Source organism: Mycobacterium sp. NGS68 (assembly GCF_059812195.1).
On sequence record NZ_JCALCE010000012.1, the window covers coordinates 55,960 to 166,459 of the forward strand.

Sequence of the window (110,500 nt, forward strand, 5' to 3'; positions counted from 1 at the left end):
AGCAGCGCCGGCGGCACCGGCGGTATCGGTGGTCACGGCGGGACGGGCGGCGAGGCCGGCGCGGCGGGCAGCGGCGGCACCGGCGGCAAGGCCGGAGTCGGCGGCGTCGGAGGCCAGGGTGGCGAGGGCGGCGGCGGCGGCAACGGTGACGGAAGTGGCTTCGCCGGTGGCAAGGGCGGCGAAGGTGGTCACGCGGGCGACGGCGGTTCTGCGGGGACCAACGGCATCAACGGCGACGGCGGCAAGGGCGGCAAGGGCGGCATCGGCGGTACCGGGGCGACAGTCGCCGGTGCCGACGGCGGCACCGGCGGTGAGGGCGGTAAAGGCGGCGGTGGCGGTGCCGCGGGGACCGGCACCGGAAGCGCTGGGACCGCGGGCGTCGGCGGCGACGGCGGCAAGGGCGGCGCAGGCGGCACGGGCGATACGGTCACCACCGCCGGGACAAACGGCTTCAAGGGCGGGGCAGGCGGCGTCGGCGGCCAGGGCGGAGCGGGCGGTTCGGCCGTTACCGGTGGCACCAACGGCGTCGGCGGCAACGGCGGCGCCGGTGGCCAGGGCGGCAACGGAGGCAACGCCGCCACCGCCACCAACGCCACGAACGGCGTCGGCGGCGGCGGCGGCGACGGCGGCAACGGGGGCGCGGCCGGAGCGGCGGGCACCGGCGGAACCGGCGGCAAGTCCGGCACCGGCGGCACCGGCGGCCTCGGCGGCAACGGTGGTACCGGCGGCACCGGCGACGGTTCCGGGGTGGCCGGCGGCAAGGGCGGCGACGCGGGTGCGGGCGGCGCCGGCGGTGGGTCCGGCTCCGGCGGCACCAACGGCACCGGCGGCGCGGGTGGCAAGGGCGGTCTGGGCGGCAACGGCAGCTCCGGCGCCGCGGCCGCCGGCAACGGCGGCGACGGCGGCAAGGGCGGCAACGGCGGGAGCGCAGGCACCGGCGGCACCGGAGGCTCGGGCGGCAATGCCGGCACCGGCGGCACCGGCGGGCAGGGCGGCAAGGCGCTCGACGCCGCCGCCGGCCAAGGTGGCCTACGCGGCGGCAATGGCGGTAACGGCGGCCAGGGCGGCATCGGCGGCAACGCGGGCACCGGCGGCACCAACGGCAACGGCGGCCTGGGCGGGACCGGCGGCCAGGGCGGGGCCGGCTCGAACGCCGGCAGCAGCGTCGGCCTGGACAAGGCCGGCAGTGTCGGCGGCGAGGGCGGTACCGGCGGAAACGCCGGCGCGGGCGGCGTCAAGGGGACCGGCGGCAGCGGCGGATCGAACGGCAACGCGGGCACCGGTGGCGCCGGCGGGGCCGGCGGTAAGGGCGGCGACGGCGATGTCGCCGACGCCAGCACGGGTACCAGTGGCTTCGCCGGTGGCGCCGGGGGTAAGGGCGGTAACGGCGGCACAGCGGGTACCGGTGGCACCAACGGCGCCGGCGGCCAGGGCGGTGGCGGCGGCAAGGGCGGCGCCGGCGGCAGCGCCGTCGCGGGCGCCGGCAACGCGGGCGGCACCGGCGGTGTCGGCGGCGACGGCGGCAAGGGCGGCAACGCGGGTGCCGGCAGCGGTGCCGCGGGCAACGGTGGCGCGGGCGGCACCGGCGGAATCGGCGGCATCGGCGGCGAAGGCAACGACGGCAGCGGCGGCGGCAGCACCGGCGTCGGGCAGAACGGCGGCGTCGGCGGCGCAGGCGGCAAGGGCGGAGACGGTGGCACCGCCGGTAGCGGTGGCACCAACGGCGCCGGCGGTCAGGGCGGCGTCGGCGGCAAGGGCGGCACGGCCGGAGATGGCGGCAGTGGCACCGGCGTCGTCGGCGGCGACGGTGGCGTCGGGGGCGCCGGAGGCGTGGGCGGCGCGGGCGGCGCCGCGGGCAACGGCGCAGGTAAGGCGGGTGTCGCGGGTACCGGCGGCGTCGGCGGCCAGGGAGGCACCGGCGGCGACGGCGGCCAGGGCGCTGCCGGCCTGGGCGGCGGCAAGGGCGGCACCGGCGGCGCCGCCGGCAACGGCGGGGCAGGCGGCGGCAACATCAGCAGCGGCACCAACGGAACCGGTGGCGGCGGCGGACTCGGCGGGACCGGCGGCGGTGGCGGCACCAGCGGGGCGGGCGACGCGGTCGTCGGCGGTAACGGCGGGACCGGCGGCAAGGGCGGCAACGGCGGTGCGACCGGCACCGGCGGGACCGGCGGAATCGGTGGCAACGCCGGTCAGGGCGGTCAGGGTGGCGTCGGCGGCCAGGGGGGTGCGCAGGCAGACACGAACTCCACGGCCGGAAAGGGCGGCACCGGCGGTACGGGTGGCGCCGGCGGGACCGGCGGTGCGGCACCCACCGGCGGCACCAACGGCAGCGGCGGCACCGGCGGCACGGCCGGCAAGGGCGGCGCAGGCGGCGCCGGCAAGACCGTGGCTTCCGGCGACGCCGGCGATGGTGGCGTCGGCGGGAACGGTGGCCAAGGCGGCGCCGGCGGGACGGCCGGCGCGGGTGCCGGCGCGGCGGGCACCGGCGGTCGCGGCGGCGTCGGCGGCGCCGGCGGTGGCGGCGGCCAAGGCGGGGCTACCGCCGATGGCACCAGTGGCCTCGGCGGCGGCGGTGGGCTCGGCGGCAACGGGGGCAACGGCGCCGCGGGCACCGGCACCAACGGCGGTGCGGGCGGCGGCGGCGACGCCGGCGCCGGTGGCGTGGGCGGGACCGGCGGGGCCGGTCAACCGGGCGCCAACGGCGCCAACGGCGGCAACGGCGGCAAGGGCGGCGTCGGCGGCGCCGCCGGGGCACCGGCCACCGGGGGCGCCGGCGCTACCGGCGGTGCCGGCGGAAACGGCGGCAAGGGCGGCACCGGCGGTGCCACCTCCGGCGGCGGCGTCGGCGGCCGCGGCGGCAATGGCGGCAACGGCAACCTGGGCGGTGCCGGCACCGGCGGCCAGTCCGCCGGCGCGGTCGGCACCGGCGGCGGTGGCGGCACGGGTGGTTCACCCGGCGGCGCCAACGGCGAAAACGGACAGGACGGCGGCGCCTAGCCTGCGGGGCGGCGGGCCGGCAGCTGCACGTCGAATGCTCAGCGCGGCAGCGCCGCGCCGAACGTCTCCGTCATCGCGGCCCAGTGTCGTTCGGCGGCGGCTTCGTCGTAGGGCGGGTTGTCGGGCACCGCGAAGCCGTGACCGGCCTGGTACCACTCGATGCGGTGGTCCACACCGGCCGCCGTCAGCGCCTTCTCCAGCTGCTCGGCGTGGTCGGTGGTGAACGATACGTCGTTCTCGGCGCCGCCCACGTAGACCTTGGCCGTCATCTGGTCGGCCAGCAGGTGCGGGCTGTCCGGGGTGTCGCTGACCAGGCCGCCGCCGTGGAACGACGCCACCGCCGCGACCCGGTCCGGAAGCCGCCCCGCCAGCGTCAGCGAGATCCGCCCGCCCACGCAGTAGCCGCACACACCGAATCGCTCACCGGTGACGTCGGGGCGGGCGGCCAGATAGTCGAAGAACGCGTCGGCGTCACGAGTGATGCGGTCCGGGGTCAGGGTGCCGATCATGTACATGATCCGCGCGCGCTCGTCGGCGTCGCCGAACGCGGTCGCCATGTCGAACGGGGTCCAGTCGCCCTCGCGGTAGTACACGTCGGGCACCAGCACGACGTAGCCGTATTGGGCGAGCTGCGCACCCATCTCGTCGAACGTGTAGCGCGGGCCGCCGGCGTCGGGGAACATGACGACGCCGGGCCAGGGGCCGTCCCCGTCGGGGGTGAAAACGTGGACGGTGCAAGTGCCGTCGGGAGTCGTGAGGGTGTCGGTGCTGTTCGGCATGCCCTCCGTTCTACTCTGCCGCTTCCCGGCCGGAACACTTCGCCGCGCTTGCGATCGCGGTTAAGCTGACGTGCGTGCCGATCGCGACGCCTTACGAGGATCTGCTGCGCCTGGTGCTCGAACGGGGCACTGCCAAATCGGACCGCACCGGCACCGGCACCCGCAGTCTGTTCGGCTGCCAGTTGCGCTACGACCTGTCGGCGGGCTTTCCGCTGCTCACCACCAAGAAGGTGCACCTGAAGTCGGTGGTGTACGAGTTGCTGTGGTTCCTGCGTGGCGACTCCAACGTCGGCTGGCTGCAGGAACACGGTGTCACCATCTGGGACGAGTGGGCAAGCGACACTGGGGATCTCGGGCCGATCTACGGCGTGCAATGGCGGTCGTGGCCAACCCCGTCGGGGGCGCACATCGACCAGATCAGCGCCGCCCTGGATTTGCTGCGCAGCGACCCCGACTCGCGGCGCATCATCGTGTCGGCGTGGAACGTCGGGGAGATCCCGCAGATGGCTCTGCCGCCGTGTCACGCGTTCTTCCAGTTCTACGTCGCCGAGGGGCGGCTGAGCTGCCAGCTCTACCAGCGCAGCGCCGACCTGTTCCTCGGGGTGCCGTTCAACATCGCGAGTTACGCGTTGCTGACGCACATGATGGCCGCCCAGGCCGGCCTCGACGTCGGCGACTTCGTCTGGACCGGAGGGGACTGCCACATCTACGACAACCACGTCGAACAGGTTCGCATCCAGCTCGGCCGCGAACCCCGTCCATACCCGAAACTTGTTCTTGCCCAACGGGATTCGATCTTCGACTACGCCTACGAGGACGTTATCGTCAAGAACTACGATCCGCATCCGGCGATCAAAGCTCCCGTCGCCGTATGACAGAGCTGGGCCTCATCTGGGCTCAGTCGACGTCCGGTGTGATCGGCCGCGGCGGCGATATCCCGTGGCGGGTGCCCGAAGACATGGCCCGGTTCAAGCAGGTCACCCTGGGTCACACCGTGGTGATGGGCCGACGGACGTGGGACTCGCTGCCGGACCGGAACCGGCCGTTGCCCGGGCGCCGAAACATCGTGATGAGCCGCCAAGACGACTTTGCCGCCGGCGGCGCCGAAGTGGTCGATTCGCTCGACGCCGTGTTGAAAGAGCCGCAGGTGTGGGTAATCGGCGGTGGCGAGATCTACGCGCTGGCGCTGCCGCGGGCCGTCCGGTGCGAGGTCACCGAGGTCGATATCGACCTGCCGCGCGACGACGACGACGCGCTGGCCCCGGCGCTCGACGACGAGTGGGTGGGCGAGACGGGCGACTGGCAGGTCAGTCGCTCGGGGCTGCGATACCGGTTTCACAGCTACTGTCGGCAGTGAGCGGTCCGGTCCGCGCCCATGGCATGACCTGGTCTACGGATTTCCAGAAAGGGGAATTGCAGTGATATCCGAACCGGCAACGACGTTTTCCCGCACCCTGCTGGGCTACGAGCGCTCCGCCGTCGATGCCCACATTGAGATGTTGACCACACAGCAGCGGTTGCTGCGCGACGACGTCGACAGCCTGCGCGCCCGGCTGCACGCGTCCGGGGAGGAGGCGGCCGCGCTGCGCAAGGAGGTCGACCTGCTCACCGACACCTCGCCCGCGCCGCACGCCGTGCAGCAGCGGCTCGCGAAGATGCTGCGCAGCGCCGTCGACGAGGTTTCCGAGATGCAGGCCGAGGCGCGCGCGGAGGCGGACGCGCTGATCGCGGCGGCCCAGGCCGAGATCGAGACCGAGCGCCAGACCCACCAGGAGCAGTTGGCCGAGATGGCCGAGCAGCGCAAGGCCCTGGAGGCCGAATGCGACGAAGCCCGCAAACAGCTCGAGGCGGAGCTGTCCACCATGCGCGCCGAAACCCAGACGTTGATCGACGAGGCGTGGAATGACGTCCAGCGGGACTGCGAGCAGCTGCTCGCGCAGGCCCGACAGGGGGTGGACGACGCCAGTGCGCGGCGAATCCGGGTCCTCGAGCAGCTGATGGCCGCCTATCGCGACCTGGAAGCCGTCCCGGGCGCGCTGGAGGCCGCATACCGGGAACGCGACGAGGCTCCGGAGGCCGACGAGACGCACGCCGTCCCGCTGGAAGAGGAACGCCGGGCCGGGTAAGCCCTCGCGGTATTGTCGGCGCGTGTCCCCTCGGGCCTCTCGGCTGACCGCCACTCAAGCTCGACGGATAGCCGTTGCCGCCCAAGGGTTTAGCGAGCCCCGGCCGAGGGGCCCGGTCACCCGGTCGCACCTGAGGCGGCTGATCTCGCGAATTCAGGTGCTGCAACTGGATTCGGTGTCGGTGGCGGTGCGCGCCCACTACGCGCCGGTGTTCAGCCGGCTCGGACCCTATGACCGCGACGTGCTGGACCGCGCCGCGTGGGGCCCGCGTTCGGCGCGGCTGCTTGCCGAGTACTGGGCGCACGAGGCCGCGCTGATGGCCGTCGACGACTGGCCGCTGCTGCGCTGGCGGATGCGCGAGTACCGGCACGGCCGGTGGGGCACGCATATCGTCAAGGCCAACCCGAAGCTTGCCGACGAGATCGTCGCCGCCGTCACCGAACTCGGCCCGAGCACCGCCGGACAGATCGAGGCGTACCTGGAGGCCGAACCGCGCGGGGCCAAAGGTCCCTGGTGGGGGCGCAGCGACACCAAGTGGGTGGCCGAGGCGCTGTTCGCGTCGGGGCGGTTGACGACGGCCACCCGGGTCGGCTTCGCGCGGCACTATGACCTGGTGGAGCGCGTGCTGCCGGCCGACGTGCTGGCCCGCCACGTCGACGACGACGAGGCCGTCCGCGAGCTCATCCTGCGCGCCGCCACCTCGCTGGGCGTGGCCACCGAGGCCGACATCCGCGACTACTTCCGGCTGTCCGCCAAGCAGGTGAAGCCCGCGCTAGCGGAGCTGCTGGCCACCGGGGAGATCGAGCGGGTCGACGTCGACGGCTGGCCGGCGCCCGGGTATCTGCGGGCCCGTACCGTGCCGCGTCAGGACCGCGGCACCGCGCTGCTGTGCCCGTTCGACCCGCTGATCTTCTTCCGGCCGCGCGTGGAGCGGCTGTTCGATTTCGAATACCGCATCGAGATCTACACCCCGGCCGCCAAGCGCCGCTACGGCTACTACGTGTGGCCGTTTCTGCTCGACGGCCGGCTGGTCGCGCGCGTGGACCTCAAGGCTGACCGCGCCGCCGACGCGCTGCGGGTGGTGGGCGCGTTCGCCGAACCCGACGCGCCGCGCCCGCGGGTCGCCGCGGCGCTGGCCGGTGAGCTGGCGTCGATGGCGTCGTGGCTCGGATTGGCCGGGGTCGGCGTGTCCAACCGGGGCGATCTGGCCGCCGAACTGCGCGCGGCCGTGCGGCGGGCGGGCAGATGACGTTCAAGGACACGCTGTGGAAAGCGGCGGACAAGCTGCGCGGCTCCGTTCCCGCCAGCCGGTATAAGGACGTCATCCTCGGGCTGGTGTTCCTCGAGCACGTGTCCGAGGCGGAGTGGAAGTTCCTGGCGGAAAACGCGAAATCTCCGCAGATCGGTCGGCTGACCGACGAGGCCATGACGGCGGTTATGGTCGCCACCCCGGCGCTGACCGGCATGCTGCCGCAGCTGTACGCAAACGTCGATTCCCGCCGCCTCGGCGAACTGATCGAACTGCTCGACAAGACACGAAGCAGCCCGCCAGGTGCGCGGGATCTCCTCGGCGAGGTCTACGAGTACTTCCTCGGAAACTTTGCCCGCTCCGAAGGACGCCGGGGCGGCGAGTTCTTCACCCCGCCCAGCGTCGTGCGGCTTCTCGTCGAGGTGCTCGAGCCGTCGGGCGGGCGCGTGTACGACCCGTGCTGCGGGTCGGGCGGGATGTTCGTGCAGACCGAGCGATTCATCGCCCGCCGCGACGGAACACCGGGCGACGTCACCATCTTCGGACAGGAGAGCGTCGAGGAGAACTGGCGGATGGCGAAGATGAACCTCGCCGTCCACGGCATCGACAACACGCGGGTGGCCCGTGGCGACACCTTCGCCGAGGATCGGCATCCCGGCGTGCAGATGGATTTCGTGATGGCCAATCCGCCTTTCAACATCAAGGATTGGGCCCGCGACCCGCGGGACCCGCGCTGGCACTTCGGCGTTCCGCCGGCCGGCAACGCGAATTACGGCTGGATCCAGCACATTCTGTCGAAGCTGGCGCCGGGCGGCAAGGCCGGTGTGGTGATGGCCAACGGCTCGATGTCGTCGAACACGCTCGGAGAAGCCGACATTCGTGCCGGAATCGTCGACGCCGACTTGGTGTCCTGCCTGGTGGCCCTGCCCGGCCAGTTGTTCCGCAGCACCGGAATTCCGGTGTGCGTCTGGTTTTTCGCGATGGACAAGGCGGTGCGCGCGGGTGAGGTGCTGTTCATCGACGCGCGGCGCCTCGGGTATCTGGTGGACCGCGCGGAGCGGGCGCTGACCGATGACGAGGTCGCCCGGATCGGCCGTATGTATCACGCGTGGTACCTGAAATCAGGTGATTACCAGGATGTTCCGGGCTTTTGCAGGTCGGCGACGCTCGACGAGATTCGGGCCGCGGGCTATGCGCTCACCCCGGGCCGGTACGTGGGGACGCCCGCGGCCGAGGTGGACGGGGAGCCCGTCCCCGAGAAGATCGCCCGGCTGAAAACGGAACTGCTGGCGGCCCTCGACGAATCCGCGCGCTGGGACGACGTGGTGCGCGAGCGGATGCGGCGCACATGACAACGCTGGGGGATCACCTCGACTTCAGCACCGGGGCTGCCCCGCCGCCCCGGCAGCCGGCCGGGCGGTTTCCCGTCTACGGGTCCAACGGCCCGATCGGCTATGCGGCGCAGTGCAACGCCGCCGGACCGCTGATCGTGCTGGGTCGCGTCGGGTCGTACTGCGGCAGCCTGCGCTATACCGATTCCGACGCGTGGGTCACCGACAACGCGCTGGTCTGCCGCGCGAAAGACCCAGCGGAGACCCGGTTCTGGTATTACGCCCTGCAGACGTGCGGACTCAACGAGCAGCGCAGCGGCTCCGGGCAGCCACTGCTCACCAAGAAGATTCTGCGCGACATCACGATTCGGCCCGTGCCCGCGGCCCGGCGCCGCGGAATCGCCGAACTGCTCGGCGCCCTGGACGACAAGATCGCCGCCAACCGGCGGGTGGTCGCCGCGGCCGAGGCCCTGATGGTGGCCACCGCCGAGTCCGTCGTCGAGCGCGTGCCGCTGTCGGATCTGGCGATCCGGTCGACCGCATTCCTCGAGCCGCGGGATTTCGACGACACCGTGGCGCTCTTCAGCTTTCCGGCGTTCGATCGCGGCGCCACCCCCGAGTTGGTCGCCGGCCGGTCGGTGAGGAGTGGCAAGTATCTGCTGTCGGCCCCCTCTGTGCTGTTCGCGAAGCTCAATCCCGCGACGCCGCGCATCTGGAATGTGGTGTCGGTGCCGCCGGAAATGGCGGTGGCGAGTCCGGAGTTCGTCGTGCTGACGCCCGTCGGCGTCGATACGTCGGCGCTTTGGGCCGCGGCGCGGCAGCCCGCCGTCTCGGCGGCGCTGCAGCAGCGGGTGGCCGGGACGTCCGGCAGCCGCCAGCGGGTTCGCCCGGCGGACCTGCTGGAGGTCCGGGTGCCCGACGTGCGGCGGCTGGCCGACGAAGCGGCGCAGTCGATCACGGATCTGGGCGCCCTGTGTCATGCGCGCCGCGCCGAGTCCCTGCGGCTCGCCGCCTTCCGCGATGGCATGCTGCCGCCGCTCATCTCGGGCGAGGTCGAGATTCAGGGCATCCAGTAGCCGCGGATGCGGTAATACCGGTGCCGGCCCAGCACCGCGTTGGCCGCCTCCAGGCCCGAGAGGACGGCGGCCTCAATGCATCCCGCGTTCATGCCGGAGTCGGTCCAGTCGCCGGCCAGCACCAGGTTGTCGTAGCCGCTTTCGTCGGGCCGCAGCCGGTAGCGTTCGGTACCGGGCACCGACTGCACATAGCGGTCCGACGGGTCGACGTTGGCACTGACGTGCTGGGTGGCCAGGGCCGCGGCGCCGCGTTCGCCGTTGACGCCGCTGAGCAGGTGCCAATCGAAACCCCGCTCGCCGAATGCATTCGGGAAATAGATCTTGATGTTGCTGTCGATGTAGCGCGCGGCGTCCTCGCACACCCGCTGCTGGTGGCGGCGCGCATAGTCGGCGCCGACTTCGGTGGTGGGCCAGGGCGCGTTGAGGGTGCCGCAGAAATAGGCGACGGTGCCGGGCCGGTCGTGCTCCGGCCAGTCCTCGCTCCACAACGTCTGCGGCATCGACGCCCACGTCTCGAACGGGCGCAGATAGGCGCTGATCGTCACCGCCGGCTGTTTCCAGCCCAGCGCCGGTTCGTCCGGGCCGAGCCAGATCTGGAACGCCTGGGTGGCGACGGTGCGCAGCCGCGACGTCATCTCCCGCCACTCGACGCGGTCCTCGATCAGCTCGCCGGCGACCACCGGCAGCATGCCCACCGAAACCGCAAGCACCACATGGTCGAAGTCGACTCCGCGGCGCAGCAGCCGGGTCTCGGCGTCGGAGTGGTCCGACCAGTGGGTCTCCAGCGATCGCCAACCCCCGCGGGGGATGTCGTCGGGCGCCGCCAGTTGGGCGGTCAGCGGCGTGTCCGGGAACACCGGCAGCCCGCGCACCCTGGTCAACGGGTCGTAGTGGTCCACGCCGTCGGCGAGGCAAACCTGCCGGCCCATCGTGATCGCCTCGATCGCCTGGTGCCGATCGTCGAGGTGCAGCCCGTCGAGGCGGTGGAAGAACTCGAACTGAACGCCGCGCTGCCGCAACGCCTGATACAGCGGCGCGATCACGATGTCGCCCATGCCGGCGGTCATCTTCCAGAAGATCGCGCCCTTGTATTCGAACATCGCCAGCGCCGTCAGGTAGATCGCCTGTCCCGCACCGAATGACGGCCGCGCGGGATCGGCGTCCTCGTAGGCGAAGACCAGGTCGTACAGGCCGCGGACCAGCGCGAAATCCAGCACGTCGGGGTGCGCGCCGTGGCGCAGTAGCCACGCGTTGTAGTCCTCGTCGTTGATCGCCCGGAAGCCGCGGGGATCGGTGACCAGGTTGTCGGCGAGGATCCCGCGGATAACCGCGACCATCATCGACAGCAGCAGCCAGGACCGCTTGTGGTCGGGCCGGTGCTCGTAGTCGAGCGCGTCGCGCACCGCATCCACCGCGGCGTCGACCACCCGGGTCAACGTCGGGGTAATTGCGCCCGGCTCGGCCAGCGCGAGCAGCGCGGCGCCCGCCGCGGCGGCGACCGCGTCGATCCATCCCGCGGCGCCCGGCGGGTCGGGCACGGTGGACATGGTGAGCCCGACGGGCGTTGCGCCGCACTGAGATTCGGCGAAGTCTCGCACCAGGGTCACCGCGCGGCGGGTGAACTCGATGACCGTCATCGCCCGTCCGGTGGCGTCCGGCTCGCCGGGCACCCCGTCGTTGCGGGTGAACGTGCCCAGCCACATCAGCCAGTCGCTGCCGAATCGGTCGGCCAGCCCGAGGTTGTCCCCGGGAATCATCGCCTGGTCCCAGGTCTTGATCGGTGCGGTGGGATCCGTTGTTGTCCGGTCGATTTCGGCGTAACACTCGCGGAGCAGCCCGAAGGCGTTCTCGTAGTAGCCCAGCCAGATGTGCAGGCCGTGTTCCTCGATGCGGCCGTGAACGCCCCGGCTGGAGGCGCCCTTTCCGCCCAGGCGCCAGCCCCGCTGGTAGACCGTGATGGACTCGAAGCGGTCCCGCCAGCCGGGCTCGCTCAGCCGCCACGCGGCGCTCAGCCCGGCCATGCCGCCGCCCAGGATGGCGACCTTGCCGCCCGGCCGGCTCACCCGAGCAAGGCCCGCGTTCGATCGAGCTCCGGCCAACCGCTATCGGCCGGAAAGCGGCCGATCACATCCACCAAGGCACTCCGCGCGGAATCGCCGCGTAGCTCGAAATCATCGACCGCGGCCCGCAATTCGAAGATCAACGCCTCCTGCTGCCGGGCCAGGTCGACGGCGGCGCGCAGGTCCGCGGCCTTGGCGGCAGCGTCGTCGGCGGTCTGGGCGCGCAGCCGCAGCAGCTCCGCGCGGTAGAAGTTGACGCCGGTCTCGTCTCCCAATTGCAGTGCGATGTCCAGGCGTTCGCGGGCGTCGCCGGGCCGGCCGGCGGCGATCAGCAGCCGGGCCAGGACCGCGTCGTAGAACGTCACGAAGAGCTTGGCTTCCGCCTGCCGCCAGCTGTCGACGAACATTTGCATCGTGTCGATGTGGGGCCCCAGCGCATTCGGGTCACCGGACGGACCGGCCAGGGCGGACAGCGCGGCGACGGACGCCCGCTGGGTGGCGGCGATCAGCAGCCAGAAATCGAAGCCGTGTCGTTTCGCCTGGCGGTTGAGTTCCCTGACGGTGTCGGCGGCGCGGTCGAGCTGACCGGCCTCGATGCGCATCCACGTTTCGTAGCACTGCATGTACGCATGACTGAACGGCCCCTGCGGGAAGCTGAGTTCGGCCACCCGGGACATGGTTTCGCCAAGTTGTTGCTCGGCCCCGGCGAGCTCGCCCTGCGCGAAGCGCGCCAGCGCGACGTGGGTGTGCATCGACGCGATCGGCTCATTAGGGATGAACCACAACGCCTCGAAATCGGTGAATTGCTCGGGTGACAGCTCCGCGGCGGCCAGTTCGAGCAGCCTGCGTGCGTCACCGAAATCACCTCCGTACCAAGCGATCATGCCGAATGCGGCGTCGTTCAACCGGCGTAACCCGCGGACGGGCGCGGAAGCGCGGCGGTCCAGGGACTCCAACACCCGCCCCGAGCGGCGCAGGTCCCCGCGCGGCAGGTAGTACGCCCACAGCGCGGTCAGCGTCGAGAACAGCTCGGTTTCACGCAGATCCGTGCCCGCGAGGTGCAGGCAGCGCTCGAAGTCCTTTGCGGCTTGCGGGCTCGCGGTTCCTTCGGTTGCCGACGCGAGGAATCCCCGGCTCAGGCGCAGCCGGATCTCGCGTCGGTCGCGCGCCGGCCCGGCCGGCAGCTGGTCGATCTGGGCGAGGGCGCGGGTGAAGCAGGCGCGGGCCTCCTCGAGTGCGCCGCGGCGGCGCGCGTCCTGAGCGGCCTGCTGGTGGGCGTCCGCCGCACCGTCGAATTGCTCGGCCTGCTCATAGTGCAGCGCGACCAGGTGCCAGTCGGGATCCGAGGCGTCCACGAGCGCGCCGGCCACCCGGCTGTGCAGCGTCCGCCGCACGCTGGGCGGGGGCAGCTCGTAGGCGACCTCGCGGAGCAGCTCGTGGCGGAAGCGCCAGCTGTCAGCTCCCGTCGGCTCGAAGACGCGCACGGCTTCGAGCTGGCGAATGGCGTCACCGAGGTCGGACTCACCCATGTCGAGGACGCTGCGCAGCATGTCCTGGTCGAAGTTCCGGCCGATGGTGGCCGCGGCCTCCACCACCTGAATCGTGTTTTCACTTGCCCGAAGCCGCGCGAACAACGGCTCGTAGAGCGCGTCGGGGACGCGAGCCCAGCGCGCTTCGTCAGTCGGCTGGTCCCTGGTCTTGGTGACAACCTCCTCGAGGTAGAGCGGCACCCCGTCGCAGCGACGCGCCACCTCGGCCCGCTGGTTGGCCGACAGCGTGGGGGCCAGGGCGGTGATCAGTTCCTCCGCTTGTCGGGACGTCAGCGGCGCGAGCTCGAGAACGTCCAGTCCGGCGCCGTTGCGCAGCGCAATCCCATCGCGAGCGGTAATAACGACGAGCAGGCGCCCGCTATCCGTGCCGAGAAGGGCGGCGACGACGTCCAGCGTCGAGGCGTCGAACCACTGCAGGTCCTCGGCCAACACCACTGCCGGCCCGCTGCCCACGCAGGTCAGCAGATAACTTACGACGGCATCATTGATCTGCTGGTAGAGCCGGGTGCCTTCGGCGCGCACCGGTTCATAGCCGTCGGCGATGCCCAGCACCGGTGCCAGCAGTGGGACCGCGGTCTGCGGCTCGAGTCCGCGGGCCCGCACCTCGTCCTGCAGCAGCCGCAACCGGTCGGCCGGTTCGGTGGTTCGTTCGAAGCCGCAGCGCTGCTCCAGCAGGGCCCGAATCGGATAGAGGCCCGCGTCGGTGTGAAACGGCGAGCCGATCAGCGCCAGCACCGGGTTGCCGGACTCTTCGGCTAAGTCGGCTGCCGCCGTGGCCAATCGGCTCTTGCCGATGCCGGCCTCGCCGACGAAGCCGACGCCCGGCGTGGTCAGGGTGCCGCTTTCGGCCAGGGCCCAACTTCTGCGCAGGTGCTCGACCTCGCGATCGCGGCCGATCAGCGGGCCGAGCGGGGTCCGCTTCGGGCTGACCCGTTCGCCGAGGACTTCGTAGTGGTCGACGGGTGTGTCGACGCCCTTGACCGGCTGGGGCGGCCGCATGTCGAGGTCGAAGTAGTCGCGCACCAACGGCGCGATCGCGCCGGAGACGACCACCGAACCCGGCGGTGCCAGTCCGGAAACCCGGGAGGCGAGGTTGGCGCCCAGCCCATACACGTCGTCCTGCGCGACGTCGAGATAGACCAGGCCGCGGTGCACCCCGACGCGCACCGAGATGTCGAAGCCGAATCGGGATCGGACCCGTTCACTGAGCATGGCCACGTCACGGGTGATGTCCAGGCCCGCCTGCACCGCTCGCCGCACGTCGTTCTCGTGCGCCCTGGGGTGGCCGAACACGGCGAGCAGCCCGTCGCCCTTGGTGGAGAACACGTGGCCCTCGTAGCGGTCCACGATGGCGTTGACCCGCTGGCGGTAGCGGCCGATGACCGTGCGGTAGATCTCCGGCTCTATCCGGGTGGACAGCGCCGTGGAATCGACGATGTCAGCGAAAAGGATTGTCATGCGCCGCAATTCGCCACTACCCGCCGCCGGTGCGGCCAGCAGGTCCTCGGCGTCCTGGTTGGCGCCGTCCACGGCCAGCACCCGCTCGGCAAGCGCACTGGCGGTCGTGCGGTCACCGCGGTTGATTGCCTCGATGGCGCGGTCAAGCAGCTCGTCGATGGTCGGCGGACGGCTTGGAGTGCTCACAGGTCGACGATGACGTCCATCTCGACGGAAGCGGCGGCGGGGGAGGGGCCGGTCTGCTTGGCGTCCAGCCGAACGCGGCCGCGATACGTGCCGCTGCACAGGTCGGGCCAGCTGGTGCCGAGCCGGAATCGGCGGCCGTACACCGGCAGGAACGCCGGAACGAACACGACCAACTTGTCCGGGATCCGGCAGGACGGCGTGCCGTCCAGGACGAAGGAGCTGGCGACCGAAATCGTTCGCTCACACTGGTTGTCGGGCTCGACCGTGATGAAGTCGGAGAGGTCGATGTCTTCGTATGACGGCAGGCACGGGGTGGGCACGTCGAGGGCCGCCTTGAGGAACAGGTTGACCAGCTGCTGCGTCGACTTGGCCCATTGCTCGAAGCTGAAGCTGCCCTTGCTGATCTGCTCGTTGGCCTGCAGCACGATCGCGCCCGTCTGTTGGACGAGGCCGCGCGTCGAATCGGCGCACTGGGTGATGTACGTCGTGGGGTTGGGCGTCATGGGATTGGGCGTGGGAGAGCTCATGGGTGGCCGCCTTGGTCTGAGTTGCGCAGTCGATGCAGGTAGCGCCAGGGATCGGTCGCAAGCCGCGCCGCCACGTCCGCGCTGAAGTTGATCGACTCGGCGATCGGCACCGTGCCCGATGCCCATTTGGCGGCGATGACTTCGCTCTTCTTGGACATGTCGGTGATGTAGTCGTTGAGCATGTCGACCGCCAGCGCCACCGCGCGCCGACTGGGGTCGTCGGGCGCCGAATCCACGGGCGGCGGCTCCTGGGGCGGCGACTCCCCGGGAGACGGATCCTCGGGCGGCGGATCCTTCTGCGCGCCCTTCGCTTTCGCCGCCGGCGGCTTCGACGGCTTCCAGTCCTCCCAGTCGGATTTGCCGTGCGGGCCCTTGCCGCCGGGAGGGCGCTTCGCGACGCCGCCGAGCAACATCTGCACGCCCTGGTCGCCGTAACCCATCACGCAGGCGAAGATCGACGCCGGAACGAAGGCTAAATACCGGAATCCGGCGATCTTCCTGGTGCGCACCCGCACGCCGCTCACGGCTGGATCGCCGGAGGTGGAGGTCATCCTGATGTAGCCCTCGTCGACCACCATTCGGCCGTCGCCCTTGGCGCTCGCCAGCGGTTTGTCGTCCAGCGCGTAGTCCAACCACGCCGACGGTTCGGGCAGAGTCTCGCCCGCGGTCGGCCCTTTCCAGTACTTCAACGGGGTCACCATTTGCGGGGTCCCGGCCATCACGCACGTCGTGCTGACGTGTTCCAACACCCGGCTCCACCCGTCGCCACGGACGGCGTGCTTGTCCATCCTGCAGAAGAACGGCAGACATCTGTGCCAGTTCAGCGGATCGACGACGCTCTTCAACTGGTCGAGCGACACGTCCTTGCTCGAGAACTCGGTGGTGAGCACGACGCAGAGGTGACCCCGCACCCACTTCGCCTTGACCTGACACAGGGGGACGACCGCCACGTCTCGGGTGACCAGACCCTGGTCCGCCGCTTCCAGCACCAGCGCCGACCAATCGTCGCGCCGGCGGAACCCGCGCTGCAGCAGTCTCAGTAGCTCGTCGGCCGGGGGGCCGCCGTGGTCCGGGGGCCCGTCGTCCCAGGCGCCGTCGTCGTCGGGGGCGCCATCGTCGTCGGCGACCCCGCCGTCGTCGGCGGAGAAGTCGCTCACTGACGCGGTCTGCATCTCCTGAAAAGGCGCCGCCAGCGCAAGAGTGGCGGCAAACCGGTCGTGCCACACCTCCGGCTGGTAGTAGCTCGGCAGGTGGCTGAGCGCCCCGATGGCATACGCCATGCGTGACAGCTGCACGCTGGTCAGCACCTCGGACGGATTCTCTTCCCCCCGCGTGCGGTGGCCTTGCAGCGACGTCAGCGCCTCATCCAGATCCGGGGGGTCCGACGGCATCAGGCCGGGCGCGAGGTAGGCCGGGTCTGCCAGGAAGCCGAGTAGCTGGGCGTACCAGTCTGCGTTTGCCCCGGTGCTGCCGGGAAGGAAGCGCTCGACGGTGGCTTCGACGTCCGGATCGCCGGAGTTGGTGACGGCCTGGTCGAGTGCGCCGTAAAGCGCCAGAAGAGATTCAGCGGTCGTCGCCATTGTGCCCTCTCCCTGATCGCCCAGGTAGCATACCGCCGCGACGATCGATCCATACGGCCCTCACGCTGAATGCACAGGAAAAGCGCTGATTTGCCAGCGCCATTCCGCGGACATTCCGCGATCTAGCATAGTTAACTACTCGCTAAATGCGGCGAAGTTTCCGTGGGAGGCAGCGGTGACAGATCGGGGCGTCGGCGGCGACGGCAGCATCGACGATCTGCCGTGGGCGTCGGTTTTCGATCCGGCCGCAAATGCCCGGGCGCTCAGCGCAATTCAGGCCGAGGGGTTTCGGGCGGCCAGCCGCATCGTCGATCGGTTCGCGCGGGCGGTGCAGCCGGACGCCTCCGACGGCCCCGCCGGCCCGGCTGCCAACGGCCATGCGGCAGTGGAAACTAACGGTGAAGTCAATAGCAATCGCAGTGTGCAAGAGTTCGAGCGGCTGACACGGGCGTGGTGGTCGACGTTCGGGCAATTTCTGCTCCGGTCGCTGCCGTCCACCGCGCCGCAGGGCAGCCCGGTCAGCGTCGACGTGCACGCCCCCGACCCGAAGGGCGGCGTGAATCTTGATGCCGCCGTAGGGGGATCGGCGAGCGCGGAGGTATGGCTGCACAACCGGGGAGCCGACGACCGCGCGGACGTCCGCCTGCAGTGCAGCGATCTGCTCAGCCACGAGGGCGACGTGATCGGCGCGGACGCGGTGCTGATCGACACTCCGGTCGTGCCGATGCCGCGGCGGTCCAGTCGCGGGGTGGTGGTCGGCGTCGACCTGGCGCCCGACGTGCGGCCCGGCGTGTACCGCGGCACTCTACTGGCGGGCGGTCACCCCGACCTGTGGTTGCCCGTGACGCTTACCGTGCGGCTGCCCGAGACATGACCAGCACCGCCGACCGCGACCGGGTGGTGACCGGGGTCGACGAGCGGCTGCGCGAGGTCGCCAAGCTGGTCCGTCGGGCGATGCTGGACGCCCTGCCCGACGGCGAGCCGAGCCAATGGCTCTACGCGCCGATGCGCGAATACCCGTCGCGGCCGGGCAAGGCGCTGCGGCCCGCGCTGTGCCTGTCCGCCGGCCGCGCGTTCGGCGCGGACTCGGACGAACTGCTGGGCCTGGCCGTCGCGATCGAGATGTTGCACAACGCCTTCCTGGTGCACGACGACATCGTCGACGGCAGCGAAATGCGCCGTGGCAGGCCGACTCTGGCGGCGTCGCACGGCATGGCCGCGGCCCTCAACGCCGGCGATGCGCTGGCGGTCGTGGCCGGGCAGGTGCTGCGTCGGGCGACCCGACGGCTGGACCGCGACCTCGCCGAGCTGGTGTGGGCCGAGTTCGACACGATGGCCATGCGCACCCTCGAAGGGCAGGCGGTGGAGGTCGGCTGGCAGCTCGACAATGTCGAGGACCTCGGGCCCGAGGACTACCTGCACCTGATCATGCACAAGACCTGCTGGTACACCACGATTCACCCGCTGCGGGTCGGTGCGATGGTGGGTTCGCGCGGCACCGCGGAGCTAGGTCCGTTGGTGCGGTTCGGGTTTCACTTCGGCGCGGCGTTTCAGATCCGTGACGATCTGCTGAATCTTGTGGGTGACGAACGGGTTTACGGCAAGGAAATCCTGGGCGACCTCTACGAGGGCAAGCGGACGCTGCCGCTGATCCACCTGCATTCCGTCGCGCAGGGCTCGGACCGCGAGCTGGTGGGGGACTACCTGCGCCGCGGGCGGGCGGAACGCTCCGCCGAGTTGGTCCACCGGGTGCGCGCGCTGATGGACCGCTACGGCAGCATCGACTTCGCCACCGAATACGCCGAGGGAATTCTGTTGGTCGCCGAGGAGTATTTCGAACACGCCTTCGCCGGCGCCCGGCCCGGACCCGACCTTGACTTCCTGCGGGCGCTGGTGCCCTACGTGTGGGCGCGCTGGCGCTGAGTGGTGCCGGTGATCGCCTGCAGGACTCCGCCGAGTTCGCGGGCGGGATCCTCAGGCAGGTGTTCGGCGCGCCATCCGACGAAGCCGTCCGGCCGCACCAGCAGGGCGCCGTCGGGTTCCAGGCCCGTCGCCGTCGGCCAGGAGACCGCATGAACCGTGACCGGCGGCCCGCCGCGTGACATCGAGAGTTGTTCCGCCGCTTGCGACCAGCCGCCGGTGGTGTCGCCGGTGAAGATGCTGAATCCGGGTCCGAGCAGGTCCAGTGTGGAAACACGTTCGCCGCGGCGGGGGAGCCACACGTGGGGCAGCCTCGTTCCGGGTTGTCCGCGCAACTCGTCGACCAGTGCAATGTCGTCGCACGGCACCGCGGGAGTGTCGGTGATTACGGCCGCGGAGCGGTACTGGTAGCCGGTGAGCAGCGAAAACATGGAGCACTCCTCCTCGGCGGGCAGCATGGCGGGCTGGTCCGTAGTCAGCAGCTTCAGCGTCGGTCCGGTGAGCGACTGTCGGGCGCTGAACCGCCCGACCGGGTGCCGTTCGGCGTGGTACGTGCCGAGCAGTCGCGGCTCGGCCCAGCCCTGCAGCACGGCGGCCAGTTTCCAGGCCAGGTTGTCGGCGCTTTGGATCGCGGCGTTGGCGCCGCCGGCCTTCAAGGGCGGCATGGCGTGTGCCGAGTCGCCGACGAGAAAGACCCGCCCGCAGTCAAACCGCTCAGCGACCCGCTCGTGCGGTTGCCACGGCGTAATGTCCAGAATCTCGACCGCGACGGATTTCCCGATCCCGCTGAGGATCAGCTCCCGGCACCGCTCGGGAGTGAACCCTGCGGCCGTCTCTCCCCGCTGCGGGAAATAGCTCGTGAGGAACATGCCGAGGTCGTCGTCGGCGGCCAGGAAGATTCCGTCGACGTCGGCGTTGCGCACCTGCACCGCGGCCCCGTCGCCCAATGTGGGGATCAGCGTGCGCCAGGGGGCGCGGAAGTACACGAAGACGAAATACATCGGCAGCTCACCGTGGCCGGTGGTGGCGATGCCGAGGTCGGTGCGGATGCGGCTGTGCACGCCGTCGGCGGCCACCAGGTAGTCGGCGTGAACCTCGTCGGTGGTCCCCGTGTCGAGGTCGCGCACGTGCGCCCGGACGCCGTCCCCGTCGTGGGTGAACGACGTCAATTCGACGCCGTAGCGGGCCTGGCTGCCTTGACTTCGCAGGTAGCGCAACAGGATTGGTTCGAGTCGGCTCTGCGGACAGTATTGGACCGGTGGTTCCGGGCTCAACTCGGACAGGCCGCCGAAGAGCCCTTCGATGTCCAGGGCCGGTTGTTCCTCGTCGCTGCTGACGGTGGGCTTCACCACCATGTCCGAGACGCCGTCGGCCACGGCGTGGACCTGGTCTGCCAGGCCCAGCCCGCGCAGGATCTCCAGGCTGCGAAAGCTCAGGTTGCGCGCCTTCGGGTAGCGGAAGATCTCCCGACGCTTCTCCACCACGAGCGACGTCACCCCGTACTTGGCCAGCAGCGCCGAGGTTGCGACGCCCGCGGCGCCCGCGCCGACGATCAGGACCGGCACTCGCAGCATTGCCATATCGACCCTCCTACGGTGAACGGAACCAATAAGTTCCGATTACCAAGGTTCCACGATGGCGGTCGGGGTGCAACATCTGAGGTGGGTTATGTGGGGCCGGCGGACGCCAGCGGCAGGACCACGTCGTCCAGCACGCGCCGCACGAAGAGGGCGTCGAGCGGCCGGCCCGTGATGATCCGCACGAGATTGAGGCCGACGATGGCGTCGGGGACGAGGGTGAGATCACGGTCGGCCGGGATCTCGCCGCGTCGCCGCGCCTGGTCCAGCACCGAACCCATGATGCGGCGTGGCGTGCTGAGCACGAGGTCGTCGATGGCCGCCGCCAGCACCCGGTCATGCATGGCCGCCGTGGCCACGCCGGCGATCACTTTCATCGTGTCGATGTCCGCTTCGCTGTAGCCCGGCACCGCCGCGACCAGCGCATCGAGGTCGCCGCGCAGCGAGCCGGTGTCGGGTGGTTGCACCGGCCCGTGCCGGCGCCGCCAGTGGGCGATCGCCTCGGCCACCACGACGGCCTTCGACGACCACCGCCGATAGATTGCGGCCTTGCCAACCCCGGCGCGCGAGGCGACGTCGTCCATGGTGAAGCGGTCGTAGCCCAGGTCCGCGACGACAGCGAGCGCGGCTTCCAGGATGGCGTCATCCAGCGACGCGTCCCAGCGTCCCGCGCGGCGTTTGGGCTGTCGGCGTCCCGGAGCCGCCTTCGGGCGGGCGCTGCTGCCATCGGAAGCCATCGCGGCGCATCCTCGCGTATAGGGGAACTAAGTAGTTCCGTGTCAGTGTAGCGGGATAGGGTGATCGCCGTGGCCGAGACCGCGCCGCTGCGCGTGCAACTGATCGCCAAGACCGAGTTCCTGGCGCCGCCCGACGTGCCGTGGACCACCGACGGCATCGACGAACTAGGCGGGTCGGCGCTGGTCGAGTTCGCCGGGCGGGCCTGCTATCAGAGCTGGTCCAAGCCGAATCCCCGGACCGCGACCAACGCCGACTACATCAAGCACATCATCGACGTCGGGCATTTCTCGGTGCTCGAGCACGCCAGCGTGTCGTTCTACATCACCGGCATCTCGCGCTCCTGCACGCACGAGCTGATCCGGCACCGGCATTTCTCCTATTCGCAGCTGTCACAGCGCTACGTCCCCGAGAAGGACTCGCGGGTGGTGGTGCCGCCGGGGCTCGAGGACGACCCCGAGCTGCGCGAGATCCTGACCGCCGCCGCCGACGCCAGCCGCGCCGCCTACACCGAGCTGCTGACCAGGCTGGAAGCCAAGTTCGCCGATCAGCCGAATGCGATATTGCGTCGCAAGCAGGCCCGTCAGGCCGCGCGTGCGGTGCTGCCCAACGCGACCGAAACCCGCATCGTCGTGACCGGCAACTACCGGGCCTGGCGGCATTTCATCGCCATGCGGGCCAGTGAGCACGCCGACGTGGAAATCCGCCGGCTGGCCATCGAGTGCCTGCGCCGGCTCGTCGACGTCGCGCCCGCGGTGTTCGCCGACTTCGAGGTGTCGACTCTGGCCGACGGCACCGAGGTCGCCACCAGCCCGCTCGCCACGGAAGCATGAGGTAAACCGCTTGGCGACGGCAGGTAATCTTGGCTCCGTGAGCACCGTCGGATTCGACGCCCCAGCGCGCCTGGGAACACTGCTGACCGCCATGGTGACGCCGTTGGGCGCCGACGGGTCCCTCGACGCCGTCGCCGCGGCGCGGCTGGCCAACCACCTGGTGGACCAGGGCTGCGACGGCCTGGTGCTCTCGGGCACCACCGGCGAGTCGCCCACCACCACCGACGACGAGAAGCGCGAGCTGCTGCGGGTGGTGCTGGAAGCGGTGGGGGACCGGGCGCGCATCATCGCCGGCGCGGGCACCTACGACACCGCGCACAGCATCAAGCTGGCCAAGGCCGCCGCGGCCGAGGGTGCGCACGGGCTGCTGGTGGTGACGCCGTACTACTCGCGGCCGCCGCAGCGCGGGCTGAAGGCGCATTTCACCGCCGTCGCCGACGCGACCGACCTGCCCGTCGTGCTCTACGACATCCCGCCGCGGTCGATCGTGCCGATCGAGCCCGACACCCTGCGCGCGCTGGCGGCGCATCCCAACATCGTCGGGGTGAAGGACGCCAAGGCCGACCTGCACAGCGGGGGGCAGATCATCGCCGAGACCGGGCTGGCCTACTACTCCGGTGACGACGCGCTGAACCTGCCCTGGCTGGCCATGGGCGCGGTCGGTTTCATCAGCGTGATCTCCCATCTGGCCGCGGGCCAGCTGCGAGAGCTGTTGTCCGCCTTCGCTTCCGGCGACATCGCCACCGCCCGCAAGATCAATGTGGCGCTGGCGCCGCTGTGCAACGCGATGAGCCGGCTGGGCGGCGTGACGCTGTCCAAGGCGGGCCTGCGGTTGCAGGGTTTCGACGCCGGCGATCCCCGGCTCCCGCAGGTGGCCGCGACCGCCGAGCAGATCGACGCCCTGGCCGCCGACATGCGCGCGGCCTCGGTGCTGCGGTGAGTCGACGGGTGCGCCGCGCGTGAACGAGGAACTCGCCCCCCCAGGCCCGCTGGCCTCGGGTGGGCTGCGGGTCACCGCGCTGGGCGGCATCAGCGAAATCGGCCGCAACATGACGGTTTTCGAGCACCTGGGTCGGCTGCTGATCATCGACTGCGGGGTGATGTTTCCCACCCACGACGAGCCGGGCGTCGACCTGATCCTGCCCGATCTGCGCCACATCGAGGACCGGCTGGAAGACATCGAGGCGCTGGTGTTGACCCACGCGCACGAGGACCACATCGGGGCCATCCCGTTCCTGCTGAAGCTGCGGCCCGACATCCCCGTCGTCGGCTCCAAGTTCACCCTGGCGCTGGTCGCCGCCAAGTGCCGCGAGCACCGCATCAAACCGGTGTTCGTCGAGGTCAAGGAGGGGCAGAGCAGCCGCCACGGCGTGTTCGAGTGTGAGTACTTCGCCGTCAACCACTCCATCCCGGACGCGCTGGCGATCGCCGTCTACACCGGCGCGGGAACGGTTCTGCACACCGGCGACATCAAGCTCGACCAACTGCCGCTGGACGGCCGCCCCACCGACCTGCCCGGCATGTCGCGGCTGGGCGACGCGGGTGTGGACCTGTTCCTGTGCGATTCGACGAATGCCGAGCACCCCGGCGTCGGCCCGTCGGAAAGCGAAATCGGGCCGACGCTGCACCGGCTGATCCGCGGGGCCGACGGCCGCGTCATCGTGGCGTGCTTCGCCTCCAACGTCGACCGGGTGCAGCAGATCATCGACGCCGCAGTGGCATTGGGCCGGCGGGTGTCGTTCGTCGGCCGGTCGATGGTGCGCAACATGGGCATCGCGCGGGAGCTGGGCTTCTTGCGGGTGGACGAATCCGACCTGATCGACATCGCCGCCGCCGAGCTGATGGCTCCCGAGCAGGTGGTGCTGGTCACCACCGGCACCCAGGGCGAGCCGATGGCGGCGTTGTCGCGGATGTCGCGCGGCGAACATCGCAGCATCACGCTGACCGCGGGCGACCTCATCATCCTGTCGTCGTCGCTGATCCCCGGCAACGAGGAGGCGGTGTTCGGCGTCATCGACTCGCTGTCCAAGATCGGGGCCCGAGTGGTCACCAACGCGCAAGCGCGGGTGCATGTTTCGGGCCACGCCTACGCTGGCGAGCTGTTGTTCCTGTACAACGGGGTGCGGCCGCGGCACGTCATGCCAGTGCACGGCACCTGGCGGATGTTGCGGGCCAACGCCAAGCTGGCGGCCAGCACCGGGGTGTCGCCGGAGGCGATTGTGTTGGCGGAGAACGGCGTCAGCGTGGACCTGGTGGCCGGCAAGGCGTCGATCGCCGGTGCGGTGCCGGTGGGCAATATGTTCGTCGACGGTCTGATCACCGGCGACGTCGGCGACATCACCCTGGGCGAGCGGCTCATCCTGTCGTCGGGTTTCGTCGCCGTGACCGTGGTGGTCACGCGGGGCACCGGCCGTCCCGCCGCGCCGCCGGTGCTGCACTCACGGGGCTTCTCCGAAGATCCCAAGGCGCTGGAACCCGCGGTGCGCAAGGTCGAGGCGGAGTTGGAACAGCTGGCCGCGGCCAACGTCACCGACCCGGTGCGGATCGCGCAGGGGGTGCGGCGCACCGTCGGCAAGTGGGTGGGCGAGACCTACCGCCGGCAGCCGATGATCGTTCCGACGGTCATCGAAGTGTGACGAGCGCCCGCGCGGCTAGGTTTTTTCCGCCAAGGCAGACCACTCGACCTCCGACGTCGCCAGCTTTCGGCCCGCGGGCCGGACGTAGCGTTGCTGAAGCTCCTCGGGCCCGGCCTGTTCCAGCAGCCGCCAACCGTATTCGGCGAGAAAGTCCGACACCTGCTCGGGCGCTAACCCGAAGTGCCACAACTTCCTGCGCTTGCGCACGGACCGGTACAGCATGCGGGTGCCGTATCGGTTCGTGCCGTCGATGAAGTCGCGCCGCACATAGCTGAACACCAGGCGGCTGCCCGGGGCCGTGGGCCGCAACCCTTCCAGCGTCGCCCGGACGGCGTCCTCGGTGAGGTATTGGGTCACGCCCTCCCAGATGAGGAAGACGCGGTAGTCGGTGTGGTAGCCGTGCTCGGCAAGGGCGGTGAGCAGGTCGTCGTGCTCGAAGTCCAACGCCACCAGCCGAACCGACAGCGGGAGGTCGCCCAGCACCCGTCGTACCGTCTTCGCTTTGCGGGCGATGTTGACGGGCAGGTCCACCTCGAAGACCGGCTTGCGAATCCGCCGCGTCAACCGGTAGGCGCGGGTATCGAGGCCGGCGCCCAGAATCACGACTGCATCGATGTCGTCGAGCGCCTCGGCGAGCTTGTCACCGATGAAGCGCTTGCGGCAGGCCAGATTCGCCCACAGCCCGCGACCGGTCCACTCCGAGGTGCGGATCAGCGCGCGCCGCACACCCGCCCACTGGGTGGTGGCGACGAGCAGTCGCATCGGTATCGGCAGAAACAGTTCCGCGAGGTCGTCCTCGACCAGCCGGTGGTCCGGCGGCTCGTTCTGTTCGACGGCGGTCAGCACCATCGGGCCGAAGGCGGTTCGGGCGGCGGGATTCTTGGACATCGCCGCCTACCGCTTGTTCACCGAGCCCGCATCGACCGGCAATGTGACGCCGGTGATGTAGCGGGCCTGGTCGGACACCAGCCACGCCACGGCGTTGGCGATGTCGTCGGCTTGCAGGATCTGGATCGGCAGCGCGTTGCTCATGCCGGGCGCCCGGCCGGTCTGGGTGACCATGTCGGCCAGCCACTGCCGGGTGAACTCGTTGTTGAGCATCGGCGTGTCGACCCCGGAGGGGTGCACCGAGTTGACCCGGATACTGTGCTGAGCAAGCAGATTGGCGTATAGCCGCATCAACCCGACCAGCCCGTGCTTGGCGGCGGTGTAGCCGATGGAGCCGGCGTCCGCGCTGCCGACGCCCGCCAGCCCCGCGGCGGAGCTGATCAGCACGATCGACCCTCCGGTGCCCTGCGCGATCATCGCGGGCACCGCGACGTCCACGGTGTGGTAGGCGCCGGTGAGGTTGACGGCGATGACGTCGTGCCACGCGTCGGCCGACGCCATGGGCGCGATTCCGGCGTTGGCGACAACGATGTCGAGCCGGCCGAACTCGTCGAGACCCGCCTGCAATGCGGCGGCCAGCGCCGCGCGGTCACGGACGTCGGCCTGTCTGGCCACGCAGCGGGCGCCGGTCTCCTCGACGAGCTTGGCGGTAGCCGCCAGGTCCTCCCGGGTGCCCAGCGGGTAGGGCACGCTGGCGATCTGGTCACACAGGTCGACGGCGATCACGTCGGCGCCGTCGGACGCCAGCCGGACCGCGTAGGCCCGGCCCTGGCCGCGCGCGGCCCCGGTGATGAAGGCCGTCTTGCCTTCCAGCGGCCGGGCCATCAGGCGCGGATTTGACCCTTGTCCGTGTCGCCGGCCGGAACGGGCTGCAGCAGCTTGATATCCGGCGCCCCGGCCAGGTGTTCGCCGGCGGCGCCGAACATCTTGGCGACCGCGGGCGCGCCGCTGTGGGTCTTCAGCGCCTCCTCGTCGGCCCACTGCTCGACGAAGACGAAGGTCTCGCCGGACTGGTGCAGCGAGTACAGCTGACAGCCGGGCTCGCCGTGCACCTCTTCGACCGCGGTGGTGAAGATGTCGCGGGCGGCGTCGACCGATTCGGGCTTGACGGTCAGGGTGGCGACGACAACGACGGGCATGCGGGGGCCTCCTGAAGCGGCGGGAGGTGACTTTTGTCACCGCTCGCCACCCTACCCAGCGGTCCCGACAGGCAGACGGGCGCAGGTGTCCGTTACGGGTGTGGCGGGTGGTGCATATGTGGCAAATGCGACTAGGCTGGCCCCCATGGCTAGCAAGACCGTCGCCCGCTCCGGAACCCGAACGAGCAGGTCAGGGGCCGCTTCGCGGGGTTCGGGCCGAAGCACGCGAGCTACGGCACCCCGCAAGCGCGCGACCAGCGCGAAGAAGCCGGCGAGACCGCCCGCGCGGCGACGGAATCGGTCCATGCTGGTGGCCACCGGGCTGACCTGCGGTCGGGCCGCGCGCGCGGCGTGGCTGATGGCGGCCAAGGGCACCGGCAGTGCCGCGCGCTCGATCGGCCGGGCCCGAGACATCGAACCTGGACATCGCCGGGACGGAATCGCGCTGGTGCTGCTGGGCCTGGCCGTCGTCGTCGCCGCGAGCTCGTGGTTCGACGCCGCGCGGCCGGTCGGCGCGTTTGTGGACATGGCGCTGCGGACGTTCGTCGGCGCGGCCGTCGTGCTGCTTCCCTTGGTCGCCGCAACCATCGGGATCGTACTGATGCGGACCGAGCCCAATCCCGACGCGCGGCCGCGGCTGATCCTCGGTTCCAGCCTGATCGCGCTGTCGGTGTTGGGCCTGTGCCACCTGTGGGCGGGTTCGCCGCAGGACCCGGCGTCGCGCCAGCGCGCGGCCGGCTTCATCGGATTCGCCATTGGCGGGCCGCTGTCGGACGGGCTGACGGCCTGGATCGCGGCGCCGCTGCTGTTCATCGGCGCACTGTTCGGGGTGCTGCTGCTGACCGGGACGACGATCCGCGAGGTGCCCGACGCGGTGCGCGCGATGTTCGGCACGCGGCTGTTCCAGCGCGACGACGAGGACGAGGGCGACGACGAGGGCTACGACGAGAACGAGGAAGACGTCGAGGACGGCCCCCGCGAGGACTTCTCCGACGGCTACTACGACGAATCCCTGGACGACGAGCCGAAGGCGTGGCCGTCGGCCAACATGCTGGACGTGGCGGGCGAGGACGACGCCCCGACGGTCCCCGAGCCCGTGCTCGAGGCCGAACCGGCGCCGGCTCCCGCCCGCCGACGCGCCAAGAAGCAGGCCGCCCGGGCGGCGGATGTCGCTGGGGGCCTCTACGCACTGCCGTCGCTGGACCTGCTGGTGGCCGGCGACCCGCCGAAGAAGCGCAGCGCCGCCAACACCCACATGGCCGGCGCCATCGGCGACGTGCTCACCCAGTTCAAAGTCGACGCCGCCGTTACCGGCTGCACCCGCGGGCCGACGGTCACCCGGTACGAGGTCTCGCTCGGGCCCGGCGTCAAGGTCGAGAAGATCACCGCGCTGCAGAAGAACATCGCCTACGCCGTGGCCACCGAGAGCGTGCGCATGCTGGCGCCGATCCCCGGCAAGTCCGCCGTCGGCATCGAGGTACCCAACACCGACCGGGAAATGGTCCGGCTGGCCGACGTGCTCACCGCGCCGTCGACCCGCCGCGACGACCATCCGCTGGTGATCGGGCTGGGCAAGGACATCGAGGGCGACTTCATCTCGGCCAACCTGGCCAAGATGCCGCATCTGCTGGTCGCCGGCTCCACGGGGTCGGGAAAGTCCAGTTTCGTGAACTCCATGCTGGTGTCGCTGCTGACCCGGGCCACCCCGGAGGAGGTCAGGATGATCCTGATCGACCCGAAGATGGTGGAACTCACGCCGTACGAAGGCATTCCGCACCTGATCACGCCGATCATCACGCAGCCCAAGAAGGCCGCCGCCGCGCTGGCGTGGCTCGTCGAGGAGATGGAGCAGCGCTACCAGGACATGCAGGCGTCGCGGGTGCGCCACATCGACGACTTCAACGCGAAGGTGCGGTCCGGCGCCATCACCACGCCGCTGGGCAGCCAGCGAGAATACCGGCCGTATCCGTATGTGCTGGCGATCGTCGACGAGCTGGCCGACCTGATGATGACCGCGCCGCGCGACGTCGAGGACGCCATCGTGCGGATCACCCAGAAGGCCCGCGCCGCCGGCATCCACCTGGTGCTGGCGACCCAGCGCCCGTCGGTCGACGTGGTGACCGGGCTGATCAAGACCAACGTGCCGTCGCGGCTGGCGTTCGCGACGTCGTCACTGACCGACAGCCGGGTGATCCTGGACCAGGCCGGGGCGGAAAAGCTGATCGGCATGGGCGACGGCCTGTTCCTGCCGATGGGGGCGAGCAAGCCGGTCCGGCTGCAGGGCGCCTTCATCAGCGACGAGGAGATCCAGGCCGTCGTCGCCGCCTGCAAGGACCAGGCCGAGCCCGAGTACACCGACGGCGTCACCACCGCCAAGCCCACCGGCGAGCGGGCCGACGTCGACCCGGACATCGGCGACGACATGGACGTGTTCCTGCAGGCCGTCGAGCTGGTGGTGTCCAGCCAGTTCGGTTCCACGTCGATGCTGCAGCGCAAGCTGCGGGTGGGCTTCGCCAAGGCGGGCCGGCTGATGGACCTGATGGAGACCCGCGGGATCGTCGGGCCGTCGGAGGGGTCCAAAGCCCGCGAGGTGTTGATCAAGCCCGACGAGCTGGCCGGGACGCTGGCGTTGATTCGCGGCGGCGCCAACGCCGACGGGGGCGACGCGGACTAAAGCACCAGCAGCATCCGGGAGTTGCCCAGGATGTTCGGTTTGACGTAGCTCAGATCCAGGAATTCGGCCACACCGAGGTCGTAGGAGCGGCACATCTCCTCGAACACCTCCGCGGTCACCGGCGTGCCCTCGATCTCGGTGAACCCGTGTCGGCCGAAGAACTCGGTCTCGAAGGTCAGCACGAACAGGCGCTGCAGTTCCAGCTCGCGGGCGACCTCCAGCAGCCGCTGCACGATGGCGTGGCCGATTCCATGGCCGGTCAGCGCGGGATCGACCGCCACCGTGCGGATTTCGCCGAGGTCGGACCACAACACGTGCAGCGCACCGCAACCGACCACTTTTCGTTGTTGGGGGTCCTCGGGATAGGGGTGTTCGGCCACCCAGAACTCCTGGACCGACTCGTACAGCGTCACGAGGTTTTTCTCCAGCAGGATCCTGCCCGCATAGGTGTCGACGAGCTGTTTGATCGCCGGGACGTCGGACGTTCGCGCACGCCGGACCAGCGGACTGTTGTCCCGTGGGCTTTCGGTCACGGCTAACAGTATCGACATCTCCGACGGGTCAGCAGGTCCGACCGCTATTCTGTTGCCGTGTCGGGGTCGCCGCAGACGGGTTCCGTAGGAGGCCGTGCACGCATCGCCAATCTGGCCAACGTGTTAACCGGCCTGCGTCTGCTGATGGTCCCGGTTTTCCTGTTCGCGCTGTTCTACGGGGGCGGCCACGTCAGCTCGGCCCGCATCGTGGCGTGGGCGATCTTCGCCGTCGCCTGCTTCACCGACCGCCTGGACGGCCAGCTGGCCCGCAACTACGGCATGGCAACCGAATTCGGCGCGTTCGTGGACCCGATCGCAGACAAGGCTCTGATCGGCTCGGCGCTGGTCGGGCTGTCCATGCTGCACGACCTGCCCTGGTGGGTCACGATCCTGATCCTGGCCCGCGAGGTTGCGGTGACCGTGCTGCGGTTGTCGGTGATTCGTCGCGGAGTCATCCCCGCCAGCTGGGGCGGCAAGCTCAAGACGCTTACCCAGGCGGTGGCGATCGGGCTGTTCATCCTGCCGTTGTCGGGTTGGCTGCACGCCTCGGCGGTGGTGGTGATGGTGGTCGCCATCGTGCTCACGATCGTCACCGGCATCGACTATGTGGCCTCGGCGATCAGGGAAGTTCGGCAGACGCCCCGCTGATCGGGGAACCAACACCGCCGCCGCCCACGTTCATCTCAAAGACTGGTCTGTCGACGACGCGGTAAAGGAGAGCTGGATGGGGCTATTGGTGCGCGAGGTCATCGGCGACGTGCTGCGTCGGGCCCGGACGGTGCAGGGCCGGACGCTGCGTGAGGTGTCCGACTCGGCGCGGGTGAGCCTCGGCTACCTCTCGGAGGTCGAGCGGGGCCGCAAGGAACCCTCGAGCGAGCTGCTCAACGCCATTTGCGACGCGTTGGAACTCCCGCTGTCGGAGGTGCTGATCGGCGCCGGCGAGCAGCTGGCGCGCGAAGAACACGCGGCGCGCACGGAACCTGGCACCCGGCCGGGCGGTCCTAGCATTGACGTCAGTACCAAGGTCGTCATTCCGCCGGTAGCCTCGCTGGCGGTGGCCTGAGTCCCACATCCGGTGGGCGCGGACGAGCAGTGGAGCACCAAAGGTGGGGAGATCGCCGCTGACGCACTAAATTGAGCGGCAGGTAAGGCAAGCCGACTAGGCACCCAGGAAGCGAAGGCGGAGCTAACTCATGGCCAATCCGTTCGTCAAGGCGTGGAAGTACCTGATGGCGCTGTTCAACTCCAAGATTGACGAGCACGCTGACCCCAAAGTGCAGATCCAGCAGGCCATCGAGGAAGCGCAGCGCACCCACCAGGCGCTGACCCAGCAGGCCGCGCAGGTGATCGGCAACCAGCGCCAGCTGGAGATGCGGCTGAACCGGCAGCTGGCCGACATCGAGAAGCTGCAGGTCAACGTGCGCCAGGCGCTGACGCTGGCCGACCAGGCCACCGCCGCCGGGGACGCCGCGAAGGCCGCCGAGTACAACAACGCCGCCGAGGCGTTCGCCGCCCAGCTGGTGACGGCCGAGCAGAGCGTGGAAGACCTCAAGACGCTGCATGACCAGTCGCTGGGCGCCGCGGCGCAGGCCAAGCGGGCCGTCGAGCAGAACGCGATGGTGTTGCAGCAGAAGATCGCCGAGCGCACCAAGCTGCTCAGCCAGCTGGAGCAGGCGAAGATGCAGGAACAGGTGAGCAAATCGCTGCGCTCGATGAGCGAGATCGCCGCGCCGGGCAACACCCCGAGCCTCGACGAGGTCCGCGACAAGATCGAGCGCCGGTACGCCAACGCGCTCGGCCAGGCCGAGCTGGCACAGGGCTCGGTGCAGGGCCGGATGCTCGAGATCCAGCAGGCCGGCGTGGAAATGGCCGGACATTCCCGGTTGGAGCAGATCCGCGCCTCGATGCGCGGGGAGGCGTTGCCGACGGGCGGCGCGGTTCCGGGGGCCGCCCCGGCCACACCCGCGGCCGCGGACCCCGCCCGCGGGCCGGTCGCCGAGAAACCATTCGGACAGTAAGGACAGTAAGGGGCGCAGATGGCGGTGAAGTCGACGCACGACGGGCAATGGCGGGCCTTGCTCGGGCGGGGGATGGACACCGTCACCGACCTGTCGGACCTGGTCGCGCAGAAGATCAGCGTCATGACCGACCCGCGCACGCGGGGGCTGCGCCGTCGTCGCCGCGCCTTGCGGTGGGGCCTGATATTCACCGCCGGGGTGGTGTTCTGGAGCCTGGTGACGATCTTGCTGGCGACCTGGAGCACGCCGTTCTGGGCGTTGCTGATCCCCATGCTGATCGCGGCGGGCGAGGTGTTTCCGGCGACGCTGTTGTTGCTGCGCTACCGCTGGCTGCGCAAGGAGCCGTTGCCGTCGCCGCGGCCGGCCAACGTTCGCCGGCTGCCCCCGCCGGGTTCGGCGGCGCGGCCCGCGATGGCCGCGCTCGGGGCGTCCGAACGCGGATTCTTCTCGCTGCTGGGCGTCATGGAGCGGGGCGAGATGTTGCCGATGGACGAAATCCGTGAGCTGACGGCCGCGGCCAACCAGACATCGGCGGCCATGGCGGCCACCGCGGCCCAGGTGGTCTCGATGGAGCGCGCGGCGCACTACACGCAGTCGTCACGCCCGCATCTGGCGCCGACGATCAACGCGTTCACCGCGCAGCTGGGCGAAGGCGTCCGGCAGTACAACGTCATGGTCACCGCCGCAGCCCAATTGGTGTCGTCGGCGAACGGGGAGGCCGGCCCGCGCGCCGGCGCGTTCAGCCAGCAGCACTACCGAGAGGAGCTGGTCGGCGCCACCGATCGGCTGCTCGGTTGGGCGCAGGCGTTCGACGAACTCGGCGGGTTGCGCAAAGCGGTCTAATCCTCGGGCCGTCTAATCCTCTGGCCGTGGGCCGTAGCGGTCGATATACGCCTGATGCTTGTGCGCATCGCGCTGGTGGTCGCGCTCGTTGACGAGTTCGGGGTCCAGGCCGTGCACCCGCAGCATGTGCTGCCGCCAGATCTTGTTCAGCGCGTGTGAGAAGTACACGAACGGAATGAAGATCGGCAGCGTCATGCTGAGGTGGACTTCGAGCGTCGTCGGGATCAGCCAGAATGGCGCGAGCACCAACAGCGCCGGAATCGCCACCCGCCGCATCATCCGGCCCGCCGCGCCCTTGCCGGCCAGGTCGTTGCGCACCCAGTCCAGCATCGAGTCCGGCAGCCGCCCGCCGCAGCAGTAGCGGATGAGCTGCAGGAAGTTCGGCCTGGTCCGGCCGGAATCGCCACTCATGGCTTACAGAGAAGTCCGCAGCGGCGGGACGACGACCGCGACCAGCCCGCGAACCGTCGCCTTGAGCATGTCGAACGCGTCGACATAGTCCCGCCACAGGGTGATCTGGCCGTCGCGGACCTCGAAGATGCCGCAGGCCCAGAACTGGATCCGCACGGGTCCGATGGTCAGGGCGTCGGTGCGTTCGGTGAGCACCGCGCTGCCGTCGGCGGCGACGCGGTGGATTTTCACCTCGAACCCGATGCGGCCCTGCATCCGGCTGAGTAGCTTCGCGGTGCGGCGCCCGCCCCGGATCCGGGAGAATCCCACGTTCTCGTAGACGAGGTCGTCGGCGAACAGCCCGTCGATGGTGTCGAAGTCCTCGTCCTGCAGGGCATTCAGGAAAGCCTCGACCGTGCGGGTGTTCTCGGTTGTTGTGTCACTTGGTGTCTGGGTCAGCTCGGTCATGGTCGCCAGAGTATTCGAGCGCGGCTGTGGCAGGGTAGGGCGGATGCGCGTCGCAGTGGTCGCCGGGCCGGATCCCGGACACTCGTTTCCGGCGATTGCGCTGTGCCGACGGTTCCTCGCCGCCGGCGACACGCCCAGGCTGTTCACCGGCGTGGAATGGCTCGACGCCGCCCGCGCCGCGGGCATCGACGCCGTCGAGCTGGACGGGCTGGTGGCGACCGACGAGGACATGGACGCCGGCGCCAGGATTCACCGGCGGGCCGCGCGGATGGCGGTGTTGATCGCGCCCGCGTTGCGTGAGCTGGCGCCGGATCTGGTGGTTTCCGACGTCATTACCGCGGGCGGCGGCATGGCCGCCGAGCTGCTGGGCATCCCGTGGGTCGAGCTGAACCCGCATCCGCTGTACCTGCCGTCGAGGGGCCTGCCGCCGATCGGTAGCGGGCTGGCGCCGGGCACCGGCCTCCGCGGCCGGTTGCGCGACACCGTGATGCGGGCGCTGACCGCCCGCTCCTGGCGTGCCGGCCTGCGCCAGCGGGCGGAGGCGCGGGCCGAGATCGGGCTGCCATGGAGCGATCCCGGTCCGGTGCGACGGCTGATCGCCACGTTGCCCGCGCTGGAGGTGCCGCGGCCGGACTGGCCGCCGGAGGCGGTGGTGGTGGGTCCGCTGCACTTCGAGCCGACGGACCGGGTGCTGCAGGTTCCCCCGGGCTCTGGGCCCGTGGTGGTGGTCGCGCCATCGACGGCGCTGACCGGGACCACCGGGCTGGCCGAGCTCGCGCTGCACTGCCTGACGCCGGGCGAGACGCTGCCGCCGGGGTCACGGCTGGTGGTGTCGCGGCTGGGCGGAACGGACCTGACGGTGCCGCCCTGGGCGGTTGTCGGGCTGGGGGATCAGTCCGAGCTGCTGACGCACGCCGACCTGGTGATCTGCGGCGGTGGGCACGGCATGGTGGCCAAGACGCTGATGGCCGGCGTGCCGCTGGTGGTGGTTCCCGGCGGCGGGGACCAGTGGGAGATGGCCAATCGCGTGGTGCGGCAGGGGAGTGCGCAGCTGATCCGGCCGCTGACCGCCGACGCGCTGGTCTCCGCCGTGGGCGCGGTGCTGTCGGCGCCGGGGTATCGGCAGGCTGCCGCCAGGGCCGCCGCCAGCCTGCGGGCCGTTGCCGACCCGGTGGCTGTGTGTCACGACGCGCTTGCCCTGGCGCGGTAAGTATCTTGGCTGGCGTGCGGCTGACCGAGTTCAACGAGCGCGTCGTCCTGCGATTCGGCGCGGCGTACGGTGCGTCGGTGCTGGTCGACCACGTGTTGACCGGCTTCGACGGCCGTACCGCCGCCCAGGCGATCGAGGACGGCGTCGAGCCCCGCGACGTCTGGCGGGCCCTGTGCGCCGACTTCGACGTGCCGCGGGATCAGTGGTGATGCGCACCGGGTGGCTCGTCGAATACGCAGTCGCCGCAGACGCCGCCGCCGGGGATGCGATAGAACAGGCAGCAGCTGCGCCGACGGAAGGCTAGCTGGCCGGTGATGGTTCCGGTCCCGGCCAGCTGCCCGGTGTCCAGCAGGGCGTGGGTGGTCTCGACGACGGGCCCGCGCAGGTCGGGCCGCGCCGACACCAGAGCTTTGGAGGCGCCGACGAGCGCGGACGCGATGTTGCCCGACAGCAGGGCCGGTGCCAGCTTGACGCGCAGGCCGGTCGCCAGGGGCTCCAGGTGTTGCTCCACGACCAGGCGGTACAGCCGGTCCGCCGACGGTTCGGCGGGTTCGCCGACGGGTTGGGGCAGGCGCAGTTCGGCGCTGTCGTCGGCGCGCTGCAGGTCTTTGAGGTCTGGGATGACGCCGTGACCCAGCGCGCACGCCAGGACGGGAGACCACAGCCGGGTGGCGTGGCTGAGCTGCACCAGCGACGCGCCGATCCGCAGGTCCGTGGCGTGGTAGCGGCGCACGGTGGCGTCGATCAGGTCGGCACAGCCGTCGGCGTAGGACTGGCCGACGGGATGCCATCCCGTCGGGTCGCCGCCCACGGTCAGCGCGAAAAACCCGCCGTAGGAGACTATTTCGGCCAGCTCGACGGAGATGTCCATGCTTGGGCGACCACCCTCCCCGGTCGCAGCTGATATTGCCACGCCCGGCGTGTCTGCTTGAGTCGAACAGGTGTTCGGCTACTGTGGTGAGCATTCGATGGAACCGACTTGTCGGACCCCACGCCTAACGTCTGGGACAACCGACCAACACCGGTCAATCGAACACCGACTACAGGAGAGGCACCATGGCACAAGCCCCCGACCGCGAGAAGGCCCTCGAACTGGCGATGGCCCAGATCGAGAAGAGTTACGGCAAAGGCTCGGTGATGCGTCTCGGCGACGAGACGCGTCAACCGATCTCGTCCATTCCCACCGGGTCCATCGCGCTGGACGTAGCCCTGGGCATCGGCGGCCTGCCCCGCGGGCGGGTCATCGAGATCTACGGCCCGGAATCCTCGGGTAAGACCACCGTCGCGCTGCACGCGGTGGCCAACGCCCAGGCCGCCGGCGGCGTCGCGGCGTTCATCGACGCCGAGCACGCGCTGGACCCCGAATATGCCAAGAAGCTCGGTGTGGACACCGACTCTTTGCTGGTCAGCCAGCCGGACACCGGCGAGCAGGCCCTCGAGATCGCCGACATGCTGATCCGCTCCGGCGCGCTGGACATCCTGGTCATCGACTCCGTGGCGGCGTTGGTGCCGCGCGCGGAGCTCGAAGGCGAGATGGGCGACAGCCACGTCGGTTTGCAGGCCCGGTTGATGAGCCAGGCGCTGCGGAAAATGACTGGTGCGCTGAACAATTCCGGAACTACCGCGATCTTCATCAACCAGCTGCGCGAAAAAATCGGTGTGATGTTCGGGTGTATGAATTACTCCACCCGAGTGACTCTGGCGGACGGCAGCAGCGAGAAGATCGGCAAGATCGTCAACAACAAGATGGACGTCGAGGTGCTGTCCTACGACCCGGTCACGGACCAGATCCTCCCGCGCAAGGTGGTGAATTGGTTCAACAATGGGCCTGCCGAGCAGTTCCTGCAATTTACCGTCGAAAAGTCCGGCGGCAACGGCAAATCACAATTCGCCGCCACGCCCAACCACCTCATTCGCACACCCGCCGGCTGGACCGAAGCTGGCGACCTCAACACCGGAGATCGGGTGCTGGCCAGCGAACCCCATCTGCTCAGCGACCATCAGTTCCAGGTGGTGATGGGCTCGCTGATGGGCGACGGGAACCTCTCGCCCAACCTACGCGACCGCAACGGTGTCCGATTCCGGCTGGGACACGGCGCCAAGCAACTCGGCTATCTGCAATGGAAGACCGCATTGATGGGCAACATTCGGCACACGGTGCAGGAGAACGCGAAGGGTGCAAGCTTCGTCGACTTCACCCCGCTGGCGGAGCTTGCGGAGCTGCGGCGCGCGGTGTACCTGGGGGATGGCAAGAAATTCTTCTCCGAGGAATATCTCAAGGCGCTGACCCCGCTGGCACTGGCCATCTGGTACATGGACGACGGATCATTCAGCCTCCGATCCAAGGGATTACAACAACGCACCGCCGGTGGCAGCGGCCGCATCGAGATCTGCGTCGAGGCCATGACCGAAGGGACGCGGGTGCGGTTGCGCGATTATCTGCGTGACAACCACGGGCTGAATGTGAGACTGCGCTGTGCCGGTACGGCCGGCAAGGCGGTACTGGTCTTCTCGACAGCGGCATCGGCCAAGTTCCAGGCGCTGGTAGCGCCCTACATGGCGCCGTCCATGGAGTACAAATTGCTGCCCCGGTTCCGTGGCCAAAGCACGGTGTCGCCCCAATTCGTCGCGCCGACGCAGCGTCTGGTGCCGGCCCGGGTGCTGGATGTGCATGTCAAGCCGCACACTCGCTCGATGAATCGTTACGACATCGAGGTCGAGGGCAATCACAACTACTTCGTCGACGGGGTGATGGTGCATAACTCACCTGAAACGACCACGGGCGGAAAGGCTTTGAAGTTCTACGCGTCGGTGCGCATGGACGTGCGCCGGATCGAGACGCTCAAGGACGGCACCAACGCGGTCGGCAACCGCACCCGGGTCAAGGTCGTCAAGAACAAAGTGGCGGCCCCGTTCAAACAGGCCGAGTTCGACATCCTCTATGGCAGGGGTATCAGCAAGGAAGGCTCGCTGATCGACATGGGCGTGGACCAGGGCTTCATCCGCAAGTCCGGCTCTTGGTTCACCTACGAGGGCGAGCAGCTGGGTCAGGGCAAGGAGAACGCCCGCAACTTCCTGATGGAGAACACCGACGTGGCCAACGAGATCGAGAAGAAGATCAAGGAAAAGCTTGGCATTGGCGCGGTTCTGACCGATGACGACGTCCTGCCCGCCCCCGTCGACTTCTGATCGCGAAGAGCAGGCGCGGGCGCTGTGCCTGCGCCTGCTCACCACGAGGTCGCGGACCCGGGCCGAGCTCTCCGGCCAGCTGACGAAACGCGGATACCCCGACGACGTCAGCGGCAGGGTACTGGACCGGCTGGCCGCCGTCGGGCTGGTTGACGACGCCGCATTCGCCGAGCAGTGGGTGGAATCGCGCCGGTCGAGGGCGGGTAAGGGCAGGCGCGCTCTGGCCGCCGAGTTGCACACCAAGGGCGTCGACAACGACCTGATCACCACGGTGCTGGCCGGAATCGATGCCGGGGCCGAGCGGGAACGGGCCGAGCAACTGGTGCGCGCCAGGCTGCGGCGGGAGAACCTGGACGGGGACCAGCCAAAGGTCGCTCGACGGCTGATCGCGATGCTGGCGCGACGTGGCTACGACCAAGGGCTGGCCGGCGACGTCGTGAGCGTCGAGCTGCAGCTGGAGCTTGAGCGCCGCAGCATCTGACCAGGCCGAATCGGGTGCGGAGGCCTAACCGCCGTACCATTGCCCCGTGACTTCGACGGTGGCCCTGGACGCTGGGCCGGTGCGCACTTACCAGGTGCGCACCTACGGCTGCCAGATGAACGTCCACGACTCCGAGCGGCTGGCGGGGCTCTTGGAGGCGGCCGGCTACCAGCGGGCCGCCGACGGTGCCGACGCCGACGTGGTGGTCTTCAACACCTGCGCCGTGCGGGAGAACGCCGACAACAAGCTGTACGGCAACCTCAGCCACCTGGCCCCGCGCAAGCGCAGCAATCCCGAGATGCAGATCGCGGTCGGGGGCTGCCTGGCGCAGAAGGACAAGGACACGGTGCTGCGCAAAGCGCCGTGGGTCGACGTCGTGTTCGGCACGCACAACATCGGGTCCCTGCCGACGCTGCTGGACCGGGCCCGGCACAACCGGGCCGCCCAGGTGGAGATCGCCGAGGCGCTGCAGCAGTTCCCGTCGTCGCTGCCGAGCGCGCGCGAATCCGCCTACGCCGCCTGGGTTTCCATCTCCGTCGGCTGCAACAACAGCTGCACCTTCTGCATCGTCCCGTCGTTAAGGGGCAAGGAGGTCGATCGCAGCCCGGACGACATCCTGGCCGAGGTGCGGTCGCTGGTGGACGACGGCGTCGTTGAGGTGACCCTGCTGGGCCAGAACGTCAACGCCTACGGCGTCTCGTTCGCCGACCCGACGCTGCCCCGCAACCGCGGCGCCTTCGCCGAGCTGCTCAAACAGTGCGGCCGCATCGACGGCCTGGAGCGGGTGCGGTTCACCTCCCCGCACCCGGCCGAGTTCACCGACGACGTCATCGAGGCGATGGCGCAGACGGCCAACGTCTGCCCCGCCCTGCACATGCCGCTGCAGTCCGGATCCGACCGGGTGCTGCGCGCGATGCGGCGGTCCTACCGCGCCGAGCGCTACCTGGGCATCATCGACCGCGTAAGGGAGGCCATGCCGCACGCCGCCATCACCACCGACCTGATCGTCGGCTTCCCAGGCGAGACCGAAGAGGACTTCGCGCAAACCCTCGAGGTGGTGCGGCGGGCCCGGTTCGCGGCGGCCTTCACCTTCCAGTACTCCAAGCGGCCCGGCACGCCGGCCGCGGACCTGCCCGCACAGTTGCCGAAAGCCGTTGTGCAGGAACGCTATGAGCGGCTGGTCGAGCTGCAGGAGAGCATCTCGCTGGAAGCGAACACGGCGCTCGTGGGGGAGACGGTCGAACTGCTCGTGGCCACCGGTGAGGGACGCAAGGACGCCCGCACCGCGCGGATGACCGGACGTGCCCGCGACGGCCGACTGGTGCATTTCGCGGCGAACCCCGACGTCCGGCCCGGCGACATCATCACCACGACGGTCACCGAGGCCGCCCCGCACCACCTGATCGCCGACGCCGGCATCCTGACCCACCGCCGCACCCGCGCGGGCGACGCGCACGCCGCCGGAAGCAAGCCGCGCGACGCGCGTCCCACCGGCCTGGGCATGCCCGGCCTCGGCCGCCCGGCCGAACGCATCGAGCCGCTAGGGTGCACCCGATGAACGCCGAACGGGACTTCGACGCCTTCCGGGCCGAAATCGAGGCCGCCGAACGCCGGGTGGCCCGTGAGATCGACCCCGGCCCAAGGGGTTTCATCGTGGCCATCCTGGTGTTCGTGCTGCTGGGCTCGTTTGCGCTGTCGCACACCGGCCACGTGCGGGGCTGGGACGTGCTGTTCAGCACCCACGACGCCGGCGCGGCCGCGGTGGCCCTGCCGTCGCGGGTGTTCGCCTGGCTGGCCCTGGTGTTCGGCGTCGGCTTCTCGATGCTGGCCCTACTGACGCGGCGCTGGGCGCTGGCCTGGGTCGCGCTGGCGGGTTCGGCGCTGGCCAGCGGCGCGGGAATGCTGGCCGTGTGGTCGCGCCAGACCGTGGCGGTGGGTCATCCCGGACCGGGCATCGGGCTCATCGTCGCCTGGGTCACGGTGATCGTGCTGACGTTCTACTGGACCCGCGTGGTGTGGGCGCGCACCATCGTGCAACTCGCGGCCGAGGAGCAGCGCCGCCGCGTCGTCGCACAGCAGCAGTCCCGCACGCTGCTGGACAGCCTGCAAGACACCCCGGACGAGCCCGAGCCGCCCGAGCCCGGTGAGCAGGCTTAGGACCTGCGCGTCAGCGCCTTAGCCGCCGCGTCGGCCCACTGCCGCCACTGTTCGGCATTCGCCCTGGCCTCTTCGGCTTCCTTGGTCCGCCCGGCCGCCGCGGCCTTCTCGGCCTGCTGCGCGAACTGCTCGGCGCGGTTGCGGAACTGCTCGGCGCGGGCCTGCGCCTGCGGGTCGGACCAATCCGATTCGCCGGCGTCGCGCAGCTTCTTTTCGACGGCCCGCAGGCGTCGCTCCAGGTCCGCGCCGCGTTCCCGGGGCACCCGGCCGATCGCGTCCCATTTGTCGGCGATCGTGCGCAGCGCGGCGCGGGCGGAGTCGAGGTTGCCGGCGTCGAGCTTCTCCGCCTCGGCCAGCAGCGCTTCCTTGGCCGTGGCGTTGGCCCGCAACTCGGCGTCCTTCTCGGCCGTCGCGGCGTTACGCGCCGTGAAGAACGAGTCCTGGGCGGCCTTGAAACGGCGCCACAGCGCGTCGTCGACATCCCTGGTGGCGCGCCCCGCGGCCTTCCATTCGGTCAGCAGCTTGCGGAACTCGGCGCTGGTGGCCGTCCAGTCCGTCGACGAGGACAGCTCCTCGGCCTGCTCGCAGAGCCGCTCCTTGGACTGCCGGACCCCGGAACGCTCGCGGTCCAGCTCGGCAAAGTGGGATCCGCGCCGCCGGTTGAACGTTTCCCGGGCCGCCGAATAGCGCTTCCACAGCGCGTCGTCGACCTTGCGGTCCAGGCCGGTGATCGTCTTCCATTCCTCGAGGATTGCGCGCAGCCGGTCGCCGGCGACCTTCCACTGGGTCGAGTTGGTCGCCAGGTCCTCGGCCTCGGCGGCCAGCGCTTCCTTGCGGGCGGTCTGTTCGGCCCGATGCACCTCGCGCCGGGAGCGCACCGCGACGACGATGACGTCGATGCGGGCGAGCAGGTTCTGCAGTCGTTCTTCGAGCGCGTCGATGTCCCCCAGCACCGAGGCCGTCGGCAAGGTCTCGGCCAGCGCGGCGGCGTTGGCCCGGATCTTGCGGGCGTCGCCGGTGCCCGACGTCAGCCGCTCCTCCATCAGGGTGATCTCGGTGCTCAGATCGTCGAACCGGCGACCGAAGTGGGCGAACGCGGCTTCGCGGTCACCGGCCTGCCAGGACCCGATCATGCGCTCGCCGGCCGCGGTGATCAGCCACACCGTGCCGTCGTCGTCGACGCGCCCGAACCGGTGTGGGTCGCTGTGCGGGGGCACGACGACCGGGTGTGCGGCGGGTCGCGGCGCAGGCCGGGGGCCTGGCCGCGGTCCGGGACGTGGTGCCGGCTTCGGTAAATCGCTGCCGCGAGGCTCGTCAACCGTCATGCTCGTCACCTGCCCTTTGCATCTTCCGCGCGGCGATTGGACTCCCGCGCATATCTGCCGCGCGAAGCGGCACCTTGTTACCGGCTCGTTCCAACAGAGTATTCAAGCAGCTTGGCGACGCTCACGCGCGTGCCTTGGCTCGGATAACAAATCAATTCCACCGTCGGCCGACCCATAGGGCATTGCCGCGCCGCCCGGTACGTTGGCACCCACGGCGGGGCAATTGGGGCCGGTGGGGGAGGCGTGACCATAGCGAAGGTTGATTTCGCGGTGTTGCTCGCGCTGTTCGCGGCGCTGATCTCGGGGGTCGGCGACGTGGTCCGGCAGCGCTCCGCGCAGGAAATCACCGAAAAGCGGGTCGGGCACCTCGAACTGCTCCGCATGTCGTTGCGGGACACCCGGTGGTGGCTGGGCGGGGTGGCCGCCGCGGCCAGCGCGGCGCTACAGGCGGTGGCGCTGGGCCTGGGTTCGGTGGTGCTGGTGCAGGCGCTGCAGGTGACGTCGCTGCTGTTCTCCCTGCCGGTGTACGCCTGGCTGACCAAGCACCGGTTGAGCCGTCGGGAGTGGGGCTGGGCGATCCTGCTGGCCGGCGCGGTGGCGGTCTTCGTCGGGATCGGCGAACCGGCCGCCGGCGACCAGCGGGTGTCGCCGCAGACCTGGGCCCTGGTGGCGGTGGTGATCGGCGCGGTGATGGTGTGCTGCGTGCTGGGCGCCCGGATCTGCACCGGCTCGGTGGCCGCGGTGCTGCTGGCGCTGGTGTCGGCGGCGTCGTGGGCGCTGTTCGCGGTACTCACCAAGGCGATCGTCGACACGCACCAGGGTCCGTCGGCGGTGCTGGGCATGCCGGAGTTCTACTTCTGGCTGTTGGTCGCGGGGGTCGGCACGGTGTTTCAGCAGTCGTCGTTCCGCGCCGGCGCCCTCACCGCGTCCTTGCCGACGATGACGGTGGCCGAGCCGCTGGTCGCGTCGCTGCTGGGGGTCACGGTGCTCGGCGAGACGCTGGGCGCCGACGGGTTCGAGCGCGTCGGCCTGGTGGTCGCCGTGGTGCTCGTCGTCGTTGCGACGACGGCGCTGGCCCGCGGCGAGGCCGCCTCCGTGGTTGCCGACACGGAACCCGACCCGAATGTGCGCGCCGAATGTGACGTCTATGCCTGACTTCTCGACCCGCTAGTTTGGTCACGTGCTGAGCGCCGTCGCGATCGTCCCGTGCGCGCCGGTGCTCGTTCCCGAACTCGCCGGAGCGGCCGCCGCCGAGGTGGCCGACCTGACGTCGGCGGTGCTCGCGGCGGCCGCCCTGTTGCCCGCGCGCTGGATCGTGGTGGGCACCGGCCCCGCGGACGCCGCAGTGGGTCCCGACGGCGTCGGCACCTTTGCCGGATTTGGCGTCGACGTGCCGGTGCGCCTTTCGCCGGCGGCCGCCGAGCCGGTCGACCTGCCGCTGTGCGCGCTGATCGGCGCCTGGCTTCGCGGCCAGGCCCGGCCCGAGGCCGTCGCGCAGATCCGCGTCTACCGCGGCGACGACGACGCCGACGCCGCCCTGGCCAGCGGTCGGCGGCTGCGCGCCGAGATCGACCGGTCGACCGAGGCCGTCGGCGTGCTCGTCGTCGCCGACGGCGCCAACACGTTGACTCCGAGGGCGCCGGGCGGCTACGACCCGGCCGGCGCGGATGCGCAACGCGCCCTCGACGACGCGCTTGCCGGCGGCGACGTCGCCGCGCTTGCGGGCCTACCCGCGCCGATCCTGGGCCGGGTGGCGTTCCAGGTGCTGGCGGGCCTCGCCGAGCCGGGCCCGCGGACCGCCAAGGAGCTCTACCGCGGCGCGCCGTTCGGGGTGGGCTACTTCGCGGGTGCATGGCAGCCGTGAGGCCGCTGGCGATTGTCGGCCCGACGGGCACCGGCAAGTCGGCGCTGGCGCTGGCCATCGCGGAACGGCTCGGCGGCGAACGCCTCAGCGCCGAGGTCGTCAATGCCGACGCGATGCAGCTCTACCGCGGCATGGACATCGGCACCGCCAAGCTGTCGGTCGCCGAGCGCCGCGGCGTCCCGCACCACCAGCTCGACGTCCTGGACATCACCGAAACCGCGACCGTGGCCCGCTACCAGCAGACGGCCGCCGCCGACGTAGAGGCGATCGCGGCCAGGGCAGCGGTGCCCGTCGTGGTCGGCGGTTCGATGCTCTACCTGCAGTCGCTGCTGGACGATTGGTCGTTTCCCGCGACCGACCCCGCCGTGCGGGTGCGCTGGGAACGCCGGCTCGCCGAGATCGGCGTGGGGGCGCTGCACGCCGAGCTGGCCAGCCGCGACCCGGCCGCCGCCGCGGCGATCCTGCCCACCGACGCCCGCCGCACCGTGCGCGCGCTCGAGGTGATCGAGCTCACGGGGCGCCCGTTCGCCGCGTCGGCGCCGCGCATCGGCGACCCGCGATGGGACACCGTGATTATCGGATTGGATTGTGAGACAACGCTTCTCGATGACAGACTGGCCCGGCGCACCGACCTGATGTTCGACCGCGGCCTGGTCGGGGAGGTGCGTGCGCTGATCCGCGACGGCCTGCGCGACGGCGTCACGGCCGCACGCGCGCTGGGCTACGCGCAGGTGCTCGCGGCGATCGACGCCGACGGCCCGGACCCCAAGCCGGAGCGGCTGCGCGCCGCGCGGGAGCAGACCTTTGTCGGGACCCGCCGCTACGTGCGACGTCAGCGCTCGTGGTTCCGCCGCGACCACCGCATCCACTGGCTCGACGCGGCTGTACCCACCGACCGGTTGGCCGAGGAGGCGTTGCGGCTCTGGCGGAACGTATCCTGATCGGGTGATGCGCGTCGGCGACGATGCAGAGCGAAGCGATGAGGAGGAGTGGCGCAAGTGATGTTCGCGAAGGGCCACGGCACCCAGAACGACTTCGTGCTGCTGCCCGACGTCGAGGCCGAACTCGACCTCACCGCGGCCCGGGTGGTCGCGTTGTGCGACCGGCGCCAGGGCCTGGGCGCCGACGGGGTGCTGCGCGTCACCACCGCAGGGGCGGCCGTGCGGGCCGGCACGCTCGAGCGCCTGCCCGACGGCGTCAGCGCCTACGACTGGTACATGGACTATCGAAACGCCGACGGGTCGATCGCCCAGATGTGCGGCAACGGCGTGCGGGTCTTCGCCCACTACCTGCGGGCGGCCGGCCTGGAGCCGCGCGACGAATTCGTCGTCGGGTCGCTGGCGGGCCCGCGGTTGGTCACGGTGCACCGCGTCGATCCGACCAACGCCGACGTGACCGTGGATATGGGCAAGGCCAACAGGTTCGGCGCGGGCGCCGCCGTGGTCGGGGGCCGGCGGTTCGACGGCCTGGCGGTCGACGTGGGCAACCCGCACCTGGCGTGTCTGGATCCGCGGCTCACCGCCGACGAGCTCGCCGCCCTGGACGTCGCGGCGCCGGTCGACTTCGACGCCGCCCAGTTCCCCGACGGCGTCAACATCGAAGTGCTCACCGCGCCGGAGGCCGGGGCCATCCGCATGCGCGTCCACGAGCGCGGCGTGGGGGAAACCCGGTCGTGTGGAACGGGCACGGTCGCCGCCGCGGTGGCCGGATTGGCATTCGCCGGCGCGGACACCGGGACGCTCACCGTGCGGGTGCCGGGCGGCGACGTCCTGGTCACCGTCACCAACGCCACCAGCTACCTGCGCGGCCCGTCGGTCCTCGTGGCCCGCGGAGAGCTCGGTGAACCCTGGTGGAACGCTCAGGGCTGAATTATTCGGATGCGCACCGACCGTTGTCCGTGCCACCATCGATATTGCCTATGACTCACTCAAATTCGCCGGATAACGGCCTCCCAGAATCCGTACCCAGCCTCGGGGAACTCGCCCTCGAGGACCGCTCGGCGCTGCGCCGGGTCGCCGGGCTGTCCACCGAGCTCGCCGACGTCACCGAGGTCGAGTACCGCCAGCTGCGGCTGGAACGCGTGGTCCTGGTCGGCGTGTGGACCGACGGCACCGCCGCCGACAACCAGGCCAGCCTGGCCGAGCTGGCGGCACTGGCCGAAACCGCCGGCTCGCAGGTGCTCGAAGGGCTCATCCAGCGCCGCGACCGGCCCGACCCGTCGACGTACATCGGCTCGGGCAAGGCGCAGGAGCTGCGCGAGGTGGTCGTGGCGACCGGCGCCGACACCGTCATCTGCGACGGCGAACTCTCCCCGGCGCAGCTCACCGCGCTGGAGAAGGCCGTCAAGGTCAAAGTCATCGACCGCACCGCGCTGATCCTCGACATCTTCGCCCAGCACGCCACCAGCCGGGAGGGCAAGGCGCAGGTATCGCTGGCCCAGATGCAGTACATGCTGCCCCGACTGCGCGGCTGGGGTGAGTCGATGTCACGGCAGGCCGGTGGTCGGGCCGGCGGCAGCGGCGGCGGCGTCGGCACCCGCGGCCCCGGTGAGACCAAGATCGAGACCGACCGGCGCCGCATCCGCGAGCGGATGGCCAAGCTGCGGCGCGAGATCAAGGAGATGAAGCAGGCCCGCGACACCCAGCGCAGCCGCCGGCTGCAGGCCGACATCCCGTCGATCGCTATCGTCGGCTACACCAACGCCGGCAAGTCCAGCCTGCTCAACGCGCTGACCGACGCCGGGGTGCTGGTGGAAGACGCGCTGTTCGCCACCCTGGAACCCACCACCCGTCGGGCCGAGTTCTTTCCCGGCACTAAGGACGCCAGGTCGTTCGTGCTCACCGACACCGTCGGCTTCGTGCGGCACCTGCCCACCCAGCTGGTCGAGGCGTTCCGCTCCACGCTGGAGGAGGTCGTCGACGCGGACCTGCTGGTACACGTCGTCGACGGCTCCGATGTCAACCCGCTGGCCCAGATCAGCGCCGTCCGCCAGGTCATCTCCGAGGTCATCGCGGACCATGACGGCGACATGCCGCCGGAGCTGCTGGTGGTCAACAAGATCGACGCCGCCGGCGACCTGATGCTGGCCCGGCTGCGCCACGAGCTGCCCGGCGCGGTGTTCGTGTCCGCCCGCACCGGCGACGGCATCGACGCGCTGCGGCGGCGGATCGCCGAGCTCGCCGCACCCACCGATGCCGCCGTCGACGTGGTGATCCCGTACCACCGCGGTGACCTGGTGGCCCGCGTGCACGCCGACGGCCGGGTCGAGCAGGCCGAACACAGCCCCGAGGGCACCCGGATCAAGGCGCGGGTTCCGGTGGCGCTGGCCGCCGCCCTGCGCGAGTTCGCCGCCCAGGAGTAAACCCGCCGCGCCGCGCCCGCACGCACCCGTCCCGCCCGCGCGCCCCGCCGTCGACCAACCGCCCGGTTGGTATATCTTGGGCACTACTCGTATCTGATTGGACATCCGGAGGTCCGCACACGCATGGGCAGTGCCATCAAATTCCAGCGCACCCTCTTCGAGCCCGAGCACGATCTGTTCCGAGAGTCCTACCGGGCCTTCCTCGACCGACACGTCGCGCCGTACCACGAGGAGTGGGAGAAGGCCAAGATCGTCGACCGCGGCGTATGGCTCGAGGCGGGCAAGCAGGGCTTCCTCGGCATGGCGGTGCCCGAGGAATACGGCGGCGGCGGCAACGCCGACTTCCGCTACAACACGATCGTCACCGAGGAAACCACCATCGGGCGCTACAGCGGCCTCGGGTTCGGCCTGCACAACGACATCGTGGCGCCCTACCTGCTGGAGCTGTGCACCGAAGAGCAGAAGCAGCGCTGGTTGCCCGGGTTCTGCAGCGGCGAGCTGATCACCGCGATCGCGATGAGCGAGCCCGGCACCGGCAGCGACCTGCAGGGCATCAAGACCCGCGCGGTCAAGCAGGACGACCACTACATCCTCAACGGCGCGAAGACGTTCATCACCAACGGCATCAACTCCGACCTGGTGATCGTGGTGGCGCAGACCGACCCGGACAAGGGCGCGCAGGGCTTTTCGCTGCTCGTCGTCGAACGCGGCATGGAGGGCTTCGAACGCGGCCGTCATCTGGAAAAGATCGGGCTGGAAGCGCAGGACACCGCCGAACTTTCCTTCACCGACGTGAAGGTGCCGGCCGAGAACCTGCTCGGCCAGGAGGGCATGGGGTTCATCTACCTGATGCAGAACCTGCCGCAGGAGCGCATCAACATCGCCATCATGGCGGCCGCGGGCATGGAAGCCGTCCTGGAGCAGACGCTGCAGTACACCAAAGAGCGCAAGGCCTTCGGCAAGCCGATCGGCAGCTTCCAGAACAGCCGGTTCCTGCTCGCCGAGCTGGCGACCGAGGCCACCGTGGTGCGCATGATGGTCGACGAGTTCATCGCGCTGCACCTTGAGGGGAAGCTGACCGTGGAGCAGGCCGCGATGGCCAAGTGGTATTCGACGGAGAAGCAGGTGCACCTGATCGACCGTTGCCTGCAGCTGCACGGCGGCTACGGCTACATGCGGGAATACCCCGTTGCGCGCGCCTATCTGGATTCGCGGGTGCAGACGATCTACGGCGGCACGACCGAGATCATGAAGGAGATCATCGGGCGCAGCCTGGGTGTCTAACCCTGCACTGGAGGGTCCACATCGTCGGGCCGATAAAGGCGTCACGTAACGTCGGCGCTTGTGTCTTCAGGTACCGGGCCGTCGAGCATCGGCCGATTTCCTTCGCGGCGCCCTCAGTCGCGGCGCGGGCGTGAAATGGCATCAATTCGACATCGGCGGGGTCTCTGTTTCCGAAACTTTGCAGATTTGACTTCGCAATTGTCATTCGCTCTAGCAAAGTTATGCGGGCCCGGCGACAATACCGACTGTCAACGGGGGATGGCGGATAAGGGCATTTCCGTCGGCTGGGAGGCTTGGTGAACGGGCAGAGTGGTCCATTGGGCAAGCTGTTCGGTCGGGCGCTGGTCAGCGTGGCGGCCACAGCGATGGCCGCGGTATTGCTGACCCCCGTTGCGCTGGCTTCGCCGATTGGCGACGCCGAAGCGGCAATGATGGCCGCGTGGGACAAGGCCGGTGGCGACACGTCTCCGCTGGGCGCGCGAAAGGGTGACGTTTACCCCGCCGGCGATGGATTCGCTCTGGAGTTCGCCGGCGGCAAGATGTATTTCACACCCGATACCGGTGCCAAATTCGTTTATGGACCGATTCTGGACAAATACGAAGCATTGGGCGGTCCGGCGGGCAGCGACCTCGGATTCCCGACCATCAACGAGGTCCCCGGCCTGGCCGGGCCCGACAGCCGGGTGGCCACATTCTCCGCCAGTGACAAGCCCGTCATCTACTGGACGCCCGACCGCGGTGCGCATGTGGTCCGCGGCCCGCTCAACGCCGCCTGGGACAAGCTGGGCAGCTCGGGCGGCGTGCTGGGCGTTCCGGTGGGGGACGAGACCTACGACGGCGACGTGGCCTCGCAGAAATTCAGCGGCGGCGCGATCTCCTGGAATCGCAAGACCAAGCAGTTCAGCACCGAACCCGCGGTGCTGGGCGAGCAGCTCAAGGACCTGCAGGTCACCCTCGATCCGGCCGCGGCCATCAACATGGCCTGGCGCGCGGCGGGCGGCGCGGGCGGTCCGCTAGGTGCCAGGAAGGCCGGTCAGTACCCCATCGGCGGCGACGGGATGGCGCAGGACTTCGCCGGCGGCAAGGTGTACTACAGCCCCGCCACCGGCGCGAATGCGGTCGAGAGCGACATCCTGGCCAAGTACGAGGCGCTCGGCGGTCCCGTCAGCAGCGACCTGGGCTTCCCGATCGCCAACGAGTCCGACGGCGGCATTTCGCCGTCGAGCCGGATCGCCGTGTTCTCGGGCGGCCCGGAGAAGCCGGTCATCTTCTGGACACCCGACCACGGTGCGTTCGTCGTGCGGGGGGCAATGAAGGCCGCCTGGGACAAGCTCAAGGGCCCCACCGGCAAGCTCGGCGCGCCGATCGGCGACCAGACCGTCGACGGTGATGTGATCTCGCAGAAGTTCACCGGCGGAAAGATCTCGTGGAACCGCGCCAAGAACACGTTCAGCACCGATCCGGCCAACCTTGCGCCTTTGCTGTCGGGCCTGCAGGTATCCGGTCAGAACCAGCCGAGCGGCTCGGCGATGCCCGCGCAGGCCAAGAAGTTCGCCTGGCACTGGTGGTACTTGCTGGCGGCCATCCCGCTGCTGGTGCTGCTGGTCCTGGTGGTGCTGGTGCTGACCGGATGGCGACGGCGCCGCGCCGGCCATGACGCCACCGGCTACGCCTATGAGGCCCCCGCCTACGAGCCTGACCACGAGCTAGACCACGCCGAGCATGGCTACGATGCCGCGGCCGCCGAACCGTGGGCTCACGATGACGCCGAATTCGACACCCACCAGCGCCCCCTTTCCGACGTGCATCCGTCGGAGCATCCGGACGGTGAAACCACCCGGATCAGCTGGCCGCGCAGCGCCGCGACCGCGGTGGTGCCGGAGGACGACGTGCCCTCCGAAGGACACGACCCTGACGACGAAGACGACTTTGCTGCCCTCGGTTTCGACGAGGAATTCGACGCCGAAGACGAAGACCCCGACGACGTGGACACCGACTCCATCCCGGTGCTGACGCATCCCGGCTTTGCGGGCCCCGACGAGGACACCGGCATCCCCGACGACCCGGCCGACGACGTCTTCACCGAGGCCCCACCGGAAGCCGGCTACTCCGACGACGTCTTTACCGAGGCGCCGCCCGACGCCCGCTATGCCGACGACCTGTTCGCCGAGGACGTGTTCGCTGACGACGTGGCGGCCGAGGACGTGGCGGCGGAAGCCGAGTTCCTCGAAGTCTCCGAGGTCTCCGGAGTCTCTGAGGTGCCCGAGATGTCCGCAATTCCCGAGTCGTTCGAGGCCCCCGAGTTCAGGGACGCCCCGGAAGCCGCGCCCAAGGCCGGCCGGCACGCGGCGATCGACAGCGAGCCCGGCGAGGACGACGACGGGGCGGAGATCACGGACATCATCCCCGCCGCGGGTCCGGCCGCCGCTGCGGAACGGGTCGGCGCCCCGCCGGTCGCGCTCGGCCAGGCGCAGCCCGCGCGCCCGACCATCCACCTGCCGTTGGACGACCCGTATCAGGCGCCCGACGGCTACCCCATCAAAGCCAGCGCGCGCTTCGGCCTGTATTACACGCCCAGCAGCGCGCTCTACGAGGACACTCTTCCCGAAATCTGGCTTGCCAGTGAGGAAGTCGCCGAAGCCAACGGCTTCATCAAGGCCGACTGAGGCTCCCGGCTATATCTTGCGGATCACCGTCACGACCTTGCCCAGGATGGTCGCATCGTTGCCGGGGATGGGATCGAACGCCGGGTTGTGCGGCATCAGCCACACCTGACCGCCCGCGCGCTTGAACGTCTTGACGGTGGCCTCGCCGTCGATCATGGCCGCGACGATGTCGCCGTTGTCGGCGACGTGCTGCTGACGCACCACGACCCAGTCGCCGTCGCAGATCGCGGCCTCGACCATCGAATCGCCCACGACCTTGAGCAGGAAGAGCGTGCCCTCGCCGACCAGCTCGCGTGGCAGCGGAAAGACGTCCTCGACGGCTTCCTCGGCGAGGATCGGACCGCCCGCCGCGATGCGTCCGAGCACGGGGACAAAGGTGGGCTCGGGCAAGGCGTCCGACCCGGCCACGTCGGTGACGGGCGGTGACGCGGCGCCGGCGACGTCGTCCGCGCTGCGGACATCGACCGCCCGCGGGCGGTTCGGGTCACGCCGCAGATAGCCCTTGCGCTCCAGGGTGCGCAGCTGGTGCGCCACGGAGGACGTCGACGTCAGGCCGACGGCGTCCCCGATCTCCCGGATGCTTGGGGGATAACCGCGGGTGGTTACCGAGGCGCGGATGACATTGAGGATGGTGCGCTGCCGTTCGGTGAGCCCCGAAGTGTCGTTGCTGTCGCTCATGCCACTGAATGTAGCCGTACCCGCCGACAGAATCAAACATGTGTTCGACGGGTGTGTCGCGGCGGCCCTCAGCCGCGATATCCGCCCGCAAGCTGCTGAATAACATGTGTGTAACTCTCGTCGAGTTCGGGTATCCGGGGCTCCATGACAGGAATCGAGACCGACGAACTTGTCGGTGGGGTGATCTAGCGTTTTGCTCGTGCGACACGCTTCGCTCAAATGTTCGGGTATCGAACACACGGGCGACTACAGTGTCGAACACACGAGCGAGAACCAGTCGACCGGAGGAACGCACATGACAATCATCTACACAGTCTCGCCGCGTACCGGCAGCCGCAGTGGCTATGACGGCCCGGGTAGCCTCGGCGCCCCCGTTCGGGGCCCCCGCTACGCGCCCGCCCGGTCCACCCGGCCCGGCCCGTCCCGGCCGGCAGGCGCGCCGAGCAGCTACCGCGGTACCGGTGTCCGGACGTCCGTCGCGTCGCACCGCCGTCGCCCGGTCCCGTTCGCGACGACGCTGGGCCTGGCGCTGCTGGCCGGGATGATCACCCTGTGGCTGGGCCTGGTCGGCCATTTCGGGCAGCTGGCCAACGGCGGTGATACGGCCGCCACGCACGTACCGGACCGGCTGGCCGTGGTCCGGGTCGAGCCCGGCGAGTCCCTTCAGGACCTGGCGGCGCGGGTGGCCCCCGACGCGCCGGTCCGTCAGGTCGCCGACCGCATCCGCGAGTTGAACGACCTCGGTTCTCCGTCATTGGTCGCGGGCCAGACCCTGATCGCACCGGTCGGCTAGGCGGTACCGAGTATTCGCCCTGCGGGGGAGCGCACAGGTACTCTCGGAGTCGTCTGCGGTACCCGGATGTCAGGACGGCAAAGGAGCGGCGATGCACTGTCCGTTCTGCCGGCATCCGGACTCGCGTGTGATCGATTCGCGGGAAACCGATGAGGGCCAAGCGATTAGGCGTCGCCGGTCGTGCCCCGAGTGCGGGCGGCGATTTACCACGGTCGAGACCGCGGTGCTCGCCGTCGTGAAGCGCAGCGGCGTCACTGAGCCCTTTAGCAGGGAGAAGGTGATCAGTGGCGTCCGCCGGGCCTGCCAGGGGCGTCAGGTGGACGACGACGCGCTGAATCTGCTGGCCCAGCAGGTGGAAGACACCGTGCGGGCGGCTGGATCGCCGGAGATCGCGAGCCACGAGGTCGGTTTGGCGATCCTTGGACCGTTGCGCGAACTCGACGAGGTCGCCTACCTGAGATTCGCGTCGGTATACCGGTCCTTTTCGTCCGCCGACGACTTCGAACGCGAGATCGAGGCGCTGCGCGCGCACCGCAAGGTCTCGACGCCGAACTGACGAGCGCGAAGGCCGGCACGCCGCCGGACTACGGTACTTTCATGTCTTTCGACCTGCATCCCAACCTCGAGTCGCTCGCACCATTGCTTGGCACCTGGGCGGGTCGCGGCAAGGGCGTGTATCCGACGATCGAGCCGTTCGAGTATCTCGAGGAAGTCGTGTTCTCCCACGTGGGCAAGCCGTTTCTGGCTTACGCGCAAAAAACCAAGTCGGCGCTTGACGGCAAGCCGCTGCATGCCGAGACGGGTTTTCTGCGGGCCCCGGAACCCGGCCGGGTCGAACTCGTGCTGGCCCATCCAAGTGGCATCACCGAAATCGAACTCGGCACCTACTCGGTCACCGGCGGGCGCATCGAGCTCGAGCTGGCCACCTCGTCGATCGGGCTGACCCCGACCGCCAAAGACGTGACCGCGCTTGGCCGTTCATTCCGGATCGACGGCGACGAGTTTTTCTACACGGTCCGGATGGGCGCCGTCGGGCAGCCCTTTCAGGATCACCTGGCCGCGGTTCTGCACCGCAAGCAGTAAACGACGCGACCAGTCAATCGACCTGTTGCACAACGTCGGTGACCGTCCGGCCGGCCACCCGCACCCACCCGTCGGCGCTCCACGTGGTTTCGATCAGCGAGCCCTTGCCCTGGGTGATGCGCAGGCTGCACCCCAGCCGGGCGCTCAGCCGCACCGCCGCCGACCCTGTCGCCTCGTCTTCCGCCACCCCCAGATTGCGGGCGAACATGCGCGCGCGCACCGATCCCGCGGACCGGTCGGCCCACGCCCACAGGTAATGCGCTGTGTCGCCGGGGAATCCGGCGGGGTCGGCACCCGTCACGGCGTCCGGCGATGCGAGTTCGTGCAAGGCGAACTCGGGTGACCATTCCGGGCGCGCCGTCACGGCCGCAAGTTCGCCCGCGCCGTAGCTGACCCGCAGATCGCCGGCCGGCACTTGCAGCGTGTCGATGGGCGTTCCCCGCTCGCGCAGCCACCACGACACGCCGACGGTGGGATGCCCAGCGAACGGAATTTCCGTCGCGGGGGTGTAGATCGTGGCCCGGGCCGTTGTCGAACCCGCGGCCGGCGGTTGCACGAATATGGTTTCGCTGTAACCCAATTGGGTCGCGAGACGCTGCCGATCGGCGAGGTCGACCGCGTGGGCATCGACCACGCCGAGGGGGTTGCCATAGCTGCCGGCCGGGTCGGTAAAGACCCGCAAGACCGCGACTTCGACGCTCAGGTGGCGCTGCGCTCGTCGGCGCCGATGGCCTCCAGCACCGCGACGCGCGTGTCGGCCGACCCGGTGACCGACCGCTCGCCGCCGCCGCTGCGGAGCAGCTCACGCAGCGCGGCCTGGTCGTACTCGGGCGGCACCGTCGAGTCGATGAAGCGCTCCACGATGTCGAGGAACCGTGCCGGGTCGTCGTGGAACGGGAAATGTGCGGCGTTTTCAAAGATCTCGAGCCGCGACCCGGGCATCGCCGCGTGCGCCATGTGCGCGTGCCGGACCGGGATCACCGAATCCTTTTGCCCCCAGATGATCTGCACCGGGATGGCCTCGGTCAAATAACATCGGTCCAGCATGGTGACGATCTGCCCGCGCCAGTCCACGACGGCCCGCAGGGTGCGGGTGAACGCCGAGGAGGCCGTCGGCTCCGGCAGGCCGTCCAGGACGCGCAGCATGTTGGGCAGATCGTGGCCCAGCGCCGTCGAGCCGAGCACCAGGCCGGCCAGTCTGCCCAGCACCTGCACCGTCGGCATCACCAGGGGCAGCCGCAGCAAGGCCAGCGCTTCGGCGCCCATCGGCAGCGAGGCGAACCGTAACGCGATGTTGACGTCCTTGGTGACGCCGCCGGCGCCCACCAGGATCAGCCGCTCCACCAGGTGCGGGAACTGGTAGGCGAACTGCATCGCGACTCCGCCGCCGAGCGAATGGCCGATGATGGTGACCCGCTCGATGTCGAGCACGCTGAGCAGGTCGCGCATGCCGTTGGCGTAGGCCGCGGCCGAATAGTCGGCGCGTGGCTTGTCGGACTTGCCGTGGCCCAACAGGTCGGGGGCGATCACGGTGAAGCGCTGGGCGAGCTTGGCATGGATGCCGGTCCACGTGGTGGAGTTGTCGCCGATGCCGTGGATCAGCAGGATCGCGGGACCCTCACCGGCGATGCGGAACGCGCGCTTATAACCGTGGATGGTGCGGAACTGCAGCGAAGGCGCTGTCACTTCCCGCACCGGGCGAAGCGTGCGCTTCCGCTCGGTCATCTCGCCAACCTCTTTGTCGGGTCATCTCGGGGTAACTCAGGGCTTACTTCGGATCGTCGTCGTCGAACTTCTTCTCCGCCTGCTGAGCCAGGAACCGCTCGAACTCCGCTCCCAGCTCGTCACCGCTAGGCAACTCCTCGTCGCGCCGCAACAGTGACCTGTTCTCTTGGGCATCGATGAACGCATCGTACTGGCGCTCCAGCGCCGCCACCACTTGAGCGACCTCGGCGCTTGCCTGAACCTGCTCGTCGATCTTGCCGCGGATGTCGGTGGCCGCCTCGGACAACGCCGCCATGGGCAGCTCGAGCGCCCCGGTCTTGGCCACCTGTTCGAGCAGCGCCTGGGCGGCGGGCGGGTAGTCGGTCTGGGTCAGGTAGTGCGGGACGTGGACGGTGAATCCGACCACCTCGTGGCCGTGCTGGGCCATCCGGTATTCCAGCAGGTTCGACGCGCTGCCGGGGACCTGGATCTCGGAGATCCATGGCGTGAAGTCGGCGATCAGCTCAGCGTTGTTGGAGTGCGCGGTCATGGTCACCGGCCGGGTGTGGGGGACCGCCATCGGCACGGTGCCCAGCCCGATGGTCTGACGCACACCGAGACGCTCGGCCAAAAGGCGCACCGCGGTGATGAACCGCTCCCACTTCAGGTCCGGCTCCATGCCCGCCAGCAGGAGAAACGGCGTGCCGGCGGTGTCGCGCAGCGCGTACAGGCTCAGATCAGGATCTTCGTAGTGGGTGAAGTGATCGGTCTTGAACGTCATCAGCGGACGGCGCGAGCGGTAATCGAGCAGTTCGTCGATCGCGAACGACGCGACCAGCTCGGTGTCCAGTGCCGCCTTGAGGTGCGCGGCGGCCAGCCGGATCGCGTGACCGGCGTCGGAAAAACCCTCCAGGGCGTGCACCATCACCGGGCCGCGACCGTCGGACGTCGACAGTTGCGGCGCCGGGAACTCCAGCTCGTACATGCCGGACTGGCCTGGCTGATAGTGCGGCTCGCCACCTGGGTCGTATTCGCGGGACATCGGTGTTGCCTCCTCTCCCGTCACTCCAGAGTGCCGTACCCGTAATTGAACAACGAATGCCACCCGCAGACACCGTCAAAACGCGCGACGGGGCTGGCCAGTGCCCCGTCGGGCATGATGATCACCGATGCGCGTCGGGACGGTCTTGCTGTGCTCGCTGGTGGCGCTGTCGCCGGCGTCGTGCGGGCTGTTCGGGCGCGGTCCCGCGGCGCGGTCGGTGGCGCCGGACATGCGCGTGGGCGCGGTCTTCTACGACGACGGGCCGAGGCACGGCTGCACGGGCTCTGTGCTGCATTCCGGGGCCGGCAACTTGATGCTCACCGCGGCGCACTGCCTGCTCGGCGGTGCTCGGGCGACGTTCGTTCCGGGCTTCTCGGGTCGCTCCGGGGCAGCCGATCGGTGGCGCGTCGACGAGGTCTACCTCGATCCACGGTGGGTCGAGCGAAAGGATCCGCGCGCCGACTATGCGGTCGCGCGGGTCGGCAACCAGCGGGGTGAATCTCTGGAAGCCCGCGCCGGATCCGCGCTGACGCTGGGCCGCACGCCCGCTGCGGGCACCCGCGTCACGGTGACCGGCTATCCGGCCGGGGCCGGTGGCTCGCCGATCAGCTGCGAGGCCAGCACCGGCATGACCGAGAGCGGCTTTCCCTCGCTGGCCTGCCGCGGGCTGGTCGGCGGCACCAGCGGCTCCGCGTGGGTCAGCGCTTCCAGGGTGACCGCGGTGATCGGCGGTCCCGACGGCGGCGGGTGCCATGCGGACATGTCCTACTCGTCGCCGTTCGACGAGCACATCGCGGCGCTGCTGGCCCGCGCCGAGGCCGGCGGCCCCGGCGACCGCGCGCCGACGCAGTACGACGACGGTTGCTGACGGGTGCTTAGCGCCGGAATTGATTGAGCGCGCGCATCTTGTTCGTCACGTCCAGCGCGGCCACCTTGTAGGCCTCGGAGAACGTCGGATAGTTGAACACCGCGTCCACCAGGTAGTCGACCGTCCCGCCGCAGCCCATCACGGCCTGCCCAATGTGCACCATCTCGGTGGCGCTGGTGCCGAAGATGTGCACCCCGAGCAGCTTGCGGTCCGATGTGGACACCAGCAGCTTGAGCATGCCGTAGGAGTCGCCGGCGATCTGACCGCGGGCCAGTTCGCGGTAGCGCGCCACGCCCACCTCGTAGGGGATGGAATTCTTGGTCAGTTCCACCTCGGTTGCGCCGACGTAGGACACCTCGGGAATCGAGTAGATGCCGATCGGCTGCAGCTCGGTGATGCCGTCGGTGGGCTCGCCGAACGCGTGGTAGGCGGCCAGCCGGCCCTGGTCCATCGAGGTCGCCGCCAGCGCCGGGAAGCCGATCACGTCGCCGACGGCGTAGATGTGGTCGACCTTCGTCTGGAACTGCGAGTCGACGAAAATCCTTCCGCGGTGGTCGGTTTCGAGGCCGGCGTTCTCCAGCCCGAGGCTCGCGGTCTGGCCTTCCCGCCCGGCGGAGTACATCACCGTCTCGGCGGGGATCTGCTTGCCGCTGCCCAGCGTGGTGACGGTGCCGGCGGCGCCGACGTCGACGGCGGTCACTTCCTCACCGAACCGGAACGTCACCGCGAGGTCGCGCAGGTGGAACTTGAGCGCCTCGATGATCTCCGGGTCGCAGAAGTCCAGCATGGTGTCGCGCTTCTCCACCACGGTCACCTTGGTGCCCAACGCGGCGAACATAGACGCGTACTCGATGCCGATCACACCGGCGCCGACGACGACCATGGAGGCCGGCAGCGATCGCAGGTCCAGGATCCCGTCGGAGTCCAGCACGCGCTTCTCGTCGAACTCCACCCCGGACGGGCGCACCGGCTTGGTGCCGGTGGCGATCACGACGTAATCGCCGCTGACGGTGACCCGTTCGCCCTGCGCATCCTCCTCGACCAGCACGGTGTGCGGGTCGACGAAGCGGCCATGACCCAGGACCAGGTCGATGCGGTTGCGCATCAGCTGCGAGCGCACCACGTCGACCTGCTTGCCGATCACGTGCTGCGTGCGGGCCAGCAGGTCGGCCGGGGTGATCTTGTCCTTGACGCGGTAGCTGGCGCCGTAGAGTTCGCGCTGGCTCATGCCGGTGAGGTAGACGACCGCCTCGCGCAGCGTCTTGGAGGGGATCGTGCCGGTGTTCACGCAGACGCCGCCGACCATCCGGCCGCGTTCGACGATCGCCACGGATTTGCCCAGCTTTGCCGCGGCGATGGCGGCCTTTTGACCGCCCGGCCCCGAACCGATGACGACCAGGTCGTATTCGCGCATCGAACTCATGGCATAGACGATAAGGCCCACAGTCGAGACTTTCTCCACAGATGGCGGCTGATTTACGTTGCGGTAGCACCCGGCTGACGGTGGGGATCGTCAGCGTTGGTGCTCATGACAAACCAACGAGCTGACTTCGAACTGAAACGTCCCTCGGCGCTGATCGCTGCGCTCCCGGCCCTTCTCGGCTTCGTGCCGGAGAAATCGCTGGTCGTGGTGTCGGTGAGCGACGGCGGACTGGGATCGGTGCTGCGGGTAGACCTTTCCGACGCGCTGCCCGGCCGGATCGGGCACCTCGCCGAGGTGGCCGCGGCGGCCGAACCGGAGGCCGCGATCGCGGTGATCGTCGACGCCGAGGGCGCGCAGTGTCCGCACTGCAACGACGAGTACCGCGAGCTGTGTGACGGGCTCACCGCGGCGCTGTCGGAGCACGACGTCGTGCTGTGGGCGGCGCATGTGGTGGATCGGGTGGCCGGCGGCGGGCGGTGGCATTGCGTGGACGGCTGCGGTGCCGGTGGCGTGATTGACGACCCGTCGGCGTCGCCGCTGGCCGCCGCGGCGGTGCTGGACGGTCGCCGGCTCTACCCGCGCCGCGCTGACCTGCAGGCCGTCATCGCCGTCGACCCGGCGCGCGGCGACGAGCTGGCCGCGGCGGTCCGCCGAAGCGCGGCCGCCCGCGAGATCGACCGGCGCGCCGACCCCATCGGTCGATGCCGTGGCGACGTGCAGGCCGCGATGGCCGCCGCGGCCCGGGTGGTCGGCGGTGAATCGCTGTCCGACGCGGAACTGGCTGAGATCGGCTGCACGCTGACCGACGTGCAGGTCCGCGACACGCTCTATGCCCTCGCGGTGGGGGAGACCGCCGCCGAGGCCGAGGCGCTGTGGGCGGTGCTGTCCCGAACGCTGTCTCCGCCATGGCGGGTCGAGGCGCTGGTGCTGCTCGCGTTCAGCGCGTACGCCCGCGGCGACGGGCCGCTGGCCGGGGTCTCGTTGGAAGCCGCGCTGCGCTGCGACCCGGACCATCGGATGGCCGAGATGCTGGACACGGCTTTGCAGTCCGGCGTGCGGCCCGAACAGATCCGTGAGCTCGCGCTGACCGGTTATCGGCTCGCCCGGCGGCTCGGGGTGCGGCTGCCGCCGCGACGGACCTTCGGCCGTCGCGCGGGTTAGACCTTCTCCACCTTGACGGCGTGCGCCATCTCGTGCGGCAGGGTGACATTCTCGTGGCCCGGGATCAGGATGGTGACCCCGCCGGCCGGGCTGGTCTCGACGGTGACGCGGGCGTTGGGGACGACGCCGGCGTCCTTGAGCCGCGAGATCAGGTCGATGTCACCCTGCACGTGCTCGGTCAGTTGCCGCACGACGACGGCGACCGGCGATCCGGCGGGCAACTCGGTCAACCGGACCAGGTTGGGCTCGTCGGCATCCGACTCCGAGCCGACGCCCAGGTCCAGCAGACCGGGAATCGGATTGCCGAACGGCGAAGTGGTCGGGTTGTTGAGGACCTTGACCAGCCGCCGCTCGACGTCCTCGCTCATCACGTGCTCCCACCGGCATGCCTCGGCGTGCACTTCCTCCCACGGCAATCCGATGACGTCGACGAGCAGCCGTTCGGCCAGGCGGTGTTTACGCATGACGGCGATCGCCAGGGCCCGGCCCTTGTCGGTCAGTTCCAGATGCCGGTCGCCGGCCACGTGGAGCAGTCCGTCACGCTCCATTCGAGATACCGTCTGGCTCACCGTCGGCCCGCTTTGGTCGAGCCGTTCAGCGATCCGGGCACGCAGCGGAGTCACGCCCTCTTCCTCGAGGTCGTAAATGGTCCGCAGGTACATCTCGGTGGTATCGACCAGCTCGTTCATTCAGCACCCTCCATTGACGCTGAGTCTACTTGGACAGCTGCGTGAATGGGTCCAACGCGTCTCCCCACGTTTCAGCCAAGCAGTATGCCCGCCGCGACGCGGCGGGCATACCGTCTTGCTGTTTCGCTGGGGGTGTCAGCTGGCGTAGGAGCGCAGCCGGTCGGCGCGCTCGCCGTGCCGCAGCTTGCACATGACGTCGCGTTCGATCTGACGGACGCGCTCGCGGGACAGGCCGAACAGCTTGCCGATCTGGTCCAGGGTGCGCGGCTGGCCGTCGTCGAGGCCGAAGCGCAGCCGGATCACTTGGTGCTCACGCTCATCCAGCGTTGCCAGGACGCTGCGAATGTCCACGTGCAGCAGCTCGGCAATCACCGCGTTCTCCGCGGACATCGCCTCGGCATCCTCGATGAAATCGCCCAGGGGCGCTTCCTCTTCGGAGCCGACGGGCATGTCGAGGCTCACCGGGTCGCGGCTGTGCTCGAGCAGGTCGTTGATCTTCTCGATCGGAATGCCCGACTCGGCCGCCAATTCCTCGTCGCTGGCTTCGCGCCCCAGGCTCTGGTGCATCTCGCGCTTGATCCGCGCCAGCTTGTTGACCTGCTCGACGAGGTGCACGGGCAGCCGGATGGTGCGGCTCTGGTCGGCCATACCGCGGGTGATCGCCTGACGAATCCACCAGGTGGCATACGTCGAGAACTTGAATCCCTTTGTGTAGTCGAACTTTTCCATCGCACGGATGAGGCCGAGATTGCCCTCCTGGATCAGGTCGAGCAACGGCATGCCCCGACCGGTGTATCGCTTGGCCAGCGACACGACCAGGCGCAGGTTCGCTTCCAACAGGTGGCGCCGGGCCGCCTGACCGTCGCGGACCACGATCGCCAGTTCGCGCTTGCGGTTGTCGCCGAGGCGCTTACGGGTTTCCAGCAGGTGCTCGGCGTACAGACCGGCCTCGATGCGCTTGGCCAATTCGACTTCGTCGGCGGCGTTGAGCAGCGCCGTCTTGCCGATGCCGTTCAGGTACACCCGTACCAGGTCCGCAGCGGGGCTCTGCGCGTCGAGATCGCCGTCCACCCGGCTGGTGCTGGACCTGGTGGTGGCTTCGACCCCCGTGGCCCTCTTTGTGGCTGCATTGGCCATTGCGCCCTCCCGATTGGCTTGCTTGCTGTCATGTGGTTAAACGACAAACCCCTACGCAGAGTTCCCAGCGACTTGTCATCTCACACGCCTTGACGTGCAGGAATGTGGCGACGACCTGAGAATGTCCTGAGAAGTGTGACCAGTAGGCGCTATTCGGAAACCTGGTCGGCTGCCTTCAGAGGCCGCGAGCGTCCGGACCGGTCCCGGCGGAGTGTGGCCGTGCCTCGATCGCGGGGCGCTCGGCCGTCGGGAACAACGGGGTGCGCCGCTGAACCGGCTCGAACCGGCGGGGCTCGTTGGCGCTGCGGGGGGGACGGTCGTTGGCGATCAGCACCGCCATCCACGGCAACGGCACCGAGGCCGCCACGATCAGCAGCGAGATCAGACCGTTGTGCCAGGCCCCGTATGCCAACGCGGCCAGGATGAGGGCCGGAACGCGGAACGCCATGAGCGTCAGGTACTTCCGTACCCGCGCGCGGTGCTCGTCCTCGTACGACGGCGCGGCGGCGGTGATCAGCACCGGCCTGCCGTCGTCGTCGAACCCGAAGTCGGAGCCGCGCTTCATTCCTCTACTCTCCCACACCAGATCGATTCCGGCTTATTCGGTTTCGGGGCCCGATTTGGCGGCACCCCGGCGTTCAGGTGCCACAATGTCAGGCATGGATACCCAGACGATCGAACGCACCGAGACCGACGAACGCGTCGACGACGGGACCGGCAGCGACACGCCCAAGTTCTTCCACTACGTCCGCAAGGACAAGATCGCCGAGAGCGCCGTCATGGGCAGTCACGTCGTCGCGTTGTGCGGTGAGGTATTTCCCGTCACCAAGGCCGCCAAACCGGGCTCCCCGGTGTGCCCGGACTGCAAGCAGATCTACGAGCACCTCAAGAAGGGCTGATCAGCCCTCGCCGGCGTGCAGGCCGTCCTGCGACGGCGGCGGCTTGTAGCCCTTGTCGCCGCGCAGGCGCGCCAGCAGCCAGTTGCGCAGGCGGTGGGCGTGGGTGGCCTGGGCGGGGAATTCCTCCTGGACGGCGGCGTTGAGTTCGGCGCCGATCATGATCGCGAAGCCGCCGAAAAACGCGAACAACAGGAACGCGATCGGTGTGGACAGCGCGCCGTAGGTATAGCCGGTACTGGTGATCCACCGCAGGTAGAACCGAAGACCCAGCGTGGCGACCACGAACACCGTCGTCGCCAACATCGCACCGAGGATCAGCCGGTGCGACGGCAGCGGCACCGGCAGCGCCACGCGGTACAGGGCCATCACACCGAGCATCAGGCCGACGGCCAGCATCGGGTAGTAGCCGTAGTGCAGCAGGTTGGCCAGGGTGGCCGGGATGTGCTCGCCGACCTTGCGTGGTCCGACGACCGCCAGCGGCGCGGTCGCGACCACGAACAGCAGCATGACCACGTAGAGGAACAGGGCGAAGAACCGCTGGCGCACCGGATGGCGCAGCGGCGTCTGGTCGTGCGCCTCGACCACCGAGTCCACGAACGACGACATCGCCGACGACCCGGCCCACAGCGAGATCACGAACCCCAGCGACACCACCTCGCCGCGGGCGTGTTTGGTCACGTCGCGGATGGTCGGCTCGATGATCTCGTTGACCACGCTCGCAGAAAAGAAGCTATGCGCGGTGCTGACCAGCGTTTTTTCGATGGCGGGCAGGGTGTCCGCACCGAACAGCGGCGCTACGAAGGCCAGACAGCCCAGCAGTCCCAGCAGCAGCGGGGGAAGAGACAAGCACGACCAGAAGCCGGCTTGCGCCGACTCCGAAAAGATCGAGTCATCCCAGCTCTTGGATAGCGTCCTTAAACCTATTCGCCACACATGGTGGCGCGATGGCTTGGCTGCCTGATCACTCATACCCGTCCAGCATTACCGATGACTGCCGGGGCAGCCCACATTGCCGGAGGGCGAGTTGATGAATTCAGCTCCCGCTAACCTCGAGCACGGCGGCTTGTTCGGCAAGCTTCGCCTGGTGCTCGTTGGCGTGGTGCATGCAGAAAAGAAGTTCGAGACCGGAGCTCAGCTTCGCGCGGACGCGGGCCGCCGCACCGCAGCGGTCGCAGCGGTCGGCTCTTGTCAGTTCGGGACTTGTCAGAGTTGCGTTCATGGCGTGTCTCCGTTTCTGGCGTGTCTTCAACTCTGTCAGACGCTTGGGGTTTTCGCCTTGTTCCCCGCACGTTATAAGGTGTGTCGTTTCTCACGAGTTTTTGGCGCGCGAGCTGGGTAGGGGAGGCGTTATGTCTGGCCCTTCGGTGCTGGTGCATCTTTGTGGGGCCGAGGAATGGTCGCGCATAGTTGCCGACGGCGCAATTCACCCCGATTCGGTTGGGTTCGTTCACCTGTCGACGCCGGATCAGGTGCATCTGCCGGCCAACCGGCTCTACCGCGGCCGCACCGACCTGGTGCTGCTCTACGTCGATCCGGCGGCGCTGAAAGCGCCGGTGCGCTGGGAGCCGGGGGTGCCGTCGGACCCCGCGGCGATGCTGTTCCCGCACCTGTACGGGCCGCTGCCGGCGAGCGCCGTGATCGAGGTCGTTCCCTACCCGCCGGGGCCCGACGGGACGTTTCCGCCCGTCGCTCAGCCCGCCACGTAGGCGTCGACTTCGATCTCCACCAGCAGTTCCGGCGCGATCAGCGCCGCGACCTCGACCATGGTGGCCGCCGGGCGGATGTCGCCGAAAACCTGCGCGTGCACGTCGCCGACCTCACGCCAGCGGGAAATGTCGGTCACGAAGATCCGCGTGCGGACCACGTCGGCCAGCGTCGCGTCCGCCTCGGTGAGCGCTGCCTCGATGCGACGCAGCGCGTCCCGAGTCTGTGCTGCGACGCCGTCCCCGCTGCCGGTGGTTCCCGCCACCGCCACATACGGGCCGACGCGGACCGCGCGGGAGTACGCCACGGCTGATTCGAAGTCGGATCCCGACGAGATGTTGCGGCGGTTGGGCGGCATGTCGTCACGCTAAGCCAGCGCGGCGCGCCAGGGACGCCAAATTTTCCGCGGTGCGCGCTTCAAGAATCCTTCAAGGCGGTTGCATCACGCTTCCAAGTGGCGACCCGAGGTAGCGGTCGGCTCACAATGGTCGATGGAGGGAAGAGATGAAGGCCGAGCACAAAGCCGAAGACCGGCAAGAGAAGTACAGGCTCCTACCGCCACCGGTCCGCGTCGAGGACACGATCACCAGCCAGGAGACCTGGCCCGCCCGGGATCCCAAGAACGACCGGGACACGGATCATGACTTTTTGATCAGGTATTGCGGCAGCTGATCGCGGCTGCCGGCACGGTGGCTGTGACGAACGCGTGGCGCTAATCGTTCGAGGACGCGAGTCTTAAAGTCCGAACTGTCCCAAGAAATTAAGCAGAATCGACACGACCCCAGCCGCCGCGAAAAAGGTCAGCAGGACGCCCACAGCTAAAACTCCACGAATAGGCCCCAGCACATAATCCAGCAACTGGAAAAATATGTTGAGGAACGCGTTACTGCTCTGCAGCATTTCGATTAGCGCTTGCACGGTGACCCACAGGCCCGCGTTCTGAAGGAGCCAGAGCAGATACTCGACGTTGATGCCTTCGGCTGCGGCATACGATTGCGCACTCGTAGCCAAGTGCTGCGCGAACTGCTCGTGAAACGCCGTCGCTTGGCCGGCCAGACCGTGGAAGTCCTCGGCATACCCGGAGAACAGATGCGCCACGCTCGCTGACACTTCATCGGCGGCCGCGGGTGCCAACCCGACGGTTTTGACCGCCGCGACCGCGAACTCGTCGGTCAGCTTCGAGGCGATATTTCCCAAATCCCCGGCCGCCGCTGTCATCAACTCCGGCGCCGCGATCACATGCGACATGTCGGTCCTCCCGTTGCGCGAACCAGGATCACACGGATCGATGCGGCGAGTATCAGTAGTCGACTACTTAAATGTGGCATTCTGCGTGGGTGTCCGCTCCTTTGGCGGCTACTCCTTCGGGGGTTGTGACGTTCCTGTTCACCGACGTTGAGGGTTCGACCCGTCGGTGGGAAGACGACGCCGGCGGGATGCGCGTGGCACTCGCCGCCCATGACGAGGTGTTGCGCTCGTCGATCGCGACGCACGGCGGCGTCCTGTTCAAGCACACCGGCGACGGGGTGTGTGCCGTCTTCGCCTCGCCCAAATCAGCCGTGGATGCGGCGTTGACCGCTCAACTGAGGTTGGAGTTGCCGGTCCGGATGGGGCTGGCCACCGGTGAAGCCGAACTACGCGATGGCGACTACTTCGGCGCCGTGCTCAACCGGGCGGCGCGCGTGATGGCTGCCGGTCATGGTGGTCAGGTCCTGGTGGCCGACTCGACAGCCGCTCTGCTCAGCGGGACAGATCTGATCGACCTGGGACCGCGCCGATTGCGGGGCGTCCCGATGCCGGTCGGCGTGTTCCAGTTGCGGGCCGCGGGGCTGCGGACGGAGTTTCCGCCGTTGCGGGCGCTGGATACGACGGTCGGAAACCTGCGGCTGACCACGACGAGTCTGATCGGACGCGAGTCCCAGGTCTCCGACGTCGAAGCCGCGGTCAAGGCACATCGGTTGGTGACTCTGACGGGGGTCGGGGGCGTCGGGAAGACGCGCCTGGCGGTTGAAGTGGCGGCGCGGCTGGCCGACGAATTTCCCGACGGAACATGGTTTTTCGAGCTGGCCGCGGTCACCGATCCCGCCGCCGTGCCCGACGCCGTCGCGGCGGTTTTAGGCATCATCCAGCAGCCCGGCAAGAGCGTGGCGAACAGCGTCGCCGCCGCGTTGGAGGGCAGGGTCCGACTGCTGGTTTTCGACAACTGCGAACACGTGGTCGACAGTGCCGCGGATCTGATCGACGAGATCCTGACCGCATCGTCGACGGTACGGGTCCTCGCGACCAGCCGCGAAGGGCTGGGCGTCGGCGACGAACGGTTATGGCGTGTCCCGTCGCTCGAGGTCAAGTCCGGAGCCGAATCCGCCGCCGTCAGCCTGTTCGTCGACCGCGCTCAAAGCGTGGTGTCGGACTTCTCGCTGGCCGAGTCGGGCGGGGCGGATGCCGTTGTGGAAATATGTCGCAGACTCGACGGCATCCCGTTGGCCATCGAACTGGCCGCGTCACGGATGACGTCGATGACTGTAAACGAGGTGCGGGATCGCCTCGATCAGCGGTTCCGGCTGCTGGTGGGCTCGCGGCGTGGCCTCGAACGCCACCACACCCTGCGCCACACGGTGGCGTGGTCCTACGACCTGCTCGACGACTCGGAAAGGGCGGTGCTGGACCGATGCTCGGTGTTCGCCGGCGGGTTCGAACTCGAAAGTGCGCGTGCCGTAACGGGTTTGGATGACGACTACACCGCCCTGGATCTGCTCGATGCGCTGGTGCGCAAGTCGCTACTGGTGGTGGACCGGTCGTCGGGGCGGACCCGGTATTCGATGCTCGAGACGATCCGCCAGTTCGCCGAGGAGCAACTCGTCGCCCGCGGGGAGGCATCCGGGATTCGGGCGGCGCACTCGCGGTACTTCGCCGGACGGGAAGCCGACATCCTTGCCCTGTGGGACAGCCCCCGCCAGCGAGAGGCGTACGACTGGTTGACTGCCGAGCTGGCCAACGTGCGCACGGCATTCCGCTGGGCCGCCGATCACGGCGATCTGGATGTCGCCGCCCCGATCGCGACGTATGCAGCGTGGCTCGGTTATTTGGCAGAAAATCACGAGCCGATGGCGTGGGCCGAAGAGCTGATCGAGCCTGCCCGGGCCGCCGATCACCCCCGCCTCGGGTCGCTGTATGTGGCGGCGTCGTATTGCTACATGGCCGGACGGATCGATGCGGGCATCCGCTACACCGAGGCCGCCGAACGGGCGATCAGCGGTGGAAGCGACCACCATCTCCCGCACGCCGAATGCTTCCTCGGCGCTGCCTACGTTGCCATCGGACAGCCGGAACGTTGGATTCGTAGTTGTCGCGACCAGCTCGCGCGCGGTGGGGACATTCTCCCGTACACCACGGCGAACCTGGTTATCAGTTTGGCGATCACCGGTTGCTCCGCCGACGCGATCGCGGCAGCCGACGGTCTGGTGGACGCCGCCGAGGCGAGCGCCAACCCCTTCGTGCTTTCCTGGGCCATCACGGCCGACGGCCTGGCCTGCCAGGACGCCGACCCTGCGCGCGCGCTGGCCTCCCACCGGCGTGGCCTGGCGATCGCCCAGGACAGCGGTAACCGCGCCAACCTGTCGATCATTGCGGGGAACCTGTGTCACATCGAAGCCGAACACGGCGACGCGCTGGCCGCCTTCGATTACTTCACCATGGCGATCGGCAACCATCGCGACTCGGGCAACACCTACATGATTCACGTCCCCCTCGGTTGGCTCGCCTCGTTTTTCGACCGGCTCGGACGCTACGAGCCGGCGGCCACCATCGCCGGGTTCGCCGTTACCAGCCCTGTCGCCGCGCTTCACAACATGGCCGCGTTCCGCACCGCGAATGCGCACCTCCGCGAGGTGCTCGGTGAGCCGAAGTATGAAGCGCTCGCCCGCAAGGGCGAGGAGATGACCACCACCGAAATAGTGGCGTACGCCTATGACCAGATCGACCAGGCCCGAGCGGTGCTCGAACGCCCCGCGAATTCTTAGTCGAGGAGTCGCGCAAACGCTGGGCAGCGACAAGCGTTGTTAGACGTGGCGGAGATGCCAGCCTGCCCAGCTGTAAGTCAGAGCAACTTGTCGAAACTCACACGATTCTCACACGAAGCGGCTACGGTGCGTGGCACACGGCCATGTCGGTAAGGAAAGGAACAACCGTGAAGAAACTGCTGATCGTTGCCGCTGTCGCTGCTGCGCCCGCAGCGGTGCTTCTCGCACCAACGGCCCATGCTGACACCGTGTGCCAGAACTCCCCGAAGGTTGTGGCGCTCGGCGCCACCAGCTGTCCGTTCGCGCTCGCCGTGTCCGCCAAAATGATGAGCGGTGCCGGCACAACATTCAGTGTGTACTCGCCGGTTACCGGCGAAACCTACTCGATGCACTGCATGATCGAAAGTCATGGCAGCACGACATGCAGGGACGCAAACGGCGGCAGCGCCGCGGTGCAGATCTTCTGATCACCGGGCCACGGAGAAGCCAGCCCTGGCAAATACCGTAAGGCTCAAACTGTGGCGCCATTCCTAAACCGGGTCGAACTGGGAGATCAGCCAGCTGGAATTGATTCGGGTCATGCCTACCAGCACGGTGCTGGCCACTGCCGTGGGATCGGGCGACCGAACGGAGTGCCCTACACCAGTCACCCCCGACGCCTGGTCAGCTCATTACCCATAGAACACCCAACATCATCCGCCCGGAGTTCCCTATTTGGGAGCCCTTTTCGGCCAGGGCCCCGGGAGAGGCGCTCTAGCGCGGTGCACGTCCACTGCTTCTGGACTGACCCACAAATGCGCTGGTCAGTCGCGTAAAGCTGGAGTGTCGCTCAGTCCAGGTAGTCGCGCACTAGGGACTGTTATGCGCTGTGCTTGACCTGGAAAAACAACGCTCGCGGATGAGCGTTGATCGCACGAATATCCTGGACTGGACCCGCGCCTATTTCTGGCCCTACGCCGGAACGCCGCGGCTTCGGGCTTGTCCGAACTGATGATCACGACGGCGACATATCACCACGCATCGACATATGCTCGATTCCCGACATTTGCAATGGTAGCGACATATGTGCGAATGTCTTTGCAGCCCTTGGCAATTCGATATCTATCGAGTTAGCTTCGGTGCATGACACACACAAGTACTGTCCTCGCGGGCCTCAATACCGAACTCGACGCCGCCGGCGTTTTCGCCGGTCTACCGATCGACGACGGCGACCTCCTGATCGCCGCGCTGCACTACGACGTCAGTCTGCGCAGCGATCCGGCCGGCTCGATGCGGTCGCGCGCCGTGGCGGTGCGCGCCGGCCAGTGGCCGTGCGAGGACTGCGTCGGCGTCGCTCGTGCTCTCGATATCGCGGCGGCACTGATCGAGTCGCGGTGAGCGGACCCCCGCCGCGACCATTTCCGCCGGCGTGGGCCGGCCTGGTCGACGACTGCCTAGCGGCGGAGGCCGGCGCAGGCCGGTCGCCGGCCACGCTCGCTACCCGCCGCGGCCACCTGGCCTTATGGCGCGCGGATCGCCACGATCTGACGCGCGGGCCGGCCGGCGCCGAACTGTTGGTTCACGGCACGGGCGGCAAGCTGCGCGTCGTGCCGCTCGGCGACGACCTGGCCCGGGCGATCGCCGCTGTCAACGTCAGCCGAACGGATGCTGAGAAGGGGGTGCGTCCGGCGCACACCCTTGCCGATGGGGTAAGCCAGACTGACCCCATCGTCGGCTATCTGTTCCCCGGCGACGAGGGCGGCCACCTGTCGCCGCGGTGGGTCGGCAAGCTGATGGCCGGCGCACTGCCCGACCACTGGACCGCCCACACCCTGCGCCACCGATTCGCCAAGCGCGCCTACCGTGGGAGTCGCAATCTGCGCGCGGTGCAAACGCTGCTCGGACACTCGTCGGTCACGACAACGGAGCGATACACCGCGGTCGGCGACGACGAGATACGGGCCGCGATGATGGCAGCCAGCGAATAGATTTTCTAGGCGTGATTTCGTACGCGCGTATTTGCTGGCTACGCGACGACATGTGCCCTAGAGTGTGAGCGCGATGACGGTAACCAAGGCGGATATCGAGCGTGCTCTGGGGCCATGCCAAGAGGCGCAGCGTGTCGGATCGCAAAGCGGCATGGGCGAATGCTGGCGGATCGTTCAGAACGGGACGGTCAAGGCCTGCAAGGTCATTACACGCGCCTATGAGCCTGAGCGGTTCGAACGCGAAGTCGAGGCGATGCAGCGCATCGATTCGCCACGCGTGGTGCGGGTGTTTGGTCGCGGCAAGCTGACCACAGCCGACGATGGGAATGAGCACCCGTACTTCCTCAGTGAGTTCCTGGAAGGGGGCGACGTACGTGAGCACATCGCCGCGGGCAAACAGCCTGACGACGGGCAGCTGCGCGCCTTCGCGCTCGCGGTGCTCGAAGGCGTCGAGGAACTGCACGACGCCAAGGTGGTCCACCGCGACCTCAAGCCCGACAACATAATTCTGCTCAACGGCGACTGGACAAAGCCGGTCATCATCGACTTGGGGTTGGCACGGTTGATTGACCTGACGACTGTGACCGTCTATCCCTGGATCGGCGGGACTTGGACTTACATGGCGCCCGAGCAGCTGCAAGCTCAGCGTGCTTTTGACCGCACTGACGTCTGGGCGGTTGCGGTCATCGTCGCCGAACTAGCTGCGGGACAGCACCCCTTCTGGCTCGGTGAGCGGAACCCGCCCGCGGATTGGCATGCGCGGCTGCGGACGGGCATGAGCATTCCCGGAAGTCGCCCTGCGGGCCTCCGTGACTGGTTGCGGTTCGCCGGGGCGTATCCCGGTTACAAACGGCCCACCGCCGCGGTGGCAAGACAGCAACTTGAATTGATGTGGCCATGAGTTTCTGGTTGGAGTACGGCAACAAAGAAGCCCGTCAACTCGTCGCGTTCGCAGATGAGCTTGCGGCCACACCTGCTGGACGGCCTGGCATTTGCTTCGGACCACTCAACGCCCCAGCGACGCTCGAGCCGCTCTATCGCCAGGCGCGTACCAAGGGTGAGGCGATCGTGGAGCCACACGGCTATCTGCGCGACCGCGGGCCCTTGAAGCGGTCACGAGACCACTTCCCCTGGCTTGCTCAGGAACCGCGGCCGACCACGCAACCGGAGTGGGAACAGTGGATGCAACGGGGCCTTGACCACCAGGTCTCGACGCAGCTGTGCGGGAATGCCGGCACCCCGTCCTTTGTAATCACGCCCTCCCCGGTGATGGAAGCCGCCAGCGCCGATGACTTGAATGCCGTGCTCGATGCCGCCACCGCTGTCCGCAGCCGGGTATCTGGTCAGGATTGCTGGCTGGGCGTGACGGTGGACCGGACCTACCTGCGCGAAGAGACGCACCTGACGCGGCTGCTGAACGCGGTAATTCAGACGGGCGCCGATGGGGTGGTTTTCCGAGCCCCACATTCAGAACTGGCACCGGTGGCAGACCGGTTTTACCTCAGCGGATTGCGCGAGGTCATCGAAGCATGCGCCGCGAACGGCATCCGCATTTTCCTGCCCGCGTCAGGTTGGCTCGGTTGGCTCGCGATGGGCTGGGGCGCTTGGGGTTTCAGCGGAGGCATGGCCGGCGGGTCGTGGGTTGATCGAGTTCCCGGCCCGATGACTCGACCCGATCAGCCCAGTCTCCCGTATTTCGAACCACAACTTCTCCGCGCCGTGCCGTGGCGCAGCCACGAACAACTCGTGAGCGAGCCCGAATACCAGCCGTGTAGCTGCGCCGATTGTGTCCAGATGGGAGGCTCGCACGAACTCATGCTCGCCAAGCGCCACCAGATCCGCCACGCCTCGCAGGAGACCGCGACCCTGACGGCCGTGCCCGTTGGGCAGCGGCGCGGGCTCGTCGCCGCTCGCCTGGACGCCGCGATTAACTTCCGCGACAGCCTCTCGCGGATTGTCGCTACCCGTATTCCTGCGACGACTCACCTCGATCGGTGGCGGGCGCTCCTGTAGCTGTGTGCCTACGGCGAGGACCGCTGCGACCTCGCTCTCGGCCGCTGCCCAGGCCTGCTCGGCCATTAATGCACGCAACCAGCGCTCGGGGCGTCGTCCGCGGGGCTGCGCAATCACCTGTAGCTCGCCGGTAGATGCGATCACCGCCAGACCGACTCCGAAGGAAGCGATGAAGGCGCTTTCGCGTATGGCGGCGGCAGACCGGGCCGCGTCCAGGACCAGCCACGCGCGGTCTGCACTGATCGCGAAGTTGTCCGCTTGGCGAAGCGCGTCCCGCCATTTGCTCAGCTTCAGTTCCACGGCGGTGATGTGCGCCGGTACTGGACGCCAGGCGCCACTGGACCTCACTGTGTCGGTCTGGAGTTCAACGAGGCCAAGGTCGGCGAGCGGCCCGAGGGTCGATCGCGTAAGTGCTGGTGCGCTGGTGCCGAGGCGGGTAGCGAGGGTCGAGGTTCGAGTAGGCCGATCGCTTCGTAGCAGATTCAAAACCCGCACTCGCAACGGCGATGTGATCGGACCAACGCCGCTTTCGAATCGCTGGTGCAGCGCGTCCGTGTCGAATCGGACGGCGACGACGTCGGCGATACCCTGTGCGGCCGGCACTTCGCCAACGACCACGTGGGCGCCGCCTGGCGGCATGAGTCGACCAATCTGAACGGTAACCAACTGCGTCATCTCGGCTTCCCAGCGAAAGCCGACACGTGCGCGCTGACCACCGTTAGGCGTCACAGCGGGCGCCGGCTTGAGTAACTCGACGGGTCCCTCGTCGACCGTCCGCGAAGCCATATCCGCAAACTAGCACCGTACTTGCGAGTAGCAACTCACCCGTCGTCAGGCGCCGCGGCGCGTTCCGCGGTGGCGCGTCATCGCCGGCCCGGTATCGACCCGGACCCGCAGCATTCGCGTGTAGCCGCGCATCCACAGCTTCGTCAGGACCAGCGACCGGCCGGCATACGGGTTAGGGTCGCCGACGTCGGCGAGTGAGCCCTCGTACAGGGCGCGGGTCGCTTCCTGCCGCATCGTCAACCGTGGAGCTTGCGCGCTACAAGTGGTGTACGCGGGCTTCGGGCGCTGGCGCGACAGTCAGGCGGCTGATTTCGTTGTCACCCGTCACGTTGCCCGCTTGGTCGACGTTCAGTTCGAGGTTTTCGGCAACAGCTTCGATCGCTGCCTGGGCGCTCTCCGCAACATGCAAAACATCATTCGTCTGGTCGCCGTTTTTCCGGTGAATAGTCACGGCCCACTTGTTGTTGCTGACGGTCATGCGTCCAGCCTGCCAGAGGAACATGTTATGACCGAGTTTTTTTGTGAGCGAGCAGGGGGGGCATCGCCTATGCCACGGGAGGCGGCGTGGGCGGGGGGCGGGGGGTCATCCCCCCTGGTCTGTGTTGCGACCGGCGCGAACGCGAACTGTTCGGCTCTGCTGCGGCGCCTCGGTCGTCGTCGTGGTTGCGGGCCCCGCGGCGGCGCTGCGCCTACGTCCACACGCGCGCCGACCGCGGGGCTGTCGGTGACCCGCTACCAGCTGTTTACGACGCGCTTTAGGCGCGCCTCTTCGTCGGCGCGCTCTTGGGCTGTGGCGTCGGCGTTGAATGTCGCGGCGCGCGCGGAGAACTCGGCGATCGTCGCGAGGCGGAGCGGGAGGCCGGCGCGGGTGAGGGCGAATGCGTCGGGTTCGGTTCGTGTGTCGCGGGTTATCGCAATTGCCGGCGCCAAGTCGGCTTTACGCGCGGGGGTCAGCGATAGCGGCACCGGATACCCCGCGACTCGGACACCTGAGACTGCGGCAAGTGCGTCGAACCCTCGCTGTGCCTCGGTCCAGACCGCGGCGGCGATCTGTGCCTCGTGCAGCTGGTGCATGACGTTGCCGCCCTTGGTGATCGCGGCGGCGTCGTCGGCAAGGTCCAAGCCGGCTTCGGCTGCGGCGACGAGTGCGTCCGTGTGTGGTTCAAGCGCGGCTGACCAGCTTTCGAGGATGGCGTCGGCGCCGTCGACCAGTGCGGCTGCGAGCAGCTGGTCGACGCGGCTGCGGGCCCGCTCGCCGATGTTGCCTGTAACAAGTTGGCGGTTGAGTGCGAGCCGCTGCACGGTCTTGTCGTTGTGGTAGTCGCGGCCGGCTTCGATCGCATCGAACACCGCGTCGTCGAGTTGTTCGGCCGTGGCGCTGATCTGAGCAACAGCGTCGGCGAACGCGTCGACCTGGGCGACCAGTTCGAGGTAGGCGTCGGGCAGCGGAACACCGAGCCGGTCGGCGGCTTTCGTGACGGCTGCCGCGTGGGTGCGGGCCGAAACCAGGTGAAGCATGGGCGTCCTCTCGTTGGTGGTGGTGCTGAGGTCAGTTGTCGATGGCCGGCCGGCGCTCGAACCAGGGACCGTTGTCTTCGGGTTCACGTTCAGGGTGTCGCCAGCGGCCGACGGTTCGGCCGGCAACGAGTCCAGGCAGGATTTCGGCGTCCTTGGGCGCGAATAGGTCTGCGGCGAAACGGCGTTGCGCTTCGGTGTCGGCGTCGCGGGGTTCAGGCTGCGGGTCGTCGACCTTGGCGCCGGTGAAGAACGCGTTCGCGAATCGTCGATTGCTTGCGGTGTGGTCGATTTCAGTCATGTGCCCTCCGGGAAGATCCAGCCGTTGACTTTTCGTCCGCCGGCCGCTTCGGCTTTGCGTCTGACAGTTCTTGCGTGGCAACCCCATTCGCGCGCGAGTTGCTTGGTCGTCTTCAAGGCTGACAGGTCGACCCGATTCGGCTGTCCCCCAGCGGACAAATGCCTGTTCAGGGCGTCGAGCACTCTGGGCCAGCGCAGCGGGATCCGTTGCCCGCTGATCTTGAACAGGTGCATTGCGTCGGCGATGGTGTAGGCCGCTTCGCCGACGAGCTGACGTTCGGGGTCGGTGGTCATCGGCTGGCTTTCGTTCGGCGGTCGTAGGGTCCGCGCTTGCCGGCTCTGCGGCCGTCCGGGGCCCCGCCGATCAGCGACAGCTTTCGCCTTGGCTCCACTTCGACGTCCAGGCGGGCGACGGTGTGTACGCCGATGCACAGCCGGCCGCATGGAGTCAGTTCGGCTTCGGCTTGTCGCGCTTCCTCGACGTCGGCCCAGTAGGTGAACTCGGCGCTGCCGGCGACGCTCGGGTCGGGATGGCAGACCAGCGCGGACCGGTAGATCCGCGATGCTGGCGTGGTCATCCGAGGTCGCGGTTGAGAGCGGCGTACCAAGGGCAGCTGTCGTCGTGTTGAACGACGCCGCGGAAGTATCCGGGGGTGACCTCGGCGACGGACGCGACGCTGTTGCAGTCCGGACATTCGACGACCCCCGCCATGTCCTGCCCCGGTTGGTACCGGCTGATCCGCAGGCGCGCTCTTCTACGCTCTGCGCGGTTCACTTCACACGGCCTGGACGGCGAGGCCCGGAACGCTCTGCCCCAACGTCCGCGGGTGTCCCTACGGAACACACCCGCTGGGACAGGTGGGCCAGGGGCCTGTCCAGATCTGTCCCCGACGCCTTGCGGACAGGTCTGACCTGCGGTTTTCTCAAACGGCCCGACACGGACTCGGGGACAGTCGAAATGGACCTGTCCCCGCGGAATCGCGGACAGGTTGAATAGGCGTTTTGCGATGCCGAGGACGGCCGTTTTAGGGGTGCGGGGACAGGTGGTGCTAGGCGAATCAAGGCGGTCACATCAGCTCCTGCTGCGTCGAGCCGTCAGCGTTCGTCGCAGCTGACTTCCGCGCCTTCACCGCCGCGGCAATCGTTGCGTTGGAAAACTTGTGGCCGCCGAGTCGCAGTGCCTCGCGGGCCCGATTAGCGCCGGTGTCGACCAGCAACCGGAGTTGGATCATGGCTTCGATGCACGCGCCGATTCGGCGCTGTTCGGCGTCGGGCAGCGACTTCGGCCGGATGATGTGCCGCAGGTGCGGGTCGTACTGGCGCAGCAGCAGAATCCGGTCGGGGTGTCCGTTGCCGCGCTGGCGTTCGAGCCCGAGGTTGACGAACACCTCGCCGTCGTCGTCGGCGGTGGGCGCAGTGTCCAACGTCCACACCGCGTCCACGTCGTCAGCTTTCGCGCTCGACCCACGCGCGGTCGTCTTCACGCCGTGCCCGCGGTGGTCTAGCCGCACGACGGCTCGACCGGCGCCCTTAAGCGGTGCGAGCGTGTGCCGGTAGAGAGCCCGGTACGTGTCGGCGCTGTTTTCTTCGCCGGCGACTACGCGGGCCACGGTGTCGATGACGACCAGGGCGGCATCGTGGTATTCGGCGACCGCTACGAGGTCGACGCCACCGGCGGCGTTGTCGAGCGGCGGCATCGACGGGAACGACAGGTAGCGCAGGTCGCCGAGTTGGTCGGCGGCGTAACCCATGTCGCGTAACCGCGCGATGATGTCGAAGTCGCTGTTTTCGTGGTCGACATAGAGCACGCGGACGGGCGGTTGCGGCTTCTGGCCGAAGACGGGCCGGCCGGCCGCAAGCGCCGCGACGACGTCGAGCATCAACAGACTCTTGCCGGCCTTCGCCGTCGACACCAGCGCATAGGACTGCCCGCGCGCGATGAATTCCGGAACCAGCCAGTCGACCTCCTCGCGCGCGCCGTCAAATGCGCGTTGCCAGTCCACGACCGGATACCGCTTGTGTGCCGGCGTCGGCGCCGCGGGCGCCTCCCAACGAGAGTTGCGGTCGCCGAGTGGCGGTTCGGGCGGGCCCGGATCGTCGGACCGTTCGAAGCTGGCGACCGCGGCCGTCCGCCGCGCCGAGGCGAGGCCGGGATCGACGCGGGCGGTCACGCCAGAGCTCCGCCAGTGAGAGTATGCAGATGCTCGGCGAGTTCCCTATCCTTGCCGCCCCGTCGCCAAAGCGCTTGCAGCACTTCTATTTGGAGCAGCGGGACTAGGCCGGACTCAAGGACGTGCAGTGCGGCATCCCGGCCGGCGTCGATCATCTTGTCCGACAACGGGGGGTCGGAGCACCGGCACGGCCAGGGGTCGGGGCACCCGCAACGCAGCGGGGCAACACGGCGGGCGGAGTGGCGGCGGCGTTTCCAGGCGGCCAGGCCCCGATGCCGATCGCAGTCCATCGTCAGGGGCTTCGAGGCCGCCGAATCCTGCTCAGGTCGGCGACTTCTCCGTTTGTAGACCCTCATGCGCCGCTGTCCATTTCGGCGATGCGCTCGATCACCGCAGCCCGCCGCCGGCGAGCCTGCGCCGACTTCAGCGCCAACCGCTTGAAATGCGCCTTGCGGGCATTCCCGGCTCGACGTGCGCGTTCGGCCGGCGGGAGCTTGCCGTTTGGATCGACTTGTCGCTCGAACTTGTCGAGCAATGCTTTGCGCGCGTTGGCAGTTCGTGCAGATCGATCGGGGGTGCGCGCCCAGGATTCGTGCGCCGCGATCTGTGCTTGAAGCCTACGTTCGGTGGGCGAATGCGGTGTCGCCGCCATGAAAAAACCTCCGGGAGGGCGTGACTAATCACGCCTTCTTCGGAGGCTTCGGCCGGAGGGACATCCGGCTCGCGTGGTGCATAGCGTACATCAGCGCTGTGCGCTACGCCGCTAAGACTTTCGCGACGTCTTTCCGATCGCGCGTAGTCCGTTCAGCGAAATGCGGAAACGGTCACGCTCCCACAACACGTCGAACTGCGACTTGAGCTCAAGTTCGTTGCGGCGCACTACATCGCCGCAACCTGCGCAACGCAACTGATACCGCCGACCTAGCGGCAGCTCGTCGTCGGCACCGACCCCCGCTAGTGCGCGCGCTCGGTCCAGTTCGTCCAACATGGATTGCGCTCGGCTCCAGAACTTGCCCTCTGGCATATTCGCGCGGCCGACATCCCAGACCTTCACCACTTCGCCAGCAGCGTTGATGTACTCGACGCCACCACCGCGGCGTGGCTTCCGAACATCACCGCCGAGCGTTTCGAAGGGGTCAGGCAACCACGGCCCCTCTCCGTGGCGAGTGTAAGTCTGTTCCCACAGTGCGTGCGATTCAGCGTCGCAGTAGACGGTGATCTCGCCGGTCTTCTCCTCGTTCATGCCGGCGAAGGGTCCGGTCACAATTCCCCCAGATTCAGCCCGCGAGCTTCGGCGGCAGCGCGATCCGTGGCGGTCGATCGTGTGTAGCGGTCGATCATGTCGCGCGTCGACCACCCGGCAACGGCCATCAGGCCGCCCTCGGATCCGCCGGCGGCGAGCCAGCGCGACGCCGCGGTGTGCCGCAGCAGATGGGGGTGGAAGCCCTTCAACCCGGCGAGTTCAGCGCGCCACTTCAACGTTTTGTGCAGTCCGTAGTACTCAAGGCTGTTAGAACGGTCGCCGAGCCACAGCGCCGCTACGTCGGCGCGTGCGTGACCACGGCGGGCGCGAAGGTAGCGGTCGATCGCCATGCCAGTCTGGGCGCCGAACGGCGCGATGCGGCCCTTCCCGCCCTTGCCACGTCGCACGGTCACCAGACCGCGATCGAGGTCGACGTCATCGACGGTCAACCCGCACACCTCGCCGGCGCGCATACCCGTCTCGGCCATCAGCCGCACGATGGCAGCGTCGCGGCGGTCGCGGAACTCTCTACCGTCACAGGCCTTTACGAGCCGCTTGAGTTCGGATTCAGAAAGCGACTCGGTCACCTTCGTGTCGAGCTTCGGCGCCTTGAGTCCGAGCAGCGGGTCATCGGCGATCTCGCCCTCTTCTTCGAGCCAGGCCGAGAACCGGCGCACGGCGAGCTGGCGTGATCGGGCCGTGGACGGCTCGGCGCCGGCGTCGAGAAGGTCGGCGACGAATGACTTCATCAGGTCGCGGTCCAGGGCGGGGGAGTGCGCGTGGTCGGAGCACCATTTCAGGAACGCGCGTACGCCGTCACCGTAGACCTTGATGGTCGCTGCGGACTTGCGTTCGGAGCGCAGCGACAGCAGCCATGAAGGCAACAGCGCGGCCAAGTCCAATGCTGGGGGCTGCCGCTTATGGGCCATGGAAGCCGCTTAGCACGTCACTCCTACCGAGCCGGCTCACGCCTGACTCAACCCCGCGTACGTTCGCGCTGAGCACTTCCCAAAAGCCGTTCATCGCGGGTGTGAGTGGTGCAATCACCGCGTTCGGATCTGTGGACGGGGAGCCGAATAGCTCTCTTCGCAAACGTGAGCCTAGATGGTATTCAGGCGTTCGATAGTCCCTGTCGTACTGGTCGATGATCGTTTGCCACTCTGTCATCACATCCCATCGCCCCGACCATCCGGCGATGGCTGGAAAGAACGTCTTGCGGATCGACTTTCCGGGGTCCTTGCCCACTTCAAGGTAGTAGACCAGCGTCATAAGCCGCTCCCACAGAATCCGGACCTGCCCGATCAAGGTCTGCATCATCGACAGGTGTCGGAAATGTAGGCGCGGTTCGCTTAACGGATTGTGAATGTCGAATCCGGGGCCGACGTAGGCGTTGTGCAATGCAATGGTGTCCAGGATCGACAGGTACTGCACCTTCAGATCTATAGCCCGGTCGGCGACCCCAGCCAATCGGTCCAGTGGGTAGATCGCCGCGTCGATGTAGTCGGTGACGAGTTCTTCCAACCGCCACGCAAGCAATGGGTGCGGCGGGGTCGGATTGCCTAGCGCCGCAGACACCATCTTCTCAAACGCGACGACGCGCGAACGGGCGCGTTCAAGCTTGCCCTCATCTAGATCAGCCATGCCGCTATCTTGACTAGCTGCGCTGTGCTTGTCTACTACTTCTGGATTGACTCGCAAATACGCTGGTCAAGCCCAGTGGCTCGGAGTGTCGCCTAGTCCAGGTAGTCGCGCAGGACCTGCGAGCGGCTGGGGTGGCGCAGCTTCGACATGGTCTTCGACTCGATCTGGCGGATACGTTCGCGGGTTACGCCGTAGACCTGGCCGATCTCGTCGAGCGTGCGGGGCTGGCCGTCGGTGAGACCGAACCGCAGCCGCACCACGCCGGCCTCGCGCTCGGACAGCGTCTCGAGCACCGACTGCAGCTGGTCCTGCAGCAGCGTGAACGACACGGCGTCCACGGCCACCACGGCCTCGCTGTCCTCGATGAAGTCGCCGAGCTGGCTGTCGCCCTCGTCGCCGATGGTCTGGTCCAGCGAGATCGGCTCGCGCGCGTACTGCTGGATCTCGAGCACCTTCTCAGGTGTGATGTCCATCTCCTTGGCGAGTTCCTCGGGCGTGGGCTCGCGGCCCAGGTCCTGCAGCAGCTCGCGCTGGATGCGGCCCAGCTTGTTGATCACCTCGACCATGTGCACCGGGATGCGGATGGTGCGGGCCTGGTCCGCCATGGCGCGGGTGATGGCCTGACGGATCCACCAGGTCGCGTAGGTGGAGAACTTGTATCCCTTGGTGTAGTCGAACTTCTCGACCGCGCGGATCAGGCCCAGGTTGCCTTCCTGGATCAGGTCCAGGAACGCCATGCCGCGGCCCGTGTAGCGCTTGGCAAGCGAGACGACCAGCCGCAGGTTGGCTTCCAGCAGATGGTTTTTGGCGCGGTCGCCGTCTCGGCAGATCCACATCATGTCGCGGCGCTGGGCGGCGGGCAGTTTGTCGCCGCGCTCGGTGTGCTCGGCCATCAGCTGCGTGGCGTACAGACCGGCCTCGATCCGCTTGGCCAGCTCGACCTCTTCTTCGGCGTTGAGCAGCGCGACCTTGCCGATCTGCTTCAGGTACGCGCGAACGGAGTCTGCCGACGCGGTGAGCTCGGCGTCCTTGCGGGCCTGCCGCAGCGCCTCGGATTCGTCCTCGTCCCAGACGAAATCGCCCGAGGCCTTGTCCTTTTCGCTGGGCTCGGCGATCTCTTCGTCTTCCTCGCCGGCGGGCTGGGCGGGGGCCACGGCCGCTACGGCCGGGGTGCCTTCGACCCCCTCGGCGTCACCTTCGAGCTCGACTTCCTCGGTCGCGACCTCCTCGAGGTCCTCGAGGTTCAGGTCGGCCGCGTCGATCTCGAGGTCTTCGCCCGGCTCGACCTCCAGCTCGGCATCGACCTCGAGTTCCTCGGCGTCCTCGAGAACGACCACGGCGGCGTCCTGCGCTTCGTCCCCGGCGTCCTTGCCCTTTGCCCCGCGGGGCGAGGTCGCGCGGGCGCGGGTCTTCTTGGGGGCTTCGCCGTCGTGGGGAGAGTCGGCGGGCTTGCTGGTCTTGGCGGCCGCCTTGGTCGCCCGCTTCGCGGGGGCGGCGGTGTCGCCCGCGGCTTTCGCCGGCGCGCGCTTCGCGACTGCCTTGGCCGGAGACCCGTGCGGCCCAGCTGGCGCGGACTTCGCGGCGGTTCGCTTTACCGCGTCGTCGGTAGCCGGGCTCGTCTTGGTCGCTGCCACATACACCCCTTCGGTCGGACTCACTTCCGGCGATCTGGGCGTGCTTTACCGAAAGTGTCTGCTATGTCGAATGTCGGCGTTGATACCAGCGTGAGTACTCGCGCCTTATCGGTCGGGCGGTCGCCGTTGACCATTGTAACGACAGTGCGCCCCCATACTGCGCCAGCGGGCAAAATTCAATGGGTGACGTCTGTAGTGGATGCCATAGCGGCACCGACGATCCCCGCGGCGTTCTGCAAAGCCGCGGGCACCACCGGCGTGCGGTTTTCCAGCAGATGCACCCATTTGTCGGCTTTGCGGCTAATGCCGCCGCCGGCGATGAACAGGTCCGGCCAGATCGCGTTCTCGATGGCGATCAGCACGCTGGTGACCTCTTTGGCCCAGCGCTTGAAGGACCAGTCGTTGTTCTCCTTGACCGATGAGGCCGCCCGGTGCTCGGCCTCCTTGCCGCCGACCTCGAGGTGCCCGAACTCGGTGTTCGGTATCAGCTTTCCGTTGTGGATGACGGCGGACCCGATTCCGGTCCCGAAAGTGAGCAGCACGACCAGGCCCTCGTGCCCTTTGCCCGCGCCGTAGCGTTCCTCGGCGAGTCCGGCGGCATCCGCGTCGTTGAGCACCGTGACGTCCTGACCGCCCAATTCGGCCGCGATGATGTCGGTCGCGTTGGTGCCGATCCAGGCTTTGTCCACATTGGCCGCGGTCTGGACGATGCCGTGAGTGACGACACCGGGATAGGTGACGCCCAGGGGGCCGGTCCACCCGAAGCCATTGACCACCTCGGCGATGGTCTTCGCGACGGCCGCCGGGGTCGCCGGTTGCGGCGTCAGCAGTTTGATCCGGTCGCCGATCAGCTGTCCGGTGTCCAGGTCGACGATCCCGCCCTTGATGCCGCTACCGCCGACGTCGATGCCAAACCCACGACGCTGCGGGGTGGCGTCGGCTGTCTGGGGCGCGGGATCGGTGCTGGTCATCGAACCTCCTCGGCGAGACATCGCGGCGGGCCTAACCGCGGTGGGCCTACCTTAGCCCGGCGACGGCGAGCGCCGGGACGGCGCGAGTAAGGAGGCGGGCAATCTGCGTGGGCCCGGCGACGGCGAGCGCCGGGACGGCGCGAGTGAGGAGGCGGGCAATCTGCGTGGGCCCGGCGACGGCGAGCGCCGGGACGGCGCGAGTGAGGAGGCGGGCAATCTGCATGGGCTTGGCTCCTGTGATGCGATAGAGCGGTGACACCAGCCGGCAGCGACCCGGCGCGCCTGCGCGCCGCGGCCGAAGCGTTGGCGGCCGAAGCCGCCGCGTTCGTGCGCGACCGCCGCGCGGAGGTCTTCGGTGCCCATCCACCCACCGCTGGCAACAGCACAGTGGTGCGGGCGAAGACCACGCCGACCGACCCGGTGACCGTCGTCGACACGGAGACGGAACGCCTGCTGCGGGATCGGTTGGCGCAGCTGCGGCCGGGTGACCCGATCCTGGGTGAGGAGGGCGGCGGGCCCGACCCCGCATCCGAAACCAGCCACCCGGACACCGTCACCTGGGTGCTGGACCCGATCGACGGCACGGTGAATTTCGTCTACGGCATCCCGGTCTACGCGGTGTCGGTCGCCGCCCAGGTCAACGGCGTGTCGGTGGCGGGCGCGGTCGCCGATGTCGTCGCCGGGCGGGTGTATTCGGCGGCGACCGGCCAGGGGGCGCACGTCACCGACGAGCGCGGAGCCCATCCGCTGCGTTGCACCGGTGTCGAGGACTTGTCGATGGCGTTGGTGGGCACCGGCTTCGCGTACTCGCAGCGGCGCCGGACCGTGCAGGCCGCGCTGGTGGCCCGGATGCTGTCGGTGGTGCGTGATGTGCGCCGAATCGGATCGGCGGCACTCGATCTGTGCATGGTCGCGGCGGGCCGGCTGGACGCCTTCTACGAGCACGGCCTGCAGCCGTGGGACGGCGCCGCGGGAGCCCTGATCGCGGCCGAGGCGGGCGCGCGGATCGTGCTGCCGGACTACCGGACGCCGGAGGGCAGCGCGGGCCTGGTGGTGGCGGCTGCGCCCGGGATCGCCGACGAGCTGTTGGCGGCCCTTAAACGGTTCAACGGCCTGGACCCCATCCCGGGCTGACCGAGATCAGCAGCTGCTGGAGTGGATCTTGGTCAGGAGCGCGGGATCGGACCGCTCGGTGGCGCCTGGGCGCAGGGTGGCCAAAACGGCGTCGATGGTCTCGTTGTGCGCCAGCGCGGTGAAGTCGGTGCCGAGGACGAGGTCGACCGAATCGTCGGCGCGGCCGTCGTGGAACAGCTCGGTGCACGGCGCCACCAGCCATACCGCAGCCGCGGCGGCCTGCCCGGCGGTGCCGAACCGAATCTGGCCCTGGCAGGACAGCCGGGTGCCGGCGTAGACCGGGTCGTTGGCGGCGGTCGGTTGCGCGAACCCCAAGTCCCGCAGCGCCCCGGAGACGTCGGCGGCCTGCCCGCCGCGGCCGCTCGCATTGAGGACGTGGATCTTGGTCTCGCCGAGCTTGGCGGGCGAGACATCCGTCATCTCCGACCGCGATACCGGCTCGCCGACCTTGGCCGGTGTCGCCCCGGCCGTCTGCGGCGGCGGGTTGCAGGCCGCCACCTCGCGGACCTTGGCCGGCCGCGTCAGCGCGACGGTCCAGACGACGCCGGTTGCGATTGTCAGCAGAATCACCACGATGATCGCCGGTCTGGGGTTGCGCCGACGGAAGGGCCGACCATGCTTATCGAAGGCGGTACCCTCCGTGATTTGTGCGACCACAGGTGCACTCTAGTCGGCCGCTGAACGCACTGTTTAAGGGCGAACTCAAGGGTGAATCCTGGGGTGTGACGTAAATCACACTCTAATGCGCGGCGATCCGGGCACGAATCGTTTGGTGGATGCGTTCGACGCTGGTACAAAGCGTTGCTTGAAGACATAGAGGGCTTTGGATCATTAGAGGGCATAAGAGGGGATAGGACGGGGATAGGACGATGCCTACCGACTACGACGCTCCGCGGCGCACCGAGACAGACGACGTCTCGGAAGACTCGCTGGAGGAGCTCAAAGCGCGGCGGAATGAAGCGGCGTCGGCAGTGGTCGACGTGGATGAATCCGAATCCGCTGAGTCGTTCGAGCTGCCCGGTGCCGACCTGTCTGGCGAAGAGCTATCGGTTCGCGTCATTCCGAAGCAGGCTGACGAGTTCACCTGCTCGAGCTGCTTCCTGGTGCAACACCGCAGCAGGCTGGCCAGCGAGAAGAACGGGATGATGATCTGTACCGATTGCGCTGCCTGAGCGCTTCAGTCAGCTTCTCAGGGCCGACAGCACGCGATCGGGGTGACGGCAACTCACCAGCCAGTACGGTGTGGGGTCATCCGGGTCGTCGAGAACGATCAGGACCATCGGGCCCACCCAGCCCCGGTGCAGCACGAATGCCGCGGGGTCCAGTTGCCGGCCCAGTGCCGCGGACTTGGCCGACGGCACGATTTCCGCGGAGCGGGCGATCACGGTGACCGGCAGATGCGCTTCGCCGGCCCAGAGTTCGACGGTCTCACCGGCCGTCACGCGAATCTCGATGCGGCCGAGCCAGAGCAACACGCCGGCCGCGGCGGTGAACAGCACGGCGTACGGCAGCCAGTCGGGTAGGGACGCTACGCCGAGGTTGACTTCGAAGGCGATGAGCGCCGCCAGCCCGAAGCCGAGCGGCCACCACCACCATGGCACCCACAGCCGTTCGCGATATCGCACGCTGTGCGGTGCGACTCGCGTACCGGACACGCGGTCAAGGGTAGTCTGTGGCCCCGTGTCGACCAGTCTCGCCATAGTTCGTCTCGACCCCGGTCTCCCGATGCCCAGCCGTGCTCATGACGGTGACGCCGGAGTCGATCTGTTCAGCGCCGAAGACGTCCAGTTGGCGCCCGGGCATCGCGCCCTGGTGCGCACGGGGATCGCCGTCGCCATCCCGCACGGGATGGTCGGCCTGGTCCATCCCCGCTCGGGATTGGCCTCGCGCGTGGGACTTTCGATCGTCAATAGTCCCGGCACCATCGATGCGGGCTACCGTGGTGAAATCAAGGTTTCGCTGATCAACCTCGACCCGGACACGCCGATCGACGTGCACCGCGGTGACCGGATTGCGCAACTGCTGGTGCAGCGGGTCGAGCTGGTCGAGCTGGTCGAGGTTTCGTCGTTCGACGAGGCCGGGCTGGCGCAAACATCCCGTGGCGACGGCGGCCACGGCTCCTCCGGCGGACATGCGAGTTTGTGACGATGGCATTCGGTAGACGTTCAGGCAAAGACGACGGCGCGAAGGCTCCCGTGGAGGCACCCAAGGCCCCGGAACCTGTGGAGCCCGTGGAGCCTGTGGAGCGGGTGGCCTCCGAGGTCGACGAGGAGCTGGACGGCCCGTTCGACATCGAGGACTTCGACGATCCGGCCGACGCCGAGGTGGCGCGGCTCGACCTGGGTTCCGTGCTGATCCCGATGCCCGCGGGTGGCCAGCTGCAGGTCGAGCTGACCGAGACCGGCGTGCCCAGCGCGGTGTGGGTCGTGACCGTCAACGGCCGGTTCACCATCGCCGCGTACGCCGCGCCGAAGACCGGCGGGCTGTGGCGTGAGGTCGCCAGCGAGCTCGCCGACTCGCTGCGCAAGGACTCGGCCCAGGTCAGCATCAAGGACGGGCCATGGGGCCGGGAAGTGGTCGGCACCGCCGCCGGCGTCGTGCGTTTCATCGGGGTCGACGGCTACCGCTGGATGATCCGCTGCGTCGTCAGCGGCCCGCACGAGACCATCGACGAGCTAGTCGAGGAGGCCCGCACCGCGTTGGCGGACACGGTGGTTCGTCGTGGCGATACACCGCTTCCGGTGCGGACGCCGTTGCAGGTGCAACTGCCCGAGCCGATGGTCGAGCAGCTGCGGGAGGCGGCCGCCGCGCAGGCGGGCCAGCAGCCGGACGAGACGCAGCAGCCTGCCGACGAGCCGGCCGCGCGGCGCAGTGCCGACGGGTCGGCCATGCAGCAGCTGCGCACCACCACGGGCGGCTAGACGGCCTCCGCGAGAGCGGCCAGGCAGGCGGCGCCCAGCGCGGCGCTGTCGGAGCCCATCTGCTCCAGCGTCACCGTGCGCAGGGCCGCGTGCGGCGCGGCGGCCGCCCAGTCGACACCGACTTGCAGCGGATGGATGGGGTCGTCGACCGCGGCGACCACCCCCAGCGGGGCGCGCAGCCGGCGCAGCTCGTCGCACGTTGGGGCGACGTAACCCGCGGCTTCCTCCATGGCATCCGGCAGTTGGGGCCATTGATCGCGCCACGAGCGGGCCAGCTCGTCGGCCAGCCACGGCGGGCTGGACGCGCGCATCAACGTCGTCGTCGCCTCCAAACCGTCGCGCCGCAGCTGCGATGCGGAATGCCGGGCCGCCAGGGCGGCCGGCGCGGATCCGGGGTCCCCGCTCCAGGCCGGCAGCGCGGCCAGGACGGCCACCGCGCGGTCCGGATGCGCCAGCGCCCACGCGGCGGCGACCGCGGCACCGATCGAGACGCCCCCGACGCCGATCGGGCCCGACCGCGCGGCCTCGTCCAGGGCCGACAGATAGCCGTCGATCAGACGACCCGGCTGCGGTGGTGGCGTCACCACCACCGCGCCGGCCTCCTGCAGGGGCCCGGAGAACGCCCGGTCGACGTAGTCGTCGTCGGATCCCGTGCCGGGCAACAACACCGTGGTGACACCGCGTAAATCGACAGCCACTCCTTGATACTGCCCGGCCTCCGCGAGGGCGCAAACACGACGGGGTTTGGTCCGCTGGCGTCCGGGAACCAACAGGTCTACGGTTGCCGTTGCAATAGGTATCGCGCCGATAGCTAAACAGTGTCAGGAGTGGCCATGGGGGCCCAAGGTTTTCTGCGCCGGCTCTCCCGTCGGTTGACGGAGGACCCGGAACAACGCGACTGCGAGGAGTTGTCCGACGAGGTCGCCAACACCGGCGCGCAGCGCGTGATCGACTGCCAGCGCGGCCAGGAAGTCACCATGGTGGGCACCCTGCGCAGCGTGGAAACCGCCGGCAAGGGCGGAGCCGGCGGGGTGCGCGCCGAATTGTTCGACGGCAGCGACACGGTGACGCTGGTCTGGCTGGGTCAGCGCCGGATTCCCGGCATCGACTCGGGCCGCACGCTGCGCGTGCGCGGCCGCCTGGGCAAGCTGGAAAACGGCTCCAAGGCCATCTACAACCCGCACTACGAGATTCAGCGGTGACCGTCCCGAGCGAGGTGGGCGAGTCGGCCGTGAGCGGTCGGCGCCCCAGCCCTGACCGCCTGCTGGCCCAGCTGGGCGGGGTCGCGGGGCTGGTCTACTCGACGGTGCCGGTGGTGGTCTTCGTGGCGGCGTCCAGCGTGGCCGGACTGCTGCCCGCCATCGGGTTCGCGCTGGGCACCGCCGGGCTGGTCCTGGTGTGGCGGCTGATTCGGCGGGAATCCACGCAGCCGGCGCTGTCCGGCTTCTTCGGGGTCGCCGTGTGCGCGCTGATCGCCTACGTCGTGGGGGAGTCGAAGGGCTATTTCCTGCTGGGCATCTGGATGTCGCTGCTGTGGGCCGTCGTCTTTTTGGTGTCGATGCTGATCCGCAAGCCCGTGGTCGGCTACCTGTGGACCTGGGCCAGCGGGCGCGATCGGGGCTGGCGCGACGTGCCGCGCGCGGTGTACGCGTTCGACATCGCGACGCTGTGCTGGACGCTGGTGTTCGCCTCCCGGTTCGTGGTCCAGGGGCTGCTGTACGACGCCGACAAGACGGGCTGGCTCGGCGTGGCCCGCATCGCGATGGGCTGGCCGCTGACCGCGGTCGCCGCGTTGGCCACCTATGCGGCCGTCAAGGCCGTGCGGCGCGCCATGCCCGTCGCTGACGAGGATGACGAGGCTGATGGGGCCGAGGCTGCGGAGGCTGCGGAGGCCGCCGAGGCCGGCGCTCCCGACTAGTCCCGTCCCCGCCCGAGACTACGCACACCCGCGACACTTAAACGACGGCGACGACACGCCGGGCAGCGGCGCAGCGGTTTAAGTGTCGGCGGCGGCAAGGGAGCGCGGCGACCAGGCCGACTATTCGCCGGGTCCGCTCGGCAGAAGCAGCTTGCTGAGGTCTTCCTCGGCCTCGGTGACGGCGACGAAGAGCAGCTCGTCGCCCCCTTCCAGCGGTTCGTCGCCCTGCGGCACGATGACCCGCGGTCCGCGCAGGATGGTGACCAGCGCGACATCGCGCGGGAGTTGCAGCTTGCGCAACGGCTTGCCGCCCCACGGGGTGTCGTCGGGCAGGGTGATCTCGACCAGGTTCGCCTGACCCTTGCGGAACTCCATCAGCCGCACCAGGTCTCCCACGGCGACGGCCTCCTCGATCAGCGACGCCAGCATCCGCGGAGTGGACACCGCCACGTCCACCCCCCACGCGTCGGTGAACAGCCATTCATTACGCGGGTCGTTGACCCGCGCGACGACGCGGGGGACTGCGAACTCCGTCTTGGCCAGCAGGCTGAGCACCACGTTGACCTTGTCGTCGCCGGTGGCGGCGACCACCACGTCGAACTCCTCGAGGTGCACCGATTCCAGCAGGCTCAGCTCGCAGGCGTCGCCGAGGCGCCAGTGCGCGGCCGGAATCGCGTCGACGTCGATGTGGTCGGGATTGCGCTCGATGAGCGTGATGTCGTGGCCGTTGTCCACGAGCTCGCGAGTGACTGAACGGCCCACCGCGCCCGCACCGGCGACAGCTACCTTCATTTCCGGCGCTCCTCAGTCATCGATGGTGCTGTCTTCATGGGTTGAGGTCTTCACTCGGTGGCAGGGCAGCGATCGCCACCGCCTCGGCGGAGCGACCCGAGATCGCGGCGACATAGACCTGGTCACTGGCCTGGATGACCGTCTTGGGTTCCGGCAGGATGCCCGTCCCGAAGCGGATCATGAAGGCCACGCGGGCGCCGGTGGCCTGTTCCAGCTCGCTCGCGCGACGTCCCACCCAGCCCTCGTGCAGGACGACCTCGGCGACGGCGACGGTCCCGGTCGGATCGCGCCACTTCGCGGTCTCGGTCTCCCGGGTCAGCGCGTTGAGCAGCCGGTCGGTGGTCCAGGGCACGGTCGCGATGGTGGGGATGCCGAGCCGCTCGTAGACCTCGGCACGCTTGGCGTCGTAGATCCGGGCGACGACGCGCTGCACGCCGAAGCTTTCGCGGGCCAGTCGCGCCGAAATGATGTTGGAGTTGTCGCCGGACGAGACCGCGGCGAATGCGTCGGCCCCCTCGATCCCGGCCCTGATCAGGACGTCCCGGTCGAAGCCCTGGCCCAGCACCCGCTCGCCGGCGAACTCCGGGCTGAGCCGGTTGAAGGACGTGCTGTCGCGGTCGATGACGGCGACGTCGTGGCCGATCCGGGACAGCCCGTCGGCGACCGACGATCCCACCCGGCCGCACCCCATCACAATCACCCGCACTTGAGGTCCTTCCGGCTGGATCCTGCAGGTCATGGTCGATCGGTAAGCCGGGGCGGCCAACCGATTTACGCTCGGCAAACATTCTCGCCTAGGGAACGCTACCGGGAAACTCGAGTGGGCTTACCCTTGGCTCTCGTGTCCAAATTTTCAACCGTCGCGCGCCGGCTGCTCATCGGCCAGCCGTTCCGGAGCGACCGGCTGGCTCACACGCTGCTGCCGAAGCGCATCGCGCTGCCGGTGTTCGCCTCGGACGCGCTGTCTTCGGTGGCGTACGCCCCCGAAGAGGTCTTCCTGATGCTCTCGGTGGGCGGCCTGGCGGCGTACGCGTTGACCCCGTGGATTGGGCTGGCGGTGGCCGCGGTCATGCTGGTCGTGGTCGCCAGCTACCGGCAGAACGTGCACGCCTACCCCTCGGGTGGCGGCGACTACGAGGTGGTCACCACCAATCTGGGCGACACCGCCGGCCTCGTCGTGGCCAGTGCGTTGATGGTGGATTACGTTCTTACCGTTGCTGTTTCGACGGCGTCGGCTATGTCGAACATTGGCTCGGCCCTGCCGATCGTGGCGCACAACAAAGTGTGGTTCTGTGTGGCCGCGATCATGTTGGTGACGGCCATGAACCTGCGTGGGGTCCGCGAATCCGGGTTGGCGTTTGCCATTCCGACCTACGCCTTCATCATCGGCGTGACCGGCATGGTCGGCTGGGGGCTGATTCGGATCTTCGTGTTGGGAAATCCGTTGCGGGCTGAATCCGCGCATTTCGAGATGCATTCCGAGCACGGCCAGATCGTCGGTTTCGCGCTGACGTTCCTGGTGGCGCGGGCGTTCTCGTCGGGATGCGCGGCCCTGACCGGGGTGGAGGCGATCAGCAACGGGGTGCCCGCATTTGAAAAGCCCAAGTCGCGCAACGCGGCGACCACGTTGCTGCTGCTCGGCGTGATCGCGGTGGCGCTGCTGATGGGCATCATCGTGCTGGCCGAGAAGATCAAGGTGCAGCTCGTCGAGGATCCCGTGAGCCAGCTCGGCACCCCGGCGACCTACTACCAGAAGACCCTGGTGACGCAGCTGGCGGAGACGGTGTTCGGCAGCTTTCACATCGGGTTCCTGGTCATCGCCACGGTGACGGCGCTGATCCTGGTGCTGGCCGCCAACACCGCCTTCAACGGGTTCCCCGTGCTCGGCTCGGTACTGGCGCAGCACAGCTATCTGCCCCGCCAGCTACACACCCGCGGCGACCGACTGGCCTTCTCCAACGGAATCCTGTTCCTGTCGGCGGCGGCTCTGCTGGCGATCATCGCGTTTAGGGCCGAGGTCACCGCGCTGATCCAGCTGTACATCGTCGGCGTGTTCATTTCATTTACCTTGAGCCAGATCGGCATGGTCCGGCACTGGACCCGGTTGCTGCGCACCGAATCCGATCCACCGATGCGGCGCAAGATGATGCGCTCGCGGGTGGTCAACACGGTCGGACTGATTTCCACCGGTGCGGTTCTCCTCGTTGTGCTAGTCACAAAGTTTCAAGCCGGGGCGAAATACGCCATCGCCGCGATGGCCCTCCTGTTTCTCATCATGAAGATGATCCGCCGGCACTACGACGGCGTGAGCCGCGAACTGGCCGAGCAGGCCGCCGAGCACGGCAGCGAGATCGTGCTGCCCAGCCGCAACCACGCGGTGGTACTGGTGTCGAAGTTGCACCTGCCCACGTTGCGTGCCATCGCCTACGCGCGGGCGACCCGCCCCGATGTGCTCGAGGCCATCACGGTGGACGTCGACGAGGGCGAGGCCCGTGCGCTGAAGCACGAGTGGGAAGACAGCGACATCAGCGTGCCGCTGAAGGTGATTGCCTCGCCCTACCGCGAAATCACCGGCCCGATACTGGATTACGTCAAGCGGGTCAGCAAGGAGTCGCCGCGCACGGTGGTGACGGTGTTCATCCCCGAGTATGTGGTCGGCCACTGGTGGGAACAGCTGCTGCACAACCAGAGTGCGCTGCGGCTCAAGGGCCGGTTGTTGTTCATGCCCGGGGTGATGGTGACGTCGGTGCCTTGGCAGCTGACGTCGTCGGAGCGGCGCAAGCTGCTGCAGCCGCACGCCGCTCCGGGTGACGCCCGTCGGGGAATATTCGATTGACGCTTGAATCCGCCTCCGGGGAGCTGACTTTGGTCACCGGTGCGCCCGCCAACGGCGGCAGTTGTATCGCGCACCACGAGGGCCGGGTGGTCTTCGTCCGCTACGCGCTGCCCGGCGAGCGGGTGCGGGTCAGAATCACCGCGGACCGCGGATCCTATTGGCACGCAGAGGCTGTCGAGGTGATCGAGCCGTCGGCCGACCGGGTCGAGTCACTGTGCCCGATCGCCGGTGTGGACGGCGCCGGGTGTTGCGACTTGGCATTCGTCGACCCGGCCGCCGGCCGTGACCTCAAAGCGCAGGTGGTGGCCAATCAGCTGCAGCGACTCGGCGGGCTGCAATGGAGCGGCGCCGGTGAACCGCTTGACGACCCCACCGGTTGGCGAACCCGGGTCAGGCTCGACGTGGGGCCAGAGGGCCGGCCGGGCTTTCATCGCTACCACAGCGACGAGCTGGTGACCGACCTGCGCTGTGCGCAATTGCCGGACGGGATGCTGGACGGGCTGGACGCAGCCGACTGGCCGGCGGGCGCCCAACTGCACGTGGCCGTCGACGACGACGGGCGACGCCACGTGGTGCGCACCCAGCGCGACGGCAAGCGGACGGCGACCTCGGTGGTGGAGGGCGACTACGAGGCCGTGCAGCGCGTCGGCGGCCGCACCTGGCGGGTGCCGGTGACCGCCTTCTGGCAGGCGCACCGGGCCGCGGCGGAGGTGTACAGCCGGCTGATCGTCGACTGGGCGCGGCCCGACGCCGGCATGACCGCCTGGGATCTCTACGGCGGCGCGGGCATTTTCGCCGCGGCGCTGGGTGAAGCGGTGGGGGAGTCCGGGCGGGTGCTCAGCGTCGACACGTCGCGCGCGGCATCGCGGGCCGCCCGGGCCGCGCTGGCCGATCTGCCGCAGGTGCAGATCGTCAGCGATTCGGTGCGCCGTGCCCTGACGGCCCAGCAGGCAAGCACCAAAACCCCGAAAGCTGATGTGGCGGTGCTGGATCCACCGCGGGCGGGTGCCGGTCGCGAAGTCATCGACCTGCTGGCTGCCGCCGGGGTGCCGCGGGTGGTGCACGTCGGTTGTGAGGCGGCGGCGTTCGCCCGCGACGTCGGCCTGTACCGCGGGCACGGTTATGCCGTCGAAAAGATCGCGGTGTTCGACGCGTTCCCGCTGACCCATCACGTGGAATGCGTGGCACTGCTCACTCGTTAGGCGCACCGCGCCGAGCACGCCCGCCAGGACGATGCGCTTGCGGGTGATATCCCCGCCGACCGGCTAAACTCCCTCGCGGTGTGCCGGGAAGTCTGGTCGGCGACGTCTTTGTCGAGCGACCGAGAGGCCCTGGTGAGCGAAACTGCTCGGTACGCGCTGATCATCCTGTTCACCAGTGCCGTCGGCTTGGTCGCCGTCCTCGCGAACCGCCTCACCGAGCGGGTGAAGGTGCCGGTGGCCGTTCTGGTGCTGGTCGGGGCGGCTTTCGTGGTGCACGCGGTGCCCGCGGTGCAGCAGCCTTCCGAACGGACCGTGGAGCGGGTGATCACCGTCGCTCTGGTGTTGGTGTTGTTCGACGGAGGCATGCACATCGGGCCGTCGCGCTTTCGCGCGGCGGCAGTCCCGATCCTGTCGGTCGGCGTGGTGGGAACCGGCCTAGTCGCCCTCGGCGCGGCGCTGCTGCTGCACCTCGCCTTCGGGATCAGTTGGTACCTGGCTTTGCTCGTGGCTACGGCGGTGGCTCCCACCGATCCGGCCGTGGTGTTTTCCGTTCTGGGCAAACGCGAGATCGCCGGCCGCAGCAGCACCATCCTGGAGGGCGAGTCCGGGACCAATGATCCGGTCGGCATCTCCTTGATGGCCGGTCTGATCGCCGCCGGTGGTCTCAGCGCGGCCGGCTTCGTCAGCGTGGGAACGCAATTCGCATTGCAGATGGTGATCGGCGCGGTCGTCGGGGTGGCCGGCGGGCGCCTGCTGCTGGTGTTCATGCGCCGCGTGGCGCTGCCCAGCGAGGGCCTGTACCCGCTGCGGACCCTGGCCTGCTGCCTGATGCTGTACGGCATCGCGACGCTGGCGCACGGCTCGGGGTTCCTCGCGGTGTTTGTCGCCGGCATCGTGATCGGCGACGCGCGCGCGCCGTACAAGCTGGAAATCAAGCGGTTTCACGCCGCCCTGGCCGGTCTGGCGGAAATCCTCGCCTTCGCCGTGCTGGGTTTGACCGTCGACATCCGCATGCTGGCCCACCCCGACGTATGGATTCCCGGCCTCGTCCTCGGCGTGGCTTTGACCGCCCTGATTCGTCCGCTGGCGGTGAGCGCCTGCCTGGTTCGGGTGCAACTGGATCGAAACGAATGGGCGTTCATCCTGTTCGCCGGCCTCAAGGGCGCGGTGCCGATCCTGCTTGGCGAGTTCCTGCGGGCCGCGCACATCGCCGACGCCGAACGCCTGTACGGCATCGTGGTCGTCGTCGTCATCTTTTCCGTTCTGGTGCAGGGAAGTGCGGTGCCCGGCGTCGCGAAGCTGTTGCACCTGCCCATGCGCACCGTGCAGACACAACCCTGGGAGATAGGCGTCCGGCTCGCGGACGAACCCCAGGGCGTCCACCGGTTCAGCGTTGCCGCGGGCTCTGCGGCCGAGGGCTGCACCGTCGAGGGCCTCGGCGACCGGGTCGGCGACATCTGGGTGAGCATCGTGGTTCGGGCCACCGGCCTGGTATCGGTGCGCGGCGACACCGAACTTCAGGCCGACGACGAGGTCGTGGTCTTGGCGGATCCAGAACTGCACGACACGCTTGCCGAATTGTTCTCCGCCTGAACGCTCGAACCGGAGCCCTCTTGCGGTCGCTGCGTAGACTGGCGGGATGCTGGAACAGATCCGCGGGCCCGCTGATCTGCAGCACCTCTCACAGCGGCAATTGCGCGATCTGGCGTCGGAGATTCGGCAGTTCCTGATCCACAAAGTCGCCGCCACCGGGGGACACTTGGGCCCGAACCTGGGCGTCGTCGAACTGACGTTGGCGTTGCACCGGGTGTTCGACTCGCCGCATGATCCGATCGTCTTCGACACGGGTCATCAGGCCTACGTGCACAAGATGCTGACCGGCCGGTGCCAGGACTTCGAGAGCCTGCGTAAGAAGGGCGGGCTGTCGGGGTATCCGTCGCGGGCCGAGAGCGAACACGACTGGGTGGAGTCCAGCCACGCCAGCGCGGCCCTGTCCTACGCCGACGGCCTGGCCAAGGCCTTCGAGCTGACCGGGCACCGCAACCGGCACGTCGTCGCGGTGGTCGGGGACGGGGCGCTCACCGGCGGCATGTGTTGGGAGGCGCTGAACAACATCGCGGCCTCCCGGCGGCCGGTCGTCATCGTCGTCAACGACAACGGCCGCAGCTATGCGCCCACCATCGGCGGCGTCGCGGACCATCTGGCCACGCTGCGCCTGCAGCCGGCCTACGAGCAGGCGCTGGAGCGGGGCCGTGGCGCGGTGCGGTCCATGCCGTTCGTCGGCGAGACCTTCTACCACTTCCTGCACAGCGTCAAGGCGGGCATCAAGGACTCGCTGTCGCCGCAGCTGATGTTCACCGACCTGGGGCTGAAATACGTCGGGCCGGTGGACGGCCACGACGAACGCGCCGTCGAGGTCGCGCTGCGTAAGGCCCGCGGCTTCGGCCGGCCGGTGATCGTGCACGTCGTCACCCGCAAGGGGATGGGCTACGCGCCGGCCGAGGCCGACGAGGCCGAGCAGATGCACTCCACCGGACCCCTCGACCCGGTCACCGGGGTGGCGACCAAGGTCGCGGGCCCGGGCTGGACGCAGACGTTCTCCGAGGCGCTGATCGGCTACGGCACGAAGCGCCGCGACATCGTGGCGATCACCGCGGCCATGCCGGGCCCCACCGGGCTCAGCGCGTTCGGCCGCAAGTTCCCGGACCGGTTGTTCGACGTCGGGATCGCCGAGCAGCATGCGCTGACTTCGGCGGCCGGGCTGGCGATGGGCGGCCTGCATCCGGTGGTGGCGATCTACTCGACGTTCCTCAACCGGGCCTTCGACCAGATCATGATGGACGTGGCGCTGCACAAGCTGCCGGTCACCCTCGTGCTGGACCGGGCCGGCGTCACCGGCAACGACGGCCCCAGCCACAACGGCATGTGGGACCTGTCGATCCTGGGCATCGTGCCCGGCATGCGGGTGGCCGCGCCCCGCGACGCCACCCGGCTGCGCGAGGAGCTCGGCGAGGCGCTCGACGTCAGCGACGGTCCCACCGCGCTGCGGTTCCCCAAAGGCGATGTGGGCGAGGACGTTCCGGCCCTGGAACGACGCAGCGGGATCGACGTGCTGGCCGTGCCGGCGGGCGAGCTGACCAACGACGTGCTGCTGGTCGCGGTGGGTGCCTTCGCGCCCATGGCGCTGCAGGTGGCCAAGCGGCTGCACAACCAGGGCATCGGCGTGACGGTGATCGACCCGCGCTGGGTGTTGCCGGTGTCCGACGCCGTCGGCGAGTTGGCCCGGCAGCACAAGCTGCTGGTCACGCTCGAGGACAACGGCGTCAACGGCGGCGTGGGTGCGGCGGTGTCGGCCGCGTTGCGGCGTGCCGAGATCGACGTGCCGTGCCGCGACGTCGGGCTGCCGCAGGCGTTCTTCGACCACGCCTCCCGCGGTGAGGTGCTGGCCGACCTGGGGCTGACCGATCAGGACGTGGCCCGCCGGATCACCGGCTGGGTGGCCGCGCTGGGTGCTCCGATCCCGTCGGAAACCGAGCTCCGCGAGCCGCTCGATTAAGCGGTCGGCACTCGACGACCGCGACTAACCGGTATCCGGCGGAACCTGGGTCACCGCTTCGGCCAGCACGGGGTCGACGAGTTCGCGCTGCCACGCCCGCGCCTGGCCGGACCGCAGATACGCATCGACCGCGGCCACGGCGTCGGTGGCGTCGGGCACGCCCGCAGCGATGGCCTCCCAGTCCCAGCACAGGCGCCGCACCAGCTCGGGCAGGATCAGGTTCTCCGCCGGCACCGCGACCCGCTCGGACACCTCCGACAGCCCCGCCCGGGCCGCCTCCAACCGCGCCGCGGCCTCGGGTTTGCGCCTGCCCCACCGCGCCGGTGGCGGTGGCCCGTTGCTCGGTTCGCCCTCGTCGGGCGGGTCCCGGCGCTCGCGGGCCGTCTCCAGCGCCGCCAGCCACATCGCGGCGTTGCGGCGCTGATTGCGCCCGCCGAACACCGGCAGCGCAACCAGGTCGTCGACCGTCTTCGGGTCGGCGATCGCAGCGTCGATGATCGCTGAATCCGGCAGGATGCGCCGCGGCGCGATGTCACGTCGCTGCGCGATGCGGTCGCGCGCGGCCCACAACTCGCGCACCGCGGCCAGCCGCTTGGGGTCACGGATCTTGTGGATGCCGGAGGTCCGGCGCCAGCGTTCCCGCTTGACGGCCGGCGCCGCCTCACGGTCGTCCCAGGTGCGCAGGTATTCGAATTCCTCCGCGGCCCACCCGGCTTTGCCCTGCTCGGTCAGCACTTCGGCGATAGCCCCGCGCAGCTCGATGAGCAGCTCCACGTCAAGCGCGGCGTAGTTCAGCCATTCCATCGGCAGCGGGCGCTTGGACCAGTCCGCCGCGCCGTGGCCCTTGGCCAGCCCGAACCCCAGCAGCCGCTGCACCATGGTCGCCAGGTTCACCCGGTCGAACCCGGCCAGACGCCCGGCCAGTTCGGTGTCGTACAGCGCCGGCGGGCGCAGGCCGACCTCGGCCAGGCACGGCAGATCCTGGTCGGCGGAGTGCAGGATCCATTCGTCCTGGCTCAGCACCTCCGCGACCGGCCGCAGCACCGTCAGCGGGTCGCCGCCGTGGCTGACCGGGTCGATCAGGACCGTGCCGGCGCCCGCCCGGCGGATCTGGATCAGGTAGGCCCGGTTGGAGTAGCGGAAGCCCGACGCGCGCTCGGCGTCCACCGCGAAGGGGCCCGACCCGCGATCCAGCTGCGCGGCGGCGGCCTCGATGTTGCCGGCGGTCACCGAGACGTTCGGAACCCCGCCGGCCGGGTGCGTCAGCGGGGTGGCGTTGCTTTCCGTGGGGTCCGTGGGGTCCGTGCTGTCCGGCGGGTGGGGGTCTGCCGGCGGCGACGGCTCGCGCGCCATGTCAGGCGCGTGACCGCGAGCCCAGGTCGGTGACCCCGGCCGGCGGCATGCCCGCGGCGTGCTCAAGCACGTCGCAGAAGGCCTCGACATGGGCGCCGACCTCGGGGGTGGTCGCCGTCCAGGATGCGCGCAGCTCCAGCTGGTGGGCCCGCGGCGGCCCGGAGATATCGCCGTAGCGCACCGACGTGGTGGCGGTGACCGTGCCGCCCAGCGCGGTGACCTGCTCGGTCCGCGCCTGTAGCGCGTCCGCGAGCCAGCTCCACGCCACCTCCGGCAGCAGCGGGTCTATCGCCTCGTGGGAGTCCAGGTCGGCCTGGATGTAGGCGACCAGGCGGATGGTGCCGTCCCACGCGTCGGAGCCGTCCGGGTCATACAGCAGAATCAGGCGACCGAACGCGTCACCCTCGGATCGTTCGGGGACGATGTCGAGGTCGGGATGTTTGACTTCGGCTCCCAGCGCGTAACTGAACGGCGCCAGCCGCTGCGGTGGGCGGATGGGCCCGAGTTCGATCTCCGGCCGCACGGCGACAGCGTTCATGGCCGCGACCGCTTCGCGGAAGGGGGCAGGTTCGGCTGCGGATGTCATGGGCGCCGCTCCTCCTCATCGCTTTGCTCTGCATCGTCGACGGCGCGTGTCACAGACTTGGACGGTAGACCTATCGACCGACACGCCGCGACAGGCGCGCCGTTTCTGCGCTACTGGGCGGTGCCCCCGAACCGCGCCGGACGCTTCTCGCGGTGCGCGGCCAGCCCCTCGGCGACGTCGGGGCCGCTGAACCCGAGGAACTCCAGCCCCAGCGACGTCTCGAACGTGGGCCCGAGCATGCGGTACCAGTGGTTCAGGCTGCGCTTCGTCCACCGGATGGCGTTCTGCGCGCCGTTCGCCAGGTTATCGGCCAGCCGCGTCGCGGTGGGCAGCACGTCGTCGTCGTCGACGCAGGTCGAGACCAGGCCGATGCGCTCGGCCTCTTCGCCGGAGAGGGTTTCACAGGTCAGCAGGTAGTACTTGGCCTTGGCCATGCCGACCAGCAGCGGCCAGCAGATCGCGGCGTGATCGCCGGCGGCCACCCCGAGCTTGGTGTGCCCGTCGATGATCTTCGCGGTGCGGCCGGCCACCGAGATGTCGGCGAGCAGCGCCACCACCAGGCCGGCGCCGACGGCGGGACCTTTGATCGCCGAGACCACCGGCTTGTCCAGGTTGACCAGGTTGAGCACCAGGTCGCGGGCCTCGCGCATGATGCGCAGGCGGCCCTCGTAGTCGTTCATTGTCTCGTCGATCAGGTCGAAGCTGCCGCCCGACGAAAACGCCTTGCCTTCGCCGCGGACCAGGACCACCTTGACGTCCGGGTCGCGGCCGATCACCGGCCAGATGTCGGCGAGGTCGCCGTGCATCTGCGGGCCGACCGAGTTCAGTCCCGGCGCGTCGAGCACCAGGTTCAGCACGCCGTTACCGCCCGGTTCGCAGCGCAGGCTGGGGAAGTCGTCGTAGGTCAGTGGCATTGGCGTGATGTTACGGACGACACCGGGACGCATGGCAGCATGGGAGCCAATGAATACGCGTCGCGACCTCCCGCAGTCGCCTTATCTGGCCGCCGTCGCCGGCCGCAAACCCCACCGGATTCCGGTGTGGTTCATGCGGCAGGCCGGTCGCTCGCTGCCCGAATATCGGGAGCTGCGGCGCGACCACACCATGCTCGGCGCCTGCTTCGAGCCCGAAGTCGCCTGCGAGATCACCCTGCAACCGATCCGCCGCTACGACGTCGACGCGGCGATCCTGTTCTCCGACATCGTCGTGCCGCTGCGCGCCGCGGGCATCGATCTGGACATCGTCGCCGACGTCGGGCCGGTGATCGCCAACCCGGTGCGCACCGCCGCCGACGTCGACGCGATGAAACCCCTTGACCTGCAAGCGGTACAGCCGGTGCTGGACACGGTCGGTCTGCTGGTCGCGGCGCTGGGCGAGGTTCCTTTGATCGGTTTCGCCGGCGCGCCGTTCACCTTGGCGTCCTACCTGGTCGAGGGCGGGCCGAGCCGAAACCACGCCCGCACCAAGGCGATGATGCTGGCCGACCCGGCGAGCTGGCATGCCCTGATGACCAAGCTGGCCGACCTGACCATCGCGTTCCTGCGCGGCCAGATCGACGCCGGCGTGGACGCCATCCAGATGTTCGACTCGTGGGCGGGCACGCTGTCGCTGGCCGACTACCGCCAGTACGTGCTGCCGCACAGCGCGCGGGTGTTCGCGGCGCTGGCCGGGCACGGCGTGCCGATGACGCACTTCGGCGTGGGGACCGCGGAGTTGCTGGGCGCGATGTCGGAGGCGGTCGGGCCGGGGCAGGCCCGCGCCGTCGGCGTCGACTGGCGCACGTCGCTGACCGACGCGGCCGCCCGGGTGCAGCCCGGCACGGCGCTGCAGGGCAACCTGGACCCGGTGGTGGTGTTGGCCGGCTGGCCGGCGACCGAACGCGCCGCGCGCGCCGTCGTCGACGACGGGCGTCGGGCGGTGGACGCCGGGGCCGCGGGCCACGTGTTCAACCTGGGTCACGGGGTGCTGCCGGAGACCGATCCCGGAGTGCTGGCCGAGCTGGTGTCGCTGGTCCACTCGCTATGACCCCGCGCTCGTACTGCGTTGTCGGCGGCGGGATTTCGGGCTTGACGGCGGCCTATCGGTTGCGGATGGCCGCGGGCGACGAGGCCCGGATCACGCTGTTCGATCCGGCCGACCGGCTAGGCGGGGTATTGCGCACCGAGTCGGTCGGTGGCCGACCGATGGATCTGGGCGCCGAGGCGTTCGTGCTGCGCCGGCCCGAGATGCCCGCGCTGCTGGCCGAACTGGGCCTGTCGGGCCGCCAACGCACCACGACCGGCGCGCGGCCGCTGATCTACAGCCAGGCGCAGCTGCATCCGCTGCCGGCGGGCACGGTGGCCGGCATCCCATCGTCGGCGTCGTCGCTGGCCGGGCTGGTCGACGAGGCCACCCTCGCGCGCATCGACGCCGAAGTGGGCCGATCCTTCAGCTGGCAGCCGGGCAGCGATCCGGCGGTGGCGGCGTTGGTCGCCGACCGGTTCGGCGAGCAGGTCGTTTCCCGGTCCGTGGACCCGCTGCTGGGCGGGGTGTACGCGGGCTCGGCGGCGACGATCGGCCTGCGCGCCGGGGCGCCCAGCGTGGCGGCGGCGTTGGACCGTGGCGCCGGGAGCCTGACCGACGCGGTCCGGCGGGGAATGCCGCCGGCCAGCGGTGCGCCGGTGTTCGGGGCGGTGGACGGCGGATATCGCGTGCTGCTCGACGAGCTGATCGCGCGCAGCCGGGCGCAGTGGGTGCAGGCCGCGGTGACGGGGCTGGAACCCGGCTGGCAGCTGCACGACGACACCGGCTCGAGCTGGCACGCCGACGCGGTGATCCTGGCCATCCCGGCCCCTCGACTAGTGGGTCTGCTCGAGTCTCTGGCTCCGCGCAGCGTCGCCGCCGCGGACCGGATCGTCAGCGCGTCGTCGGCCGTGGTGGCGCTGGCGGTACCGGCCGCAACCCCGTTCCCGCAGAATTCCGGCGTGCTGGTCGCCAGCGGAGAAGCGTTGCGGGCCAAGGCAATCACGTTGACGACGCGTAAGTGGGGCTTTTCCGGCGCAAACAATGACGTGCAGCTGCTGCGGCTGTCGTTCGGGCGGCTCGGCGACGATGTGGCCGTCCGCGCGTCCGACGACGAACTGCTGGCCTGGGCGCTGGACGACCTGGCCACGGTGTTCGGGGTATCCGTCGACCCGGTCGACGTGCGCGTGCAGCGATGGCCTGACGCGATGCCGCAATACGGGCCCGGCCACGCGGACCTGGTGGCGCAGGTGCGGGCGGGTCTGCCGCCGACGCTGGCCGTGGCGGGCAGCTACCTGGACGGCATCGGCGTCCCGGCGTGCGTCGCGGCGGCCGGGCGCGCTGTCACCAGCGTCATCGAGGCCCTGGAAGGGCAAGTGGCACGATAGGTGCCATGGCACGACTCGACTATGACGCTCTGAACTCGACCCTGCGCTACTTGATGTTTTCGGTGTTCTCGGTACGCGCCGGTGAGCTCGGCGAGGACCGCGGTGCCGTCATCGACGACGCCGCCACGTTTTTCAAGCAGCAGGAGGAGCGCGGCGTCGTCGTGCGTGGGCTCTACGACATCGCCGGGTTGCGTGCCGACGCCGACTTCATGATCTGGACCCACGCCGAACGGGTCGAGGCCCTGCAGGCCACCTACGCCGACTTCCGGCGCACCACGCTGCTGGGGCGGGCCAGTTCGCCGGTGTGGAGCAGCGTCGCGCTGCACCGGCCGGCGGAGTTCAACAAGAGCCACGTGCCGGCGTTCATTGCCGGCGAGGAGGCCGGGGCGTACATCTGCGTGTATCCCTTCGTGCGGTCCTACGAGTGGTACCTGCTGCCCGACGAGGAACGCCGCCGGATGCTCGCCGAGCACGGCATGGCCGCCCGTGAGTACAAGGACGTGCGGGCCAACACCGTGCCGGCATTCGCGTTGGGCGACTACGAGTGGATCCTGGCGTTCGAGGCGCCCGAGCTGGACCGGATCGTCGACCTGATGCGGGAACTGCGGGCCACCGATGCCCGACGGCACACCCGCGAGGAGACGCCGTTCTTCACCGGGCCGCGGGTGGCTGTCGAGCAGCTGGTGAACTCGCTGCCGTGACGACTCCATTCGACCCGACCGACCCGACGCGTTTCGACGAGAGCTACCGCGACGACCGGCGGTCCCACGGCCTGCCGACGGCCACGCCGTGGGATATCGGCGGGCCGCAACCGGTGGTCCAGCAGCTGGTCGCGCTGGGCGCCGTCAAAGGTGAGGTGCTCGACCCGGGGACCGGGCCGGGGCATCACGCGATCTACTACGCCTCGAAGGGTTACTCGGCTACCGGCATCGACGGGTCGGCCGCGGCGATCGAACGGGCTCGGGAGAACGCGGCCAAGGCCGGCGTGAACGTGAACTTCGAGGTGGCCGACGCGACGAAGCTGGAAGGTCTGGACGGCCGCTTCGACACCGTCGTCGACTGCGCGTTCTACCACACCTTCAGCACGGCACCCGAGCTGCAGAAGTCGTACATGCAGGCGCTGCGGCGGGCGACCAAGCCCGGAGCGCGGCTGTTTATATTCGCGTTCGGGGAGCACGACGTCAACGGCTTCAAGATGCTGCGGTCGTTGCCCGAGAGCGCTTTTCGCGACGTGCTGCCCGATGCGGGCTGGGAGATCACCTACCTGGGCCCGACGACCTACCAGGTCAACATGAGCGCGGAGTCGGTTGCGATGACGGCGGCGCGCTATCCCGACATGGCCGACGAGGCGGCGAAGCTGCGGGAGCGGTTCGAGGCCATGGAGCCGTGGCTGGTGGGTGGGCGGGTGCATGCGCCGTTCTGGGAAGTGCACGCCCGGCGGGTGGACTGACACCTGTGGTGGCGTCGAAACCGCAGTGAGGGCGCGGGTCTGGTCGAAAATCACGCCCTCAGCGCGGGCTCGACGCCCTGAGTTCGCCCCGACTAGGCCCCGTCGGGTACCAGCCGTAGCGAGATCGAGTTGATGCAGTAACGCTGATCCGTCGGCGTCGGGTACCCCTCGCCGGCGAACACGTGGCCCAGGTGGCTGTGGCAGTTGGCGCACAGCACCTCGGTGCGGGTCGTGCCCATCGAATGGTCGGGACGCAGGATCACCGCATCGGAGCTGGACGGGTCGAAGAACGACGGCCAGCCGCAATGCGACTCGAATTTCTCCGTGCTGCGGAACAATTCGGTTCCACACGCCCGACACTGGTAGATGCCCTGGGTCTTGGTGTCCGTGTACTCGCCGGTGAACGGCCGCTCGGTGCCGGCGCGGCGCAGCACGGCGAACTCCTCCGGGCTGAGTTTCTTGCGCCACTCGTCGTCGGAGAGTTCGAGCTTCGGACGGGCGGTCTCGGAAGTCATCGGCGTTGCTCCTCCTCATCACTGCGCTCGCCGGCGGGGGCCACGCTGTCCACGCTAGCGCTCTCTTGGCGGTGACCCGCCGCGCCCGGCTCCGCCGCGCTTGCGATCACCGCGTCGCTCTCGGGTTCGCTCGGCAGCCACGCCGGATCGATGCCGCGGTCCAGCCGGTTTTCGGCCTTGGCGTCCAGGTACCGGAAGTAGAGCACCGTGAACGCCACGATCAGCAACAACGACCAACCGTAGGTGATCTTCAGGTATTCCAGGGCCCGGCCCCAGCGCATCCAGTTGAACAGCAGCCAGCGGTCCAACGTCATGAAGCCGTAGATTCCCAGCCACGCCGGCCAGTTGCGGATCAGCGAATTCGGCAGCACCACCGTCATCAGGAACGGGAACAGCATCATCGAGTAGTAGCCCTGCGCCAACGACAGCACCAGCCACGACCACAGCAGCAGCACGCCCGCCGAGCTGGTGATCCAAAACCGCGGGTCCCGAGTGCGGTAGTAGCGGTACAGCAGCCACAACGCCCCGATCGCCAGCGCGGTGAACAGCAGCCGCAGGAACACGATCAGCCACGTCGGCAGGCCGAAGTACACGCCGTTGCCCTCGATCGAGCTGTTGAAATAGTCCCGGGTGCCCAGGATGTAGGGCAGGGTGCGGGTGACGAAGTCCATCGGGTCGCTGACCAGCGGCCAGGCTGCCGCATTGACGACGACGGGAACGGCGAGGGCGGGCACCAGCGCCCGCCACTGGCGATTCAGCAGCGGCAGCAGCAGCAGTGGACCGAGCAGGGGTTTGAGCACCAGTGTCAGCCCGATCGCGATCCCCGCCCACCATTGTCGGCTGGTCCGGCCGTCCAGCAGCCAGCGCAGGAGCAGCACTTCCAAGAGCAGGATGCAGCCGTTGATGTTGGTGAACACCAGCGTGTTGGTCACGGTCTCGGTGCAGAACATCGCCAGGATCAGCGCCGGGGCCGCCACCGAGGTCAACGTGTAGTTGAACATCCGCAGCAGCAGGTACGCGGCGACCAGGATCGCGACGGTGTTGATCGAGATGAACAGGTACCGCGACGGCGCGAAGGGCAGATATCCGAACGGGGACAGCAGCAGCGTCCCGCCGGGGAAGTACAGGTAGTGCGGGTCGACGTAGTCGAAGTGCTCGTTGTAGATGTCCCAGCCGCGCCGGAAGTTGCGCACCGCCGTCCATACCGGCTTGAAATCGTCGGTGATGTTCCCGTTGGTCGTGAGCACGATGCTGCGATGCAGTACCGACAGGATGGCCGCGGGCCACAACGCGAACTTCAGTACGGTCGCCGCGTCCAACGGGCCGGTACGGGGGCGGAATGCGGCCTGTATCCAATCGCGCAAGCCGGTCGAGTCAGCTGCCGTCACGAGCGAACCGTACACCGGCTTCGGCGGCCGCCAACCGTTAGGCGGGGCAGTAGGTGTCGGTTGCGGGCAGCTTTCCGGTGTCCAGATAGCCGATCAGCGGGGGGACCGCGCAGGACGAAAAGATGCTGGCACCGTGGCCGATGCCCTGCCACATCACCCGCTTGCTGGCCGCGTTCGCGTTGATGATGGTGGCCGCCGTCGTGGCGACCCCTTCCGCCCCGACGATCGGGTCGTTCTGCACGCCCATCAACAGCACGTCGACCTTGAGATCCTTCGGCGGCGGTGACGGCGACGTCGTCGGCCAGTGCACGCACTTGACCAGATTCAGCGCGGCGACCGTGCCGAACTGCGGATAGAGCTTGCCCCACGCGACCACCAGCTGCCGGACCCGGTCCGGTGTCGGGCGGTTGAGCGCATCGCTGCAGCCGTTGACGAACTGGCCGTCGGTGTCCAGGGTCCCGTCGGCGCGGTTGACCAGGTTGGACAGCGGGTTGGTGTCGCCGGCGCGGGCGGCCGCCAGCGCGTCGGACAGGGCCATGGTGGTGTTGGCGCGGCCGCCGGTGGGGTAGCCCAGGGCGGTGACGATGGCGTTGGCGATGGACGCGACCGACAGGCCGCGCGGCCCCCGGGCGGAGCGGGCGTCGGCCAGCAGCGCGTTGACCGCGCCCTTCGGGTCCGGACCGAGCGAGCAGTTCACCGCCACGCACTGTGCGGCGAAGGCGTCGAGGGCCGCCTGCTGGCCCTTCACCTGCTGCTCGGCGGCGCCCTCGGCGTTGATCCCCAGGGAGACGGGGGAGTCCAGGATCAGCCTGGCGACCTTGTCGGTTCGCGATCCGGCGTACGCCAGCGCCACCTGGGCGCCGTTTCCGACCCCCATCAGGGCGAGGGCGGGCACGTCCCAAATGTTGCGCAGCCGCTCGATGTCGGAGGCCGCGTGCGAGTTGTCGTACGCGGACGCGCCCGGCGCGAGTGCGTCGGTGCAGTTGGTGGTGGCGGTGTTCGAGGCCTCCGAGAGGTTGGCGACGGGATCGTCGCCGGACTTGTACTGCGCCTGATCGCGCATCGTCTGGCGGTCGAAGCGGTCGCGGCAGTCGATGGGGCTCGACAGGCCCACGCCCCGACGGTCGACGGCAACGATGGGGTGGGTGCGCAGGATGTCGGCGCCCGCCTGTGCCAGCCAGACCGCCAGCTGCGTCGACGACGGCAGGTCGGCGCCGGTGGTCAGGACCAGCGGGCCGGCGTCGCGGGGCGTCTGGCTGGACCGCGCGCGGACCGCGCCGATGCTCAACGACCCCGACCCGCCGTTGACCGGGTCGAGGTCGGCGTCGTAGGTGGCGCACTCCAGCTGGATGCCGGGCGGGGCCGACACGCCGGCGTCGCCGAACACCCGCTTCGCGCAGTCGGTCCAGGACAGGTCGTTCTTCGGCGCGGCCACCTTCGGCGGCCCGGCGGGCGGCGGCTTGGGCGTGGCCACGCCCTGCGGCTTGGCGCCGGAATTGGTCGCGAAGCGCGGGTTCGCGGGCAGCAACGGCACGCAGCCGGACAGCACCGTGGTCACCAGCAGAGCCGCCGCGATCAGCTTCGCGGCGGACGTGACGCGCCGACTCATGCCGACCACAGTAGCGGTCAGGCCCTGACGTAGCGGGTGTACAGGTAGCCGGCGTCGTCGGTCAGGACGTGGGCACACCGCATTTTGGTCAGCAGCTGGCCCGGACCGGTCGCGATCCGCCGGGCCAGACCGCCGACCAGGTAGGGCGCGATGGTCAGGCACAGCTCGTCGAGCAGTCCGCGCTGCACGAACGAGCCGAGCAGCATCGGGCCGCCTTCGGTCAGGATGCGGCGAAAACCCTGAGCCGTCAGGGCCGCCAGCACGGCGTCCTCGTCGACCTTGGCGGGATCTGCGGGATCGGGGCCGGAGCAGTCGAGGACCTCGGCGACGTCGGAGAGCATGCGGCGGGTGGAGTCGGCGGCCGCGGCGCAGGTCAGCACCAGCGGCGGCACCTCCGTGTGGGCGAACACGCCTAGGTCCCGGTCGAGGCGGCCCGACTTGGTGACGATCGCGAGCTGCGGGACCTCGCTTTGCCCACGGGCCTGCCTTCGTTGGCGCTGCGCTGCGCTTGCGTGCGCGCCCGAGTAGCTCTCGATCCGCACCGTGCCCGCGCCCACCAGCACGACGTCGGCGAGTTCGCGCAGCAGGTTGAAGATGAGCTTGTCGTCGTCGCTCGCCATCGCGGCGGTGGCGCCGTCGGCGGTCGCGCCCCCGTCCACACTGGTGATGAAGTTGGCTCGCAGCCAGATGCCGTCGTGGTCGGCCGGATAGTCGTAGAGGCCGGCCAGTTCGTCGTCGCCGACGCTGCGTCCCGATTCGAGCATGCTCAGTGCGGGCATGAGTTTGATTGCAGCACGCCGCTACAGTGCCTGCATGCACGGGTCCAGTAACCGTCCGGTGGCGCACCTGGTGGACCGGCACCCGAGCGTGTCGCCGGAGCGGCTGATCTCCCAATTGCGCCCGCCGCCGACGTTCGCCGACGTGAGCTTCGCGACGTACCGCCCCGATCCGGCCGAGCCGAGCCAGGCCGCGGCCGTCGTCGCCTGTGAGGAGTTCTGCCGGCAGGCCGTGCAGCGCCGCGCGGGCCGCAAGAAGCTGTTCGGCAAGCGGGAGGTGCTGCCCGGTGTCGGGCTCTACCTGGACGGCGGGTTCGGGGTCGGCAAGACGCACCTGTTGGCGTCGGCCTACTACGAGGTGCCCGGTCCCGGCGCCGGCGGCCCGCCGAAAGCCTTTGCCACGTTCGGCGAGCTGACCCAGCTGGCCGGGGTGTTCGGCTTCGTCGAATGCATCGACCTGCTGGCCGACTACTCCATGGTGTGCATCGACGAGTTCGAGCTGGACGACCCGGGCAACACGACGCTGATCTCTCGGATGCTCTCGTCGCTCGTGGAGCGGGGCGTGTCGGTGGCCGCCACGTCCAACACGCTGCCCGAGCAGCTCGGCGAGGGCCGATTCGCCGCACAGGACTTCCTGCGCGAAATCAACACGCTGGCCGAGATTTTCGAAACCGTGCGGATCGAGGGGCCGGACTATCGGCACCGCGATCTGCCGCCGGCGCCCAAGCCGTTGTCCGACGGGGAGGTCGCCGCGCGCGCCGCCGAGGTGGATGGCGCGACGCTGGACGATTTCGACGCGCTGTGCGCGCACCTGGCGACGATGCATCCGTCGCGGTACCTGACGTTGATCGAGGGTGTGACGGCGGTGTTCCTGACGGGAGTGCACGCCCTCGACGACCAGAGCGTGGCGCTGCGGCTGGTGTCGCTGACCGACCGGCTCTACGACGCGGGCATCCCGGTGGTGGCGTCCGGGGCGAAGCTGGACACCGTCTTCAGCGAGGAGATGCTGGCCGGCGGCTACCGCAAGAAGTACCTTCGGGCCACGTCGCGGCTGCTGGCCTTGACCTCGAAGACGTCGCACACCATCACGTAGTCGTCCTCGAGGCGATCGCCGACCTGAAAAGTTCTGGTGCCGCTGACCGTAAACCCGCTCTTGAGGTAAAAGCGTTGCGCGCGAAGGTTTTCCTGGTTGACACCCAGCCACACGCAGCGCGCGCCCCACTGCGCGGCGGTCTCCAGCGCGGTGTCCATCAACGCCGCCGCGGCCCCGGAGCCGTGAAAGTCCGGCAGCAGGTAGCTTTGACAGCTCGGCGGCCGGGCGCGCTGTGACGGCCCGGCGCACATCGGGGTCCTCGGTGACACCGCGAATCAGCATCGCGTAGCCGACGATGCCGTCGTCGTGCCGTGCGACGAAGATCGCGCGTCGCGGATCGGCCCGGTACTCGGCGAAGCGCCCGGCCGACAGGTTGGCGTCGATGAACGCGGCGATGTTCTCCGGAGCTGTCGCGGGCGGACACGCCAGCGGAAACGTGCGCGCGGCTAGGTCCGCGAGTTCGTCGGTGTCGAAGCAGTCAGTGACCCGGATGGACGGCGTTACAGGTTCCACTGCGCCAGGTGCTGGCCGGTCTTGCGGTCCAGCAGCACGACGTTACTCACCGGGTCGCGATAGGCGTCCCAATAGACGCCGCCGCGCACGATCGCTCCCTGCGGGGCGTTGACGAGCACGTTGTCCAGGTTGTCCGGCGCGTCGTTCGGGCGGGGCTTGTAGGCGTCGGCGAACGGTGTCACGCCGTCGAACGCGAAATTGGTGCCCATGATGTAGGAGTTCGGCACCCGCACGGCCCGGATCGTGACGTCGGCCCGTGTGACCGTGCTGTCGGGAAAGCTCTTGACCGGCACGCCGCTGCGCGTGTAGCCGAATCCCGGCGGCGGGTCGCACGGTGCGACGCTGCTGACGGTGATGTCGGCGACGTAGGTGCCGGTGTCCACGCGCAGGGTGTCGCCGATGCGGCCGATCGGTGCGTCGCCCGCCCAGGCGCGGGGCAGGCCCGTGCTGGTCGCGACGGTGCCGCCCACAGCGACCAGCAAGGCCAGCACGGCGACGGCGAACGCGGTCAGGACGGTCAGCCAGCGGCGCATCGTTGCCTCCTCGGCTCCTTCGGCGGACCCTCGCATGATGACACACGCGCCATAGCAAAGGGGAGGGGTTCGGGTCAGCCGTCCGCACCGCCGCAGCGGTCCGGCGCCGTCACGAACGGGATGCGCATTGACCCGCGCGGTGAGACGATCAGTGCACTGTGAAGCCATTACTCTTCGGCCTGACCGGCCTCGCCCTCGTGATCGGCTCGGCCGTGCCCGCCCACGCCTACACCAGCGACGAGGAATTCCTCGCGACGGTGCAGGCCGCCGGCATCAGCTACCCGGACCCGCAGCGGGTGATCGCCGCGGGCAGATGGGTGTGCCAGCAGGCCGGAACCGGCGCGCACATGGCGGATCTGGTCAAGAGCGTCGAATCCATGAACCC

At 69.0% G+C, this 110,500-nt stretch carries 112 protein-coding genes and 2 pseudogenes (2 of these 114 running past the window's edge); 60 read left to right on the forward strand and 54 right to left on the reverse strand.

Annotated features, from left to right (window positions below; all coding sequences use genetic code 11):
* Positions 1–2,997: the 3' portion of a PE family protein gene (locus AC5Y5V_RS15195; RefSeq protein WP_499936581.1), read on the forward strand. Its footprint begins 1,848 nt before the window's first position; 2,997 of the gene's 4,845 nt are visible here — the last part of the coding sequence; its start codon lies off the left edge, out of view; it ends in the stop codon at positions 2,995–2,997.
* A 38-nt stretch (positions 2,998–3,035) separates the two neighbouring features.
* Here the strand turns inward: AC5Y5V_RS15195 and AC5Y5V_RS15200 are convergent, their stop codons facing one another.
* Entirely contained in the window at positions 3,036–3,776 is a 741-nt protein-coding gene (locus AC5Y5V_RS15200) for an alpha/beta fold hydrolase (protein ID WP_499936583.1), read from the reverse strand.
* A 74-nt stretch (positions 3,777–3,850) separates the two neighbouring features.
* On the opposite strand from AC5Y5V_RS15200, the gene AC5Y5V_RS15205 reads away from it, so the two are divergent.
* The 6 genes from AC5Y5V_RS15205 to AC5Y5V_RS15230 all read left to right on the forward strand — a co-directional run bounded on the left by AC5Y5V_RS15205 (position 3,851) and on the right by AC5Y5V_RS15230 (position 9,558).
* Complete coding sequence (locus AC5Y5V_RS15205; RefSeq protein ID WP_499936585.1) at positions 3,851–4,651, forward strand: thymidylate synthase; 801 nt, start codon at positions 3,851–3,853, stop codon at positions 4,649–4,651.
* On the forward strand, positions 4,648–5,133 hold the full coding sequence (locus AC5Y5V_RS15210; RefSeq protein WP_499936588.1) for a dihydrofolate reductase: 486 nt from the start codon (positions 4,648–4,650) through the stop codon (positions 5,131–5,133). Before AC5Y5V_RS15205 ends, AC5Y5V_RS15210 begins: the two co-directional genes overlap by 4 nt.
* 61 nt (positions 5,134–5,194) lie before the next feature.
* Positions 5,195–5,902, forward strand: coding sequence for a cell division protein DivIVA (locus tag AC5Y5V_RS15215; protein ID WP_499936591.1), 708 nt, complete (start codon positions 5,195–5,197; stop codon positions 5,900–5,902).
* Positions 5,903–5,924: 22 nt separating this feature from the next.
* Complete coding sequence (locus AC5Y5V_RS15220) at positions 5,925–7,151, forward strand: winged helix-turn-helix domain-containing protein (protein WP_499936593.1); 1,227 nt, start codon at positions 5,925–5,927, stop codon at positions 7,149–7,151.
* The gene (locus AC5Y5V_RS15225; protein WP_499936596.1) at positions 7,148–8,503 is read left to right on the forward strand and encodes a type I restriction-modification system subunit M; all 1,356 of its coding nucleotides are present in this window, start codon (positions 7,148–7,150) and stop codon (positions 8,501–8,503) included. Before AC5Y5V_RS15220 ends, AC5Y5V_RS15225 begins: the two co-directional genes overlap by 4 nt.
* On the forward strand, positions 8,500–9,558 hold the full coding sequence (locus tag AC5Y5V_RS15230; RefSeq protein ID WP_499936600.1) for a restriction endonuclease subunit S: 1,059 nt from the start codon (positions 8,500–8,502) through the stop codon (positions 9,556–9,558). The genes AC5Y5V_RS15225 and AC5Y5V_RS15230 overlap by 4 nt, the downstream gene beginning before the upstream one ends.
* Here AC5Y5V_RS15230 and AC5Y5V_RS15235 read toward each other — a convergent pair.
* The 4 genes from AC5Y5V_RS15235 to AC5Y5V_RS15250 are packed head-to-tail and all read right to left on the reverse strand — an operon-like array spanning position 9,543 to position 16,919.
* On the reverse strand, positions 9,543–11,621 hold the full coding sequence (locus AC5Y5V_RS15235) for an FAD-dependent oxidoreductase (protein ID WP_499936603.1): 2,079 nt from the start codon (positions 11,619–11,621) through the stop codon (positions 9,543–9,545). The genes AC5Y5V_RS15230 and AC5Y5V_RS15235 overlap by 16 nt on opposite strands.
* Complete coding sequence (locus AC5Y5V_RS15240; protein ID WP_499936606.1) at positions 11,618–14,812, reverse strand: ATP-binding protein; 3,195 nt, start codon at positions 14,810–14,812, stop codon at positions 11,618–11,620. Before AC5Y5V_RS15240 ends, AC5Y5V_RS15235 begins: the two co-directional genes overlap by 4 nt.
* On the reverse strand, positions 14,809–15,339 hold the full coding sequence (locus AC5Y5V_RS15245) for a hypothetical protein (protein WP_499936609.1): 531 nt from the start codon (positions 15,337–15,339) through the stop codon (positions 14,809–14,811). The genes AC5Y5V_RS15240 and AC5Y5V_RS15245 overlap by 4 nt, the downstream gene beginning before the upstream one ends.
* On the reverse strand, positions 15,336–16,919 hold the full coding sequence (locus AC5Y5V_RS15250) for a hypothetical protein (protein ID WP_499936614.1): 1,584 nt from the start codon (positions 16,917–16,919) through the stop codon (positions 15,336–15,338). Before AC5Y5V_RS15250 ends, AC5Y5V_RS15245 begins: the two co-directional genes overlap by 4 nt.
* 175 nt (positions 16,920–17,094) lie before the next feature.
* On the opposite strand from AC5Y5V_RS15250, the gene AC5Y5V_RS15255 reads away from it, so the two are divergent.
* Together AC5Y5V_RS15255 and AC5Y5V_RS15260 are read left to right on the forward strand one after the other, a co-directional pair.
* Positions 17,095–17,793, forward strand: coding sequence for a hypothetical protein (locus tag AC5Y5V_RS15255; protein ID WP_499936618.1), 699 nt, complete (start codon positions 17,095–17,097; stop codon positions 17,791–17,793).
* Positions 17,790–18,842, forward strand: a complete 1,053-nt coding sequence (locus AC5Y5V_RS15260; protein WP_499936620.1) for a polyprenyl synthetase family protein — start codon at positions 17,790–17,792, stop codon at positions 18,840–18,842. The genes AC5Y5V_RS15255 and AC5Y5V_RS15260 overlap by 4 nt, the downstream gene beginning before the upstream one ends.
* Here the strand turns inward: AC5Y5V_RS15260 and AC5Y5V_RS15265 are convergent.
* Entirely contained in the window at positions 18,818–20,419 is a 1,602-nt protein-coding gene (locus AC5Y5V_RS15265; protein ID WP_499936624.1) for an FAD-dependent monooxygenase, read from the reverse strand. The genes AC5Y5V_RS15260 and AC5Y5V_RS15265 overlap by 25 nt on opposite strands.
* An 86-nt stretch (positions 20,420–20,505) precedes the next feature.
* Complete coding sequence (locus AC5Y5V_RS15270) at positions 20,506–21,153, reverse strand: TetR/AcrR family transcriptional regulator (RefSeq protein ID WP_499936626.1); 648 nt, start codon at positions 21,151–21,153, stop codon at positions 20,506–20,508.
* Between the two features lie 69 nt (positions 21,154–21,222).
* Here AC5Y5V_RS15270 and thyX point away from each other — a divergent pair, with 69 nt between their 5' ends.
* From thyX to AC5Y5V_RS15285, 3 genes are read left to right on the forward strand one after another with little or no spacing between them, the layout of a single operon-like run.
* Positions 21,223–21,984, forward strand: a complete 762-nt coding sequence (gene thyX / locus AC5Y5V_RS15275; protein WP_499936628.1) for an FAD-dependent thymidylate synthase — start codon at positions 21,223–21,225, stop codon at positions 21,982–21,984.
* A gap of 37 nt (positions 21,985–22,021) precedes the next feature.
* On the forward strand, positions 22,022–22,924 hold the full coding sequence (gene dapA, locus AC5Y5V_RS15280) for a 4-hydroxy-tetrahydrodipicolinate synthase (protein WP_499936630.1): 903 nt from the start codon (positions 22,022–22,024) through the stop codon (positions 22,922–22,924).
* Between the two features lie 19 nt (positions 22,925–22,943).
* Complete coding sequence (locus AC5Y5V_RS15285; RefSeq protein ID WP_499936632.1) at positions 22,944–24,620, forward strand: ribonuclease J; 1,677 nt, start codon at positions 22,944–22,946, stop codon at positions 24,618–24,620.
* Positions 24,621–24,635: 15 nt separating this feature from the next.
* Here AC5Y5V_RS15285 and AC5Y5V_RS15290 read toward each other — a convergent pair whose 3' ends face one another.
* The 3 genes from AC5Y5V_RS15290 to AC5Y5V_RS15300 are packed head-to-tail and all read right to left on the reverse strand — an operon-like array spanning position 24,636 to position 26,647.
* A complete protein-coding gene (locus AC5Y5V_RS15290; RefSeq protein ID WP_499936634.1) occupies positions 24,636–25,508 on the reverse strand; it encodes an SAM-dependent methyltransferase in 873 nt (290 codons plus the stop codon).
* Positions 25,509–25,514: 6 nt separating this feature from the next.
* Positions 25,515–26,333, reverse strand: coding sequence for a mycofactocin-coupled SDR family oxidoreductase (locus AC5Y5V_RS15295; protein ID WP_499936637.1), 819 nt, complete (start codon positions 26,331–26,333; stop codon positions 25,515–25,517).
* On the reverse strand, positions 26,333–26,647 hold the full coding sequence (locus AC5Y5V_RS15300) for a putative quinol monooxygenase (RefSeq protein ID WP_499936641.1): 315 nt from the start codon (positions 26,645–26,647) through the stop codon (positions 26,333–26,335). Before AC5Y5V_RS15300 ends, AC5Y5V_RS15295 begins: the two co-directional genes overlap by 1 nt.
* Positions 26,648–26,792: 145 nt before the next feature.
* On the opposite strand from AC5Y5V_RS15300, the gene AC5Y5V_RS15305 reads away from it, so the two are divergent.
* The gene (locus AC5Y5V_RS15305; RefSeq protein WP_499936643.1) at positions 26,793–29,321 is read left to right on the forward strand and encodes an FtsK/SpoIIIE family DNA translocase; all 2,529 of its coding nucleotides are present in this window, start codon (positions 26,793–26,795) and stop codon (positions 29,319–29,321) included.
* Here AC5Y5V_RS15305 and AC5Y5V_RS15310 read toward each other — a convergent pair.
* Positions 29,318–29,854, reverse strand: a complete 537-nt coding sequence (locus AC5Y5V_RS15310; RefSeq protein ID WP_499936645.1) for an amino-acid N-acetyltransferase — start codon at positions 29,852–29,854, stop codon at positions 29,318–29,320. The two genes, AC5Y5V_RS15305 and AC5Y5V_RS15310, sit on opposite strands and share 4 nt — an antisense overlap.
* Before the next feature lie 57 nt (positions 29,855–29,911).
* Here AC5Y5V_RS15310 and pgsA point away from each other — a divergent pair, with 57 nt between their 5' ends.
* The 4 genes from pgsA (at position 29,912) to pspM (ending at position 32,715) form a co-directional block, all read left to right on the forward strand.
* Positions 29,912–30,502, forward strand: a complete 591-nt coding sequence (pgsA, locus tag AC5Y5V_RS15315) for a CDP-diacylglycerol--glycerol-3-phosphate 3-phosphatidyltransferase (protein ID WP_499936648.1) — start codon at positions 29,912–29,914, stop codon at positions 30,500–30,502.
* 76 nt (positions 30,503–30,578) lie between these two features.
* Entirely contained in the window at positions 30,579–30,917 is a 339-nt protein-coding gene (clgR, locus tag AC5Y5V_RS15320; RefSeq protein WP_499936653.1) for a transcriptional regulator ClgR, read from the forward strand.
* A gap of 130 nt (positions 30,918–31,047) precedes the next feature.
* The gene (gene pspA / locus AC5Y5V_RS15325) at positions 31,048–31,872 is read left to right on the forward strand and encodes a phage shock protein PspA (RefSeq protein ID WP_499936659.1); all 825 of its coding nucleotides are present in this window, start codon (positions 31,048–31,050) and stop codon (positions 31,870–31,872) included.
* A gap of 18 nt (positions 31,873–31,890) precedes the next feature.
* Positions 31,891–32,715 (forward strand): phage shock envelope stress response protein PspM, encoded by an 825-nt coding sequence (gene pspM, locus AC5Y5V_RS15330; RefSeq protein WP_499936661.1) that lies wholly within the window; start codon positions 31,891–31,893, stop codon positions 32,713–32,715.
* 12 nt (positions 32,716–32,727) lie between these two features.
* Here the strand turns inward: pspM and AC5Y5V_RS15335 are convergent, their stop codons facing one another.
* The gene (locus AC5Y5V_RS15335; RefSeq protein WP_499936666.1) at positions 32,728–33,126 is read right to left on the reverse strand and encodes a DUF5313 domain-containing protein; all 399 of its coding nucleotides are present in this window, start codon (positions 33,124–33,126) and stop codon (positions 32,728–32,730) included.
* A gap of 3 nt (positions 33,127–33,129) precedes the next feature.
* Positions 33,130–33,573 (reverse strand): limonene-1,2-epoxide hydrolase family protein, encoded by a 444-nt coding sequence (locus AC5Y5V_RS15340; protein WP_499936670.1) that lies wholly within the window; start codon positions 33,571–33,573, stop codon positions 33,130–33,132.
* Positions 33,574–33,616: 43 nt separating this feature from the next.
* Between AC5Y5V_RS15340 and AC5Y5V_RS15345 the strand changes: the two genes are divergently transcribed.
* Together AC5Y5V_RS15345 and AC5Y5V_RS15350 are read left to right on the forward strand one after the other, a co-directional pair.
* The gene (locus AC5Y5V_RS15345) at positions 33,617–34,783 is read left to right on the forward strand and encodes a glycosyltransferase (RefSeq protein WP_499936673.1); all 1,167 of its coding nucleotides are present in this window, start codon (positions 33,617–33,619) and stop codon (positions 34,781–34,783) included.
* A gap of 14 nt (positions 34,784–34,797) precedes the next feature.
* The gene (locus tag AC5Y5V_RS15350; RefSeq protein WP_499936675.1) at positions 34,798–34,992 is read left to right on the forward strand and encodes a DUF3046 domain-containing protein; all 195 of its coding nucleotides are present in this window, start codon (positions 34,798–34,800) and stop codon (positions 34,990–34,992) included.
* On the opposite strand, the gene AC5Y5V_RS15355 is transcribed toward AC5Y5V_RS15350, so the two are convergent.
* Positions 34,983–35,654, reverse strand: coding sequence for a (2Fe-2S)-binding protein (locus AC5Y5V_RS15355; protein ID WP_499936679.1), 672 nt, complete (start codon positions 35,652–35,654; stop codon positions 34,983–34,985). The genes AC5Y5V_RS15350 and AC5Y5V_RS15355 overlap by 10 nt on opposite strands.
* 185 nt (positions 35,655–35,839) lie before the next feature.
* Here AC5Y5V_RS15355 and recA point away from each other — a divergent pair, with 185 nt between their 5' ends.
* From recA to AC5Y5V_RS15375, 4 genes are read left to right on the forward strand one after another with little or no spacing between them, the layout of a single operon-like run.
* Entirely contained in the window at positions 35,840–37,972 is a 2,133-nt protein-coding gene (gene recA / locus AC5Y5V_RS15360) for an intein-containing recombinase RecA (RefSeq protein ID WP_499936684.1), read from the forward strand.
* Positions 37,938–38,453, forward strand: a complete 516-nt coding sequence (gene recX / locus AC5Y5V_RS15365) for a recombination regulator RecX (protein WP_499936688.1) — start codon at positions 37,938–37,940, stop codon at positions 38,451–38,453. Before recA ends, recX begins: the two co-directional genes overlap by 35 nt.
* A 46-nt stretch (positions 38,454–38,499) precedes the next feature.
* Positions 38,500–40,011, forward strand: coding sequence for a tRNA (N6-isopentenyl adenosine(37)-C2)-methylthiotransferase MiaB (gene miaB / locus AC5Y5V_RS15370; RefSeq protein WP_499936690.1), 1,512 nt, complete (start codon positions 38,500–38,502; stop codon positions 40,009–40,011).
* Positions 40,008–40,610 (forward strand): Rv2732c family membrane protein, encoded by a 603-nt coding sequence (locus AC5Y5V_RS15375; RefSeq protein ID WP_499936692.1) that lies wholly within the window; start codon positions 40,008–40,010, stop codon positions 40,608–40,610. The genes miaB and AC5Y5V_RS15375 overlap by 4 nt, the downstream gene beginning before the upstream one ends.
* Here AC5Y5V_RS15375 and AC5Y5V_RS15380 read toward each other — a convergent pair.
* Positions 40,607–41,935 (reverse strand): DUF349 domain-containing protein, encoded by a 1,329-nt coding sequence (locus AC5Y5V_RS15380; protein WP_499936694.1) that lies wholly within the window; start codon positions 41,933–41,935, stop codon positions 40,607–40,609. The two genes, AC5Y5V_RS15375 and AC5Y5V_RS15380, sit on opposite strands and share 4 nt — an antisense overlap.
* A gap of 249 nt (positions 41,936–42,184) precedes the next feature.
* On the opposite strand from AC5Y5V_RS15380, the gene AC5Y5V_RS15385 reads away from it, so the two are divergent.
* The 7 genes from AC5Y5V_RS15385 (at position 42,185) to AC5Y5V_RS15415 (ending at position 51,110) form a co-directional block, all read left to right on the forward strand.
* Positions 42,185–43,090: a DMT family transporter gene (locus tag AC5Y5V_RS15385; RefSeq protein ID WP_499936952.1), complete on the forward strand. Its 906-nt coding sequence runs from the start codon at positions 42,185–42,187 to the stop codon at positions 43,088–43,090.
* A gap of 25 nt (positions 43,091–43,115) precedes the next feature.
* Positions 43,116–43,799, forward strand: a complete 684-nt coding sequence (locus AC5Y5V_RS15390; RefSeq protein WP_499936696.1) for a class III extradiol ring-cleavage dioxygenase family protein — start codon at positions 43,116–43,118, stop codon at positions 43,797–43,799.
* Positions 43,796–44,740: a tRNA (adenosine(37)-N6)-dimethylallyltransferase MiaA gene (gene miaA, locus AC5Y5V_RS15395; RefSeq protein WP_499936955.1), complete on the forward strand. Its 945-nt coding sequence runs from the start codon at positions 43,796–43,798 to the stop codon at positions 44,738–44,740. Before AC5Y5V_RS15390 ends, miaA begins: the two co-directional genes overlap by 4 nt.
* A 57-nt stretch (positions 44,741–44,797) precedes the next feature.
* A complete protein-coding gene (gene dapF / locus AC5Y5V_RS15400; RefSeq protein WP_499936698.1) occupies positions 44,798–45,667 on the forward strand; it encodes a diaminopimelate epimerase in 870 nt (289 codons plus the stop codon).
* Positions 45,668–45,717: 50 nt separating this feature from the next.
* The gene (hflX, locus tag AC5Y5V_RS15405; protein ID WP_499936700.1) at positions 45,718–47,160 is read left to right on the forward strand and encodes a GTPase HflX; all 1,443 of its coding nucleotides are present in this window, start codon (positions 45,718–45,720) and stop codon (positions 47,158–47,160) included.
* 123 nt (positions 47,161–47,283) lie between these two features.
* The gene (locus tag AC5Y5V_RS15410) at positions 47,284–48,444 is read left to right on the forward strand and encodes an acyl-CoA dehydrogenase family protein (protein ID WP_499936702.1); all 1,161 of its coding nucleotides are present in this window, start codon (positions 47,284–47,286) and stop codon (positions 48,442–48,444) included.
* Positions 48,445–48,740: 296 nt separating this feature from the next.
* Positions 48,741–51,110 carry a sunset domain-containing protein gene (locus AC5Y5V_RS15415; RefSeq protein ID WP_499936704.1) on the forward strand — a complete coding sequence of 790 codons (2,370 nt, stop codon included), beginning with the start codon at positions 48,741–48,743 and terminating at the stop codon, positions 51,108–51,110.
* A 9-nt stretch (positions 51,111–51,119) separates the two neighbouring features.
* On the opposite strand, the gene lexA is transcribed toward AC5Y5V_RS15415, so the two are convergent.
* On the reverse strand, positions 51,120–51,788 hold the full coding sequence (gene lexA, locus AC5Y5V_RS15420; protein ID WP_499936707.1) for a transcriptional repressor LexA: 669 nt from the start codon (positions 51,786–51,788) through the stop codon (positions 51,120–51,122).
* A gap of 295 nt (positions 51,789–52,083) precedes the next feature.
* Between lexA and AC5Y5V_RS15425 the strand changes: the two genes are divergently transcribed.
* From AC5Y5V_RS15425 to AC5Y5V_RS15435, 3 genes are all read left to right on the forward strand, one after another.
* A complete protein-coding gene (locus tag AC5Y5V_RS15425) occupies positions 52,084–52,581 on the forward strand; it encodes a LysM peptidoglycan-binding domain-containing protein (protein WP_499936710.1) in 498 nt (165 codons plus the stop codon).
* A 91-nt stretch (positions 52,582–52,672) separates the two neighbouring features.
* A complete protein-coding gene (nrdR, locus tag AC5Y5V_RS15430; protein ID WP_499936712.1) occupies positions 52,673–53,137 on the forward strand; it encodes a transcriptional regulator NrdR in 465 nt (154 codons plus the stop codon).
* Positions 53,138–53,178: 41 nt separating this feature from the next.
* Positions 53,179–53,664 carry a peroxynitrite isomerase gene (locus AC5Y5V_RS15435; RefSeq protein WP_499936714.1) on the forward strand — a complete coding sequence of 162 codons (486 nt, stop codon included), beginning with the start codon at positions 53,179–53,181 and terminating at the stop codon, positions 53,662–53,664.
* Positions 53,665–53,677: 13 nt separating this feature from the next.
* Here the strand turns inward: AC5Y5V_RS15435 and AC5Y5V_RS15440 are convergent, their stop codons facing one another.
* The 3 genes from AC5Y5V_RS15440 to AC5Y5V_RS15450 are packed head-to-tail and all read right to left on the reverse strand — an operon-like array spanning position 53,678 to position 56,410.
* Positions 53,678–54,367, reverse strand: a complete 690-nt coding sequence (locus AC5Y5V_RS15440; protein WP_499936957.1) for a PhzF family phenazine biosynthesis protein — start codon at positions 54,365–54,367, stop codon at positions 53,678–53,680.
* On the reverse strand, positions 54,364–55,389 hold the full coding sequence (locus AC5Y5V_RS15445) for an alpha/beta fold hydrolase (protein WP_499936718.1): 1,026 nt from the start codon (positions 55,387–55,389) through the stop codon (positions 54,364–54,366). Before AC5Y5V_RS15445 ends, AC5Y5V_RS15440 begins: the two co-directional genes overlap by 4 nt.
* 43 nt (positions 55,390–55,432) lie before the next feature.
* On the reverse strand, positions 55,433–56,410 hold the full coding sequence (locus tag AC5Y5V_RS15450; protein WP_499936720.1) for a proteasome assembly chaperone family protein: 978 nt from the start codon (positions 56,408–56,410) through the stop codon (positions 55,433–55,435).
* 127 nt (positions 56,411–56,537) lie between these two features.
* Here AC5Y5V_RS15450 and AC5Y5V_RS15455 point away from each other — a divergent pair, with 127 nt between their 5' ends.
* Complete coding sequence (locus AC5Y5V_RS15455; RefSeq protein WP_499936722.1) at positions 56,538–57,278, forward strand: trypsin-like serine peptidase; 741 nt, start codon at positions 56,538–56,540, stop codon at positions 57,276–57,278.
* A gap of 7 nt (positions 57,279–57,285) precedes the next feature.
* On the opposite strand, the gene sthA is transcribed toward AC5Y5V_RS15455, so the two are convergent.
* Positions 57,286–58,692: a Si-specific NAD(P)(+) transhydrogenase gene (gene sthA, locus AC5Y5V_RS15460; protein WP_499936959.1), complete on the reverse strand. Its 1,407-nt coding sequence runs from the start codon at positions 58,690–58,692 to the stop codon at positions 57,286–57,288.
* A 114-nt stretch (positions 58,693–58,806) separates the two neighbouring features.
* Here sthA and AC5Y5V_RS15465 point away from each other — a divergent pair, with 114 nt between their 5' ends.
* Positions 58,807–59,862: a DUF4192 domain-containing protein gene (locus tag AC5Y5V_RS15465; protein WP_499936724.1), complete on the forward strand. Its 1,056-nt coding sequence runs from the start codon at positions 58,807–58,809 to the stop codon at positions 59,860–59,862.
* Here the strand turns inward: AC5Y5V_RS15465 and ideR are convergent.
* The 3 genes from ideR to AC5Y5V_RS15480 form a co-directional block, all read right to left on the reverse strand.
* Entirely contained in the window at positions 59,859–60,551 is a 693-nt protein-coding gene (ideR, locus tag AC5Y5V_RS15470) for an iron-dependent transcriptional regulator IdeR (protein WP_499936728.1), read from the reverse strand. The two genes, AC5Y5V_RS15465 and ideR, sit on opposite strands and share 4 nt — an antisense overlap.
* Before the next feature lie 135 nt (positions 60,552–60,686).
* The gene (gene sigB, locus AC5Y5V_RS15475) at positions 60,687–61,688 is read right to left on the reverse strand and encodes a sigma-70 family RNA polymerase sigma factor SigB (RefSeq protein WP_499936731.1); all 1,002 of its coding nucleotides are present in this window, start codon (positions 61,686–61,688) and stop codon (positions 60,687–60,689) included.
* Positions 61,689–61,863: 175 nt separating this feature from the next.
* Entirely contained in the window at positions 61,864–62,253 is a 390-nt protein-coding gene (locus AC5Y5V_RS15480; protein WP_499936734.1) for a DUF3099 domain-containing protein, read from the reverse strand.
* Between the two features lie 94 nt (positions 62,254–62,347).
* On the opposite strand from AC5Y5V_RS15480, the gene AC5Y5V_RS15485 reads away from it, so the two are divergent.
* Positions 62,348–62,587 carry a DUF3039 domain-containing protein gene (locus AC5Y5V_RS15485; protein WP_499936736.1) on the forward strand — a complete coding sequence of 80 codons (240 nt, stop codon included), beginning with the start codon at positions 62,348–62,350 and terminating at the stop codon, positions 62,585–62,587.
* On the opposite strand, the gene AC5Y5V_RS15490 is transcribed toward AC5Y5V_RS15485, so the two are convergent.
* Together AC5Y5V_RS15490 and AC5Y5V_RS15495 are read right to left on the reverse strand one after the other, a co-directional pair.
* A complete protein-coding gene (locus tag AC5Y5V_RS15490; RefSeq protein ID WP_499936744.1) occupies positions 62,588–63,556 on the reverse strand; it encodes a YihY/virulence factor BrkB family protein in 969 nt (322 codons plus the stop codon).
* A gap of 64 nt (positions 63,557–63,620) precedes the next feature.
* Positions 63,621–63,806 carry a DUF7455 domain-containing protein gene (locus tag AC5Y5V_RS15495; protein WP_499936747.1) on the reverse strand — a complete coding sequence of 62 codons (186 nt, stop codon included), beginning with the start codon at positions 63,804–63,806 and terminating at the stop codon, positions 63,621–63,623.
* 130 nt (positions 63,807–63,936) lie between these two features.
* On the opposite strand from AC5Y5V_RS15495, the gene AC5Y5V_RS15500 reads away from it, so the two are divergent.
* Positions 63,937–64,293, forward strand: coding sequence for a DUF952 domain-containing protein (locus tag AC5Y5V_RS15500; RefSeq protein ID WP_499936751.1), 357 nt, complete (start codon positions 63,937–63,939; stop codon positions 64,291–64,293).
* On the opposite strand, the gene AC5Y5V_RS15505 is transcribed toward AC5Y5V_RS15500, so the two are convergent.
* The gene (locus AC5Y5V_RS15505; RefSeq protein WP_499936754.1) at positions 64,278–64,649 is read right to left on the reverse strand and encodes a RidA family protein; all 372 of its coding nucleotides are present in this window, start codon (positions 64,647–64,649) and stop codon (positions 64,278–64,280) included. The two genes, AC5Y5V_RS15500 and AC5Y5V_RS15505, sit on opposite strands and share 16 nt — an antisense overlap.
* 146 nt (positions 64,650–64,795) lie before the next feature.
* Here AC5Y5V_RS15505 and AC5Y5V_RS15510 point away from each other — a divergent pair, with 146 nt between their 5' ends.
* Positions 64,796–64,963, forward strand: coding sequence for a hypothetical protein (locus AC5Y5V_RS15510; protein WP_499936756.1), 168 nt, complete (start codon positions 64,796–64,798; stop codon positions 64,961–64,963).
* A gap of 63 nt (positions 64,964–65,026) precedes the next feature.
* Here the strand turns inward: AC5Y5V_RS15510 and AC5Y5V_RS15515 are convergent, their stop codons facing one another.
* On the reverse strand, positions 65,027–65,539 hold the full coding sequence (locus AC5Y5V_RS15515) for a PE family protein (protein ID WP_499936758.1): 513 nt from the start codon (positions 65,537–65,539) through the stop codon (positions 65,027–65,029).
* A 71-nt stretch (positions 65,540–65,610) separates the two neighbouring features.
* Here AC5Y5V_RS15515 and AC5Y5V_RS15520 point away from each other — a divergent pair, with 71 nt between their 5' ends.
* From AC5Y5V_RS15520 to AC5Y5V_RS15545, 6 genes are all read left to right on the forward strand, one after another.
* Positions 65,611–68,310 (forward strand): winged helix-turn-helix domain-containing protein, encoded by a 2,700-nt coding sequence (locus AC5Y5V_RS15520; protein ID WP_499936760.1) that lies wholly within the window; start codon positions 65,611–65,613, stop codon positions 68,308–68,310.
* A gap of 167 nt (positions 68,311–68,477) precedes the next feature.
* Positions 68,478–68,777: a hypothetical protein gene (locus tag AC5Y5V_RS15525; protein WP_499936762.1), complete on the forward strand. Its 300-nt coding sequence runs from the start codon at positions 68,478–68,480 to the stop codon at positions 68,775–68,777.
* Positions 68,778–69,432: 655 nt separating this feature from the next.
* A complete protein-coding gene (locus AC5Y5V_RS15530; RefSeq protein ID WP_499936764.1) occupies positions 69,433–69,687 on the forward strand; it encodes a hypothetical protein in 255 nt (84 codons plus the stop codon).
* Positions 69,684–70,277: a tyrosine-type recombinase/integrase gene (locus AC5Y5V_RS15535; RefSeq protein WP_499936767.1), complete on the forward strand. Its 594-nt coding sequence runs from the start codon at positions 69,684–69,686 to the stop codon at positions 70,275–70,277. The genes AC5Y5V_RS15530 and AC5Y5V_RS15535 overlap by 4 nt, the downstream gene beginning before the upstream one ends.
* A gap of 73 nt (positions 70,278–70,350) precedes the next feature.
* Positions 70,351–71,178: a serine/threonine-protein kinase gene (locus AC5Y5V_RS15540; RefSeq protein WP_499936769.1), complete on the forward strand. Its 828-nt coding sequence runs from the start codon at positions 70,351–70,353 to the stop codon at positions 71,176–71,178.
* A complete protein-coding gene (locus tag AC5Y5V_RS15545) occupies positions 71,175–72,290 on the forward strand; it encodes a hypothetical protein (RefSeq protein ID WP_499936772.1) in 1,116 nt (371 codons plus the stop codon). Before AC5Y5V_RS15540 ends, AC5Y5V_RS15545 begins: the two co-directional genes overlap by 4 nt.
* Positions 72,291–73,121: 831 nt before the next feature.
* On the opposite strand, the gene AC5Y5V_RS15550 is transcribed toward AC5Y5V_RS15545, so the two are convergent.
* The 13 genes from AC5Y5V_RS15550 to ppgK all read right to left on the reverse strand — a co-directional run bounded on the left by AC5Y5V_RS15550 (position 73,122) and on the right by ppgK (position 82,551).
* Positions 73,122–73,310, reverse strand: a complete 189-nt coding sequence (locus AC5Y5V_RS15550; protein ID WP_499936774.1) for a ribosome modulation factor — start codon at positions 73,308–73,310, stop codon at positions 73,122–73,124.
* A gap of 22 nt (positions 73,311–73,332) precedes the next feature.
* A complete protein-coding gene (locus AC5Y5V_RS15555) occupies positions 73,333–73,554 on the reverse strand; it encodes a hypothetical protein (protein ID WP_499936777.1) in 222 nt (73 codons plus the stop codon).
* Positions 73,555–73,808: 254 nt separating this feature from the next.
* Positions 73,809–74,594, reverse strand: coding sequence for an aldehyde dehydrogenase (locus AC5Y5V_RS15560; RefSeq protein ID WP_499936779.1), 786 nt, complete (start codon positions 74,592–74,594; stop codon positions 73,809–73,811).
* Between the two features lie 31 nt (positions 74,595–74,625).
* Positions 74,626–74,892 carry an RNA polymerase subunit sigma gene (locus tag AC5Y5V_RS15565; protein ID WP_499936781.1) on the reverse strand — a complete coding sequence of 89 codons (267 nt, stop codon included), beginning with the start codon at positions 74,890–74,892 and terminating at the stop codon, positions 74,626–74,628.
* Positions 74,889–75,185 carry a hypothetical protein gene (locus AC5Y5V_RS15570; protein ID WP_499936783.1) on the reverse strand — a complete coding sequence of 99 codons (297 nt, stop codon included), beginning with the start codon at positions 75,183–75,185 and terminating at the stop codon, positions 74,889–74,891. The genes AC5Y5V_RS15565 and AC5Y5V_RS15570 overlap by 4 nt, the downstream gene beginning before the upstream one ends.
* The gene (locus AC5Y5V_RS15575) at positions 75,182–75,469 is read right to left on the reverse strand and encodes a hypothetical protein (RefSeq protein WP_499936785.1); all 288 of its coding nucleotides are present in this window, start codon (positions 75,467–75,469) and stop codon (positions 75,182–75,184) included. The genes AC5Y5V_RS15570 and AC5Y5V_RS15575 overlap by 4 nt, the downstream gene beginning before the upstream one ends.
* Positions 75,470–75,958: 489 nt before the next feature.
* Positions 75,959–77,062 (reverse strand): AAA family ATPase, encoded by a 1,104-nt coding sequence (locus AC5Y5V_RS15580; protein ID WP_499936787.1) that lies wholly within the window; start codon positions 77,060–77,062, stop codon positions 75,959–75,961.
* 352 nt (positions 77,063–77,414) lie between these two features.
* Complete coding sequence (locus tag AC5Y5V_RS15585; RefSeq protein ID WP_499936789.1) at positions 77,415–77,714, reverse strand: hypothetical protein; 300 nt, start codon at positions 77,712–77,714, stop codon at positions 77,415–77,417.
* A 111-nt stretch (positions 77,715–77,825) separates the two neighbouring features.
* The gene (locus tag AC5Y5V_RS15590) at positions 77,826–78,305 is read right to left on the reverse strand and encodes a hypothetical protein (RefSeq protein WP_499936791.1); all 480 of its coding nucleotides are present in this window, start codon (positions 78,303–78,305) and stop codon (positions 77,826–77,828) included.
* 17 nt (positions 78,306–78,322) lie between these two features.
* Positions 78,323–79,201 carry a tyrosine-type recombinase/integrase gene (locus AC5Y5V_RS15595; protein WP_499936794.1) on the reverse strand — a complete coding sequence of 293 codons (879 nt, stop codon included), beginning with the start codon at positions 79,199–79,201 and terminating at the stop codon, positions 78,323–78,325.
* A 22-nt stretch (positions 79,202–79,223) separates the two neighbouring features.
* Positions 79,224–79,946 carry a hypothetical protein gene (locus AC5Y5V_RS15600; RefSeq protein WP_499936797.1) on the reverse strand — a complete coding sequence of 241 codons (723 nt, stop codon included), beginning with the start codon at positions 79,944–79,946 and terminating at the stop codon, positions 79,224–79,226.
* 92 nt (positions 79,947–80,038) lie between these two features.
* Positions 80,039–81,580: an RNA polymerase sigma factor gene (locus AC5Y5V_RS15605; RefSeq protein WP_499936961.1), complete on the reverse strand. Its 1,542-nt coding sequence runs from the start codon at positions 81,578–81,580 to the stop codon at positions 80,039–80,041.
* Positions 81,581–81,756: 176 nt separating this feature from the next.
* Positions 81,757–82,551: a polyphosphate--glucose phosphotransferase gene (gene ppgK, locus AC5Y5V_RS15610; protein ID WP_499936799.1), complete on the reverse strand. Its 795-nt coding sequence runs from the start codon at positions 82,549–82,551 to the stop codon at positions 81,757–81,759.
* Positions 82,552–82,803: 252 nt separating this feature from the next.
* Here ppgK and AC5Y5V_RS15615 point away from each other — a divergent pair, with 252 nt between their 5' ends.
* On the forward strand, positions 82,804–83,685 hold the full coding sequence (locus AC5Y5V_RS15615; RefSeq protein ID WP_499936801.1) for an inositol monophosphatase family protein: 882 nt from the start codon (positions 82,804–82,806) through the stop codon (positions 83,683–83,685).
* 6 nt (positions 83,686–83,691) lie between these two features.
* Here the strand turns inward: AC5Y5V_RS15615 and cei are convergent, their stop codons facing one another.
* Positions 83,692–84,342, reverse strand: a complete 651-nt coding sequence (gene cei / locus AC5Y5V_RS15620) for an envelope integrity protein Cei (RefSeq protein WP_499936806.1) — start codon at positions 84,340–84,342, stop codon at positions 83,692–83,694.
* A 212-nt stretch (positions 84,343–84,554) separates the two neighbouring features.
* On the opposite strand from cei, the gene AC5Y5V_RS15625 reads away from it, so the two are divergent.
* Positions 84,555–84,857 carry a DUF4193 domain-containing protein gene (locus AC5Y5V_RS15625; RefSeq protein ID WP_499936809.1) on the forward strand — a complete coding sequence of 101 codons (303 nt, stop codon included), beginning with the start codon at positions 84,555–84,557 and terminating at the stop codon, positions 84,855–84,857.
* A 9-nt stretch (positions 84,858–84,866) separates the two neighbouring features.
* Here the strand turns inward: AC5Y5V_RS15625 and AC5Y5V_RS15630 are convergent, their stop codons facing one another.
* On the reverse strand, positions 84,867–85,340 hold the full coding sequence (locus AC5Y5V_RS15630; protein ID WP_499936812.1) for a DUF3093 domain-containing protein: 474 nt from the start codon (positions 85,338–85,340) through the stop codon (positions 84,867–84,869).
* Positions 85,341–85,365: 25 nt separating this feature from the next.
* Here AC5Y5V_RS15630 and dut point away from each other — a divergent pair, with 25 nt between their 5' ends.
* Positions 85,366–85,830: a dUTP diphosphatase gene (gene dut, locus AC5Y5V_RS15635; RefSeq protein WP_499936815.1), complete on the forward strand. Its 465-nt coding sequence runs from the start codon at positions 85,366–85,368 to the stop codon at positions 85,828–85,830.
* Between the two features lie 2 nt (positions 85,831–85,832).
* Positions 85,833–86,606 (forward strand): DUF3710 domain-containing protein, encoded by a 774-nt coding sequence (locus tag AC5Y5V_RS15640; RefSeq protein WP_499936819.1) that lies wholly within the window; start codon positions 85,833–85,835, stop codon positions 86,604–86,606.
* Here the strand turns inward: AC5Y5V_RS15640 and AC5Y5V_RS15645 are convergent.
* On the reverse strand, positions 86,603–87,304 hold the full coding sequence (locus AC5Y5V_RS15645) for an alpha/beta hydrolase (protein ID WP_499936822.1): 702 nt from the start codon (positions 87,302–87,304) through the stop codon (positions 86,603–86,605). The two genes, AC5Y5V_RS15640 and AC5Y5V_RS15645, sit on opposite strands and share 4 nt — an antisense overlap.
* A gap of 135 nt (positions 87,305–87,439) precedes the next feature.
* Between AC5Y5V_RS15645 and AC5Y5V_RS15650 the strand changes: the two genes are divergently transcribed.
* Positions 87,440–87,808, forward strand: a complete 369-nt coding sequence (locus AC5Y5V_RS15650; RefSeq protein ID WP_499936824.1) for an OB-fold nucleic acid binding domain-containing protein — start codon at positions 87,440–87,442, stop codon at positions 87,806–87,808.
* Between the two features lie 29 nt (positions 87,809–87,837).
* On the forward strand, positions 87,838–88,524 hold the full coding sequence (locus AC5Y5V_RS15655; RefSeq protein ID WP_499936965.1) for a DUF3159 domain-containing protein: 687 nt from the start codon (positions 87,838–87,840) through the stop codon (positions 88,522–88,524).
* A 120-nt stretch (positions 88,525–88,644) separates the two neighbouring features.
* On the opposite strand, the gene AC5Y5V_RS15660 is transcribed toward AC5Y5V_RS15655, so the two are convergent.
* Together AC5Y5V_RS15660 and AC5Y5V_RS15665 are read right to left on the reverse strand one after the other, a co-directional pair.
* On the reverse strand, positions 88,645–89,316 hold the full coding sequence (locus AC5Y5V_RS15660) for a potassium channel family protein (RefSeq protein ID WP_499936827.1): 672 nt from the start codon (positions 89,314–89,316) through the stop codon (positions 88,645–88,647).
* A gap of 34 nt (positions 89,317–89,350) precedes the next feature.
* Positions 89,351–90,022 (reverse strand): potassium channel family protein, encoded by a 672-nt coding sequence (locus tag AC5Y5V_RS15665; protein WP_499936829.1) that lies wholly within the window; start codon positions 90,020–90,022, stop codon positions 89,351–89,353.
* Between the two features lie 135 nt (positions 90,023–90,157).
* On the opposite strand from AC5Y5V_RS15665, the gene AC5Y5V_RS15670 reads away from it, so the two are divergent.
* From AC5Y5V_RS15670 to dxs, 4 genes are all read left to right on the forward strand, one after another.
* Complete coding sequence (locus AC5Y5V_RS15670; protein WP_499936832.1) at positions 90,158–92,152, forward strand: APC family permease; 1,995 nt, start codon at positions 90,158–90,160, stop codon at positions 92,150–92,152.
* Positions 92,149–93,354 (forward strand): class I SAM-dependent RNA methyltransferase, encoded by a 1,206-nt coding sequence (locus AC5Y5V_RS15675; protein WP_499936834.1) that lies wholly within the window; start codon positions 92,149–92,151, stop codon positions 93,352–93,354. Before AC5Y5V_RS15670 ends, AC5Y5V_RS15675 begins: the two co-directional genes overlap by 4 nt.
* 132 nt (positions 93,355–93,486) lie before the next feature.
* Positions 93,487–94,947 carry a cation:proton antiporter domain-containing protein gene (locus tag AC5Y5V_RS15680; RefSeq protein WP_499936837.1) on the forward strand — a complete coding sequence of 487 codons (1,461 nt, stop codon included), beginning with the start codon at positions 93,487–93,489 and terminating at the stop codon, positions 94,945–94,947.
* Between the two features lie 46 nt (positions 94,948–94,993).
* A complete protein-coding gene (dxs, locus tag AC5Y5V_RS15685) occupies positions 94,994–96,910 on the forward strand; it encodes a 1-deoxy-D-xylulose-5-phosphate synthase (RefSeq protein ID WP_499936841.1) in 1,917 nt (638 codons plus the stop codon).
* A gap of 24 nt (positions 96,911–96,934) precedes the next feature.
* Here dxs and AC5Y5V_RS15690 read toward each other — a convergent pair whose 3' ends face one another.
* The 3 genes and pseudogenes from AC5Y5V_RS15690 to AC5Y5V_RS15700 all read right to left on the reverse strand — a co-directional run bounded on the left by AC5Y5V_RS15690 (position 96,935) and on the right by AC5Y5V_RS15700 (position 99,763).
* Positions 96,935–98,263 carry an HRDC domain-containing protein gene (locus tag AC5Y5V_RS15690; RefSeq protein WP_499936843.1) on the reverse strand — a complete coding sequence of 443 codons (1,329 nt, stop codon included), beginning with the start codon at positions 98,261–98,263 and terminating at the stop codon, positions 96,935–96,937.
* Between the two features lies 1 nt (position 98,264).
* Positions 98,265–98,902 (reverse strand): annotated as a pseudogene (locus tag AC5Y5V_RS15695) (DUF3000 domain-containing protein).
* 57 nt (positions 98,903–98,959) lie between these two features.
* Positions 98,960–99,763 carry an enoyl-CoA hydratase/isomerase family protein gene (locus tag AC5Y5V_RS15700; RefSeq protein WP_499936845.1) on the reverse strand — a complete coding sequence of 268 codons (804 nt, stop codon included), beginning with the start codon at positions 99,761–99,763 and terminating at the stop codon, positions 98,960–98,962.
* A gap of 49 nt (positions 99,764–99,812) precedes the next feature.
* Between AC5Y5V_RS15700 and hemE the strand changes: the two genes are divergently transcribed.
* Genes hemE through AC5Y5V_RS15720 form a run of 4 tightly spaced genes read left to right on the forward strand, consistent with a single transcriptional unit; the run spans position 99,813 to position 103,688 of the window.
* Positions 99,813–100,874, forward strand: a complete 1,062-nt coding sequence (gene hemE / locus AC5Y5V_RS15705) for a uroporphyrinogen decarboxylase (RefSeq protein ID WP_499936846.1) — start codon at positions 99,813–99,815, stop codon at positions 100,872–100,874.
* Positions 100,871–102,238 carry a protoporphyrinogen oxidase gene (locus AC5Y5V_RS15710; RefSeq protein ID WP_499936848.1) on the forward strand — a complete coding sequence of 456 codons (1,368 nt, stop codon included), beginning with the start codon at positions 100,871–100,873 and terminating at the stop codon, positions 102,236–102,238. Before hemE ends, AC5Y5V_RS15710 begins: the two co-directional genes overlap by 4 nt.
* Before the next feature lie 5 nt (positions 102,239–102,243).
* On the forward strand, positions 102,244–102,939 hold the full coding sequence (gene hemQ, locus AC5Y5V_RS15715; protein WP_499936850.1) for a hydrogen peroxide-dependent heme synthase: 696 nt from the start codon (positions 102,244–102,246) through the stop codon (positions 102,937–102,939).
* Entirely contained in the window at positions 102,936–103,688 is a 753-nt protein-coding gene (locus AC5Y5V_RS15720) for a class I SAM-dependent methyltransferase (RefSeq protein ID WP_499936852.1), read from the forward strand. Before hemQ ends, AC5Y5V_RS15720 begins: the two co-directional genes overlap by 4 nt.
* A 92-nt stretch (positions 103,689–103,780) precedes the next feature.
* On the opposite strand, the gene msrB is transcribed toward AC5Y5V_RS15720, so the two are convergent.
* Genes msrB through AC5Y5V_RS15740 form a run of 4 tightly spaced genes read right to left on the reverse strand, consistent with a single transcriptional unit; the run spans position 103,781 to position 107,979 of the window.
* Complete coding sequence (gene msrB, locus AC5Y5V_RS15725; protein ID WP_499936854.1) at positions 103,781–104,203, reverse strand: peptide-methionine (R)-S-oxide reductase MsrB; 423 nt, start codon at positions 104,201–104,203, stop codon at positions 103,781–103,783.
* Positions 104,200–105,606, reverse strand: coding sequence for an arabinofuranan 3-O-arabinosyltransferase (gene aftC, locus AC5Y5V_RS15730; protein WP_499936856.1), 1,407 nt, complete (start codon positions 105,604–105,606; stop codon positions 104,200–104,202). The genes msrB and aftC overlap by 4 nt, the downstream gene beginning before the upstream one ends.
* Before the next feature lie 22 nt (positions 105,607–105,628).
* On the reverse strand, positions 105,629–107,200 hold the full coding sequence (locus tag AC5Y5V_RS15735) for an alpha/beta fold hydrolase (RefSeq protein WP_499936858.1): 1,572 nt from the start codon (positions 107,198–107,200) through the stop codon (positions 105,629–105,631).
* A gap of 17 nt (positions 107,201–107,217) precedes the next feature.
* Complete coding sequence (locus tag AC5Y5V_RS15740) at positions 107,218–107,979, reverse strand: pyrimidine reductase family protein (RefSeq protein ID WP_499936860.1); 762 nt, start codon at positions 107,977–107,979, stop codon at positions 107,218–107,220.
* On the opposite strand from AC5Y5V_RS15740, the gene zapE reads away from it, so the two are divergent.
* Entirely contained in the window at positions 107,978–109,069 is a 1,092-nt protein-coding gene (gene zapE, locus AC5Y5V_RS15745; RefSeq protein WP_499936861.1) for a cell division protein ZapE, read from the forward strand. The genes AC5Y5V_RS15740 and zapE overlap by 2 nt on opposite strands.
* Here the strand turns inward: zapE and AC5Y5V_RS15750 are convergent.
* Both AC5Y5V_RS15750 and AC5Y5V_RS15755 read right to left on the reverse strand, forming a co-directional pair.
* A pseudogene (locus AC5Y5V_RS15750) lies at positions 108,994–109,582 on the reverse strand (GNAT family N-acetyltransferase). The gene zapE and the pseudogene AC5Y5V_RS15750 overlap by 76 nt on opposite strands.
* Entirely contained in the window at positions 109,570–110,115 is a 546-nt protein-coding gene (locus AC5Y5V_RS15755; RefSeq protein WP_499936862.1) for a hypothetical protein, read from the reverse strand. Before AC5Y5V_RS15755 ends, AC5Y5V_RS15750 begins: the two are co-directional and overlap by 13 nt.
* 158 nt (positions 110,116–110,273) lie before the next feature.
* Between AC5Y5V_RS15755 and AC5Y5V_RS15760 the strand changes: the two genes are divergently transcribed.
* Positions 110,274–110,500: the 5' portion of a DUF732 domain-containing protein gene (locus tag AC5Y5V_RS15760; protein WP_499936864.1), read on the forward strand. It continues 91 nt past the right edge of the window; the window shows 227 of its 318 coding nt (coding positions 1–227); its start codon is at positions 110,274–110,276; the stop codon falls past the right edge of the window.

What these genes read in the sequence shown, in the direction of transcription:
- AC5Y5V_RS15340 (WP_499936670.1), bottom strand. Translation starts at nt 33,573, where the DNA reads ATGACCGAGCTGACCCAGACACCAAGTGACACAACAACCGAGAACACC.
- zapE (WP_499936861.1), top strand. Translation starts at nt 107,978, where the DNA reads ATGAGTTTGATTGCAGCACGCCGCTACAGTGCCTGCATGCACGGGTCC.
- AC5Y5V_RS15300 (WP_499936641.1), bottom strand. Translation starts at nt 26,647, where the DNA reads ATGCCCGTCGTTGTCGTCGCCACCCTGACCGTCAAGCCCGAATCGGTC.
- AC5Y5V_RS15410 (WP_499936702.1), top strand. Translation starts at nt 47,284, where the DNA reads ATGGGCAGTGCCATCAAATTCCAGCGCACCCTCTTCGAGCCCGAGCAC.
- AC5Y5V_RS15740 (WP_499936860.1), bottom strand. Translation starts at nt 107,979, where the DNA reads ATGCCCGCACTGAGCATGCTCGAATCGGGACGCAGCGTCGGCGACGAC.
- AC5Y5V_RS15710 (WP_499936848.1), top strand. Translation starts at nt 100,871, where the DNA reads ATGACCCCGCGCTCGTACTGCGTTGTCGGCGGCGGGATTTCGGGCTTG.
- AC5Y5V_RS15455 (WP_499936722.1), top strand. Translation starts at nt 56,538, where the DNA reads ATGCGCGTCGGGACGGTCTTGCTGTGCTCGCTGGTGGCGCTGTCGCCG.
- AC5Y5V_RS15250 (WP_499936614.1), bottom strand. Translation starts at nt 16,919, where the DNA reads ATGGCGACGACCGCTGAATCTCTTCTGGCGCTTTACGGCGCACTCGAC.
- AC5Y5V_RS15200 (WP_499936583.1), bottom strand. Translation starts at nt 3,776, where the DNA reads ATGCCGAACAGCACCGACACCCTCACGACTCCCGACGGCACTTGCACC.
- AC5Y5V_RS15230 (WP_499936600.1), top strand. Translation starts at nt 8,500, where the DNA reads ATGACAACGCTGGGGGATCACCTCGACTTCAGCACCGGGGCTGCCCCG.
- ppgK (WP_499936799.1), bottom strand. Translation starts at nt 82,551, where the DNA reads ATGACCAGCACCGATCCCGCGCCCCAGACAGCCGACGCCACCCCGCAG.
- AC5Y5V_RS15450 (WP_499936720.1), bottom strand. Translation starts at nt 56,410, where the DNA reads ATGTCCCGCGAATACGACCCAGGTGGCGAGCCGCACTATCAGCCAGGC.
- AC5Y5V_RS15335 (WP_499936666.1), bottom strand. Translation starts at nt 33,126, where the DNA reads ATGAGTGGCGATTCCGGCCGGACCAGGCCGAACTTCCTGCAGCTCATC.
- AC5Y5V_RS15690 (WP_499936843.1), bottom strand. Translation starts at nt 98,263, where the DNA reads ATGGCGCGCGAGCCGTCGCCGCCGGCAGACCCCCACCCGCCGGACAGC.
- AC5Y5V_RS15540 (WP_499936769.1), top strand. Translation starts at nt 70,351, where the DNA reads ATGACGGTAACCAAGGCGGATATCGAGCGTGCTCTGGGGCCATGCCAA.
- AC5Y5V_RS15465 (WP_499936724.1), top strand. Translation starts at nt 58,807, where the DNA reads ATGACAAACCAACGAGCTGACTTCGAACTGAAACGTCCCTCGGCGCTG.
- msrB (WP_499936854.1), bottom strand. Translation starts at nt 104,203, where the DNA reads ATGACTTCCGAGACCGCCCGTCCGAAGCTCGAACTCTCCGACGACGAG.
- AC5Y5V_RS15260 (WP_499936620.1), top strand. Translation starts at nt 17,790, where the DNA reads ATGACCAGCACCGCCGACCGCGACCGGGTGGTGACCGGGGTCGACGAG.
- hemQ (WP_499936850.1), top strand. Translation starts at nt 102,244, where the DNA reads ATGGCACGACTCGACTATGACGCTCTGAACTCGACCCTGCGCTACTTG.
- AC5Y5V_RS15640 (WP_499936819.1), top strand. Translation starts at nt 85,833, where the DNA reads ATGGCATTCGGTAGACGTTCAGGCAAAGACGACGGCGCGAAGGCTCCC.
- AC5Y5V_RS15510 (WP_499936756.1), top strand. Translation starts at nt 64,796, where the DNA reads ATGAAGGCCGAGCACAAAGCCGAAGACCGGCAAGAGAAGTACAGGCTC.
- AC5Y5V_RS15490 (WP_499936744.1), bottom strand. Translation starts at nt 63,556, where the DNA reads ATGAGTGATCAGGCAGCCAAGCCATCGCGCCACCATGTGTGGCGAATA.
- AC5Y5V_RS15550 (WP_499936774.1), bottom strand. Translation starts at nt 73,310, where the DNA reads ATGCGGCAGGAAGCGACCCGCGCCCTGTACGAGGGCTCACTCGCCGAC.
- nrdR (WP_499936712.1), top strand. Translation starts at nt 52,673, where the DNA reads ATGCACTGTCCGTTCTGCCGGCATCCGGACTCGCGTGTGATCGATTCG.
- AC5Y5V_RS15345 (WP_499936673.1), top strand. Translation starts at nt 33,617, where the DNA reads ATGCGCGTCGCAGTGGTCGCCGGGCCGGATCCCGGACACTCGTTTCCG.
- AC5Y5V_RS15435 (WP_499936714.1), top strand. Translation starts at nt 53,179, where the DNA reads ATGTCTTTCGACCTGCATCCCAACCTCGAGTCGCTCGCACCATTGCTT.
- hemE (WP_499936846.1), top strand. Translation starts at nt 99,813, where the DNA reads ATGAATACGCGTCGCGACCTCCCGCAGTCGCCTTATCTGGCCGCCGTC.
- dxs (WP_499936841.1), top strand. Translation starts at nt 94,994, where the DNA reads ATGCTGGAACAGATCCGCGGGCCCGCTGATCTGCAGCACCTCTCACAG.
- AC5Y5V_RS15245 (WP_499936609.1), bottom strand. Translation starts at nt 15,339, where the DNA reads ATGAGCTCTCCCACGCCCAATCCCATGACGCCCAACCCCACGACGTAC.
- sthA (WP_499936959.1), bottom strand. Translation starts at nt 58,692, where the DNA reads ATGCGCGAATACGACCTGGTCGTCATCGGTTCGGGGCCGGGCGGTCAA.
- AC5Y5V_RS15560 (WP_499936779.1), bottom strand. Translation starts at nt 74,594, where the DNA reads ATGCTTCACCTGGTTTCGGCCCGCACCCACGCGGCAGCCGTCACGAAA.
- AC5Y5V_RS15650 (WP_499936824.1), top strand. Translation starts at nt 87,440, where the DNA reads ATGGGGGCCCAAGGTTTTCTGCGCCGGCTCTCCCGTCGGTTGACGGAG.
- AC5Y5V_RS15425 (WP_499936710.1), top strand. Translation starts at nt 52,084, where the DNA reads ATGACAATCATCTACACAGTCTCGCCGCGTACCGGCAGCCGCAGTGGC.
- AC5Y5V_RS15545 (WP_499936772.1), top strand. Translation starts at nt 71,175, where the DNA reads ATGAGTTTCTGGTTGGAGTACGGCAACAAAGAAGCCCGTCAACTCGTC.
- AC5Y5V_RS15295 (WP_499936637.1), bottom strand. Translation starts at nt 26,333, where the DNA reads ATGGCCCGGCCGCTGGAAGGCAAGACGGCCTTCATCACCGGGGCCGCG.
- AC5Y5V_RS15210 (WP_499936588.1), top strand. Translation starts at nt 4,648, where the DNA reads ATGACAGAGCTGGGCCTCATCTGGGCTCAGTCGACGTCCGGTGTGATC.
- hflX (WP_499936700.1), top strand. Translation starts at nt 45,718, where the DNA reads ATGACTCACTCAAATTCGCCGGATAACGGCCTCCCAGAATCCGTACCC.
- AC5Y5V_RS15480 (WP_499936734.1), bottom strand. Translation starts at nt 62,253, where the DNA reads ATGAAGCGCGGCTCCGACTTCGGGTTCGACGACGACGGCAGGCCGGTG.
- AC5Y5V_RS15515 (WP_499936758.1), bottom strand. Translation starts at nt 65,539, where the DNA reads ATGTCGCATGTGATCGCGGCGCCGGAGTTGATGACAGCGGCGGCCGGG.
- AC5Y5V_RS15305 (WP_499936643.1), top strand. Translation starts at nt 26,793, where the DNA reads ATGGCTAGCAAGACCGTCGCCCGCTCCGGAACCCGAACGAGCAGGTCA.
- AC5Y5V_RS15375 (WP_499936692.1), top strand. Translation starts at nt 40,008, where the DNA reads ATGAACGCCGAACGGGACTTCGACGCCTTCCGGGCCGAAATCGAGGCC.
- AC5Y5V_RS15500 (WP_499936751.1), top strand. Translation starts at nt 63,937, where the DNA reads ATGTCTGGCCCTTCGGTGCTGGTGCATCTTTGTGGGGCCGAGGAATGG.
- AC5Y5V_RS15380 (WP_499936694.1), bottom strand. Translation starts at nt 41,935, where the DNA reads ATGACGGTTGACGAGCCTCGCGGCAGCGATTTACCGAAGCCGGCACCA.
- AC5Y5V_RS15265 (WP_499936624.1), bottom strand. Translation starts at nt 20,419, where the DNA reads ATGGCAATGCTGCGAGTGCCGGTCCTGATCGTCGGCGCGGGCGCCGCG.
- AC5Y5V_RS15585 (WP_499936789.1), bottom strand. Translation starts at nt 77,714, where the DNA reads ATGGCGGCGACACCGCATTCGCCCACCGAACGTAGGCTTCAAGCACAG.
- recX (WP_499936688.1), top strand. Translation starts at nt 37,938, where the DNA reads ATGACGACGTCCTGCCCGCCCCCGTCGACTTCTGATCGCGAAGAGCAG.
- AC5Y5V_RS15530 (WP_499936764.1), top strand. Translation starts at nt 69,433, where the DNA reads ATGACACACACAAGTACTGTCCTCGCGGGCCTCAATACCGAACTCGAC.
- AC5Y5V_RS15590 (WP_499936791.1), bottom strand. Translation starts at nt 78,305, where the DNA reads ATGAACGAGGAGAAGACCGGCGAGATCACCGTCTACTGCGACGCTGAA.
- AC5Y5V_RS15565 (WP_499936781.1), bottom strand. Translation starts at nt 74,892, where the DNA reads ATGACTGAAATCGACCACACCGCAAGCAATCGACGATTCGCGAACGCG.
- AC5Y5V_RS15735 (WP_499936858.1), bottom strand. Translation starts at nt 107,200, where the DNA reads ATGAGTCGGCGCGTCACGTCCGCCGCGAAGCTGATCGCGGCGGCTCTG.
- pspM (WP_499936661.1), top strand. Translation starts at nt 31,891, where the DNA reads ATGGCGGTGAAGTCGACGCACGACGGGCAATGGCGGGCCTTGCTCGGG.
- AC5Y5V_RS15495 (WP_499936747.1), bottom strand. Translation starts at nt 63,806, where the DNA reads ATGAACGCAACTCTGACAAGTCCCGAACTGACAAGAGCCGACCGCTGC.
- AC5Y5V_RS15445 (WP_499936718.1), bottom strand. Translation starts at nt 55,389, where the DNA reads ATGACCGAGCGGAAGCGCACGCTTCGCCCGGTGCGGGAAGTGACAGCG.
- AC5Y5V_RS15660 (WP_499936827.1), bottom strand. Translation starts at nt 89,316, where the DNA reads ATGAAGGTAGCTGTCGCCGGTGCGGGCGCGGTGGGCCGTTCAGTCACT.
- AC5Y5V_RS15570 (WP_499936783.1), bottom strand. Translation starts at nt 75,185, where the DNA reads ATGACCACCGACCCCGAACGTCAGCTCGTCGGCGAAGCGGCCTACACC.
- AC5Y5V_RS15225 (WP_499936596.1), top strand. Translation starts at nt 7,148, where the DNA reads ATGACGTTCAAGGACACGCTGTGGAAAGCGGCGGACAAGCTGCGCGGC.
- AC5Y5V_RS15700 (WP_499936845.1), bottom strand. Translation starts at nt 99,763, where the DNA reads ATGCCACTGACCTACGACGACTTCCCCAGCCTGCGCTGCGAACCGGGC.
- AC5Y5V_RS15290 (WP_499936634.1), bottom strand. Translation starts at nt 25,508, where the DNA reads ATGTCCAAGAATCCCGCCGCCCGAACCGCCTTCGGCCCGATGGTGCTG.
- AC5Y5V_RS15270 (WP_499936626.1), bottom strand. Translation starts at nt 21,153, where the DNA reads ATGGCTTCCGATGGCAGCAGCGCCCGCCCGAAGGCGGCTCCGGGACGC.
- AC5Y5V_RS15555 (WP_499936777.1), bottom strand. Translation starts at nt 73,554, where the DNA reads ATGACCGTCAGCAACAACAAGTGGGCCGTGACTATTCACCGGAAAAAC.
- clgR (WP_499936653.1), top strand. Translation starts at nt 30,579, where the DNA reads ATGGGGCTATTGGTGCGCGAGGTCATCGGCGACGTGCTGCGTCGGGCC.
- sigB (WP_499936731.1), bottom strand. Translation starts at nt 61,688, where the DNA reads ATGGCCAATGCAGCCACAAAGAGGGCCACGGGGGTCGAAGCCACCACC.
- AC5Y5V_RS15355 (WP_499936679.1), bottom strand. Translation starts at nt 35,654, where the DNA reads ATGGACATCTCCGTCGAGCTGGCCGAAATAGTCTCCTACGGCGGGTTT.
- AC5Y5V_RS15575 (WP_499936785.1), bottom strand. Translation starts at nt 75,469, where the DNA reads ATGACCACGCCAGCATCGCGGATCTACCGGTCCGCGCTGGTCTGCCAT.
- ideR (WP_499936728.1), bottom strand. Translation starts at nt 60,551, where the DNA reads ATGAACGAGCTGGTCGATACCACCGAGATGTACCTGCGGACCATTTAC.
- AC5Y5V_RS15505 (WP_499936754.1), bottom strand. Translation starts at nt 64,649, where the DNA reads ATGCCGCCCAACCGCCGCAACATCTCGTCGGGATCCGACTTCGAATCA.
- recA (WP_499936684.1), top strand. Translation starts at nt 35,840, where the DNA reads ATGGCACAAGCCCCCGACCGCGAGAAGGCCCTCGAACTGGCGATGGCC.
- AC5Y5V_RS15520 (WP_499936760.1), top strand. Translation starts at nt 65,611, where the DNA reads ATGTGGCATTCTGCGTGGGTGTCCGCTCCTTTGGCGGCTACTCCTTCG.
- AC5Y5V_RS15625 (WP_499936809.1), top strand. Translation starts at nt 84,555, where the DNA reads ATGCCTACCGACTACGACGCTCCGCGGCGCACCGAGACAGACGACGTC.
- pspA (WP_499936659.1), top strand. Translation starts at nt 31,048, where the DNA reads ATGGCCAATCCGTTCGTCAAGGCGTGGAAGTACCTGATGGCGCTGTTC.
- lexA (WP_499936707.1), bottom strand. Translation starts at nt 51,788, where the DNA reads ATGAGCGACAGCAACGACACTTCGGGGCTCACCGAACGGCAGCGCACC.
- AC5Y5V_RS15755 (WP_499936862.1), bottom strand. Translation starts at nt 110,115, where the DNA reads ATGCGCCGCTGGCTGACCGTCCTGACCGCGTTCGCCGTCGCCGTGCTG.
- AC5Y5V_RS15485 (WP_499936736.1), top strand. Translation starts at nt 62,348, where the DNA reads ATGGATACCCAGACGATCGAACGCACCGAGACCGACGAACGCGTCGAC.
- AC5Y5V_RS15600 (WP_499936797.1), bottom strand. Translation starts at nt 79,946, where the DNA reads ATGGCTGATCTAGATGAGGGCAAGCTTGAACGCGCCCGTTCGCGCGTC.